This window comes from Microbispora sp. GKU 823, assembly GCF_002027145.1.
GTDB classification, from domain to species: Bacteria; Actinomycetota; Actinomycetes; order Streptosporangiales; family Streptosporangiaceae; genus Microbispora; species Microbispora siamensis.
The window spans coordinates 1-112,028 of the sequence record NZ_MWJN01000009.1; the positions used below are offsets into that span (position 1 = coordinate 1).

Annotated in this window: 111 protein-coding genes, 3 tRNA genes and 4 pseudogenes (1 of these 118 running past the window's edge); 48 read left to right on the top strand and 70 right to left on the bottom strand. The window is 70.9% G+C overall.

Annotated elements, in window-relative coordinates; all coding sequences use genetic code 11:
• The 7 genes from B1L11_RS07140 to B1L11_RS46580 form a co-directional block, all read right to left on the bottom strand.
• The coding region (locus B1L11_RS07140; RefSeq protein WP_256862296.1) for a B12-binding domain-containing protein at window positions 1-612 on the bottom strand (612 nt) is incomplete at its 3' end.
• A complete protein-coding gene (locus B1L11_RS07145; protein ID WP_079313754.1) occupies window positions 606-2,195 on the bottom strand; it encodes a PP2C family protein-serine/threonine phosphatase in 1,590 nt (529 codons plus the stop codon). The genes B1L11_RS07145 and B1L11_RS07140, both read right to left, overlap by 7 nt.
• 129 nt (window positions 2,196-2,324) lie before the next feature.
• Window positions 2,325-2,633, bottom strand: coding sequence for a cellulose binding domain-containing protein (locus B1L11_RS46575; RefSeq protein ID WP_179155021.1), 309 nt, complete (start codon window positions 2,631-2,633; stop codon window positions 2,325-2,327).
• Window positions 2,521-3,966 (bottom strand): cellulase family glycosylhydrolase, encoded by a 1,446-nt coding sequence (locus B1L11_RS07155; protein WP_079313756.1) that lies wholly within the window; start codon window positions 3,964-3,966, stop codon window positions 2,521-2,523. The genes B1L11_RS46575 and B1L11_RS07155 overlap by 113 nt, the downstream gene beginning before the upstream one ends.
• 161 nt (window positions 3,967-4,127) lie before the next feature.
• Window positions 4,128-5,819 (bottom strand): cellulase family glycosylhydrolase, encoded by a 1,692-nt coding sequence (locus tag B1L11_RS07160; protein ID WP_256862316.1) that lies wholly within the window; start codon window positions 5,817-5,819, stop codon window positions 4,128-4,130.
• Window positions 5,820-5,850: 31 nt separating this feature from the next.
• A complete protein-coding gene (locus B1L11_RS49960) occupies window positions 5,851-6,444 on the bottom strand; it encodes an ROK family protein (RefSeq protein WP_256862297.1) in 594 nt (197 codons plus the stop codon).
• Window positions 6,414-6,773, bottom strand: a complete 360-nt coding sequence (locus B1L11_RS46580; protein WP_179155020.1) for an ROK family protein — start codon at window positions 6,771-6,773, stop codon at window positions 6,414-6,416. The genes B1L11_RS49960 and B1L11_RS46580 overlap by 31 nt, the downstream gene beginning before the upstream one ends.
• 338 nt (window positions 6,774-7,111) lie before the next feature.
• Here B1L11_RS46580 and B1L11_RS49965 point away from each other — a divergent pair.
• Window positions 7,112-7,393 (top strand): annotated as a pseudogene (locus B1L11_RS49965) (TSUP family transporter); the annotation flags it as partial.
• Window positions 7,394-7,505: 112 nt separating this feature from the next.
• Window positions 7,506-8,006, top strand: a complete 501-nt coding sequence (locus B1L11_RS49970; RefSeq protein ID WP_256862298.1) for a sulfite exporter TauE/SafE family protein — start codon at window positions 7,506-7,508, stop codon at window positions 8,004-8,006.
• Here the strand turns inward: B1L11_RS49970 and B1L11_RS07175 are convergent.
• The gene (locus B1L11_RS07175) at window positions 7,988-8,701 is read right to left on the bottom strand and encodes a dienelactone hydrolase family protein (RefSeq protein WP_079313758.1); all 714 of its coding nucleotides are present in this window, start codon (window positions 8,699-8,701) and stop codon (window positions 7,988-7,990) included. The genes B1L11_RS49970 and B1L11_RS07175 overlap by 19 nt on opposite strands.
• Before the next feature lie 151 nt (window positions 8,702-8,852).
• Between B1L11_RS07175 and B1L11_RS07180 the strand changes: the two genes are divergently transcribed.
• Window positions 8,853-9,932 carry an alpha/beta fold hydrolase gene (locus B1L11_RS07180; RefSeq protein ID WP_079313759.1) on the top strand — a complete coding sequence of 360 codons (1,080 nt, stop codon included), beginning with the start codon at window positions 8,853-8,855 and terminating at the stop codon, window positions 9,930-9,932.
• On the opposite strand, the gene B1L11_RS07185 is transcribed toward B1L11_RS07180, so the two are convergent.
• Both B1L11_RS07185 and B1L11_RS07190 read right to left on the bottom strand, forming a co-directional pair.
• Window positions 9,835-10,800: an LLM class F420-dependent oxidoreductase gene (locus B1L11_RS07185; protein ID WP_079313760.1), complete on the bottom strand. Its 966-nt coding sequence runs from the start codon at window positions 10,798-10,800 to the stop codon at window positions 9,835-9,837. The genes B1L11_RS07180 and B1L11_RS07185 overlap by 98 nt on opposite strands.
• A gap of 28 nt (window positions 10,801-10,828) precedes the next feature.
• Window positions 10,829-11,995: pseudogene (locus B1L11_RS07190) on the bottom strand (NADH:flavin oxidoreductase/NADH oxidase).
• Window positions 11,996-12,034: 39 nt separating this feature from the next.
• On the opposite strand from B1L11_RS07190, the gene B1L11_RS07195 reads away from it, so the two are divergent.
• Window positions 12,035-12,376 carry a helix-turn-helix transcriptional regulator gene (locus B1L11_RS07195; RefSeq protein ID WP_079313761.1) on the top strand — a complete coding sequence of 114 codons (342 nt, stop codon included), beginning with the start codon at window positions 12,035-12,037 and terminating at the stop codon, window positions 12,374-12,376.
• A 286-nt stretch (window positions 12,377-12,662) separates the two neighbouring features.
• Complete coding sequence (locus tag B1L11_RS07200) at window positions 12,663-13,721, top strand: sulfite oxidase (protein WP_079313762.1); 1,059 nt, start codon at window positions 12,663-12,665, stop codon at window positions 13,719-13,721.
• Here the strand turns inward: B1L11_RS07200 and B1L11_RS07205 are convergent.
• The gene (locus B1L11_RS07205) at window positions 13,718-14,707 is read right to left on the bottom strand and encodes a zinc-binding dehydrogenase (protein WP_079313763.1); all 990 of its coding nucleotides are present in this window, start codon (window positions 14,705-14,707) and stop codon (window positions 13,718-13,720) included. The two genes, B1L11_RS07200 and B1L11_RS07205, sit on opposite strands and share 4 nt — an antisense overlap.
• A 172-nt stretch (window positions 14,708-14,879) precedes the next feature.
• On the opposite strand from B1L11_RS07205, the gene B1L11_RS07210 reads away from it, so the two are divergent.
• From B1L11_RS07210 to B1L11_RS07220, 3 genes are read left to right on the top strand one after another with little or no spacing between them, the layout of a single operon-like run.
• The gene (locus B1L11_RS07210; RefSeq protein ID WP_256862299.1) at window positions 14,880-15,749 is read left to right on the top strand and encodes an SAM-dependent methyltransferase; all 870 of its coding nucleotides are present in this window, start codon (window positions 14,880-14,882) and stop codon (window positions 15,747-15,749) included.
• Between the two features lie 24 nt (window positions 15,750-15,773).
• The gene (locus B1L11_RS07215; RefSeq protein ID WP_079313765.1) at window positions 15,774-16,049 is read left to right on the top strand and encodes an isoamylase early set domain-containing protein; all 276 of its coding nucleotides are present in this window, start codon (window positions 15,774-15,776) and stop codon (window positions 16,047-16,049) included.
• Window positions 16,050-16,087: 38 nt separating this feature from the next.
• Complete coding sequence (locus B1L11_RS07220) at window positions 16,088-17,269, top strand: zinc-dependent alcohol dehydrogenase (RefSeq protein WP_079313766.1); 1,182 nt, start codon at window positions 16,088-16,090, stop codon at window positions 17,267-17,269.
• A gap of 3 nt (window positions 17,270-17,272) precedes the next feature.
• Here the strand turns inward: B1L11_RS07220 and B1L11_RS07225 are convergent, their stop codons facing one another.
• The 6 genes from B1L11_RS07225 to glnII form a co-directional block, all read right to left on the bottom strand.
• A complete protein-coding gene (locus B1L11_RS07225; RefSeq protein ID WP_079313767.1) occupies window positions 17,273-18,100 on the bottom strand; it encodes a metal ABC transporter permease in 828 nt (275 codons plus the stop codon).
• Window positions 18,097-18,978 (bottom strand): metal ABC transporter permease, encoded by an 882-nt coding sequence (locus B1L11_RS07230; protein ID WP_079313768.1) that lies wholly within the window; start codon window positions 18,976-18,978, stop codon window positions 18,097-18,099. Before B1L11_RS07230 ends, B1L11_RS07225 begins: the two co-directional genes overlap by 4 nt.
• Window positions 18,975-19,736, bottom strand: a complete 762-nt coding sequence (locus tag B1L11_RS07235) for a metal ABC transporter ATP-binding protein (protein WP_079313769.1) — start codon at window positions 19,734-19,736, stop codon at window positions 18,975-18,977. Before B1L11_RS07235 ends, B1L11_RS07230 begins: the two co-directional genes overlap by 4 nt.
• Window positions 19,733-20,656, bottom strand: a complete 924-nt coding sequence (locus B1L11_RS07240; RefSeq protein ID WP_079313770.1) for a metal ABC transporter substrate-binding protein — start codon at window positions 20,654-20,656, stop codon at window positions 19,733-19,735. Before B1L11_RS07240 ends, B1L11_RS07235 begins: the two co-directional genes overlap by 4 nt.
• Before the next feature lie 314 nt (window positions 20,657-20,970).
• Window positions 20,971-22,041, bottom strand: coding sequence for a glycerophosphodiester phosphodiesterase (locus B1L11_RS07245; protein ID WP_256862300.1), 1,071 nt, complete (start codon window positions 22,039-22,041; stop codon window positions 20,971-20,973).
• Between the two features lie 102 nt (window positions 22,042-22,143).
• Window positions 22,144-23,157 (bottom strand): glutamine synthetase, encoded by a 1,014-nt coding sequence (gene glnII / locus B1L11_RS07250; protein ID WP_079313772.1) that lies wholly within the window; start codon window positions 23,155-23,157, stop codon window positions 22,144-22,146.
• A 233-nt stretch (window positions 23,158-23,390) separates the two neighbouring features.
• Between glnII and B1L11_RS07255 the strand changes: the two genes are divergently transcribed.
• Window positions 23,391-23,942, top strand: coding sequence for a hypothetical protein (locus tag B1L11_RS07255; RefSeq protein WP_143737084.1), 552 nt, complete (start codon window positions 23,391-23,393; stop codon window positions 23,940-23,942).
• A 34-nt stretch (window positions 23,943-23,976) separates the two neighbouring features.
• On the opposite strand, the gene B1L11_RS07260 is transcribed toward B1L11_RS07255, so the two are convergent.
• The gene (locus B1L11_RS07260; RefSeq protein WP_079313774.1) at window positions 23,977-24,747 is read right to left on the bottom strand and encodes a DUF72 domain-containing protein; all 771 of its coding nucleotides are present in this window, start codon (window positions 24,745-24,747) and stop codon (window positions 23,977-23,979) included.
• Between the two features lie 91 nt (window positions 24,748-24,838).
• Between B1L11_RS07260 and B1L11_RS07265 the strand changes: the two genes are divergently transcribed.
• The 3 genes from B1L11_RS07265 (at window position 24,839) to B1L11_RS07275 (ending at window position 27,225) form a co-directional block, all read left to right on the top strand.
• Window positions 24,839-25,384, top strand: coding sequence for a type 1 glutamine amidotransferase domain-containing protein (locus B1L11_RS07265; RefSeq protein ID WP_079313775.1), 546 nt, complete (start codon window positions 24,839-24,841; stop codon window positions 25,382-25,384).
• A 67-nt stretch (window positions 25,385-25,451) separates the two neighbouring features.
• Window positions 25,452-26,330 carry a sugar kinase gene (locus B1L11_RS07270; RefSeq protein ID WP_079313776.1) on the top strand — a complete coding sequence of 293 codons (879 nt, stop codon included), beginning with the start codon at window positions 25,452-25,454 and terminating at the stop codon, window positions 26,328-26,330.
• A 274-nt stretch (window positions 26,331-26,604) separates the two neighbouring features.
• On the top strand, window positions 26,605-27,225 hold the full coding sequence (locus B1L11_RS07275; protein WP_143737086.1) for a fasciclin domain-containing protein: 621 nt from the start codon (window positions 26,605-26,607) through the stop codon (window positions 27,223-27,225).
• A 42-nt stretch (window positions 27,226-27,267) separates the two neighbouring features.
• Here the strand turns inward: B1L11_RS07275 and B1L11_RS07280 are convergent, their stop codons facing one another.
• Window positions 27,268-29,709: an FAD-dependent oxidoreductase gene (locus B1L11_RS07280; RefSeq protein WP_079313778.1), complete on the bottom strand. Its 2,442-nt coding sequence runs from the start codon at window positions 29,707-29,709 to the stop codon at window positions 27,268-27,270.
• Between the two features lie 72 nt (window positions 29,710-29,781).
• Between B1L11_RS07280 and B1L11_RS07285 the strand changes: the two genes are divergently transcribed.
• Both B1L11_RS07285 and B1L11_RS07290 read left to right on the top strand, forming a co-directional pair.
• Window positions 29,782-30,699 (top strand): choline/ethanolamine kinase family protein, encoded by a 918-nt coding sequence (locus tag B1L11_RS07285; RefSeq protein WP_079313779.1) that lies wholly within the window; start codon window positions 29,782-29,784, stop codon window positions 30,697-30,699.
• Between the two features lie 11 nt (window positions 30,700-30,710).
• Window positions 30,711-32,270: an amino acid permease gene (locus B1L11_RS07290; RefSeq protein ID WP_079313780.1), complete on the top strand. Its 1,560-nt coding sequence runs from the start codon at window positions 30,711-30,713 to the stop codon at window positions 32,268-32,270.
• Window positions 32,271-32,283: 13 nt separating this feature from the next.
• Here B1L11_RS07290 and lipB read toward each other — a convergent pair whose 3' ends face one another.
• The 7 genes from lipB to B1L11_RS07320 all read right to left on the bottom strand — a co-directional run bounded on the left by lipB (window position 32,284) and on the right by B1L11_RS07320 (window position 37,258).
• Complete coding sequence (gene lipB / locus B1L11_RS07295) at window positions 32,284-32,922, bottom strand: lipoyl(octanoyl) transferase LipB (RefSeq protein WP_079313781.1); 639 nt, start codon at window positions 32,920-32,922, stop codon at window positions 32,284-32,286.
• A gap of 52 nt (window positions 32,923-32,974) precedes the next feature.
• On the bottom strand, window positions 32,975-33,190 hold the full coding sequence (locus B1L11_RS07300) for a PspC domain-containing protein (RefSeq protein WP_079313782.1): 216 nt from the start codon (window positions 33,188-33,190) through the stop codon (window positions 32,975-32,977).
• A 105-nt stretch (window positions 33,191-33,295) separates the two neighbouring features.
• The gene (locus B1L11_RS07305) at window positions 33,296-34,093 is read right to left on the bottom strand and encodes an ABC transporter ATP-binding protein (protein ID WP_079313783.1); all 798 of its coding nucleotides are present in this window, start codon (window positions 34,091-34,093) and stop codon (window positions 33,296-33,298) included.
• Window positions 34,090-34,848, bottom strand: a complete 759-nt coding sequence (locus tag B1L11_RS07310) for an iron chelate uptake ABC transporter family permease subunit (protein ID WP_218670948.1) — start codon at window positions 34,846-34,848, stop codon at window positions 34,090-34,092. Before B1L11_RS07310 ends, B1L11_RS07305 begins: the two co-directional genes overlap by 4 nt.
• Window positions 34,815-35,138: a hypothetical protein gene (locus tag B1L11_RS47955; protein ID WP_218670949.1), complete on the bottom strand. Its 324-nt coding sequence runs from the start codon at window positions 35,136-35,138 to the stop codon at window positions 34,815-34,817. The genes B1L11_RS07310 and B1L11_RS47955 overlap by 34 nt, the downstream gene beginning before the upstream one ends.
• Window positions 35,135-36,169 carry an iron ABC transporter permease gene (locus B1L11_RS07315; protein ID WP_079313784.1) on the bottom strand — a complete coding sequence of 345 codons (1,035 nt, stop codon included), beginning with the start codon at window positions 36,167-36,169 and terminating at the stop codon, window positions 35,135-35,137. Before B1L11_RS07315 ends, B1L11_RS47955 begins: the two co-directional genes overlap by 4 nt.
• A 39-nt stretch (window positions 36,170-36,208) precedes the next feature.
• Window positions 36,209-37,258 carry an ABC transporter substrate-binding protein gene (locus B1L11_RS07320; RefSeq protein WP_079313785.1) on the bottom strand — a complete coding sequence of 350 codons (1,050 nt, stop codon included), beginning with the start codon at window positions 37,256-37,258 and terminating at the stop codon, window positions 36,209-36,211.
• Window positions 37,259-37,436: 178 nt separating this feature from the next.
• Between B1L11_RS07320 and B1L11_RS07325 the strand changes: the two genes are divergently transcribed.
• Window positions 37,437-38,015, top strand: a complete 579-nt coding sequence (locus B1L11_RS07325; protein WP_079313786.1) for a hypothetical protein — start codon at window positions 37,437-37,439, stop codon at window positions 38,013-38,015.
• Between the two features lie 342 nt (window positions 38,016-38,357).
• A pseudogene (gene rho / locus B1L11_RS07330) lies at window positions 38,358-39,413 on the top strand (transcription termination factor Rho); the annotation flags it as partial.
• Here rho and B1L11_RS07335 read toward each other — a convergent pair.
• From B1L11_RS07335 to deoC, 3 genes are all read right to left on the bottom strand, one after another.
• Window positions 39,410-40,285, bottom strand: coding sequence for an aldehyde dehydrogenase (locus tag B1L11_RS07335; RefSeq protein WP_079313788.1), 876 nt, complete (start codon window positions 40,283-40,285; stop codon window positions 39,410-39,412). The pseudogene rho and the gene B1L11_RS07335 sit on opposite strands and share 4 nt — an antisense overlap.
• A 224-nt stretch (window positions 40,286-40,509) precedes the next feature.
• On the bottom strand, window positions 40,510-41,937 hold the full coding sequence (locus B1L11_RS07340; RefSeq protein ID WP_079313789.1) for an aldehyde dehydrogenase family protein: 1,428 nt from the start codon (window positions 41,935-41,937) through the stop codon (window positions 40,510-40,512).
• Window positions 41,938-41,952: 15 nt separating this feature from the next.
• Entirely contained in the window at window positions 41,953-42,891 is a 939-nt protein-coding gene (gene deoC / locus B1L11_RS07345; protein ID WP_079313790.1) for a deoxyribose-phosphate aldolase, read from the bottom strand.
• 207 nt (window positions 42,892-43,098) lie between these two features.
• Between deoC and B1L11_RS46585 the strand changes: the two genes are divergently transcribed.
• Both B1L11_RS46585 and B1L11_RS53750 read left to right on the top strand, forming a co-directional pair.
• Complete coding sequence (locus B1L11_RS46585) at window positions 43,099-43,266, top strand: hypothetical protein (RefSeq protein ID WP_179155022.1); 168 nt, start codon at window positions 43,099-43,101, stop codon at window positions 43,264-43,266.
• 116 nt (window positions 43,267-43,382) lie between these two features.
• The gene (locus B1L11_RS53750) at window positions 43,383-46,247 is read left to right on the top strand and encodes an AAA family ATPase (protein ID WP_306291609.1); all 2,865 of its coding nucleotides are present in this window, start codon (window positions 43,383-43,385) and stop codon (window positions 46,245-46,247) included.
• An 11-nt stretch (window positions 46,248-46,258) separates the two neighbouring features.
• Here B1L11_RS53750 and B1L11_RS07355 read toward each other — a convergent pair whose 3' ends face one another.
• The 10 genes from B1L11_RS07355 to B1L11_RS07400 form a co-directional block, all read right to left on the bottom strand.
• Window positions 46,259-46,828 (bottom strand): TMEM165/GDT1 family protein, encoded by a 570-nt coding sequence (locus B1L11_RS07355; protein WP_079313792.1) that lies wholly within the window; start codon window positions 46,826-46,828, stop codon window positions 46,259-46,261.
• A 211-nt stretch (window positions 46,829-47,039) separates the two neighbouring features.
• Entirely contained in the window at window positions 47,040-48,104 is a 1,065-nt protein-coding gene (locus B1L11_RS07360) for a UDP-N-acetylmuramate dehydrogenase (RefSeq protein ID WP_079313793.1), read from the bottom strand.
• Between the two features lie 40 nt (window positions 48,105-48,144).
• A complete protein-coding gene (locus B1L11_RS07365) occupies window positions 48,145-48,498 on the bottom strand; it encodes a hypothetical protein (protein ID WP_143737088.1) in 354 nt (117 codons plus the stop codon).
• Between the two features lie 70 nt (window positions 48,499-48,568).
• Window positions 48,569-48,997, bottom strand: coding sequence for a MaoC family dehydratase (locus B1L11_RS07370; RefSeq protein ID WP_079313795.1), 429 nt, complete (start codon window positions 48,995-48,997; stop codon window positions 48,569-48,571).
• 2 nt (window positions 48,998-48,999) lie between these two features.
• Entirely contained in the window at window positions 49,000-49,449 is a 450-nt protein-coding gene (locus tag B1L11_RS07375) for a MaoC family dehydratase N-terminal domain-containing protein (protein WP_079313796.1), read from the bottom strand.
• 165 nt (window positions 49,450-49,614) lie between these two features.
• Entirely contained in the window at window positions 49,615-49,779 is a 165-nt protein-coding gene (gene rpmG, locus B1L11_RS07380; protein WP_030510782.1) for a 50S ribosomal protein L33, read from the bottom strand.
• A 79-nt stretch (window positions 49,780-49,858) separates the two neighbouring features.
• A tRNA-Met gene (locus B1L11_RS07385) sits at window positions 49,859-49,932 on the bottom strand.
• A 180-nt stretch (window positions 49,933-50,112) separates the two neighbouring features.
• Window positions 50,113-50,185: transfer RNA gene (locus B1L11_RS07390), tRNA-Thr, on the bottom strand.
• Window positions 50,186-50,291: 106 nt separating this feature from the next.
• The gene (locus B1L11_RS07395) at window positions 50,292-50,675 is read right to left on the bottom strand and encodes a hypothetical protein (protein WP_143737090.1); all 384 of its coding nucleotides are present in this window, start codon (window positions 50,673-50,675) and stop codon (window positions 50,292-50,294) included.
• A gap of 107 nt (window positions 50,676-50,782) precedes the next feature.
• On the bottom strand, window positions 50,783-50,992 hold the full coding sequence (locus tag B1L11_RS07400) for a transposase (protein WP_079313798.1): 210 nt from the start codon (window positions 50,990-50,992) through the stop codon (window positions 50,783-50,785).
• Between the two features lie 145 nt (window positions 50,993-51,137).
• On the opposite strand from B1L11_RS07400, the gene B1L11_RS07405 reads away from it, so the two are divergent.
• Entirely contained in the window at window positions 51,138-51,758 is a 621-nt protein-coding gene (locus B1L11_RS07405) for a hemerythrin domain-containing protein (protein WP_079313799.1), read from the top strand.
• Here B1L11_RS07405 and B1L11_RS49985 read toward each other — a convergent pair.
• Genes B1L11_RS49985 through B1L11_RS07415 form a run of 3 tightly spaced genes read right to left on the bottom strand, consistent with a single transcriptional unit; the run spans window position 51,739 to window position 55,581 of the window.
• Window positions 51,739-52,932 carry a hypothetical protein gene (locus B1L11_RS49985; RefSeq protein WP_256862301.1) on the bottom strand — a complete coding sequence of 398 codons (1,194 nt, stop codon included), beginning with the start codon at window positions 52,930-52,932 and terminating at the stop codon, window positions 51,739-51,741. The two genes, B1L11_RS07405 and B1L11_RS49985, sit on opposite strands and share 20 nt — an antisense overlap.
• A gap of 56 nt (window positions 52,933-52,988) precedes the next feature.
• Complete coding sequence (locus tag B1L11_RS49990) at window positions 52,989-55,016, bottom strand: BTAD domain-containing putative transcriptional regulator (RefSeq protein WP_256862302.1); 2,028 nt, start codon at window positions 55,014-55,016, stop codon at window positions 52,989-52,991.
• A 37-nt stretch (window positions 55,017-55,053) separates the two neighbouring features.
• Window positions 55,054-55,581, bottom strand: coding sequence for a C40 family peptidase (locus B1L11_RS07415; RefSeq protein ID WP_079313800.1), 528 nt, complete (start codon window positions 55,579-55,581; stop codon window positions 55,054-55,056).
• Window positions 55,582-55,791: 210 nt separating this feature from the next.
• On the opposite strand from B1L11_RS07415, the gene B1L11_RS07420 reads away from it, so the two are divergent.
• The gene (locus tag B1L11_RS07420) at window positions 55,792-56,133 is read left to right on the top strand and encodes an STAS domain-containing protein (RefSeq protein WP_179155023.1); all 342 of its coding nucleotides are present in this window, start codon (window positions 55,792-55,794) and stop codon (window positions 56,131-56,133) included.
• A 10-nt stretch (window positions 56,134-56,143) separates the two neighbouring features.
• Here the strand turns inward: B1L11_RS07420 and B1L11_RS49995 are convergent, their stop codons facing one another.
• From B1L11_RS49995 to B1L11_RS07450, 8 genes are all read right to left on the bottom strand, one after another.
• Window positions 56,144-57,298: a transglycosylase domain-containing protein gene (locus B1L11_RS49995; RefSeq protein ID WP_256862303.1), complete on the bottom strand. Its 1,155-nt coding sequence runs from the start codon at window positions 57,296-57,298 to the stop codon at window positions 56,144-56,146.
• 26 nt (window positions 57,299-57,324) lie between these two features.
• Window positions 57,325-58,290 carry a transglycosylase domain-containing protein gene (locus B1L11_RS50000; protein ID WP_256862304.1) on the bottom strand — a complete coding sequence of 322 codons (966 nt, stop codon included), beginning with the start codon at window positions 58,288-58,290 and terminating at the stop codon, window positions 57,325-57,327.
• Between the two features lie 72 nt (window positions 58,291-58,362).
• The gene (gene bla, locus B1L11_RS07430) at window positions 58,363-59,007 is read right to left on the bottom strand and encodes a class A beta-lactamase (RefSeq protein ID WP_256862305.1); all 645 of its coding nucleotides are present in this window, start codon (window positions 59,005-59,007) and stop codon (window positions 58,363-58,365) included.
• Window positions 58,977-59,156, bottom strand: a complete 180-nt coding sequence (locus B1L11_RS50005) for a hypothetical protein (protein ID WP_256862306.1) — start codon at window positions 59,154-59,156, stop codon at window positions 58,977-58,979. The genes bla and B1L11_RS50005 overlap by 31 nt, the downstream gene beginning before the upstream one ends.
• Window positions 59,157-59,378: 222 nt before the next feature.
• Window positions 59,379-60,491, bottom strand: coding sequence for an AAA family ATPase (locus tag B1L11_RS07435; RefSeq protein ID WP_079313802.1), 1,113 nt, complete (start codon window positions 60,489-60,491; stop codon window positions 59,379-59,381).
• Window positions 60,488-61,138, bottom strand: coding sequence for a nicotinamide riboside transporter PnuC (gene pnuC, locus B1L11_RS07440; RefSeq protein ID WP_079313803.1), 651 nt, complete (start codon window positions 61,136-61,138; stop codon window positions 60,488-60,490). Before pnuC ends, B1L11_RS07435 begins: the two co-directional genes overlap by 4 nt.
• A gap of 70 nt (window positions 61,139-61,208) precedes the next feature.
• Window positions 61,209-61,574, bottom strand: a complete 366-nt coding sequence (locus B1L11_RS07445; RefSeq protein ID WP_079313804.1) for a DUF2809 domain-containing protein — start codon at window positions 61,572-61,574, stop codon at window positions 61,209-61,211.
• A 34-nt stretch (window positions 61,575-61,608) separates the two neighbouring features.
• Window positions 61,609-62,184: a DUF1707 domain-containing protein gene (locus tag B1L11_RS07450; protein WP_218670950.1), complete on the bottom strand. Its 576-nt coding sequence runs from the start codon at window positions 62,182-62,184 to the stop codon at window positions 61,609-61,611.
• A 143-nt stretch (window positions 62,185-62,327) separates the two neighbouring features.
• Here B1L11_RS07450 and B1L11_RS07455 point away from each other — a divergent pair, with 143 nt between their 5' ends.
• Together B1L11_RS07455 and B1L11_RS07460 are read left to right on the top strand one after the other, a co-directional pair.
• Window positions 62,328-62,849, top strand: coding sequence for a TetR/AcrR family transcriptional regulator (locus B1L11_RS07455; protein WP_079313806.1), 522 nt, complete (start codon window positions 62,328-62,330; stop codon window positions 62,847-62,849).
• A 211-nt stretch (window positions 62,850-63,060) separates the two neighbouring features.
• Window positions 63,061-66,390, top strand: a complete 3,330-nt coding sequence (locus B1L11_RS07460; RefSeq protein ID WP_306291611.1) for a S8 family serine peptidase — start codon at window positions 63,061-63,063, stop codon at window positions 66,388-66,390.
• Between the two features lie 50 nt (window positions 66,391-66,440).
• Here B1L11_RS07460 and B1L11_RS07465 read toward each other — a convergent pair whose 3' ends face one another.
• The 3 genes from B1L11_RS07465 to B1L11_RS07475 are packed head-to-tail and all read right to left on the bottom strand — an operon-like array spanning window position 66,441 to window position 69,167.
• Window positions 66,441-66,737 (bottom strand): magnesium transporter MgtE N-terminal domain-containing protein, encoded by a 297-nt coding sequence (locus B1L11_RS07465; protein WP_079313808.1) that lies wholly within the window; start codon window positions 66,735-66,737, stop codon window positions 66,441-66,443.
• Window positions 66,734-67,795 (bottom strand): serine/threonine-protein kinase, encoded by a 1,062-nt coding sequence (locus tag B1L11_RS07470; RefSeq protein WP_079313809.1) that lies wholly within the window; start codon window positions 67,793-67,795, stop codon window positions 66,734-66,736. Before B1L11_RS07470 ends, B1L11_RS07465 begins: the two co-directional genes overlap by 4 nt.
• Entirely contained in the window at window positions 67,785-69,167 is a 1,383-nt protein-coding gene (locus tag B1L11_RS07475) for a DUF4407 domain-containing protein (protein ID WP_079313810.1), read from the bottom strand. Before B1L11_RS07475 ends, B1L11_RS07470 begins: the two co-directional genes overlap by 11 nt.
• Before the next feature lie 218 nt (window positions 69,168-69,385).
• On the opposite strand from B1L11_RS07475, the gene B1L11_RS07480 reads away from it, so the two are divergent.
• From B1L11_RS07480 to B1L11_RS07490, 3 genes are read left to right on the top strand one after another with little or no spacing between them, the layout of a single operon-like run.
• Window positions 69,386-70,810, top strand: a complete 1,425-nt coding sequence (locus tag B1L11_RS07480) for a hypothetical protein (RefSeq protein ID WP_079313811.1) — start codon at window positions 69,386-69,388, stop codon at window positions 70,808-70,810.
• A gap of 8 nt (window positions 70,811-70,818) precedes the next feature.
• Window positions 70,819-71,805 (top strand): hypothetical protein, encoded by a 987-nt coding sequence (locus tag B1L11_RS07485; RefSeq protein WP_079313856.1) that lies wholly within the window; start codon window positions 70,819-70,821, stop codon window positions 71,803-71,805.
• Window positions 71,802-74,075: a hypothetical protein gene (locus tag B1L11_RS07490; protein ID WP_079313812.1), complete on the top strand. Its 2,274-nt coding sequence runs from the start codon at window positions 71,802-71,804 to the stop codon at window positions 74,073-74,075. The genes B1L11_RS07485 and B1L11_RS07490 overlap by 4 nt, the downstream gene beginning before the upstream one ends.
• Here B1L11_RS07490 and B1L11_RS07495 read toward each other — a convergent pair.
• A complete protein-coding gene (locus B1L11_RS07495; protein ID WP_079313813.1) occupies window positions 74,056-74,514 on the bottom strand; it encodes an ArsI/CadI family heavy metal resistance metalloenzyme in 459 nt (152 codons plus the stop codon). The two genes, B1L11_RS07490 and B1L11_RS07495, sit on opposite strands and share 20 nt — an antisense overlap.
• A gap of 82 nt (window positions 74,515-74,596) precedes the next feature.
• Here B1L11_RS07495 and B1L11_RS07500 point away from each other — a divergent pair, with 82 nt between their 5' ends.
• The 3 genes from B1L11_RS07500 to B1L11_RS07510 are packed head-to-tail and all read left to right on the top strand — an operon-like array spanning window position 74,597 to window position 76,764.
• Window positions 74,597-74,962, top strand: a complete 366-nt coding sequence (locus B1L11_RS07500; protein WP_079313814.1) for a metalloregulator ArsR/SmtB family transcription factor — start codon at window positions 74,597-74,599, stop codon at window positions 74,960-74,962.
• 18 nt (window positions 74,963-74,980) lie between these two features.
• Complete coding sequence (locus tag B1L11_RS07505; RefSeq protein WP_079313815.1) at window positions 74,981-75,505, top strand: GNAT family N-acetyltransferase; 525 nt, start codon at window positions 74,981-74,983, stop codon at window positions 75,503-75,505.
• 35 nt (window positions 75,506-75,540) lie between these two features.
• Window positions 75,541-76,764, top strand: a complete 1,224-nt coding sequence (locus tag B1L11_RS07510) for an erythromycin esterase family protein (RefSeq protein WP_218670951.1) — start codon at window positions 75,541-75,543, stop codon at window positions 76,762-76,764.
• Window positions 76,765-76,768: 4 nt separating this feature from the next.
• On the opposite strand, the gene B1L11_RS07515 is transcribed toward B1L11_RS07510, so the two are convergent.
• Entirely contained in the window at window positions 76,769-78,196 is a 1,428-nt protein-coding gene (locus tag B1L11_RS07515) for a serine hydrolase (RefSeq protein ID WP_179155024.1), read from the bottom strand.
• Window positions 78,197-78,436: 240 nt separating this feature from the next.
• Window positions 78,437-79,024, bottom strand: a complete 588-nt coding sequence (locus B1L11_RS07520; protein ID WP_079313858.1) for a TetR/AcrR family transcriptional regulator — start codon at window positions 79,022-79,024, stop codon at window positions 78,437-78,439.
• A 171-nt stretch (window positions 79,025-79,195) separates the two neighbouring features.
• On the opposite strand from B1L11_RS07520, the gene B1L11_RS07525 reads away from it, so the two are divergent.
• From B1L11_RS07525 to B1L11_RS07545, 5 genes and pseudogenes are all read left to right on the top strand, one after another.
• Complete coding sequence (locus B1L11_RS07525; protein WP_079313817.1) at window positions 79,196-80,344, top strand: NAD(P)/FAD-dependent oxidoreductase; 1,149 nt, start codon at window positions 79,196-79,198, stop codon at window positions 80,342-80,344.
• 287 nt (window positions 80,345-80,631) lie between these two features.
• Window positions 80,632-81,921: an MFS transporter gene (locus B1L11_RS07530; RefSeq protein WP_079313818.1), complete on the top strand. Its 1,290-nt coding sequence runs from the start codon at window positions 80,632-80,634 to the stop codon at window positions 81,919-81,921.
• Window positions 81,915-82,850, top strand: a complete 936-nt coding sequence (locus B1L11_RS07535) for a class I SAM-dependent methyltransferase (RefSeq protein ID WP_256862307.1) — start codon at window positions 81,915-81,917, stop codon at window positions 82,848-82,850. The genes B1L11_RS07530 and B1L11_RS07535 overlap by 7 nt, the downstream gene beginning before the upstream one ends.
• Window positions 82,837-82,986 (top strand): annotated as a pseudogene (locus B1L11_RS46590) (transposase); the annotation flags it as partial. The gene B1L11_RS07535 and the pseudogene B1L11_RS46590, both read left to right, overlap by 14 nt.
• Before the next feature lie 13 nt (window positions 82,987-82,999).
• Window positions 83,000-83,944 (top strand): acyltransferase domain-containing protein, encoded by a 945-nt coding sequence (locus B1L11_RS07545; protein WP_079313821.1) that lies wholly within the window; start codon window positions 83,000-83,002, stop codon window positions 83,942-83,944.
• Window positions 83,945-84,141: 197 nt separating this feature from the next.
• On the opposite strand, the gene B1L11_RS50010 is transcribed toward B1L11_RS07545, so the two are convergent.
• Complete coding sequence (locus B1L11_RS50010) at window positions 84,142-84,267, bottom strand: hypothetical protein (RefSeq protein ID WP_256862308.1); 126 nt, start codon at window positions 84,265-84,267, stop codon at window positions 84,142-84,144.
• A 447-nt stretch (window positions 84,268-84,714) separates the two neighbouring features.
• On the opposite strand from B1L11_RS50010, the gene B1L11_RS07550 reads away from it, so the two are divergent.
• The 4 genes from B1L11_RS07550 to B1L11_RS50015 all read left to right on the top strand — a co-directional run bounded on the left by B1L11_RS07550 (window position 84,715) and on the right by B1L11_RS50015 (window position 87,292).
• Window positions 84,715-84,948, top strand: a complete 234-nt coding sequence (locus B1L11_RS07550) for a hypothetical protein (protein ID WP_079313822.1) — start codon at window positions 84,715-84,717, stop codon at window positions 84,946-84,948.
• Window positions 84,945-85,367: a type II toxin-antitoxin system VapC family toxin gene (locus B1L11_RS07555; protein WP_079313823.1), complete on the top strand. Its 423-nt coding sequence runs from the start codon at window positions 84,945-84,947 to the stop codon at window positions 85,365-85,367. The genes B1L11_RS07550 and B1L11_RS07555 overlap by 4 nt, the downstream gene beginning before the upstream one ends.
• Before the next feature lie 667 nt (window positions 85,368-86,034).
• Window positions 86,035-86,613, top strand: a complete 579-nt coding sequence (locus B1L11_RS53755) for a tyrosine-type recombinase/integrase (protein WP_306291612.1) — start codon at window positions 86,035-86,037, stop codon at window positions 86,611-86,613.
• A complete protein-coding gene (locus B1L11_RS50015; RefSeq protein ID WP_256862309.1) occupies window positions 86,594-87,292 on the top strand; it encodes a DUF6368 family protein in 699 nt (232 codons plus the stop codon). Before B1L11_RS53755 ends, B1L11_RS50015 begins: the two co-directional genes overlap by 20 nt.
• A gap of 222 nt (window positions 87,293-87,514) precedes the next feature.
• Here B1L11_RS50015 and B1L11_RS07570 read toward each other — a convergent pair.
• Window positions 87,515-87,599, bottom strand: a tRNA-Tyr gene (locus tag B1L11_RS07570).
• Between the two features lie 147 nt (window positions 87,600-87,746).
• On the opposite strand from B1L11_RS07570, the gene B1L11_RS07575 reads away from it, so the two are divergent.
• The 9 genes from B1L11_RS07575 (at window position 87,747) to B1L11_RS07615 (ending at window position 96,026) form a co-directional block, all read left to right on the top strand.
• Entirely contained in the window at window positions 87,747-88,226 is a 480-nt protein-coding gene (locus B1L11_RS07575) for a GNAT family N-acetyltransferase (protein ID WP_256862310.1), read from the top strand.
• A 54-nt stretch (window positions 88,227-88,280) separates the two neighbouring features.
• Window positions 88,281-88,772 carry a YajQ family cyclic di-GMP-binding protein gene (locus B1L11_RS07580; protein ID WP_079313825.1) on the top strand — a complete coding sequence of 164 codons (492 nt, stop codon included), beginning with the start codon at window positions 88,281-88,283 and terminating at the stop codon, window positions 88,770-88,772.
• A 164-nt stretch (window positions 88,773-88,936) separates the two neighbouring features.
• Window positions 88,937-91,516: an MFS transporter gene (locus tag B1L11_RS07585; RefSeq protein WP_179155026.1), complete on the top strand. Its 2,580-nt coding sequence runs from the start codon at window positions 88,937-88,939 to the stop codon at window positions 91,514-91,516.
• A complete protein-coding gene (locus tag B1L11_RS07590; protein ID WP_079313827.1) occupies window positions 91,513-92,334 on the top strand; it encodes a YceI family protein in 822 nt (273 codons plus the stop codon). Before B1L11_RS07585 ends, B1L11_RS07590 begins: the two co-directional genes overlap by 4 nt.
• Before the next feature lie 35 nt (window positions 92,335-92,369).
• Window positions 92,370-92,852, top strand: coding sequence for a MarR family winged helix-turn-helix transcriptional regulator (locus B1L11_RS07595; protein WP_079313828.1), 483 nt, complete (start codon window positions 92,370-92,372; stop codon window positions 92,850-92,852).
• Between the two features lie 110 nt (window positions 92,853-92,962).
• Window positions 92,963-93,856, top strand: a complete 894-nt coding sequence (locus B1L11_RS07600; protein ID WP_079313829.1) for an ABC transporter substrate-binding protein — start codon at window positions 92,963-92,965, stop codon at window positions 93,854-93,856.
• Entirely contained in the window at window positions 93,853-94,692 is an 840-nt protein-coding gene (locus B1L11_RS07605) for an amino acid ABC transporter permease (RefSeq protein ID WP_079313830.1), read from the top strand. The genes B1L11_RS07600 and B1L11_RS07605 overlap by 4 nt, the downstream gene beginning before the upstream one ends.
• Window positions 94,689-95,429 carry an amino acid ABC transporter ATP-binding protein gene (locus tag B1L11_RS07610; RefSeq protein ID WP_079313831.1) on the top strand — a complete coding sequence of 247 codons (741 nt, stop codon included), beginning with the start codon at window positions 94,689-94,691 and terminating at the stop codon, window positions 95,427-95,429. The genes B1L11_RS07605 and B1L11_RS07610 overlap by 4 nt, the downstream gene beginning before the upstream one ends.
• Before the next feature lie 57 nt (window positions 95,430-95,486).
• Window positions 95,487-96,026 (top strand): helix-turn-helix domain-containing protein, encoded by a 540-nt coding sequence (locus B1L11_RS07615; RefSeq protein WP_218670952.1) that lies wholly within the window; start codon window positions 95,487-95,489, stop codon window positions 96,024-96,026.
• A gap of 4 nt (window positions 96,027-96,030) precedes the next feature.
• On the opposite strand, the gene B1L11_RS07620 is transcribed toward B1L11_RS07615, so the two are convergent.
• From B1L11_RS07620 to B1L11_RS07640, 5 genes are read right to left on the bottom strand one after another with little or no spacing between them, the layout of a single operon-like run.
• On the bottom strand, window positions 96,031-97,092 hold the full coding sequence (locus tag B1L11_RS07620) for a peptidase C39 family protein (RefSeq protein ID WP_079313860.1): 1,062 nt from the start codon (window positions 97,090-97,092) through the stop codon (window positions 96,031-96,033).
• Between the two features lie 8 nt (window positions 97,093-97,100).
• Window positions 97,101-98,807, bottom strand: coding sequence for an ABC transporter ATP-binding protein (locus B1L11_RS07625; protein WP_079313833.1), 1,707 nt, complete (start codon window positions 98,805-98,807; stop codon window positions 97,101-97,103).
• Window positions 98,804-99,604: an ABC transporter permease gene (locus B1L11_RS07630; RefSeq protein WP_256862312.1), complete on the bottom strand. Its 801-nt coding sequence runs from the start codon at window positions 99,602-99,604 to the stop codon at window positions 98,804-98,806. Before B1L11_RS07630 ends, B1L11_RS07625 begins: the two co-directional genes overlap by 4 nt.
• A 35-nt stretch (window positions 99,605-99,639) precedes the next feature.
• On the bottom strand, window positions 99,640-100,599 hold the full coding sequence (locus tag B1L11_RS07635) for an ABC transporter permease (RefSeq protein ID WP_079313835.1): 960 nt from the start codon (window positions 100,597-100,599) through the stop codon (window positions 99,640-99,642).
• Window positions 100,596-102,245, bottom strand: a complete 1,650-nt coding sequence (locus B1L11_RS07640) for an ABC transporter substrate-binding protein (RefSeq protein WP_079313836.1) — start codon at window positions 102,243-102,245, stop codon at window positions 100,596-100,598. The genes B1L11_RS07635 and B1L11_RS07640 overlap by 4 nt, the downstream gene beginning before the upstream one ends.
• Window positions 102,246-102,435: 190 nt before the next feature.
• On the opposite strand from B1L11_RS07640, the gene B1L11_RS07645 reads away from it, so the two are divergent.
• Complete coding sequence (locus B1L11_RS07645) at window positions 102,436-103,467, top strand: hypothetical protein (protein ID WP_079313837.1); 1,032 nt, start codon at window positions 102,436-102,438, stop codon at window positions 103,465-103,467.
• A 47-nt stretch (window positions 103,468-103,514) separates the two neighbouring features.
• On the opposite strand, the gene B1L11_RS07650 is transcribed toward B1L11_RS07645, so the two are convergent.
• The 7 genes from B1L11_RS07650 to B1L11_RS07680 all read right to left on the bottom strand — a co-directional run bounded on the left by B1L11_RS07650 (window position 103,515) and on the right by B1L11_RS07680 (window position 111,426).
• Window positions 103,515-104,363 carry a M48 family metalloprotease gene (locus tag B1L11_RS07650; RefSeq protein ID WP_079313838.1) on the bottom strand — a complete coding sequence of 283 codons (849 nt, stop codon included), beginning with the start codon at window positions 104,361-104,363 and terminating at the stop codon, window positions 103,515-103,517.
• Between the two features lie 74 nt (window positions 104,364-104,437).
• Window positions 104,438-105,970, bottom strand: coding sequence for an NADH-quinone oxidoreductase subunit N (locus B1L11_RS07655; RefSeq protein ID WP_079313839.1), 1,533 nt, complete (start codon window positions 105,968-105,970; stop codon window positions 104,438-104,440).
• Window positions 105,967-107,733 (bottom strand): NuoM family protein, encoded by a 1,767-nt coding sequence (locus B1L11_RS07660; RefSeq protein ID WP_079313840.1) that lies wholly within the window; start codon window positions 107,731-107,733, stop codon window positions 105,967-105,969. Before B1L11_RS07660 ends, B1L11_RS07655 begins: the two co-directional genes overlap by 4 nt.
• Window positions 107,734-107,782: 49 nt before the next feature.
• Entirely contained in the window at window positions 107,783-109,684 is a 1,902-nt protein-coding gene (locus B1L11_RS07665) for an NADH-quinone oxidoreductase subunit L (protein ID WP_256862313.1), read from the bottom strand.
• On the bottom strand, window positions 109,681-110,034 hold the full coding sequence (gene nuoK, locus B1L11_RS07670; RefSeq protein ID WP_079313861.1) for an NADH-quinone oxidoreductase subunit NuoK: 354 nt from the start codon (window positions 110,032-110,034) through the stop codon (window positions 109,681-109,683). The genes B1L11_RS07665 and nuoK overlap by 4 nt, the downstream gene beginning before the upstream one ends.
• 70 nt (window positions 110,035-110,104) lie before the next feature.
• Window positions 110,105-110,644, bottom strand: coding sequence for an NADH-quinone oxidoreductase subunit J (locus B1L11_RS07675; RefSeq protein WP_079313841.1), 540 nt, complete (start codon window positions 110,642-110,644; stop codon window positions 110,105-110,107).
• Complete coding sequence (locus B1L11_RS07680; protein ID WP_256862314.1) at window positions 110,641-111,426, bottom strand: NADH-quinone oxidoreductase subunit I; 786 nt, start codon at window positions 111,424-111,426, stop codon at window positions 110,641-110,643. Before B1L11_RS07680 ends, B1L11_RS07675 begins: the two co-directional genes overlap by 4 nt.
• A 390-nt stretch (window positions 111,427-111,816) precedes the next feature.
• Here B1L11_RS07680 and B1L11_RS07685 point away from each other — a divergent pair, with 390 nt between their 5' ends.
• Window positions 111,817-112,028, top strand: partial view of a helix-hairpin-helix domain-containing protein gene (locus B1L11_RS07685; protein ID WP_079313843.1) — the 5' portion only. It continues 445 nt past the right edge of the window; only the first 212 of its 657 coding nucleotides appear in the window; the start codon lies at window positions 111,817-111,819; its stop codon lies beyond the right edge, outside the window.

Consider the following 112,028-nt stretch of genomic DNA (forward strand, 5'->3'; position numbering starts at 1 on the left):
CGGGCCGCCGCGCGCGGTGGGCGCCCACGCCTCCGCGCCGAGCAGGCGGGCGAAGCGGCCGTCGGCGCCGAACCCGGCCCCACCGGCCAGCACGGGAATGCCCACGGCCTGGCAGGCCGCGATGGTGGCGTGCGCGCGGGGCAGCCGGGTCGGCAGCGTGCAGCCGAGCGCGACCACGTCGGGCCCGGTCTGGTGCAGGTGCGTGATCAGATGCGGGCCGGGCACGCTGGCCCCCAGGAAGTCGACCTGCCACCCCCGCAGGCGCAGCACCTCCGCCATGATGCGGGTGGGCAGCGCGTGATACTCGCCGTCGGCGCAGGCCACGGCCACCCGGCCGCGGGTCGGAGTAGGCCGGACACGCCCGCTGACGGCGGCCACGGCGCGCTCGCTGATCGCGGTCGCCCCGTGCTCGCGCGCCACCGACCACTCGTTCGACGCCCACAGCTCGCCCACGCGGCGCTGGCCCGGGGCGATGATCCGCAGCAGCACGTCCTCGGCGGACACACCCTCGTCCATCAGGCCCAGGACCAGGTCGACCGCGCCGTACTCGTCGGCCCGGCCGATCAGGTCCAGGTAGCGCCCGGTGGCCGCCTCCAGGTCGTGCGTCACCACGATGTCTCCGTCCGCCCCGTCCCCGCCCGTACGGCGAGCAGGGCGCGGTCGTCCTGCTGCCCGCCCCGGCCACCGCCGAGCCACTCGGTGCTGAGCTGCTCCAGCCGCTCCACCAGTGCCTCGGCCGGCATTCCCGCACAGGTCGCCAGCGCCTCCTTCAGCCGTGCCTCGCCGTACATCTCCCGGCCGCTCGGGCCGCCGAACGCCTCGGTGATGCCGTCGCTGTACAGCAGGCACACCTCGCCGGGCGCCAGGTCGAGCGTGGCGGGCCTCAGGGTGATCTTCTTCAGCGCGCCGAGGATGGAGCCGCGGACCGCGACCTCCTCCACCGTGCCGTCCCTGCGCAGGACCAGCGGCGGCGGATGCCCGGCCACGGCCAGGTCGACCAGCACGTGATCGCCGGGTGCGGTCCGCAGCGCGGCCAGGATCATCGTGACGTAGGAGTTCGGCGACGGGGAGGCGAGCAGCGACCGGTTGAGTAGTTCCAGCAGCCGGTCGGGACGGCTTTCCAGCAGCAGCAGCGTACGCAGGCTGTGGCGGACCTGACCGGCCAGGACCGCCGCACGGGCGCCCTTGCCGCAGACGTCGCCCAGGATGACCAGCGGCGGCCGTTCCACGATCCCGCTGTCGGGCGCCGCGTCGGGCAGGTAGACGTCGTAGAAGTCGCCGCCGATGGCGCCCGCCTGCTGCGAGGCCCGCAGCCGGCCGGCCAGCCGCATGCCCTCGATCTCCGGAAGGTCGGGCGGCAGCAGGTCACCGGTCAGGATCGTGTTGATCGTGCTCTGCTCCCGGAACAGGGAGGCCGCCGAGATCGCGGCGCCGGCCCGGGTCGCGAGATCGCGCGCCATCGCCTGGTCGTCGTCGTCGAACGGCGACCGCCCGGCGCCGCGGGCGAGCACGATCGCCCCGGCGGGCACGCCGTTGCCGGGCAGCGGGAGCACCAGCAGGTGGCCCGCCGGGCCGAACCCCTCCGGCAGCAGCCAGTCGGGCGCGCCGCCCGGGTCCTGTTGTCCTGCGACGCCGTGCCGCAGGCCCGCGAGCGCGTCGGTCAGACCGGGCACCTCCGCCGCCGCGGCGGCCGGCAACGTGCCCTCCTCCGGTCCGTACCGGCCGGCGACGGCGCGCACCCACTCCATCCGGCGGCGGGAGGTGGGCGGCAGCAGCACGATCGCCACGTCGGACAGGAAGTCGGCGCCCAGCTCCGTCGCGGCCCGGGCGCACCGGTCCGGGTTGAGCGAGGCGGACAGGCGGCGTCCCGCCTCCAGCAGGAACTCGGTGCGCCGCGCCGCGCTCAGGTCGGTGAGATACCAGGCAAGCCGGCCGTCGCCGACCGCCTCCGTGCGGATCCGGATCGCCCGGCCGCCGTGGATCACGGTCCGGCCTTCGGGAGCGGACGGGACGGAGTCGAGCGGCGCGGGCACGTGCAGGCCCGGCTCGACCCGCGGCACCAGGCGGACCGCCACCGCGTTGGCCAGCGTCACGACGCCCTCCGCGTCGCTCAGCACGATGCCCTCGCCGCTGCCTTCGAGCAGCGCCGCCACGAGATCGGGGGACAACCGTACGGCGCCGGTGGCGCCTTTCACCCGTGCGTTCCCGTCATGGCCGCGTCCCCCGATTCCGATTCGTTCCTCCAGCCTACCTTTGCCCCATAAACGGAAATATGCACTGGTTGCCGCGGGCCGGGGCGTGTCCCGGCCCGCGGCGGGACGGGCTCAGCCCTTGGCGCAGACGGCGCCGTTGAGCGTGAACTGTGCGGGGACGCCGTTGGTGCCGGTGGTGGACCTGCCGTTCAGGCCGAAGTTGACGGAGCCGCCGGCCGGGATGGTGCCCGTCCACGACTCGTTGACGGCCGTGACCCGCTTGCCGCTCTGGGTCGCCTTGGCGTTCCAGACGCTGTTGATCGTCTGGTCACCCGGGAAGGAGAAGACGAGCGTCCAGCCGTTGATCGCCGTCGCGCCGCCGTTCTTGATCGTGACGTCGGCGTTGAAGCTGCTCCCCCAGTCCGAGAGCCGGTACGTCACCGTACACGCGGCGGGCGTCACCGACGGCGAAGGAGACGGGGACGGAGAGGCGGAGGGAGAGGGAGAGGGAGAGGGCGGACGGGGACGGGGACGGGCTGTTCGAGGGGCCGGCGCCGTTCCTGGCCGCCTGCCGCTGCGAGTGGGCGCGGAAGGCCGCCAGCTCAGGGGCGCCCGCGGAGACGCCGAACTTCCCGTCCACGCTGCGGTCCTGATACCACCAGAACGCGCTGCCGTCGCCGTCGGCCGCCTCGAAGTCGGGGAACAACGCGCTCCACCAGGCGGAGCGATCGACGTTGTGCACGTTGAACTCGCCCATGAAGAACGGCTTGCCGACGAGGGTGTGCGAGTCGGAGATCCACGCCCGGATCAGCGCCTTGGTCTGGTCGATGCTCAGGTTCGCCCAGGACTCGGTCGGATAGGGGTGGGCCGAGGTGAAGTCGACGTACGGCGACTGATGGATGAAGACGAACGGATTGCCCTCGTCACCGCCGAAGCCGTATTTCGTGCCGTGTCCCTCCAGGCCGGTGCCCAGCATGTGGTTGGGGTCGATCCCCTTCACGAAGGCGCCCATCTCGTCGACCCACGCGCGCAGGGTCGTTCCGCTGACGTTCTCCGAGGCGCTCTGGTCCTGGTAGCGGGGCTCGTTCATCAGCTCCCAGGCGAAGATCGTCGGATCGTCCTTGTATTTGATCCCGTTGTAGTGGTTGACGCGGTCGAGCGCGTGGCCGACGTAGTTCTTGTACGAGGTGAAGCAGCCGGGGCACCTCGTCTTGTCGAAGAACGCGGCCCGTCCCGGGTGGCCGCCGGACAGGCCCTCCCACTGGAGCCGGGTGTCGATGCCGCCGTAGGCCTCCCAGTAGTTCTCGAAGACCGGGATCAGCCGGACGCCGTGCGCCTTGGCCGACTGGATGATGTAGTCGAACTGGGCGAACTCCTGCTCGTTGTAGACGCCCTTGGACTTCTCGAACCCGTGCCAGTCCTCGTGGCTGAACATCCACACCCGCAGGACCGTGACCTTGTCGGCCTGGAGGTTCGCGAAGTGCGCGTCGATCCGCGCCTTGTCCATGTACTGCGTCTCGGTGTCGCCCGAGCCGCTGCCGAACGTGAACAGGTCGTAGGTGTTCGCGCCGGCGAAGTAGAAGGTCCTGCCGTCGAGGCAGAAGTGGATCCCGCACCGGTAGGCGAATCCCGCGGGGACCGCGGCCTGGACGGTGGCAGCCCCGGCGCGCCGCGCCGACGCGCCGGTGAGAACCGGCACGAGAGCGAGCAGGGCCGCGGCGATCACGACGAGGACGGCGGGCAGACGGCGTAAGGCAGGGGGGTGGTCCTTCACGTGCTTCTCCCTGAATCGGTTGAGCGCCGGAATCAGAAGGTCTTCCGATTGCCCTTGAGTCAAAAACTCAACCAGTTAAGTTTCAAGACCCAAAAGTGGGGGCGGTCGGGAGGCGCGGGCCGGGGGTCGGGACCGGCCCGCGCCTGCTCCTGCTCCGCCCCCTACTCGGCCCGGATGTCGTCGATGTGGAAGGTGCCGGGGCTCACCCAGACGAACATGCCGCGCACGTCCTTGAGGTCCTCCGTGGTGCAGGACATCGCCGAGGTGAGGTCGATCTCCACCGTCCCCGTGCCGTCCTGGTTCTGCCAGCCCCAGGTGGACTGGCACCACGCCCAGCCGGAGCCGGTCTGCAGCGCGACGCTGGTCGAGGTGCCCGCGGCCCCCGTCTTGATGTCGTACTTCAGCGTGCCCTTGGCCGACAGGTCGGCGGGCTCGGGGAAGGCCGCGCCGAACCAACCGCCGCCGGTCGCGTCCACCCGCAGTCCGTGCGTGCCGTCGGTGGCCCACTCGGCAGACTGGGCGACCGTGCCGGCGTCGCTCTGCCAGTTGCCGGGCGCCCAGCCCTGCACGCCGTCCTCGAAGGAGAACAGCCTGATCGCCGCGCCCGGGTCGGGCTTGACGGTCACCGTGATCGTGGCGGTGCCGGACCACCGCAGCAGGCTGTCACGCACCCGGTACGTCGCCGAGGCCCGGCCGCTGAAGCCCTCCGCGGGGGTGAAGGCGACCTTCCCAGACGCGTCGGCGGTGAAGGTGCCGCCGGTCACGGTCAGGCTCGCCTGACGGCCCGCCGTGGCCGGGTCGAGATCGAGTGTCTCCGGCCTGATCCTGGCGAGGTACGCGACGTCGTTGGCGGTGGCGTCCACCGTGACCGCCGTGCCGGAGGTCGTGACGGCCGTGTCGTCGTCGGCCACCGGCGGGAAGAGCGGCAGCCTGCCGCGGATCGCCGCCGAGGCGTTGGTGATCGTCGTGCACACCGGACTGGGACAGTAGACGGTGAAGCCGTCGTAGTCGGGGTAGAGCGTGCCGTCGTCCTGCGTGCCCGCGATCAGCCAGTACAGGAAGCCCGCGCCGCCGCCGGACACGAAGGCGTCCGTCCACTCCCGGTAGACGGGGTTGCGCACGGCCTTGCTCAGCAGGCCGAACTCGCCGAGCATCACCGGCTTGCCGATCCTGCGGCCGTCGGCGAGGTGCTTCTTGATCCAGGTCGTGCCCCAGGCGGCGTCCTTGCCCCATCCGTCCGGATAGAGGTGCAGGGACATCAGGTCCATCTTCGGCAGCTTCGCCAGCGCGACGGTGTCCACGCCCTCGCCGCAGTTGTCGGTCCAGTCGGAGCCGCCCGGGTCGGTGCAGTAGAAGCCCTCGTCACCCGCGCTCACCAGGTGCTTGGCGTCCACCGACTTGACGTGCCGGGACATCTCGTCGGCCCAGGCCGTGACGGTGGCCCCGACATTGGCCGTGGTGCAGCCGGACGAGGTCGGGTAGTTGCCCGACCCCTTGCACCGGGGCTCGTTGGCCAGCTCCCAGGCCATGATCGTGGGGTCGTCCTTGTAGGCCACGCCGGTCAGCGTGTTGACCCGGTTGAGCAGGTGGGTGATCCAGCCCTTGAACCAGCCCTTGATCGTCGGGTTCGTGTAGAAGTCGTCGTGATACTGGCCCTTGGCCCAACGGACGTACTGGTCCATGCCGCCATAGGCGTTCCAGTTATTGACGAACGGGATGACCAGCTTGATCCCGGACTGCCTGGCCTTCCACAGCACGTAGTCGAGGTGCTCCAGGCCGTCCGCCCCGTCGTTGTAGGCGGGCTTGGTCCCGTCCCAATACTGGAAGTAGACGCCGTCCGCCTTGCCCTGGATGGAGTCGGACCGTCGGGGAGGCCCGGGCCGGTCAGGTGCCCGGGTCGTCGTCCTGCAACAGGACGAGGGCGGCGGCGCCGAAGAGCCCGGCGTCGCGGCCCAGGGAGGTCGGGTCCACCCGCAGGCGCCGCAGGAAGCCGAGCCCGGCGTTCCTCTCGATCGCCTGCCTGAGCGGGTCGAAAAGGATCGGCCCCGCCGCGGCCACGCCCCCTCCGATGACGACGTGGTCGAGGTCGAACAGGGCGGACGCCGTGAGCACGGCGGTGGCCAGCGCGTCGGCGGCGCGCCGAAAGGCGAGCGTGGCGGTGGGATGCCCGGCCCGGGCGTCGGCGGCCAGCGCCCGCGCGTCCTCACCGGTCCAGCCGTTCGCGGCGGCCCACCGCACCATGCCGGGCCCGCTCGCGATGGTCTCGACACAGCCGACGCCGCCGCAGGGGCACGGCTCGCCACCGGGATCCACTGTGATGTGGCCGATGTGCCCGGCGTTGCCCGTCGGGCCGACGTACGGCACGCCGTCGAGGACGAAGCCCCCGCCGACGCCGGTGGAGACCACCATGCCGAGCATGGCGCGGCTCCGGGCCGCGCCGTCCTCGCTCAGGCCGCGCCACCACTCCCCGAGCGCCATGCACTGGGCGTCGCCCGCGAGCCGTACGGGCCGCCGGGCAGCACCTCGCCGAGCGCGTCCACCAGCGGGAACTCGCGCCAGGCGGGGATGTTCACGGGACTGACGGTGCCCCGGCGCGGGTCGAGCGGCCCGGCCGAGCCCACCCCGATCCCGTCGAGGCGGGCGGGCGGCACGCGCTCGGTGATCCGGTTCACGACCTCCGACAGCGTCCGGTCGGCCGAGCCCGGGCCGCGCAGCGGCACCTCGGCGCGGGCCAGCATCTCGCCGTCGGGCGCGACGGCCGCGGCGGCGAACTTCGTGCCGCCGATGTCCACCGCGAGGACGGTCATCGCCGCATCCCCAGCCCTTCACCACATGTCACTTAACCGGATAAGTCCCGGCAAAGGTATTGGGTGCGTGACCACCACGTCAACGGGTGATCACCGGTGTGATCCTCCCGCGACCTCCCACAGTCTCGATCACGGCGGGAAAGCGCAGCCAGGCGCGGGTGACCGGCCCGTCACGGGGTACGCCGCGACAGATCGGCCGAACCGGTTCAGCCAGAAAGGTTCACCACGACAGGGGGTATCCATAATTCCGATGGGTTAGGTAGGGTTAGCGGGTGCATTTCGACTACACCATGGCGATCGGCTCGTTTCTGGTCGCCGTCGTCGTCGGCCTCACCGGTATGGGTGGCGGCGCGCTCATGACGCCCATGCTCGTGACGTTCTTCGGCGTGCCGCCCCTCGCCGCCGTCTCCAGCGACCTCGTCGCCGCCGCCGTCATGAAACCGGTGGGCAGCCTCGTGCACCTGCGCCGGGGGACGGTCAACCTGAGGCTCGTCGCCTGGCTGTGCGCCGGCTCGGTCCCCGCGGCGTTCTGCGGGGTGCTCATCGCCCGCGCCCTCGGCAAGGGCGAGGCCGTGCAGGAGGTGATCCAGAAGGGTCTCGGCGTCGCCCTGCTCATCGCGGCGGGGGGCCTGGCCGTCCGCGGCTACCTCGCCATGCGCGACCGCGCCGAGGGCCGCACCCCCCGAGACCGGCCGCCGCACCGCCGCCCCCGGCGAACCGGCCGCGACCGAGATGCCCTCCGTCACCGTACGGCCGCTGCCGACCGCACTGGTCGGGGCCGTCGGCGGGCTGGTGGTCGGCATCACCTCGGTCGGCTCCGGCTCACTCATCATCGTGGCCCTGCTGGCGCTCTACCCCGCGCTGAAGGCCAACCAGCTCGTCGGGACCGACCTCGTCCAGGCCGTGCCGCTCGTCATGTCGGCCGCGCTCGGGCACCTGCTGTTCGGCGAGTTCACGCTGTCGGTCACGGTCGCGCTGCTGGCGGGCTCCATCCCCGGCGTCTACCTCGGCTCGCGGATCTCCTCGCGCGCCCCCGGCGGGCTGATCCGCCGCGTCCTGGCGTTCGTGCTGCTCGCCTCGGCGCTGAAGATGTTCGGCGTCGGCAACACCGAGACCGTCTGGGTGCTGGTCGCCGTGCTGCTGCTCGCCCCGGCCTTCTGGATGGTCCTGCGTGTGCGGTGCGGCCTGCCCGCGCTTCCCCGGAAGCGGGAGGCTCAGACCGCCGGGAGGTGACGGCTCAGGAAGTCCATGGCCAGCGCCCACGCCGTACGGCCCGCCTCCGGGTTGTGGAACATCGGCGCGAAGAAGTTGTGGAAGGCGTGGCCGGCCTCCTCCTGCACGTGGACCTCCACGTCCGGCCGTCCGGCCGCCGCCTCCTCCACGACCGCCACCCTGTCGCGGGGGATGTAGGGGTCCCGGCCGCCGAAGTGGAACTGGATCGGGCAGCGGATGTCGCCCATCAGCTGCGGCGCGTCCGGCACGGCCGAGCCGTAGAAGGACACCACGGCCGACAGGCCGCTCCCGTCGGCGCGGGCCGCGATCGCGTAGGCCAGCGAGCCGCCGAGGCAGAAGCCGAGCGCGCCGGTCCCGCCCGTCACCTCGGGCCGCGCCGTGAGCGCGGCCAGCGCGGCGGCGCAGTCGTCCGCGCCCTTCTCCGGGTCGAAGTCCGCCGACAGCTCCAGTGAGGCGCGCAGCCCCTCCTCGTCGTGCGCGGCCGCCCAGCCGGGCCGCAGCCGCCAGAACAGGTCCGGCACGCCCACGACATAGCCGAGGGCGGCGAGGTCGGCGGCGACGGCCCTGATGTAGTCGCTCACGCCCCAGATCTCCGGGATCAGCAGCAGCCCCGGGCCGCTCCCCCGCTCCGGAATCCACAGGCGCAGGTCGAAGCCGCCGTCCGCGACCGTCACCGTCTGCGTGCGCTCGGACATCGTTCCTCCCATCCGCGGTGCCGACCGCGATCATCTCACGCGCCGTCAGACCTCCGGCGTGCGGCCTCGCGGCGGCCATACGGGCGAGGTAACGACGGTCCCGCCGGACGGACGATCCCGGAGGCCGCCCGGGCCGGGAGGATCGGGAGACGTGATCAAAGCGATGGCCGCGCTCCTCGCCGCAGCCGCCCTCCTCGCCTCATTGCAGGGCTGCGCCTCGCCGCCCCGCCCGCGCCCGGCCTCCGACTGCGGTCCCGGCGCGACCTGCGGCACCCTGCGGGTGCCGCTCGACCGGACCGACCCGGCGGCGGGCACGGTCACGATCGGCTACACACTGGTGCGCCACCTCGACGGCTCGCGGCCCGCGCAGGGGACGGTCGTGCCCAACCCCGGCGGCCCCGGTGCCTCGGCGACCGCCGCCCTCGCCATGTACGCCACCGGCTACCGCGACCTGCTCAGAACCCACGACCTGCTGCTGGTCGACCCGCGCGGGACCGGTGTGTCGGACCCGCTGCGCTGCCGGGCGGCCTCCGGAGTGACCACCGCGAGCCCGCGGGCCGAGATCGTGGCGGCGATCGGCGCCTGTGGCGCCGAACTGGGTGACCGGGCCCGCCACTACACGACGGCCGCCGCCGCGGACGACATCGACGCCGTCCGCGCTCACCTGGGGATCGACCGGCTCGACCTGCTCGGCCAGTCGTACGGCACCTATCTGATGACCGTCTATGCCCGGCGCCACCCGGACCACGTCGGGTCGATCGTGCTGTCGGGGGCCTACCCGCTGCGGTTCGACCCGTGGGCCAGGCAGAACGCGCGGGCCCTGCGCCGCGCGGTCGGCGCGTTGTGCGACCGTTCACGCGGCGCGTGCGAGGGCCGGGCGGTGCTGGCGGACCTCGCCGCGGTCGCCGCCCGCCTGCGGCGGAGCCCGGTGCCACTGGAGGGCGGTCTGCTGGACGAGGCGGCCCTCGCCGGAATGGTCTACCAGGTCGCGTCGGACGACCCCGAGCTGTTCGGGCGGCTGCCCGCGATCCTGCGCCGGGCCGCCGGCGGCGACACCGGGCCGCTCGCGGAGCTGGCCGGACAGGTCCGCGACGGCGCGGTGAGAGACGGCGACGACTTCAGCGTCGCCCTTTCTAGAGGTCGCGCAGCGCCGGGAGGAGCTCCTTCTCCGACCACTCGAAGAACTCCCGCTGGTGCTCCCGTCCGACCTGCACGAGCGCGAGGTGGGTGAAGCCGGCCTCGGTGTACTGCCGCACGGCCTCGACCACGGCGCCGACGTCCGCGCCGCAGGGCACCTTCTCGGCCACGTCCTCCGGCCGTACGGTCTCGGTCGCGGCGGCGAAGTTCACCGGCGCGGGCAGCTCCGACATGACCTTCCAGCCGGCCACCGACCAGCGCCACAGGCGGTGCGCCCGCTCGATCGCGGCGTCCTTGTCGGGGTCGTAGCAGACGGCCAGCTGGCCGTAGACGGGCTTGCCCTCGCCGCCGGACGCGGCGAACTTCTCCACCAGCGACCCGTCCGGGTCGGTCGCCACGAGGCCGTCGCCGAGCTCGGCCGCGATGTCCACCGACTGCTCGCCGGACGCGGCGACCGCGATGGGCACCGGCCGTTCGGGCAGGTCGAACAGCCGGGCCGAGTCGATGTCGAAGTACTCGCCGCGGTAGTTGCGGTAACCGCCCTGGAAGAGCTCCTTGATGACCTCGATGGCCTCGCGGAACATGTCGTGCCGGGTGTTGACCGGCGGCCAGCCGTGCCCCACCACGTGCTCGTTCAGGTTCTCGCCCGCGCCCACGCCGAGCGTGAACCGGCCGTCGCTGAGCACGCCCATCGTGGCCGCCTTCTGCGCCACCACCGCCGGGTGGTAGCGCATGATCGGGCACGTCACGTAGGTCATCAGCGGCAGCCGTTCGGTGGCCTGCGCCACCGCGCCCAGCACCGACCAGGCGTACGGAGAGTGGCCCATCTCCTCAAGCCACGGGAAGTAGTGGTCGGAGATGACCGCATAGCCGAACCCCACTCGCTCGGCCGTGACCGCGTCCTCCACCAGTTCCTTCGCGGGTGACTGCTCGCACATGAGTGTGAATCCGATCTCTGCCATACGGCCACCCCTACCCACTGGCGCGCGGTCAGACCGCGCGGTGGTACTGGTCGGGCCACCGCCCGGGCACACCCAGTCCCCGAGAACGCAACTCGCGCGCCGCCAGGTTCGGCCAGTAGGGGTTGCGCAGCAGCTCACGGCCGAGCATGACCGCGTCGGCCTGCCCGGAGGCGACGATCTCCTCCGCCTGGCGCGGCTCGGTGATGAGGCCGACGGCCGACGTGGGCAGGTCGGTCTCCGCCTTCACGCGGGCCGCGAACGGCACCTGATATCCCGGCTCCACCGGGATCCTGGCCTTCGGCGCGTTGCCGCCCGTCGAGACGTCGAGCAGGTCCACCCCGTGGGCGAGCAGTTCCTTGGCCAGCCGCACCGTGTCGTCGGCCGTCCAGCCCTCGCGGGGGTCCTCGGGGTTCTCGCTCAGCCAGTCGGTGGCCGAGATCCGGAAGAACAGCGGCAGCTCGTCCGGCCACTCGGCGCGTACGGCGTCGACCACCTCCAGGGCGAAGCGGGCGCGGTTGGCGAAGGAGCCGCCGTACGCGTCGGTGCGCCGGTTGCTGAACGGCGACAGGAACTCGTGGATCAGGTAGCCGTGGGCGCCGTGGATCTCCACCACCTTGAAGCCCGCCGCGAGCGCGCGCCGCGCGGCCGCCGCGAAGTCCTCCACCACCCGCCGGATGTCCGCCTCGCTCAGCTCCTCCGGCACCGGGTGGCCCTCGTCGAACGGGATCGGGCTGGGCGCGACCGGTTGCCAGCCGTGCTGCTCGGGGCCGACCGGCGCGCCGCCGCGCCAGGAACGGTCGGTGGACGCCTTGCGCCCGGCGTGGCCGAGCTGGATGCCGGGCACCGCGCCGTGCTCGGTGAGGAACCGGGTGATGCGGCCGAACTGCGCTTGTTGGCGCTCGTTCCACAGCCCGAGGTCGGCGGGGCTGATCCGGCCCTCGGGGGGACACGGCGGTGGCCTCGACCACGATCAGACCGCCCCGCCCACCGCCCGGGAGCCGAGATGGGTGAGGTGCCAGTCGGTGGGCACGCCCTGCTCGGGCCCCTCCACGGCCGCGCTGTACTGGCACATCGGCGCCATCCAGACGCGGTTGGGGATGGTCAGGCTCCGCAGGGTCAGAGGCTCGAACAACGCGCTCACGCCGCGCTCCTCTCTCATCGGGACCCTTGTACGATAGCTTCCGTAGTACGGCATCTGTCAAACTACGAAGACCTTCGTACAAGGGGAGGCCCGATGACCCCGCAACCCCGGACGCTCGACCATCCGGACCGGTCCGAGATCCGGCTGGAGGACGTGCTGCACGCGCTGTCCGACCCCGTACGCCTCCAGATCGTGTGCTTCCTGTCCACCGAGGGCGAGTCCTCCTGCTCCGCGATCGACCTCGCGGTCAGCAAGTCGACGACCACCCACCACTTCCGGGTGCTCCGCGAGGCGGGCGTGATCAGGCAGGTCTACCAGGGAACCGCGAAGATGAGCTCCCTGCGCCGCGAGGATCTCGACGCCCTCTTCCCCGGTCTGCTCGACACCGTGGTCACCGCGTACGAGGCCCAGCAGGCCAGGACTGTGACCGTTTAAACGAACTTGACCAGTCACGCCCCTTTGCCGTACCGTTGTAACTGCCAAAGAAATTTAAGACAGTTACAACGGGGACCTGGACGGTAATGATGTTCTACGACTACTCCCTGGCCACCGAGCGCGTCACGCAGTTGCACCGCGAGCCGACAACGCACGCGTCGCCAGCCGCCTGGTCGCGGCCCGGCGCTGGTCGCGTCTCGCGTCCTGGGCACAGCGTCAGGCCCGCAGGGCGAGCCACGACCTGGGCTGACGGCCGTCACCGCGTCGGTCCGGAGGGGAAGGGCCGATGCGTACGACACGCGACATCCGCACGGCGGTGGTGAAGCCGGTCATCGCCGCCCTCATGGAGGACGCGGGCACCGGCCTCGACTACGGCACCCGGCCCGACCGCCTGCCGGGCCTGCTCACTCCCCTTGACCGTTTCTTCGTCCGCAACCACGCCCCGACTCCCCGTCTCGACGCGAGAACCTGGACGCTGCGCGTCGAGGGCGGCGGCGTGCGCCGCACCGTCCGCTACACCTACGACGACCTGTGGCGCCGGTTCCCGCTCGTGTCCGTCGTCCGGACCTTGGAGTGCGCGGGCAACCGGCGCGCCCTCTTCGGCGCCGAGCACGGGCGCCGCTTCGGCGGGGTGCAGTGGGGCCGCGGCGCGATCGGCACCGCCGAGTGGACCGGGATCCCGCTGCGCGACCTGCTCGAATCCGCGGGCCTGACGGACGCCGCCGTCGAGGTGATGCCGGAAGGGCTCGACGAGGCGCGCGGACGCCGCCCGATGCCCCTCGCCAAGGCCCTGGCCCCCGACACCCTGCTCGCGCTCGCCATGAACGGCGAGATCCTGCCGCCCGACCACGGCTTCCCCGCCCGCGTGGTGGTCTCCGGCTGGCTCGGCGCCGCGAGCATCAAGTGGGTGGGCCGGATCGAGGTGTCCGACCGGCCGCTGCGCGTGCCGTGGAACACCGAGGACTACGTGATCGTCGCCCCCGGCCGTCCGGCCGTGCCGATCACCTCCACGCCGGTCGCGAGCCTGGTCGAGCTGCCCTGGCCCGCGCGGCTGCATCCCGGCCCGCAGACGATCCGCGGCCGGGCGTACGCCGGGGAGGACCGCGTGGCCGCCGTCGACTACCGGATCGACGACGGCCCCTGGCGGCCGGCCGCACTCGACGGGCCGGACCTCGCGGGCGCCTGGACCCGCTGGCGGTTCCCCTGGGACCCCACCCCCGGCGCGCACGTCCTGCGGGTGCGGGCCACCGACGAGCACGGCCGCTCCCAGCCCGAGGCCACCCCCTGGAACGACCTCGGCTACTGCCACAACTCGGTGCTCCCCCACCCGATCCTGGTCGCTTAGGGGACGAGCACCACCTTGCCCGTGGTCGCACGGGTCTCCAGCGCGGCGTGCGCGGCGGCGGCGTCCTTGAGCGGGAAGCTCTGCACCAGCGGGACCAGCGCACCCGACCCCGCGGCCGCCAGCGCCCGCTCCTCCAGGCCCCGCAGGCCGCCCGGCCGCTTCAGCACCCGGGGGCCGACCGCCACCGCCGCGGTGATGCCACGCGCGTACAGGTCCTCCGTGGTCAGCGCGGTCGGGCCGCCCTCGGCGTCCGCCCAGCCGAACAGCACGATCCTGCCGCCGACGCCGAGCAACTCCAGGGTCTTGCGCCCGAGGTCCCCGCCGACGCCGTCGAGCGCCAGCGTGACCTCCCGGTCGCCGAGGAGCGCCCGCACCTCGTCGGGCCAGCCGGGAACGCCGTAGTCCACGGCGTGGTGCGCGCCCAGCGCCAGCACCCGGCTCACCTTGGCCGCGCCGCCGGCGAGCCCGACGACCGTGGCCCCGGCCCGCACCGCCGCCTGCACCAGCAGGTTGCCGATGCCCCCCGCCGCCGCCGTCACCACGACGACGTCGTCCGCCCGGATCTCCGCGACGTCGAGGATGCCCATGGTGGTCCGGCCGGTGCCGATCATCGCCACCGCCTCGCCGTACCCCAGGCCGTCCGGGATCTCGTGGATCGCCGAGGCGTCCCGTACGGCCAGTTCGGCGTAGCCGCCGGGAGCCATGCCGAGGTGGGTCACCACCCGCCTGCCGACCAGGCCCGGGTCGACCCCGGGGCCGACGGCGTCGACGACCCCAGCGACCTCCGGCCGGGACTCGGTGGGCAGATCGGGAACGGGGATCGGGCCGCCGGCGTACTTCCCCGCCCGCAGCGTGGTGTCGACCAGGTGCACCCCCGCCGCCCGTACGGCCACGCGGACCTGGCCGGGCCCCGGCTCGGGATCCTCGACCTCCTCGTAGACGAGATTCTCGGCGGGACCAAAGGCGTGCAGTCGTATGGCGTACATGTGTCCCGTTATAGATCTCCGGGACACCCCCCCACATCGGGCGATGGTCCTAGGTCGTATGTAGGCCGATAGATGGAGTCACAGAGTTATGGCGTTCTTCGTTGGGTTTTTCCTCGGCGGCCCTTATGCTCGCACCAAGTCCTCTTTACTACCGTGAGTGAGGAGATGTTGCGTGGCTGATGACGCGCCGCCACCTGGTATCGACGCGCGCGTCCCCAATCCCGCGCGCATGTACAACTACTTTCTCGGCGGAAAGGACAACTTCGCGGCCGACCGGGAAGCCGCGGAGAAAGTGCTGAAGGTCGCGCCCGAGGCCCCCGCGCTGGCCCGCCGCAACCGGGCCTTCCTGCGCCGGGCCGTACGCCATCTGGTGGCCGAGGCCGGGATCCGGCAGTTCGTGGACATCGGGACCGGACTGCCGACTGAGGGCAGCGTCCACGAGGTGGCGCACGAGATGGACCCCGGTGTCCGGGTGGCGTACGTGGACAACGACCCGGTCGTGCTCGCGCACTCCCGGGCCCTGCTGTCGGGCACCGCCGCCACCACCGTCACCGTGCAGGGGGACCTGCGGCGCCCCGAGGAGATCCTGGCCGATCCGGAGCTGCGGGCACTGATCGATCTTTCCGAGCCGGTCGCCATCCTGCTCGTGGCCGTGGTGCACTTCCTCACCGACGACGACAAGCCGGCCGAGCTCGTGGCCCGCCTCAGGGAGTCCGTGGCCCCCGGAAGCCACCTCGTGCTGTCCCACGTCACCGACGAGGAACGGGCCGGCGACGCCCGCGAGGGGGCGGCCGTCTACCGGCAGGCCAGCACCGGCGTCACGCTGCGGAGCCGCGAGCAGATCCACGAGCTGTTCGACGGCTTCCACCTCATCGAACCGGGCCTCGTCCCGCTCGACGACTGGCGGCCCGACGACGAGAACCTGCTCGCCCGGCAGGCCCGCCGTCACCTGCCCACGTGGTTCCTCTGTGGGGTCGGCACGTGCCCTGAAAAGGCCGTGAATATTGTGTTACGTCCTGCGTGTACTTGTTTCTTCCTTTAGGGGCGATACGCCAGGCTATGCGGCATGCTCAAGCGCACCAGGTTGTTCGGGCAGAAGACCCGAGTCACCTTCACCCTGCCCGTTGACGAGCCCTCGGGGACGGTCAGCGTGGTGGGCGACTTCAACGACTGGCTGCCCGGCCGCCACGAACTGCTGCGGCGCAGGAACGGCACCCGCACCGTGTCGGTGATCCTCCCGCCCGGCGCGCACCGGTTCCGCTATCTCGCGACGGGCGGCGTGTGGTTCGACGACGACAGCGCCGACCAGGTGGACGACCAGGGCAGCGTGCTGCACCTCTGACTGTTTCTCCGGCCGGAAGCAGGGCAGACGGGGAAACCATGAAGGCAGTTACCTGGCACGGCAAACGCGACGTACGGGTGGAAGAGGTCCCCGACCCCGCCATCAAGGAACCCACCGACGCGATCATCCGGGTCACCACGACCGCCATCTGCGGCTCCGACCTGCACCTGTACGAGGTGCTCGGCCCGTTCATCGGCGAGGGCGACATCCTCGGCCACGAGCCGATGGGCATCGTGGAGGAGGTCGGCGCGGAGGTCACCCACATCTCCCCCGGCGACCGCGTGGTGATCCCGTTCAACATCTCGTGCGGCCACTGCTTCATGTGCGACCGCGCGCTGTACGCCCAGTGCGAGACCACCCAGGTCCGCGAGTACGACACCGGCGCCGCCCTCTTCGGCTACACGAAGCTGTACGGCGAGGTGCCCGGCGGCCAGGCGCAATACCTGCGCGTCCCGCAGGCGCACTTCGGGCCGATCAAGGTGCCGGACGGGCCGCCGGACGAGAGGTTCGTCTACCTCTCCGACGTGCTGCCCACCTCCTGGCAGGCCGTCGAATGGGCCGAGGTGCCCGACGGCGGCAGCGTCACCGTCTTCGGCCTCGGACCGATCGGGCAGATGTCGGCCCGCATCGCGCGCCACCGCGGCTACCGCGTGATCGGCGTGGACATCGTCCCGGAACGTCTGGAGATGGCCCGGCGGCACGGCATCGAGGTGATCGACGGGAACGAGACCGACGACGTGCCCGAAGCTATCCGGTCGACGACCGGGGGCCGGGGCACCGACTCGGTCATCGACGCCGTCGGCATGGAGGCGCACGGCTACACCGTGGGCAAGCTCGCCCAGACGGTCACCGGGATGCTGCCCGACAAGGCCGCCGCCGCCATGATGACCCGCGCCGGCCTCGACCGGCTCGCCGCCCTGCAGGACGCCATCGAGACCGTACGCCGCGGCGGCACGATCTCGATCAGCGGCGTGTACGGCGGGATGACCGACCCCATGCCGATGCTGCAGATGTTCGACAAGGGCATCACGCTCAGGATGGGCCAGGCCCACGTCAAGCGGTGGGTGGACGACCTCATGCCGCTCCTGACGGGCGACGGCGATCCCCTGGGGGTGGAGGACCTGGCGACCCACCGCCTGCCGCTCGACCAGGCCCCGCACGGCTACGAGATCTTCCAGAAGAAGGAGGACGGCGCGATCAAGGTGCTGCTCAAGCCCTGACGATCAAGCCCTGACGGCCGCGGCCCGCCTGACCCGGCCGCGTACGGCGGTGCCGAGGAAGACCGCACCGAACACCAGGCCCACGAACAGGGCGATGGAGGCCCCGGTCGCGACGTTCCACAGCGTGGAGACCCACACGCCCGCGAGGGCGCACGCGACCCCGATCGCGGCGGCGAGCGGGAACAGCGGCGCGAGCCTGTCGGTGAGCAGGCGGGCGGTCGCGGCCGGGCCCACGATCAGCGCCACGGCGAGGATCGTCCCCAGCGCGGGCACGGTGGCGACGACGGTCACCTCGACGACCGCGAGCAGCGCGAAGTCCAGCAGCACGGTGGGCAGCCCGAGCGCCGCCGCCCCCACCGGGTCGAACGCCGCGAGCAGCAGTTCCTTGCCCACCAGGGCGAGCAGGAGCAGCACGCCGGCGGCGACGGCGGTGGTCGCCACCAGGTCGCCCGTGCCGACGGCGAGGACGTCGCCCACCGTGTAGGCCGCCAGGTCCTTGGTGAAGCCGTCCTGGGCCGACACCAGCACCACACCGAGCGCGAAGCCGCCCGACAACGCGATGCCGGTGGCCGTGGTGAAGTCCTGCCCGCGGCCCCGGCCGAACGCGAGGACGGCGGCGACCACCAGCAGCCCGAACAGCCCGCCGCCTAGATAGAGGTTCACCCCGAGCAGCGCCGCGATGACGATGCCGGGGAACGTCGCGTGGGTGAGGGCCATCGTGAAGAACGGCAGCCGCCGCGCGATCACGAAGACCCCGACCACCCCTCCCAGCACGCCGACCAGGACGGCCTCGACGAGGGCCCGGTGAACGGTGGAGTCGAGCCAGTTCACGCCGCCTCCAGGACCGAGCGGCGGCGGGCCCGGCTCAGGCCGGCCTTCCTGCGGACGAACCCGGCGGCGTGGGCCAGGCCGTACATCGCCACCAGGACGAGCACGACGGTCGCGCCGGAGGCGAGCCTGACGCCGTACCCGATCGACGCCTCGTAGCTCACGACGAGCCCGAGCCACCCGGCGGCCGCGCCGACGAGGCAGGCGACCGGCACGATGACCGCGAGCCGGTCCGACAGGCTCCGCGCCGCCGCGGCCGGCACGATGAGCAGCGCGATCACGAGGATCGTGCCGACCGCCTTGACGGCGGCCACGACGACCAGCGCGACCGCGACGTTCAGCACGAGGTCGAGCAGGCCCACGCGCACACCGGCCGCCTGGGCGCCCTCGGGGTCGAAGGCGCGCAGCAGCAGCGGCCGCCGCAGCACCGCGAGCAACGCCACGACCACGACCGTCACGACGGCGGTCTGCGCGAGTTGCGCCTCGGTGACCGTCAGCACCCGCCCGAACAGGAACGCGGTGAGGTCGGAGGTGAAGCCCGTCTGCCGCGACACCAGCACCACGCCGACCGCGAACAGCGTGGTCAGCAGCATGGCGAGCGCGGCGTCCTCGCTCACCCGGCGGCGCTGCGTGAGCAGCGTGAGCAGGACGGCCGTGGCGACCCCGGCGGCCAGCGCACCCCAGAAGATGCCGCCGTCCCCGGCCATGAGGTGGCCGATGACCACGCCGGGGAAGACGGTGTGCGTCAGGGTGTCGCTGACGAAGGCGAGCCGGCGCAGCAGCACCAGCACGCCGACCGTGCCCGCGAGCGCGCCGAGGACGACCAGTTCGACCAGCGCGCGGGCCATGAACGGCAGGTGGAAGGGTTCGAAGAGAATCATGTCTGGGTCACGATCACGCGGTCGCCGCGCAGTTCGAGCGCGTGCCCGCCGTACGTCGCCCGCAGCCGCTCGGGCGTCAGCACGTCGCCGGTCGGGCCGAAGCCGAACTGGTGCCGGTTGAGCAGGCACACCTCGTCGCAGGCGAGGTGCGCGATGGCGAGGTCGTGGGTGCTGACGACGACGGAGGCGCCCTTCGCCTTCAGCGAGCCGATCGCCTCCAGCAGCGCGTGCTGGCTGACCGCGTCCACGCCGTTGAACGGCTCGTCGAGCAGCAGCATCCGGGGCTTGGCGGCGATGGCCCTGGCCAGCAGCACCCGCTGGCGCTGCCCGCCCGACAGCGTGCCGAACCGGTCGCGCGCCCGCCCGGCCAGCCCGACCCGCTCCAGGGCGTCGGCCACCTCGGCCCGGTCCTCGGCGGAGGGGCGGCGCAGCCAGCCGATCCGCCGGTAGCGGCCCATCATCACCACCTGCTCGACCGACACCGGGAAGTCGGGGTCGAGCGTGTCGGCCTGCGGGACGTAGGCGACGTCGCGGCGGGCCTGCGCCGGGGGCCGGCCCAGCACCTCGATCCGGCCGCGTACGACCGGCACCAGGCCGAGCAGCGCCTTGATGAACGTGGACTTGCCGGCGCCGTTCGGGCCGATCAGCGCCACGGCCTCGCCCTCGTGGACGACGCCGTGCAACTCCTCCAGGACCGGGACGTCGCCGTAGGCCACGCTCGCCCGGTCGAGCACCAGGGTCGGCGCGCGCTCACTCATGCGGCGGTCCCCCTCAACGCGTTGACGATGGTGTCGGTATTGTGCTCCTCCATCTGCAGGTAGGTCGCACCGGCCGACCCCTCGGGGCCCAGTGAGTCGCCGTACAGCGCGTCCTCGCCGGCCACGACCGTCACCCCGGCCTCGCGGCCGATCGCCTCGGCCGTCTTGGGCGGCAGCGACGCCTCCGAGAAGATCGCGGCCACCCCGGTCGCCTTGATCTTGGCGACGAGGTCGGACACCTGCTTGGCGGACAACTCGGCCGAGGTGTCGAAGCTCGGGATGATCGAGCCGACGAACGTCAGCTTGTAACGGTCGAGGTAGTAGCCGAAGGCGTCGTGGTTGGTCACCAGCTTGCGCCGGTCGGCGGGGACGGACTCGATCTTCTTCGCGATCTCGGTGTCGAGCGCGCCGAGCTTCGCGTCGTACGCCGCCCGGTTGGCCTGGTAGGCCGCGGCGTCGTCCGGATCGGCGGCGGCGAACCCCTTCTCGATCGTGGCGACCATCGTCTTGACGTTCAGCGGGTTGTGCCAGATGTGGGGATCGCCGTTGCGGATCCGTACGCCCTGGGAGGCGTCGACCACGGGCCCGTCGAAACCGGCGGCCGAGATCGTCTCGTCCAGCCACTTCTCCAGGCCCACCCCGTTCTTGACGAGCACGTCGGCCTCGGCGATGGCCTGCATGTCGGCCGGGGACGGCTCGTAGTCATGGGGATCGACGTTCGGCTTGAGCAACTGGTGGACGCTGACCCGGTCGCCGCCGACGTTGCGGGCGAAGTCGGCCACCTGTGTGGTGGTCGCCACCACCTTCAGCGGCCGGGCCGGGTCGGAAGAGGAAGTGGGCTTGTCCGCGCCGCCACACCCGGCGGCGAGCAGGACGAGCAGGGCGGCGGACGACAACGTACGGGCGAGCGGCGAGAGCACGACGAATCCTCAAGTCGGCATATCAAAGTCGGTGCATCAGGGGAAACATCCCTTCCAAATGTCTCGCAAATGAAAATCATTGTCAACTTAGGACACTTCGGCCGTCCGTACGGCCGTGCCACCAGTCCACCGGCCGCGCCGGCCGTCACCCAGGGCGACTGCGAGTACGTCCAGACGACACGCCGCGAGCTCGTGACCGCGTCCGAGCAGAGCGTCATGGACATGACGCAGATCTTCAAGCTGGTCGAGCTGGGCAGCATCGTCTGGTTCCTCCCCGCCTCGATCGCACGGCGCTACCCGCGGCCTGAGATCGCCTACCGCGCCGTCGCCGGCCTCGATCCGGTCACGCTGTCGGTCGCCTGGCCGCAGGACGCGCGCTCGGCGTCCGTCGCCGCCTTCGTCCGCGCGGCCATTGCGGTCGCGGACAGCACGGCCCGGGCCGTGCCGGGGTTGTCGGCGAACACGCCGTCCACGCCGAGGTCGTAGAGCATCGCCAGCCAGCCCATCACGTCGCCGGTCGCCCGCGCGTACGCCGGAGAGGCCGGGTCGCCGCGCCGGAAATCGGCCGGGAGATGGGCGTTCTCGTCGCGGACGGTCCACACGTGCACGTCGAGACCGGCCCGGTGGGCGTCCCGCACCAGCGTCGTGGGGGCGAGGAGGCGGCCGTCGGGTCCCGTGGGGACGACCCGCGAGGTCGCCACGCCGATGCCGTCCGCGTACGTCGCGACTTCCGCGAGCCCATCGGGCGTGACCATCCGGTCGTACGGCGCGCCGGAGCCGCTGACGAGCTGGATCAGCGGCAGCCGGGTCTTCCCGCGCAGCTCGCGCAGGTTGGCCGCTTCGAACGACTGGATGAAGACCCGATCGTGCCGGTCGCGCCGGCCGTGCCGGCCCAGCACGTCGAGCAGCGGCTCCTCCAGCGGCAGGCCGATGGAGGCGAAGTAGGTGGGGTGCTTGGTCTCCGGGTACACGCCCACGCCGTGCCGCGTGGCCAGTTCCACGACCTCGTCGAACGTCGGGATCGGGGCCAGTCCGTCGAAGGCGGTGTTGCCCGGGCGCAGGTCGGGGATGCGCTCGACGGCCCGCAGCGTGCGCAGTTCGCCGAGCGTGAAGTCCTCGGTGAACCAGCCGGTGACCGCGACGCCGTCGATGGTCTTGGTGGTGCGGCGGTCGGCGAACTCGGGGTGGCTCGCCACGTCGGTGGTCCCCGAGATCTCGTTCTCGTGGCGGGCCACCAGGACGTGGTCCCTGGTGGAGACCAGGTCGGGCTCGATGTAGTCGGCTCCGAGCGCGATCGCCGTCTCGTACGACGGCAGCGTGTGCTCGGGGCGCAGGGCGCTGGCGCCCCGGTGGCCGATGACGACGGGTTCCGGCTGGTGTGACACAGCGGCCACCGTACCGCCACCGTCATACGCGTACGGCTCCCGCGCCTGGACGCGGGAGCCGTACGGAGATGGGGGAACCGTGTCAGTTCCTCGTGGAGCCGATCAGACCTGGCCGGCCTTCTCCAGAGCGGTGCAGCAGGTGTCGACCATCAGGCGGGTGACGACGTAGGGGTCGACGTTGGCGTTGGGGCGCCGGTCCTCGATGTAGCCCTTCTTGTCCACCTCGACCTGCCACGGGATGCGGACCGAAGCCCCGCGGTCGGAGACGCCGTAGCTGAACTTGTCCCACGGAGCGGTCTCGTGGTGGCCGGTGAGGCGGTCCTCGATGCCGTGGCCGTAGTTCTTGACGTGCTCCATGGCGTTGTCGGCCAGGGCCTCGCACGCGGTGATGATCGGGTCGTAGCCCTCACGCATGGCCTTGGTGGAGAAGTTGGTGTGCGCGCCCGCGCCGTTCCAGTCGCCCTTCACCGGCTTGGGGTCGAGCGTGGCGGCGACGTCGAACTCCTCGGCGGTGCGGTAGAGCAGCCAGCGGGCGACCCACATGTGGTCGCCGACCTCCAGCGGACCGGCCGGACCCACCTGGAACTCCCACTGGCCGGGCATGACCTCGGCGTTGATGCCGGAGATCTTGAGGCCGGCGGCCAGGCAGCGGTCGAGGTGCAGCTCGACGATGTCACGGCCGAACACCTCGTCGGCGCCGACACCGCAGTAGTAGCCGCCCTGCGGGGCGGGGAAGCCGCCCAGCGGGAAGCCGAGCGGGCGGCCCTCCTTGAAGAAGGTGTACTCCTGCTCGATGCCGAACCACGGGTCCTGCTCGGCGAACCGCTCGGCCACCTCGGCGAGCGGGGAGCGGGTGTTGCTGGCGTGCGGGGTCATGTCGGTGTGCAGGACCTCGCACAGGACCAGCACGTTGTCGCCGCCGCGGATCGGGTCGGGGCAGGTGAACACCGGCTTGAGCACCAGGTCGGAGGAGTGACCGGTGGCCTGGTTGGTGCTGGACCCGTCGAAGCCCCACAGCGGCGGCTCGGCGCCGTCGGCAAGGACCTTGGTCTTGGAACGGAGCTTCGCGGTCGGCTCCGTGCCGTCGATCCAGATGTACTCGGCCTTGTAGGTCACGTCGATCCCTTTCGAACGAGGCGGCCTGGCGTTCGTCCGCCACGCTCGAGATTGCCCTTTTGGCATTTCGTAGCTTTTGCCCGTTTGTGAACACGGTGTTAACGCGGATTCTTTGCCTTGCCCTCCCTGTGACCTCGTGTGAGCTGAGGCACATGATCCGCGCCTGTGCGGGCAGTCGGAGAGCGTCCACGAATCGCAACCGCACAGCAACCAGTATTTGGGAGTGAAGGCAGATGGTCTTATTGGGCCTGCTTCTGGTCCTGATCGCCGCGGCTGCCGTCATCGAGGTGTCGGTCAACGACACCGCGAACACCATGCCGATCACGGTCCTGGACCGCACGTTCAACCTCAGCCCGTTCGAGCTGTTCATCGCCGGCGTCGTGACCGCCGCCGTGTTCGTCGCCGGCCTGCTGCTCATCACCGGCGGCATGCGCCGTGCCGCCGTCAAGCGCCGCCGCCTGCGTGAGGCGCGCCTGGCGGAGCGGGACCGCGTCTCCCGCCTGGAGGCCGAGAAGCGCGACCTGGAGCGCCGCCTGGAGACGACCTCGACCACCTCGACGGCCCCGACCACCGCGACGTCCACCCCGGCAGCCGCCGAGCCCGTCACCAAGCAGTATCCGAAGGTCGACCGGGACCGCGACGGCGTCGACGACCGGGCCGAGCGCACCGAGCGCACCGAGCGTCCCACCGCGCCGCACAACCGCCTCTCCGTGCCCGCCCAGCAGTCGTCCCCCGACCAGCTGGTGGCGGGCGGGCGTCACGCGGCCGACGAGCGCCGCGCCTGACCCGTCATGTCGGGGACGACACTCGCCCGTCCGGTCATGACCGGACGGGCTCGGGGGACCGCTCGGGAAGCCGCGCCCTGCTGACGTCCCGCCCCTGCGCGCACGCCAGCTCCGCGAAGGTGATCGCGTTGCGTACGGCGGCGCCGCCGGGGTCGTTGTTGAAGTAGACGTAGGCGTCCGGCGCGTCCCCCAGGCGGTCCACCCAACTGCGCAGCGCACGCCGGCCGTAGTTGGGCCAGGGTTCGGCCCCTCCCTCGTGGAAGCGCAGATAGACCCAGTCGGCCGTACGCCACAGGGGTCCGGCCGGCCGTCCGAGACGGTCCGCCCAGCACAACGCGGCCCCGAACTCGGTCAGCAGGGCGCGGATCTCGTCGGTCCACCACGAGGCGTGCCGCGGCTCGACGGCGACCCGTACGGCACGCGGGAACCGGGCCAGGCAGCCCCGCAGCCGCTCGGCGTCCACCTGCAGGGTCGGCGGCAGTTGGAGCAGGATGGGACCCAGCTTCTGGCCGAGCCCCTCGGCCACGCCCATCAGCCGCTCGACCGGCTCCTCCGGGTCCTTCAGCCGCTTGATGTGCGTCAGGAAGCGGCTCGCCTTGACCGCCATGACGAAGTCCGGCGGCGTACGCTCCCGCCACGACTCGAACGTCTCCCGTTTCGGCAGCCGGTAGAAGGCGTTGTTGTTCTCGACCGTGGCGAAGATCTCGCCATAGCTCTCCAGCCACAGCCTCTGGGGTACGCCGCGGTAGACGAGGTCGCGCCAGTCGGCGTACTGCCACCCAGAGGTCCCCACCAGCACGGGCATGTCCTTCCCCTACCCAGCGGACGGCATAGATCGCGGTCAGCGGGGCACGCGACGTCAAGAACGAGCAAAAACGCCAAGAAAGGGGAGCACGATGATCCAGGGCAAGACGATCGCATTCCTCGTCGCCCCCGAAGGGGTCGAGCAGGTCGAGCTCACCGAGCCGTGGCAGGCCGTCCGGCAGGCGGGCGGCACGCCGAGGCTGGTCTCGGTGAAGCGCGGGGAGATCCAGGCGTTCAACCACCTCGACAAGGCCGACACCTTCCCCGTGGACGCCGTGGCCGGAGAGGTCTCCGCCGCCGACTTCGACGGGCTGGTCCTCCCCGGCGGGGTCGCCAACCCCGATTTCCTGCGGATGCGGCCGGAGGCCGTACGGTTCGTCAAGGAGTTCTTCGACGCGGGCAAGCCGGTCGCGGCGATCTGCCACGCGCCGTGGACCCTCGTGGAGGCCGACGTGGTGCGCGGGCGCACGCTGACCTCGTGGCCCAGCCTCCAGACCGACCTGCGCAACGCGGGGGCGACCTGGGTGGACCAGGAGGTCGTGGTCTGCACGGGCGGCCCGAACACGCTGGTGACCAGCCGGAAGCCGGACGACCTGAAGGCCTTCTGCCAGGCCGCCGTGGACGCGTTCGGCACCTGAGCGAGGGCTTTCCCCGGCGGATCAGGCTCTGTCATGCTTTCCCGGTGCAATCCCGCGGACTTACGGCATGACCGAGGTTTTCACGCTCGGAGAGGCATTGGGCGTCGTCTCCGGTGACCGGCTCCGGCATGACATGACCATCCGCCTCGACGTGGAGGGTCCCGAGCTGACGACGGCGGTCGGCCTGGCCCGGCTCGGCCACACCGTGAGCTGGCTGGGCCGGGTCAGCGCCGACGAACTCGGCATGCGCACGCTGACCGTGCTGCGCGGCGAGGGCGTGGACGTCTCCCACGTACGGGTGGACGAGACGACGGCGACCGGGCTGATCCTCCGCCAGCGGCGCATCGGCCGTTCGTCGCACGCCGTCCACTACCGGGAGGGCTCGGCCGGGTCGCACCTGTCGACCGGCGACGTGCCCGGTGAGGCCGTCCAGTCGGCACGGATCCTGCACGTCACCGGCGTCACCATCGGGCTGAGCGGCCTCGCGTGGAGCGCCGTCCACCACGCCGTCAAGCTCGCCAGGGACGCCGGCGTGCTCGTCTCCGTGGACGTCAACCACCGCGCGAACCTCTGGGAGAGCGCCGAGGAGGCCCGGCAGGGGCTCACCGAACTCGCCGCCTCGGCCGACGTGCTCTTCGCGACCCAGGACGAGCTCATGCTCGTGGAGCCCGTGCTCGCGTCCACGCCCGAACTGGTCGTGACCCGAGGCGCCAAGGGCGCAAGCGCCACCGTCGAGGGCCTGCGCTACGACACCCAGGCCGCCCCCGTGACCGCGGTCGATCCCTCCGAGGTCGGCGGCGCGTTCGTCGCGGGCTACCTCAGCGCGATCCTGGACGGGCTGCACCCGGCGGACCGCCTCAAGCGCGGCATATCCGTGGCCGCCTTCGCGGTCGCCAGCCACAGCTCCTGGCAGGGCCTGCCCACCCGCGGCGAACTGCCCCCGTGACGATTGGCACGCCGGCACCACGATCTACGCGTCAGGCGAGTCGTTTGCGCAGGCTTCAGAGTTAGAGAAGCCGAAGCTACTCGACAGTAGCGATACTTGGATGTGAGTGGGGTGACCCACGGCGTCCGGCGTCCAACTCATCAGGCTCACACCGAGGCCGAGCCGATGCGACCGGATGTGCCCATACAGGCCCTGTGGCTCCGCCGTATTTCGATTCGCGAACGGCCGACCCGGCCTGCAAGCACCAGATCTCCGTCGTGCAGGAGGCAGAGCCATGAAGAAGAGGGCCCTTCTCGCGTCCACCTTCAGCGCGGTCAGCGTCGCCTTCGGCGTCATGCCGCAACTCGCCGGCGCGGCCCAGTGGTCCACGGTCAACCCCAATCCCGCACCGCCCTCGCCACCTGCCAACCCGGAGGCTCCGCCCGCCAACCCGGAGGCACCCCAGGCTCCGCACACAAAGGCGCCTCCTTTACCGCCGCCGCATGGTTCGGCTCCGCCACCTGCCACCGCGATCGCCGGCGTTCCCGACTTGTCGAAGATGGCGTCGGCCCTTTCGAAGGCCGACCTGGCTCAGTATCTCGATTCGACCAAGGACATCACCGTGTTCGTGCCGGTGAACGAAGCGTTCGGGAAGCTGCCGAAGTTCGAGCTGGACCGGATGTTCTCCGACGACAAGGACTGGGAGCGCCAGGTCCTGGCATACCACGTGGTCGAAGGGCGCAAGACCCGAAACGACCTGACCAACGCCAAGCTCACCACCAAGGAGGGCCGCGAGCTCACCACTCGCCTGTCCGGTCAGGACCTCATCGTCGGCAACGACGCCAAGGTGCTCTGCGGAGAGATCCAGACGGCCAACGCCACCGTTTATCTCATCGACAAAGTGCTGATCCCGTAGTGAACGCGGAGCCGCGGGACACGCCGGATCCGGCCGCACCGGCTAGCGCCAGGGCTCGGCCCTGACTCGGGCGCCCTCGGGGTCGTAGAGCGGCTCACGGGTGATGGTGGCGCCCACGCGACGGCCGTTGACGCCTACCTCGACGCGTTCACCGGGCTCGACCTCCACAGGCAGGTAGGCGTACGCGATCGAGCGGCCGACGCGGTGGCCGAACCCGCCGCTGGTGACACGGGAGACCGGACGGCCGTCCAGCCGGACGGGCTCGCCGCCCAGGCAGACGTCGCGCTCGTCGTCGAGCACCAGGCAGCGCAGCGCCGTACGGGGACGCGGCAGGGCGGCCCGGCGCTCTGCCCGTACGGCGAAGCCGAGCCCGGCCTCCAGAGGGGTGGTTTCGGGCGTGATGTCGAGGCCCCAGACGCGGTAGCCCTTCTCCAGCCGCAGCGAGTCGAGCGCGCGGTAGCCCGCCGGTCGCATGCCGTACGGCAGGCCCGCCTCGACGAGGGAGTCCCACAACGTCAGCCCGTACTCGGACGGGCAGTAGAGCTCCCAGCCGAACTCGCCGACGAACGTGACCCGCTGGGCGAGCACCGGGACGTGCCCCACGCTGATCTCGGCCGCCCGCAGGTAGCCGAAGGTCAGATCGTCGTCCGTCAGCGACGCCAGGATCTCGTACGCACGAGGCCCCCACAGGCAGTAGCACGCGTAGGCGGAGGTGACGTCGGCGACCGACAGCCCGTGACGACGCAGCAGCGCGGCGTCGTGGACTCCGAACGCGGTGCCGGTGACGAGGCGGAACCGGTCCTCCGCCAGCCGGGTCACGGTCACGTCCGCCTCGACGCCGCCGCGTTCGTTGAGCAGTTGCGTGTAGACCACCGGGTAGACCGGCGGGTGAACCTCTGCGCCCACGGGCCGATCCAGGGCGTTGCCCGCGAGCCGCTCCAGGTCAACGACAGATCCGGATATTTCCAGCTTGGCGAAAGACGTCTGGTCGAACAGCCCGGCGGCGTCCCGCGTCGCCAGGCACTCCTCGCGGATCGCCGGAGACCAGACCCGGCCCGCCCAGCCCCTCGGCCGTACAGGCCGTGCAGTCCCGTCCGACGTGGGCGGATACCAGTTGACCCGCTCCCAACCGGCCTTCTCGCCGAAGGTCGCGCCCAGCGTCTCGTGCCGCACCCAGGCGGGCGAACGGCGCAGCGGCCGGGCGGCGGTGCGCTCCTCGCCGGGATAGACGATGTCGTAGTACTTGCTGTAGGAGTCCAGGGCCCTGGCGCGGGCCCAGCGGGCCGACCGGGCATGGACACCGAAACGGCGCACGTCCATGCCGAAGACGTCGTATTCGGGAGCGCCCTCGACGATCCACTCGGCCATGACCTTGCCCACACCGCCGGCGGCGGCCAGGCCGTGCACGCAGAAGCCGGCCGCCACCCACAGTCCGGCGACCTCGGTCTCCCCCAGCAGGAACTCCCCGTCGGGCGTGAAGGCTTCCGGCCCGTGCACGACCTTGCGGAACGCCGCCGGGTCGTCGCCGTCCCCGACCGGCTTCAGTGACGGCACCCGCCTGACCGCCGAGTCCCACGACTCGCGGAACTTCGGCATGTCAGGCGTGAAGAGGGTCCGGGGCTCGGACAACGGCCGGTCGGCGTCCCAGATCTGCGGGCTCCTGATGTAGCCGCCGACGAGGATGCCGCCGTCCTCCTCGCGGAAGTACACGATGTTGTCCGGGTCCCGCACGGTCGGCGTGTCCGCCGGGACACCGGACTCCGGGGTCACCACGTACTGGTGCTTGATCGGCACGATCGGGATGTCCGCCCCGGCCATGCGGCCGACCATCCCGGCCGCCGCCCCCGCCGCGTTCACGACGGTCTCCGTGCGCACGACGTGCTCACCGTGGTCGGCGTGGTCGGCGCGCAGCCGTACGGCACGCACGCGCCCGTCGTGGACGTCGATGCCGGTGACCTCCACGCCAGTGAAGATCCGTACGCCGAGCCTGCGGGCACCCTCGGCCAGGGCGTGACCGAGCCGGGCCGGGTCGAGCCAGCCGTCACCGGGCAGCCACAGCGACCCGAGGACGTCGCCCACCTCCAGCAGCGGCAGCCGGTCGAGCGTGCCCCGGGGGTCGAGCACCTCCAGGTCGAGCCCGTACGTCTCGGCGGCCCCGGCCTGGCGCAGCAGTTCCTCCATGCGCTCGGGGGTGGTGGCCAGGCGCAGGCCGCCCACGCCGTGCCAGCCCGGATCGAGCCCGGTCAGCTCGCGCAACTCCGGGTAGAGACCGGCCGAGTACATGATCATCCGGGTCTGCGTCACGGTGGACCTGAGCTGGCCGACGAAGCCGGCGGAGTGCCAGGTCGTGCCCTCGGTGAGGTCGTGCCGTTCGACCAGGATCACGTCGGTCCAGCCGAGCCGGGCGAGGTGATAGGCGACGCTGCATCCGGCCACTCCGCCACCGATGACGACGGCGTGGGCGTCTGCGGGAAGTTGCGACATCGGTACCGTCCTGTAACACCCGGCCCAGACAATCGGATCAATGGTCTGAAGGTAGACCAAAAGGAGCCGGGCATGCCAGATCCCGTCGCAGACGCAATGGATCTCGTCACGGCCTGGGCCGGGCGGCCCCTGACCTTCACGACGATCAAGGGCGGGCTCAGCCACCACATCGCCAGGGTCGACAGCGAGGACGGCGACCGCTGGCTCCTGCGGGTGCTCGACCCGCGCATCGCCGAGACCGGTCTCGGCATCCCGCTCGACCAGGAGATCGCCAACACGGTCGCCGCGGCGTCGTCCGGGATCGGCCCCCGCGTCGTCCACGTGCTGCCGGGCGTCCTCCTCCTGGAATACCTCGACGGAGTCACCCTCGACGCCCCGGCCGTGGCCGCGCGGATCGAGCAGGTGGCGGACGCCTGCCGCCGCCTGCACGCCGGCCCCCGCTTCGGCAACGATTTCTCGATCTTCGACAAGCTCCGCGAGTTCGTGGCGCGGTGCCGCGCCTGCGGCCTGGCCCTCCCCGCCGGGTACGAGGACGTGCTGCCGGTCGTAGCCGACATCGAGGCGGCGCTGGCCCGGCGGCCGCTTCCCACGGTCCCCTGCCACAACGACCTGCTGGCCGAGAACCTGATCGCCACCGGCGACGGTGTCCGGATCGTCGACTACCAGCTCTCCGGCAACAACGACCCCTGTTTCGAGCTGGGGGACATCGCCGCCGAGTCCGATTTCAACCCCGACCAGGTCGTACGGCTCACGCGGGCCTATTTCGGCGACGACGAGCACGTCCCCCGGGTGCGGCTGAACCTGATCATGTCCAACCTCACCTGGACCCTCTGGTTCGTCATCCACCAGGGGCTGGTCCGCTCCGGGGCCCTGCCCGGATTCGACTACTCCGCCGAGGCCGCCGACAAGTTCGCCCAAGCCGTACGCGACCTCGGGGATCCCAGCTTCGGACGCCTGCTCGACGGCGTCCGGAAACTCCGCACCGGTTAGAGGAGGCCTCAGTGGCGCAAGCCCTCGACGACGACGCCAAACGACTAGCGGAACTCGGCTACAAGCAGGAACTGGCCCGCACCTGGAGCGGGTTCTCCAACTTCGCGATCTCCTTCTCCATCATCTCGATCCTGGCCGGGTGCTTCACCACCTTCAGCCAGGCGTGGAACAACGGCGGACCCCTTGCGATCTCCATCGGCTGGCCGCTGATCTCGGCGTTCATTCTGATCATCGGGTTCTGCATGGCGGAGCTGGTCTCCGCGTACCCGACGGCGGGCGGCATCTACTGGTGGGCCGCGAAGCTGGGCAGGCCGGTCCACGGCTGGTTCACCGGCTGGCTCAACCTGATCGGCCTGATCGCGGTGACCGCGTCGGTCGACTACGGCTGCGCGACGTTCCTGAACATCACGATCGGCCGGTTCAGCGACTCCTGGGCCAACGGCGACGCGCTGCGCCAGACGTTCCTGCTGTTCGCGATCGTCCTGGTGCTGCACGCGTTGATCAACATCTTCAGCCACCGCCTGATCTCACTACTGCAGAACGTCTCGGTGTGGTGGCACGTGTTCGGCGCGGCGGCCGTCGTGCTGATCCTGATCTTCGGCCCGTCGAAGCACCAGAACGTGGGCTTCCTGTTCGAGACGTTCAACCACTCCGGCTTCGGCGACGGCGACTCGGGCCCGACGTTCTGGCTGTACGTGCTGCCGCTGGGCTTCCTGCTCACTCAGTACACGATCACCGGCTTCGACGCCTGCGCCCACGTGTCGGAGGAGACCCACGGCGCGGCCCGCACCGCGGCCAAGGGCCTGTGGCAGTCGATCTTCTACTCCGCGATCGGCGGCTGGATCCTGCTGCTGTCGTTCCTGTTCGCGGCCACGAACGTGGACGCGGTCGACGCCGAGGGCGGCTTCGTCGGAGCCATCTTCACCTCGTCGCTGTCGTCCACCCTCGCCACCGTCGTCTTCGGCATCTCCACGATCGGGCAGTTCTTCTGCGGCATGAGCTGCGTGACCTCGATGTCGCGGATGACGTACGCGTTCTCCCGCGACGGCGCGGTGCCGGGCTGGCGGCTGTGGTCGAAGGTCGACCGCAACCGCACGCCGGTCAACGCGATCATCGGCGGCTGCGGGGTCGCGCTGCTGATCACGCTGCCCGCGCTCTACGCGCCCGAGGGCACGACGACCCCGGTGGCGTTCCTCGCCGTGGTGTCCATCGCGGTGATCGGGCTCTACCTGGCGTTCCTCATCCCGATCTGGCTGCGCCTGCGCGCCGGGGACTCCTTCCAGCCCGGGCCGTGGACCCTCGGCCGCAAGTACAAGGCGCTGTCCTGGATCGCCGTGATCGAGATCGCGATCATCTCGATCTACTTCATCCTGCCCATCGCCCCCGCCGGCGTCCCGGGCACCAAGGACTTCACCTGGACGTCGGTGAACTACGCCCCCATCGCCGTGGGCGCCGTGCTCATCGGCATCGCGCTGTGGTGGCACCTGTCCGCCAAGCACTGGTTCACCGGGCCCCGCCGTACGGTTGACGATATGGGCGACGACGTCGGCGAGCCCGAGCCCGTCGCGTGACCCGCTAGAACCCTCAGGAGGCCTCGAACGCCTCCGCGACGACTCGGCGGGTCTCCTCCATGGAGGCCCGTCCGAGCTCGCGGGCGATCGAGGTCATCTCCACGTCGGGCATGCCGCAGGGGACGGCGAGGTCCCACGGCGTGAGGTCGCCGTCCACGTTGAGCGCGAAGCCGTGGCTGGTGACCGACCGGCTCGACCGCATGCCGATCGAGACGATCTTCCGCCCGGTGTCCCGGGTCCACACACCGGTGAGCAGCTCCGACCCGGGCGGGGTGTCGCGGCGCTCGGCCGGGACGCCGAGCTTGCCCAGCGCCTCGACCAGCCGCAGCTCGACCTCGCGGATGTAGTCGACCACGCCCTCGCCGTCGCGCAGCTTCACGACGAGATAGCCGACGAGCTGCCCGGGCCCGTGATAGGTGAGCTGGCCGCCGCGGCCGGTCGGCACCACGGGGATGCCGGCCGACGGGTCGGGCAGGTGGGTCTCCAGCGTCCGCTTGCCGACCGTGAAGACCGGCGGATGACTGAGCAGCCACAAGGTGTCGGGCCGCGCGTCGTCCTGCCGTTCCTCGACCAGCGCGGCCATGCGCTCCATGGCCTTCTCGTAGTCGACCAGGTCGTCCTGGACCAGCGTCAGGGGCCGTTGCCGCATCATCGCTCACCTCTCCTGATGTGAGCATAAACGGGCCCGCGCGGCCGCGTGCCGCCTACCTCCGCCCGTACGAGTAGTCGTAGTGCGGGGCGGAAGCGGCCGGGGCCTTGGGGAACAGCACCCACATGATGAGGTAGGCCACGAACTGCGGACCCGGCAAGATGCAGGACAGCAGGAACAGCACCCGCACGACCGTCGGCGACATGCCGTACCGGTCCGCGATCCCCCCGCAGACGCCAGCGATGATCTTGTGCTGCCTCGATCGGTACATCGATCGGCTCCTTTCGTCATCCGGTTCAACGGACGGCGTCGGGAGTCACGTTCCACGAGGAACCCTGAGAAAACCCCGATCCCCCGACCCTGAGGTGACAGGGGCCTATCCGCGCTGCCAGGGGGCGCCCGGTACGACCAGTGGGCCGCCCGTGACCGGGTCCGGCACGACGACCGACGTGAGTCCGAAGACCTCGTGGACCAGATCGGCGGTGATGATGTCGCCCGGTGCGCCCTGGGCGACGATTCGTCCCGCCTTCATGGCGATGAGGTGGTCGGCGTAGCGAGCGGCCTGGTTGAGGTCGTGCAGGACGACGACGACGGTCCGGCCGCGCTCGCGGTTGAGCTGCCGGACCAGGTCGAGCACCTCGACCTGGTGCGCGATGTCGAGGTATGTCGTCGGCTCGTCGAGCAGCAGGAGGTCGGTGTCCTGGGCGAGGGCCATCGCGATCCAGGCCCGCTGCCGCTGGCCGCCGGACAGCTCGTCGACCAGCCGCTCCGCGAGATCGCCGGTCGCGGTGCGGTCCATCGCCTCGCCGACGGCCTTCTCGTCCGCCTCCGTCCACTGCTGCCACCACTTGTGGTGTGGCTGCCGCCCGCGGGTCACCAGTTCGGAGACCGTGATCCCCTCCGGCGGCACGGGGGTCTGCGGCAGCAGCCCGATCTCCTGGGCGACTCGCCTGGTGGGGATGCGTGCCAGCTCGGTGCCGTCCAGCAGGACCGAGCCACGCCGCGGCTTGAGCAACCGGCCCAACGCGCGCAGGAGGGTGGACTTGCCGCACGCGTTGGGCCCGATGATGACCGTGACCCGCCCGTCCGGGATCTCCAGGTCGAGACCGTCCACGACCGTACGGTCCTCGTACGTGAGCACGAGCCCCTCGGCCCTCAGGCGGTTGCCGGTCATGTGGTGCCTCCGGAACGGCTGCGAGTGCGGACGATCAGCCACATCAGGTACGGGGCGCCCACCGCCGCGGTGAACACGCCGACCGGCAGCTCGATCGGGGAGAACAGCTTGCGGGCCAGCAGATCCGCGACGGTGACGATCAGGGCGCCGGTCAGCGCGGAGCCGACCAGGGGGATCTGTGCGGTGCGGGTGAGGCGGCGGGCGATCTGCGGGGCGAGCAGCGCGACGAAGTCGACCGGGCCCGCCGCGGCCGTCGCCACCGATGCCAGGACGACGCCGAGGACGGTCAGGCACAGGCGGACCCGGCCGAGCCGTACGCCGAGAGCGGTCGCCGTGTCGTCGTCGAACGACACCGTGCGCTGGGCCCGGGCCGCCCAGAACAGCGCCGGCGTCAGCACGAGCAGGATCGAGGCGAGCGGTGCGGCGTGGTCGTAGCCGCGGCCGTTGAGCGATCCGGTGAGCCAGACCTTGGCCTGCTGGGCCACCAGGTAGTCGCCCTTGGTGAGGAGCAGCTGTGTCAGGGAGCCGAGGGCCACCGAGATGCCGATGCCGATGAGCACGAAGCGGGCGGCGTGCAGGCCCTTGCGCCAGGCGAAGACGTAGACCAGCGCCGCGGCGGCCAGGCCGCCGAGGATCGAGACGTACGGCAGGGTGCTGTGCGCGGTGACGCCGAAGGTCATCGCGGCGACGGTCGCCGCGCCGGCGCCATGTGTCACACCGATCACGTCCGGACTGGCGAGCGGGTTGCGCGCCACGGTCTGGATGAAGGATCCGGCGACGCCGAAGGCGGCGCGGCGAGCAGACCGACCACGAGGCGGGGCATCCGCAGGGTGCCGACCACGAACTCGTCGGGGCTCGGCTGCCCGGCAAGCACGCGGACGACCTCCCCGGGACCGACGAACGATTCACCGACGCACAGATAGACGACGGCGGCCACGGCGAGCGCCGCGCCGAGCAGGGTGGCGACGAGGGTCGCCCTGCGGTGCAGCAGGAAGCTGCCCCGCCCCGCGCGCAGGACGGAAAACCCGGTGGGGCGTACGGTCACGCCGCCACCACCGCCTTCCTGCGTACCAGTGCGATCAGGAACGGTACGCCGAGCAGTGCGGTCATGACGGCCACCGGCACCTCCGAGGGCGGGAAGACGACGCGGCCGAGGACGTCCGCGACCAGGAGCATCACGGGACCGAGCAGGGCCGCTGCGGGAAGGACCCAGCGGTGGTCGGTGCCCACGAGCGCTCGCGCGATGTGCGGGACGGCCAAGCCGGTGAAGGCGATCGGACCGGCGGCGGCGACCGCGACGCCGGTCAGGACGGTGGCGCCGAGACCTCCGAGGATCCGCAGCAGGGGGACGTTGTGGCCGAGCCCCGCGGCCACGTCCTCCCCGAGCGCGAGCGCGTCGAGTCCCCGGGCCGTCGCGGCGACCAGCAACAGCCCCGCGAGGAGGAACGGCCAGGTCTGACCGGCGATCTCGGCGCTCCGGCCGCTGATCGAGCCGACATGCCAGAACCGGAACTCGTCCAGGGCCTCGGCGTCGGTCGTCACGATGCCGGAGACCACGGAGGCGAGCAGGGCGTTCATCGCGGTGCCGGCCAGGGCGAGCTTGACCGGGGTGGCGCCGCCGCGCCCGCCGCTGGCGATGACGTAGACCGCGACCGCCGCGATCCCCGCCCCCGCGAAGGCGAACCACACATAACCGCTCAGCGAGTGCACTCCGAGGAACGCGATCGCGCACACCACGCCCACCGAGGCGCCCTGGCTGACGCCCAGGATGCCGGGCTCGGCGATGGGGTTACGGGTGATGCCCTGCATGACGGTGCCGGCCACGGCGAGGGCGACGCCCACCATCACCCCGATGAGGGTGCGCGGCACCCGCAACGCCCGTACGACCTGGGCGTCGTCGCTGCCGCCGCCGTGCACCCCACCATGTATCAGGGCGTCCACCACCACGCTCGGCGCGATCTGGCGGCTGCCCACCGCGAGGCTGAGCAGCACGGCGAGCACCAGCAGTCCGGTGAGGACCAGCAGGAGCGCGCCCCCGGCCGTCGGGCCGATGCGGCGTCGGGTGGCACGGGACATTCGTTCGCTTTCTCGGAGCCGGGGAGGGACCGCGTGCGCCTATCCGGCGAGGTATCGCTCCAGATCCCCGACGACCTCCATGGCGGCGGTGACACCGAGGCCGAGATACCAGGTCTCGTCCGGGACCTCGTAGGCGTGCCCGGCCTTGACCGCCTTGAGGTTCTTCCACAGCGGATTGCCCTGGACCGCCGACTTGTCGGTGGCCTTCGGATCGCCGTAGACACCGGTGAAGATGACGTCCGCGTCCGCCTGGTCGATGTTCTCCGCGCTCACTTCGGCGGCGAGGTCGGGGATGTTCTGGTTGGCCGGGCGCGGGACGCCGGCGTCCTGGAGGATGGTGCCGATGAAGGAGGCGTTGGCGTAGAGCCGGATCACGCCGTTCGGCAGGAAACGCACCATCGAGACGACGGGCTTGTCGTCGCCCAGCTTCGCGCCGAGGTCCTTCACCTTGCGGTCGTACTCGGCGAGTTTCGCCTTGGCCTCCTCGGTCTTGTCGAGGGCGGCCGCGTTGAGGAGGAAGTTCTCCTTCCAGGTGAAGCCGGGACGGATGGAGAACACGGTCGGCGCGATCTTCGACAGCTCGTCGTACTGGTCGGCGGCGCGCAACTGGCTGCCGAGGATCAGATCCGGGTGCAGCCCGGCGATCGCCTCCAGGTTGAGGTTGTTGATGGTGCCGACGTTCTTCGGCGTGCCGGCGTCCTGCTTCAGGTAGGACGGCAGCTCGGGAGACCCCTCGCTGGGCGCGAAGCCGACCGGCTTGACGCCCAGGGACACGACGTTGTCGAGCTCTCCGACGTCCAGGACGACGACCCGGGTGGGCGGGGCCTTGATCTCGGTCGTGCCCATGGCGTGGGTGACGGTGCGCGGCCACTCGCCCGGCTTCGCGGCGGTCCCCATCGCGGCGGTCTTCTCCGCGGCGGTGCCGAAGTCCTCGCCGCCCTTGGCGACGGCCTTCTTGGCGGCCTCGGCGGCGGGCTTGCCTGTGTCGGCGCCGGTGCCGGTGCCGGAGGAGGTGCCGCAGGCAGCCAGTGAGAGTGCGACCGCGACGGCGCCGATACCGAGACCGATACCGCGGTGCCGGAGAAACATACAGGGCTCCCTGCCGAGAGTGATTAGGTAAGCCTTACCTTATAGGGATCTTCCCCGGTTTCATCAAGCCCGAAAAGTGTGGTTATGGTCACTGAAGTCGTCCAGCGCGCATCTCGCTGGTGATCTTCTTCTGGAAGAGGGCATATAGGGAGGCAAAAGACCGTCCTTGGAGTCTCATATGGATATAGCGACCCTGCAGGCACAGACCCGCCTGTACCTGCGCCAGAAGATCACCGTGATGGTGAACAGGTACGTCGTCCATGTGGCTCTCCCCGACGGTTCCGAGGGCGAGGTCGTGGCCTTCGCCGAGCAGAAGCGGATGGCCCTCAAGGAGCAGGTGACGCTCTACACCGACGAGTCCCGGCAGGCGACGCTGGCCGGGTTCAAGGCGCGCAAGGTCCTCGACCTCGCCGGCGAGTACGACGTGGTGGACGACGCGGGGAACCCCGTCGGCACGTTCCGCAAGGATTTCCGCCGGTCGCTGCTCCGCTCGACCTGGCACCTCCAGCAGCCGGGACTGCCGACTCTCACCGGGCAGGAGCGGAACCTCGCGGTCGCCCTGCTGCGCCGGTTCTCCGACTCGCTGGAGTGGCTGCCCTACCACTTCGACTTCAGCATCGGCGCCTCGATCGCGTTCTCGGTGGACCGCAGGTGGGGCCTGCGCGACCGGTACGCCATCGACATCCGCGACCCGCGCCTCGACCGCCGCCTGGTCATCGCCATGGCGGTGGCGCTCGACGCCCTGCAGGCCCGATAACCCACGGGGGAATTGCCGGATCACATGAGCCTGTTATAGTCAGCGACAAGCCGTATGGTTCTGGCTCCGCGGTCTGGTGACCGCCAGTGAACACTGACGAGCCCATACGCGCATCGCACGTATTCCACGAGCACCTCTCAGCCACCGGCCGAAACACCACGGGCCGACATGTGCGCTGAGACGCTGCGCCGATCCGGCCGAATCGGCCATTTCCCACCTCACTTGTACCGGCACATCCCAGACTCGAGGAGTCCCATGACCACCACCACTCTCAGCGTTCCCAAGCCGCGCAGCGTCTCCCGCACCACGCCGGCCCGTACGAAGAACACCCGGACCACCGAGGTCACCGGCCTGCTCGACCGGGCGGGCAGGAACACGGTGATCCGGACGAACGGCTACCTGCCCGGCCCGAAGGACGTGACCATCCCGGCCGCGCTCGCGGACGCGCTCGACCTGCGCCGCGGCGACCACGTCCGCGGCGTCGCCCAGAACGGCATGCTCACCGCCGTCACGGTCGTGAACGGCGAACCCGTCGACACCGCGCGGCCGCACTTCGCCGACCTCGTGCCGATCTACCCCGACGAGCGGCTGCGCCTGGAGACGACGCGCAACGTGCTCGCCACGCGGGTCATCGACCTGTTCGCGCCGATCGGCAAGGGCCAGCGCGGCCTGATCGTCGCCCCGCCGAAGGCCGGCAAGACGATGTTCCTCAAGGCCGTCGCGAACGCGATCACGACCAACCACCCCGAATGCCACCTCATGGTCGTCCTGGTGGACGAGCGGCCCGAGGAGGTCACCGACATGCGCGAGTCGGTCCGGGCCGAGGTGATCGCCTCGACCTTCGACCGTACGCCGCAGGACCACATCACCGCGGCGGAACTCGCCGTCGAGCGGGCCAAGCGGCTCGTGGAGGCGGGCCGCGACGTGGTCGTGCTCATCGACTCGATCACCCGCCTCGGCCGGGCGTACAACATGGCCGCGCCGAGCGGCGGGCGCGTGCTCACGGGCGGCATGGACGCCCGTGCCCTCCACCAGCCCAAGAAGGTGCTCGGCGCCGCCCGCAACATCGAGGACGGCGGCTCGCTCACGATCCTCGCCACCGCGCTGGTCGAGACCGGCTCGAAGATGGACGACAACCTCTTCGAGGAGTTCAAGAGCACCGGCAACATGGAGCTGAAGCTGAGCCGGAGCCTGGCCGACCGCCGTGTCTTCCCCGCCGTCGACGTCGTCGCCTCCGGCACGCGCCGCGAGGAACTGCTGCTCCGCCCCGCGGAGCAGCCGCTGATCTGGCGGCTGCGCCGGGCGTTGCAGGACCAGGAGGGGTTCGAACGCTTCCTCACCACACTGAAGAACACCGGCTCGAACGCCGAACTCCTCCTGGCCCTGGCGAAGGGCTAGACCCCGATCGGATGCCAGACGGTCTTGGTCTCCAGGAACGCCGTCATCCGCTCGATGCCGGGGTCGGCGAGCCAGTCCACGCGATCGGCCGACGGCCGGAGCACCCGCTTGAGGTTCTCCGCGGCCAGTTCCTCACACGTGACGGCCAGCTCGGGGCCGGCGCCCGTCAGGTCGATGCCGTTGACGTCCATGTGGCCCGCGAGCCAGGGGGCCATCTCGGCGGCCGAGCCGGTGAGGATGTTGACCACCCCGCCCGGCAGGTCGGAGGTCGCCAGCACCTCGGCCAGTGTGATCGCCGGCAGCGGCGCGCGCTCGGAGGCGACCACCACGCAGGTGTTGCCGGTCACGATCACCGGCGCGATCACGCTGACCAGTCCCAGCAGCGGTCCCGCCTGCGGGGCCACCACCGCGACCACGCCCGTCGGCTCCGGGCTCGACAGGTTGAAGTACGGCCCGGCCACCGGATTGGCCGATCCGAGGACCGCACCGATCTTGTCGGACCAGCCCGCGTACCAGACCAGCCGGTCCACCGCGGCGTCCACCAGCTCGCCGGCCTTCTTCGCGGAGACGCCGTCGGCGTCGGCGACCTCGGCGGCGAACTGGGCGCGGCGGCCCTCCAGCATCTCGGCGATCCGGTACAGGATCTGGCCCCTGTTGTACGCCGTGGCGCCCGACCAGCCGGGGAACGCCTTGCGCGCGGCCGAGACCGCGTCCCTGGCGTCCTTGCGCGAGGCCCTGGCCGCGTTGGCGAGGAAGTCGCCCTTGGAGGAGGTCACGACATACGACCTTCCGCTCTCCGAACGCGGGAACGCGCCGCCGATGAACAGCTTGTACGTCTTGCGCACGCTCAACCGTTCGGTGCGCTCACTCATCGAAGGTTCCAATCTCCAGAGGACGGGCCGGCTGATAGGTCTGGCCGCACCGGCACACGCCGCCGCGGTGCGCGAACCAGCCGTGCCGTACGGCGAAGCGGCGGGAGCGGCGGCCCCGGGAGAAACCCTCCCCGGCCCCCGCGCGGGCCCGGCGCATCAGGCGGCGGCGCTGCCCGTCGTCGCACCTGCTGAACGACTGGCCGGACGGGCTGCCGGAGGGATGATCACACCGCAAGGTAGGCCTCCAGACCGTGCCGCCCGCCCTCGCGGCCGTAGCCCGACTCCTTGTAGCCGCCGAACGGCGAGGTGGGATCGAACCGGTTGAACGTGTTGGACCAGACGACGCCGGCCCGCAGCCGGGACGCCATCCACAGCATGAGCGAGCCCTTCTCGGTCCACACGCCCGCCGACAGCCCGTACGGCGTGTTGTTGGCCTTCTCCACCGCCTCGGCGGGGGTGCGGAAGGTCAGCACCGACAGCACCGGCCCGAAGATCTCCTCCCGGGCGATGCGGTGCGACTGGGCCACGCCAGTGAAGACGGTGGGCGGGAACCAGTAGCCGCGGTCGGGGATCGGGCAGGCGGGCGACCACCGCTCGGCGCCCTCGGCCTCCCCGGCCTCCGACAGCTCGCGGATCTTGGCGAGCTGCTCGGCCGAGTTGATCGCGCCGATGTCGGTGTTCTTGTCCAGCGGGTCGCCGAGCCGCAGCGTGCCGAGGCGCCGCTTGAGCGCCTCCAGCAGGTCCGCGGCGACCGACTCCTGCACCAGCAGCCGCGACCCGGCGCAGCAGACGTGGCCCTGGTTGAAGAAGATGCCGTTGACGATGCCCTCGACGGCCTGGTCCAGCGGCGCGTCCTCGAACACGATGTTGGCGGCCTTGCCGCCGAGCTCCAGCGTGAGCTTCTTGCGGGTCCCCGCGAGGCTCCTGGCGATGAGGCGGCCGACCTCGGTCGAGCCGGTGAAGGCGACCTTGTCCACGCCGGGGTGGTTCACGAGCGCGGCGCCCGTCTCGCCCGCGCCGGTGACGATGTTGACGACCCCCGGCGGAAGGTCGGCCTGGCGGCAGATCTCGGCGAACGCCAGCGCGGTCAGCGGCGTGGTCTCGGCCGGCTTGAGCACGACCGTGTTGCCGCAGGCCAGCGCGGGCGCGATCTTCCAGGCCAGCATGAGCAGCGGGAAGTTCCACGGGATGACCTGCCCGGCCACGCCCAGCGGACGCGGGTCAGGACCGAACCCGGCGTACGACAGCTTGTCGGCCCAGCCCGCGTAGTAGAAGAAGTGGGCGGCGACCAGCGGGAGGTCCACGTCGCGGGACTCCCTGATCGGCTTGCCGTTGTCGAGCGTCTCCAGGACCGCCAGCTCACGCGCCCGTTCCTGGATGATCCGGGCGATCCGGAACAGGTACTTGGCCCGCTCGGCGCCCGGCATGGCCGACCACACGGGGAACGCCTTGGCCGCGGCCTGGACCGCGCGGTCGACGTCGGCCTCCCCCGCCCACGCGACCTCCGCGAGCACCTCCTCGGTGGCCGGGTTGACGGTCTTGTGGCGCTCCTCGCCCTGCGGCTCGACCCACTCGCCGTTGATGAACAGGCCGTACGACGGCCGGATGTCGACGATGTCCCGCGACTCGGGCGCGGGTGCGTATTCGAACATGCCTCAGTCCAGCCCTCAGTCCAGCGTGAAGTAGTCGGGACCGGCGTACCGGCCGGTGGCCATCTTCTGCCGCTGCATGAGCAGGTCGTTCAGCAGCGAGGAGGCGCCGAGGCGGAACCAGTCGGGGTGCAGCCAGTCCGGCCCGGCGGTCTCGTTGACCAGCACCAGGTACTTGATCGCGTCCTTGGTGGTGCGGATGCCGCCCGCGGGCTTCACGCCCACCTTGCGGCCGGTCGCGGCCAGGAAGTCGCGCACGGCCTCCAGCATGACGAGCGTCACCGGGAGGGTCGCGGCCGGCGACACCTTGCCGGTGGAGGTCTTGATGAAGTCCGCCCCGGCGATCATCGCGAGCCAGGAGGCCCGCCGCACGTTGTCGTACGTCGCGAGCTCGCCGGTCTCCAGGATCACCTTCAGATGCGCGTCGGCACAGGCTTCCTTGGTGGCGACGATCTCCTCGTACACCTTGAGGTAGTCACCGGCGAGGAACGCGCCGCGGTCGATGACCATGTCGATCTCGGCTGCTCCGGCGGCCACGGCGAGGGACGTCTCGGCGACCTTCACCTCCAGGGAGGACCGGCCGCTGGGGAACGACGTGGCGACGGACGCGACCTTCACGCCGGATCCGGCGAGGGCCTCGACCGCGGTCGCGACCAGGTCGGGGTAGACGCAGACGGCGGCGACCGGCGGCACCGACGCGTCGGCGGGGTCGGGCCGCACCGCCTTGGCGCACATCGCCCTGACCTTGCCGGGGGTGTCCGCGCCTTCCAGGGTGGTGAGGTCGACCATTCCGATGGCCATGTCGATGGCCTGCTTCTTGGCGGTCGTCTTGATGGATCGCGTGCCCAGCATCGCGGCCCGGGCGTCCGCCCCGACCCGGTCGACCCCGGGCAGTCCGTGGAGGAACGCCCGCAGCGTCGAGGGTGAGGAGGCGACCTCCGCGAGCGGAGTAGTCATAGTTGGCACGACACCAGCATCCCCGACCAGTCGGAATGATTCCAAACCCGGGGATCCCGGCGTCCCTAAGGCATCGCCTTACCCGCCTTAGAAGTCCTATGCCGTAAGGCCGTGCCAGAGATAGGGCATCCGCCCGATGTGCCGCACCACGCCTTAGACCGAACCTTGAGGAGTACGGAAAGAGACCCCGAACAAGGAGACACCGAGATGGGTCCGGAACTGCACTACCAGGTAATGATCAGCCGGGCGACCGAGCTCCAGGAGGAGGCCGCCGAGCACCGCCGCGCCCGCCAGGCGCAGGCGGGCAGGAAGGCTCAGCAGCGCTCCGGCCAGCGCCGGCTGCGTGCGGCCTTCGGCAAGCTCCGCACCTCATGAAACGCGTACGAAGGCCCGGCCGGACCCTCCCTCCCGGCCGGGCCTTTCAGCCGCCCTGACAGGTGCTCCGAAAATTCATGCGAACCCACGCAAAGGGTCATGACATGCTTGAGGACATGACACGCCGGGCGGTGAGCCCCGTCTTCGTCGGGCGGGGTGCGGAGCTTGAAACCCTGGGCGAGGCCTACGACCAGGCCAGAAAGCAGATCACCGCGGCGGTGCTCATCGGCGGCGAGGCGGGCGTGGGGAAGACCCGCCTCGCCGGCCGGTTCGCCGAGCAGGCCGCGCAGGACGGCGCCCACGTGCTCGTCGGGGGCTGCGTGGAGCTGTCCGCCGAGGGTCTGGCCTACGCGCCGTTCACCGCCGCGCTGCGGCAGCTCGTCCGGGAGGGCGGCGCGGCAGAGGTCGCCGCCCTGTTGCCCGACGGCGCCGCCCGCGACCTGGCCAGGCTGCTGCCCGAGTTCGGCGAGCCGAGCGGCGACGGGGAGACCGAGTCGGCCCGCGCCCGGCTGTTCGAGCTGATCCTCGCCCTGCTGGAGCGCCTCGCCGAGCGGCGGCCGGTGGTGCTCGTCATCGAGGACATCCACTGGGCGGACCGCTCCAGCCGGGACCTCATCGCCTTCCTCAGCCGCAACATCAGGTCGGCTCCCGTCCTGATGGTCATGACGTACCGCTCGGACGAGTTGCACCGCACCCATCCCCTGCGGCCGGTGCTGGCCGAGCTGGGGCGGGTCGACGGCGTGGTCCGGGTGGACCTGCCCCGCTTCACCCAGGACGAGGTCGCCGCGCAGATGGCCGGGATCCTCGGGGTGACCCCCGAGTTCGCCAGGGTGGACCGGGTCTTCGAACGCAGCGGCGGCATCCCGCTGTTCGTGGAGGCGCTGCTCGACTGCGGCGACGAGTGCTCGTTCCCCGACTCGCTGCACGACCTGATCATCGGCTCGGTGGAGCGGCTGCCCGAGGAGACCCAGCGGGTGCTCCGGGTCGCCGCCGCCGGTGGCGTACGCGTCGGGCACGGCCTGCTCGCGGCCGTCAGCGGCCTGTCCGACGTGGACCTGGAGAACGCGCTGCGGCCGGCCATCGCGGCCAACGTGCTGCAGGTGGCCGACGGCGGGGCGTACGCGTTCCGGCACGCCCTGATCCGCGAGGCGGTCCACGACGAGCTGCTGCCCGGCGAGCACGCGCGGATGCACGCGCGGTACGCGGAGGAGATCGACCGGGACCGCACCCTGGTGCCCCCGGGCCGGGCGGCCATCGAGATCGCCCACCACTGGTACTCCGCCCGCGACGACCTGTGGGCGCTTATCTCGGCCTGGGAGGCGGCCGAGAAGGCGGCCAAGTCGTTCGCCTACACCGAGCAGGTCCAGCTCCTCGAACGCGTGCTGACGCTGTGGGACAAGGTCCCCGACGCCGCCGAGCGGATCGGCCACGACCACTGCACGGTGCTCGAGCGGGCCTCCGAGGCGGCGTACGTCAGCGGCGACATGGAGCAGAGCACCAAGTACGTGCGCGGCGCGCTCGCCGAGCTGGACGAGCGGACCTCCCCCGAACGGGTCGCCGAACTGCTGGTCCGCCTGGCGAACATCAAGAACCAGAAGGGCAGGACCAACGGGCTGGAGGAGCTGCGGCGCGCCGAACGCCTGGTCCCGCTGCCCGGCGACATCCGCGCGCTCGTGCTGACCCGGCTGGGCACAGTGCTGATCAACTCCGACGAGATCGCCGAGGGGACCGCGCTCACCCAGGAGGCGTTGCGCATCGCCCGCGAGACGGGCGACGAGGTCCAGGAGGCCGACCTCCTGATCAACCTCGCGCTCGGCCACTCCATCGACGGCGACCTGGAGACCGCGTTCGCGACCAACGAACGGGCGCTGGAGATCGGGATCCGGCTCGACGCACCGCGGATCATCCTGCGTGCCCTGGCGAACAACGTCGACGCCCTCGACAACCTCGGCCGCTCGGAGGAGGCCGTGGCGCTCGCCCTGAAGGGCGAGAAGCTCGCCCGGCGGTACGGCAGGTTCCGCCAGCACGGGGTGTTCATCGCCAACAACCGCGCCGAGGCGCTGGAGTCGCTCGGCCGGTGGGACGAGGCCATCGAGGTCATCGAGCGGTCCCTGACGATGGGTCCGACCCTGCGCAACCGGTGGCACATGCTGCGGGTCCGGGCCGACATCGCGATCGCGCGCGGCGAGGAGGACCTGGCGCAGGACATCCTCACCGAGGTCGGTGCCTTCTCCCCGCACCGGGACGAGCAGACGCAGGAGTGGACGAACAATACCCGCCTGGTCCTCGCCTGGCACATGCTGCGCGGCGAGCCGCTGACGGCCCTCGACGTGCTGGAGGCGGCGCTTGACGACCCGCCGCTCACGCGCAAGGCGATGCTCGCCGGGCGGCTGCTCGCCTCGGTTCGTTACGTCTGCGACGCGGCGGCTCCGGTCGCCCCCGACCGGGTGCCTCACGTGCGGGAGCTGGGCGACCGTCTGGCCCTCAACCTGGGCGACGGGCCGGTGAATGAGGCGTTCGGGCTGGTCTATCGGGGCGAGTTCGACGCCGCGGCCGAGGCGTGGCAGCGGCTGGGCCGTCCGTACGTCCGGGCCAAGGCGCTGCTGCACGCCGCCATGGCGGCCGCCGCGAGCGGCGACCGCGAAGGGGCCTCGGCGCGCCTGCGTGAGGCATGCCCGCTCGCGGTCGCGCTGCGCGCCACCCCTCTGGTCACCCAGATCGAGACGCTGGCCCGCCGCGTCGGCTCACCTCTCTCCGACGCCACGCCGTCCGAGCCCGTACGGCAGGCCGACCTGACCCCCCGCGAGCTGGAGGTGCTGCGCCTGGTGGCGGCCGGGCGCAGCAACCGGGACATCGCTGCCGAGCTGTTCATCTCGGCCAAGACCGTCAGCGTGCACGTGTCGAACATCCTGCCCAAGCTCGGCGTGTCGACCCGGGGCGAGGCCGCCGCCGCGGCCCACCGCCTGTCCCTCCTCGATTAGGCGAACGAGAGTCAGGCGAACAGGGGCTCGGCCAGCAGCAGCACGCCGAAGACGGCGAACGCGGCGGCCGCGCCGTACTTGATCCACTTCTCGGGCAGGCGTGCGCCGAGGAACCGGCCGACCAGGATGGCCAGCGCGTCGGCGGCGACCATGCCCACGGTCGAGCCGACCCACGTGCCGAACCAGCCGTGCTGGGTGGCCAGCGTGATGGTGGCGAGCATCGTCTTGTCGCCCAGCTCGCTGAGGAAGAACGCCACGGCGACGGCGATGAACGCGTTGCGGGTGGTCTTGGCCGCCTTGCCCTTCTCCTCCTCGGTGAGTTCGTCGCCGCGCAGCGTCCACGCCGCGAAGGCGAGGAACGCGAGGCCCGCGATGATCGAGATGGCGGTGGTGGGGAGGGCGTCGCCCACGATCCTGCCGAGGCCGACGCTGAAGAGGTGGACGAGTGCGGTCGCGGCGGTGATGCCGGCCAGCACCGGCCCCGTCTTGAAGCGGGTCGCGAAGGTCAGGGCCATGAGCTGGCTCTTGTCGCCCAGCTCGGCCACGAAGATGACGACGAGCGAGATCCAGAGGGCTTGCACGGGGTCGCCTTCCTACGGGGGAGGTGCGACCGGGCCGCCGTACGACACCCGGGGAGTTCGGGCACGACTTCGGCCCGGCAGCATGTGGTCATGACTGTCGGCGAAGGTCTCGTCCGCCACGAGGGCTCCACGACCGGGCGGACGAACCGCCAGTGTGTCGATCAGTGGATTCTGGACTACTCCCCTTCGGTGTCCTCCGAGTTTATCCGAGCTAAAGACGCACTCCCACCAGGACGGGCTCGTTGACGAGCCACACCCCGAACTTCTCGTGCACGCCGTCGCGCACCTCCCGCGCCAGCGCCAGCAACTCGGCCGCGCCCGCCTCGCCCGAGGGGTTGGTGAGGGCCAGCGTGTGCTTGGTCGAGATGCGGGCCCGGCCCTTCTCGTAACCCTTGGGGAACCCGGCGTTCTCGATCAGCCACGCCGCCGGCACCTTGACCGTGCCGTCGGGCAGGTCCCAGCGCGGATGGCCGGGGGCCCGCAGCGCCAGGGCCGCCGCCTCCTCCGGACCGAGCACGGGGTTGGTGAAGAACGACCCCGCGCTGCGCGTGTCCGGGTCGTCGGGGTCGAGCACCATGCCCTTGCCCCGCCGCAGCTCCAGCACCGCCTCCCGCGCGTCGGCCAGCGGCACCCGCGCGCCGATCTCCACCCCGAGCCGGGCGGCCAGCTCCCGGTACGCCACGGGTCCCGACAGCGGGGAGCGCTCCAGGGCGTAGGTGACGGCCAGCACCACGTGCCGGTCCGGGTCGTGCTTGAACGCGCTGTGCCGGTAGGCGAAACCGCACTCGGCCGCCGTGAGGTCCCCCACCTCGCCGGTCAGCCGGTCGTACACGCGGACGGCGGCGACGGTCTGCGAGACGTCCTGCCCGTACGCGCCGACGTTCTGGATCGGCGTGGAGCCCACCAGCCCGGGAATGCCCGACAGGCACTCGACCCCCGACCAGCCCTCGGCCACGCAGCGGGCGACCAGGGCGTCCCAGTCCTCCCCCGCCTGCACGGTGACCAGCGCACGCCCGTCCGCTGCCGTCGAACTCCGGGACGTGACGTCGACGCCGCGGGTGGCGACGCGCACCACGAGCCCGTCGAACCCGTCGTCGGACACCACGAGGTTGCTGCCGCCGCCGAGCACCAGCACGGGCTCGCCCTCACGGTCGGCCTCGGCCACGATCGCGACCAGCTCGTCCTGCGTCCGCGCCTGCGTGAACGCCCGGGCCGGTCCGCCCGTACGCAGCGTGGTGTACGGGGCGAGCGGCACCCCTGCCAACCGGTCAGCCATCGGTCTCCTCGCACCCGGAACATCCCGACGAACAGGATAGCTATCCGCGGTCCTCGCGCTCCGCCTCGGCGATCGACTCGTCGACCCTCGACGTGGCCGAACTGCCGTCCCACAACAGCTGGGAGGCGACCACCGACGGCTCACCCGAGGGGGTCAGCGCGGTCTCGATCGTCCCGCCGGGAGCGACGTCCCGCTTGACCTCGGTGATCTCTTCCGGGCCCACGGCTCCGGCGGCCTCCCTGGCGTTCCGCGCCCGTGGACGCGGCATCGCGCCGCCGTGGGCATCGCCGGCCTTGCCGGGGTCTTGGGTCTCCGCGGCGACGCCGGCGACGTCGCCGTGCTCCCGCTGGGTGGTGACCGGCTCGTTCTTCGCTTCGATGTCTCGCTCGCTCACGATCCGACCGCTACCCAGCACCGCCACGGCCAATCGGGCCGGTCAGCAGAGGCCGGCCAGGAGAGGGTGCTCAGGAGAGCTGGACCACCGCGCGGGCCTTGGACAGGACGCGGGCGTCGCCGGACCTCGCGGTCAGCGCGACGACGACGCGCTTGTCCTCACGCTTGTCCTCGATGACCCCGCTGATCGTGATCGTCGCGCCGTTGTCGTCGTCCGGCACCACGACCATGGACGAGAACCGCACGCCGTACTCCACCACCGCGCCGGGGTCGCCCGCCCAGTCCGTCACGAACCGGCCGCCCTGCGCCATCGTGTACATGCCGTGCGCGATGACGTCGGGCAGGCCGACGGCCTTCGCGTGCCGCTCGTTCCAGTGGATGGGGTTGAAGTCGCCCGAGGCGCCGGCGTACCTCACCAGGTCCACCCGGCGGACCCGGTATTCGGCGGCCGGGATCTCCTGGCCGGTCTCCACCTCGTCGTACTTGACCGTCGCCGCCATGATCAGGCCGCCCCTCCCCGCTCCACGATGATGTTGTACGTCCGGCAGACCAGCTCTCCCGAGGTGGTCGAGACGTCGCTGCGCAGGGTCAGGAACTCGTTGCGGCCGACGCTGCGGATCTCCGCGATGGTCGAGGTGCAGACCAGCTCGTCGCCCGCGTGGATGGGCCGCTCGTACTCGAACCGCTGCTCGCCGTGCACGACCATCGCGAAGTTGAGCCCGAGGTCGGGGTCGGCGAGCGCGTCACCGGTCCCGAGAAGGCTGAACACGATGGGGAACGTGGGCGGCGCGACGACGTCCGGGTGCCCGGCGGCCACGGCGGCCCGCCTGTCGTGGTAGATCGGGTTGGAGTCGCCGATCGCGGTGGCGAACTCGCTGATCTTCACACGGCTGACCTCGTAGGGCGCGGACGACTCGTACGTCCGCCCGACGAAATCGCGGTTCAAAGGCATCGGGCCGGGCTCCTTCGAGATGAGCTGGGTAGGCCGTACCGTAACAGACCCACGCCGGCGAACACCGGCCCGCACCGTGCGGACACGACACCGGCCGGACACGACGAACCGGCGCCCCCGGAAGGGAACGCCGGTGTCGGAAGTGCGTGCGGTCCGTGCCGTGACCTAGCGGGTCTCGCGGTGCGCCCGGTGCGTCTTGCAGTTGGGGCAGTACTTCTTCAGCTCAAGCCGATCCGGGTCGTTGCGCCGGTTCTTCCGCGTGATGTAGTTGCGGTGCTTGCACTCCTGGCAGGCCAGCGTGATCTTCGGCCTAACGTCTGCGGCAGCCACGTGGGAGTGCCTTTCTGCGTTCGGGACTACTGGACAACCCGCACCGGGGCCCCCTTGTTCAGGTGGCCCGGCAGGGTAGTAGCGGAGGCCGGACTTGAACCGGCGACACAGCGATTATGAGCCGCTTGCTCTGCCTGACTGAGCTACTCCGCCTCGGCCGGAAACCGGATCCGGCCACGCAAGGATACCCGACCTGTACGGCTATTCGCGCATCGGGATCAGCCATGATCGAGGTCGGTCTTTCCGATGGGAACGAGGAGTCCCCACCAAGCCGAAAGCCCCACCCGGCAGCGCTCAGTCAGAAACACTGCTTGGATAGGACTTTCCGGCTAGAGCCCCCAAACGGAATCGAACCGTTGACCTTCTCCTTACCATGGAGACGCTCTGCCGACTGAGCTATAGGGGCGGGTCCGCCTGCCGCTCTCGCGCTGCGGACAGGTGTAACCATACACGGCCACGGCGGTGTGCGCGAATTCGAATCTCCCCTCCGGCGCACGGTTCAGGGGCACGGCTCAGGGTGTCGGCAGCACCCCGGACAGGTCCGCCTCGGGACGGTGCCGGACAGGCACATCGGCCGTGACCGCGTACCGGCTGAAGTAGCCCTTGCCCTTGACCGGGATCACGCTGCTCAGCGTCACCGTGGCGGCGTACGGCGCGTCCGCGCACTCGGGCAGGCACCAGGTGCCGCTGAGCCTGCCCGCGCCGGTCGCCCGGGTCGGCCCCCAGGTCCGCCAGGTGACCCCGCTCATCGTGCTGAACTCCGAGAGCACGAGGTTCGCCGGCCGCTGCTCGGCCCTGCCCCGCTCGGAGTTCTGCAGATTGAGCACGTACACCGGCGTCTCGGCCGGGGAGCCCGTGGGCGCCGACCCGCAGCCGCCGGCGGCGAGGCAGAGCACGGTGACAGTGACAGACAGGCTGACAGCCGGAAACACAGGCAGGCGCATCGATTCCCCCTCGGCACTCTGAGTGCCCAGGGCCCGCCGCCGTTACGCCTGTGAACAGGCTATTTGACGGCCGTACGGGCGTCGCCCGCCCTGACGGGCAGCGGGATCACCTCGCAGAGGTCGGCAAGATCGACATACCGGGCGACCTCCTCGACCGAGAGACAGTCGGCGACCACCTGACCGTTGCGCCGCACCCGCAGCACCTGGCGGTCGCGGCGGTACGCGGGGACGATCTCGTAACCGTCCGGTCCCACCCATCGGCTGTCCATAGGGGAACAAGCTATCGGGTTTTCCCCACGGCTATCTCCCGTCCCATGGGAATCGTCTTAAGTAGGGTCTTAATCGACCCCAAGTGCCGGGGCGCACAGTGAGCGTGACGCACCACCGTCCCCCACGTTCACGAAGGGTCTTCCGATGTCCGACACCCCCAACCTGCTGGGCTTCCGCATCGCGCACCGGGCGATGCGCGCCGACTCCCGGCGCCTCGCCGACGTCACCGCCGAGATCGCCGCGGGCCGGCAGCCGTGCGGCCCGGAGCGCGCCGCCGCCATCCGTGAGTACGCGACCAAGCTGTGCCGCGGCATCCACCACCACCACAAGGCGGAGGACGACCACCTGTGGCCGCTGCTCGTCCGCTCGGCGGGCGCCGAGATCGACCTGAGCGAGCTGAGCGAGGACCACTCCGAGCTCGACCCGCTGCTGGAGGAGATCCAGGCGGTCGCGGGCGACCCGGCCGAGCTGGCCAAGCCGCTGCGCCGGCTGGCCGACCTGCTCGACGAGCACATCCAGGAGGAGGAGCGCACGATCTTCCCGATCATCACGCGGCACGTCTCCGGCAAGGACTGGGAGGAGATGGAGCAGCACGTGCGCAAGGGCGGCGACCCGCGCTTCGAGCTGCCCAGGATCGAGCAGCACGCGCGGCCGGAGGAGCTGGCGGAGCTGCGCAAGCTGGCCGGGCCCGTCCTGGTCGTCATGCTGGCGCTGCTGCGCCGCGCCCACCGCCGCCGCGAGCGGCTCATCTTCGGAGCCGCGTGAGCGCCCGGCGGGCGGCCTCCTCCCAGTGCGGGGAGCCGACCTGCCGGGCGACCTCGGCGGCCCGCAGGTAGTGGGCCTCGGCGTCGCCGGGCCGGTCGAGGAACACCGCCAGGTCGCCGAGCGTGTGCGCGACCGGCCCGAGCGTGACCGAGCCCGAGTGCAGGCCGGCCAGCTCGCCGTCGGACGGCAGCAGCAGGCGGTAGCACTCCTCGGCCGCCGCCCGGTGGCCGAGCGCGATCGCGTTGTCCGCGCGCAGAGACATGAACACGAGCCAGTAGTAGTCCCGGCGGGGGACGCGCGCGGAGGCCCACACCGCGCGGGCCTCCTCCAGCCGGCCGGCACCGGCGAGCGCCCGCGTGTACAGCTCGCCCACGTCCTCCGGCAGGCGTTCCCACAGAGCGGCGAGCTCCTCCACCGCCTCGTGGACCCGCCCCGCCGCCAGCTTGACCACGAAGCGGCCGACCGTCCCCACCATCGCGCCGTTGGCGTCGCCGGTGCGGGCCAGCTGCTCCCCGAGCTGCGTGTAGACGCTCTCGGCCCGCTCGAACTCGCCCCTGACCAGCAGGTGCAGGGCGTCGAGGAAGGCGAGGATGCCGAGGGCGAGGCCAAGCTGGCCGCTCGTCGACAGCTCCATGGCCATGTCGGCGTGCCGGCGGGCGGTGGTCCAGTCGTTGCGGCTGAGCGCGACCATGAGCAGCGAGAAATGGCCGAGCGTCTGATAGCCGAGGAGCCCGGCGGCGGCCGAGGCGGCCAGCAGATCGTGTCCGAGCGTCTCCAGGTCGTTCCGCCTGTCCGGGGTCAGGCAGACCCAGTAGCGGCCGTTGAGCGCCATGCAGCGCAGGCGGAGGTCGCCGAGGGCGTCCGCGATCGCCAGCGCCTCCGCACTGGCCGCCTCGATGCGTTCCGGGTCGTGTCCTTCGAGCGCGTGGCAGAGGGCGACGAGCATCCGGCAGCGCAGCTCCCCGGCCTCCGCGGGCAGCGACTCCTCGATCGCCCCGACGAGATCGGCGTCGAGCGCGCGGTCGGGCTGGATGGTCCAGATGACCGGCGCGTCGAGCGAGGAGACCGCTCTGGCCACCGCCGCCCGATCGCCTGTCCGGCGGGCCACCTCCAGCGCCTTCGTGCGGTTGCGCACCGCCGTGATCACGTCGCCCGCGTGCGCCTGCGCGGACACCAGGCGGCACAGGAGGTCGAGGCGGACGTCCGTGGGCGCGTCGTTCGCCCCTTCGCTCAGCAGGTCGAGCGCGCCCAGCGCGCCCTCCAGCAGCGCCGCCGCCTCCTGTGCGCGTACAGCGCGGTCGCCTGGCCGGCGGCCCGCGCCGCGTACTCGGCCGCCGTGAGGGCGGTCGCGGTCGTCGCCGCGGCGAGCGCGTGGTGCCCGAGCGCTCCCACGTCGCCGGGGCGCACCCGCTCGAGCGCCGCCAGGACCTTGCCGTGCATCCGCGTACGGCGCAGGCGCGGGATGTCCTCGTACAGCGTCTCGCGGACGAGCACGTGGGCGAATCGGACGCGGCCGGGGCGCGGCTCCTCCAGCAGGCCGGACAGCACGCCCGCCTCCAGGCCGTCGAGCACGGTCTCCTCGTCGGCCCCCGGCATGGCGATCAGCACGTCGGCGTCGGCCTCCCGGCCGAGGACGGCGGCGTTGCGCAGCGTCGTCCGGGCCGTCGCGGGCAGCCGGGCGAGGCGGCGGCGGATGAGGTCGCGCACGCCGGGCGGCAGCGCGTGGGCCGCCGACGGGCCGTCCACCGCGAGCAGCCGGGCCGTCTCGGTCACGAACAGCGGATTGCCGCCGGTCCGCTCGGTGACCGTGCGCACCGTGGCCTCGTCGACCCGCGTGCCGGAGCGTTCCGCGAGCAGGCGGGCCACCTCGGGTTCGCCGAGACCGCCCAGGGTGATGTTCTCCGCCGCCTGCACAGCGAGCGCCGCCCCGGTGGCCGTGAGGTCGTCGCCCGCCTCGGCCGGCCGGTGCGTCAGCAGGACGAGGACCGGCGTCCGCGTCAGGCGGCCCGCCAGGTGGCGCAGGAGCTGGAGGGTCTCCTCGTCGGCCCGGTGCACGTCCTCCAGCACGATCAGCAGCGGTCCCGGCACGCCCTCCAGGTAGTCGCCGGCCGCCCGCGCCAGCCAGAACTGGCCCACGGGCGCGGCGTCGTCGGTCAGCAGCGGCGCCAGCCGGGCCGCGGTCTCGGGTTCCGGTGGGCAGGTCGCGGACAGCTCTCGCAGCACCTCGCTCCACGCCCATGCGGGCGGCACGCCGCCGGTCGTCTCGGGACAGCGGCCGACCACGGTCTGCCAGCCGTCCGCCGCCAGGCGCCGCACGAGCGCGTCGGCCAGCGTGCTCTTGCCCGAGCCCGCGTCGCCGCCGAGCCAGGCGATGCGGAAACCGGCCCGGGCCTGCTCCGCCGCGGCGGCCAGCCGGGACAGCTCCGCCGTACGGCCGACCATGCGGACGGGCTCGGGGTCCTGAGGGGGCGCGGGAGCCGGGACCACGGGCGCCCGGACCGCAGGGGGCGCGTCGAGCGACGCTGCCTGCCCGAGGATGTCCGCCTCCACCGCGCGCAGGGCGGGCCCGGGATCGACGCCGAGCTGGTCGGCCAGCAGGTCGCGGGTCCTGCGCAGGACCGCCAGCGCCTCCCCCTGCCGCCCGGCCCGGTAGTAGGCGAGCGCGAGCAGCCGTACAGCGTTCTCGCGCAAGGGATGGGCGGTGAGGTGGCGCTCCAGCTCGGGGACGACCTCGGCCTGGCGGCCGATCGCGAGCCCGGCCTCGGCGCGGCACTCCACCGCGACCGCCCGGAGCTCGTCCAGGTGGACCACCTCGGGGACGGCCCACTCCTCCTCGCCGAACTCCGCGTACGCCGGGCCGGTCCACAGCGCCAGCGCCTCGTCCACGACCTCGAGCACCCGCGCGTGCCGCCCCTCGGTGAGCAGGCCGGCGGCGGACTCGACCAGCCGGGGGAAGCGCCAGGCGTCCACGTCGCCGGGCTCCAGCGCCAGCCGATAGCCGGGCGGAGCGGTGACCAGCACGCGGGCGGGGGCGCGAGGGGCGCGGCCCGGCTCCAGTGCCCGCCGCAGGTTGGAGACGTAGACCTGGAGCGCGCCCAGCGCGCGCGGCGGCGGCTGGCCCCTCCACAGGTCGTCGACGAACCGGTCGGTCGACACCACCTGTCCCTGGGCGCAGACCAGCCGGGCCAGCACGGCGCGCTGGAGCGAGGTCCCGAGGTCGGCGGGGCGCCCGTCGACCTCCGCCGCAATCCGCCCCAAAACCCGCAGTCTTACCATGACGGGGCAAGCATAGAGATCAGGCTCGATAGTGGTAGTAGCCGAGCAGGTCATCCAGCACGGACACGTCGTCCATGCGGATGCGCGTCCCGGTGGCGAACGCGTTGATCATCTTTCCTCCGCCGACGTACACCCCGACGTGGTGGGTTCTGCCGGGCCTGCCGTAGAAGACGAGGTCGCCGGGTTGCGGCACGCCGACGCGGCGCAGCCTGCCGATGTGGGCGTCGGTGTTGCCGGGGCCGAGCACGTCGCCGCCGAACGCGAGGTCGTACACCCAGCGGGTGAATCCCGAGCAGTCGAAGCCGCGCGTCCGGCTCGCCGGGCAGGGCTTGATCGAGCCGCTGTATCCGCGGCAGGTCCCCTTCGACGGTCCGGGCCGCGCCGCGTGCCCCCCGCCCCACGAGTACGGCAGGGCGCCCTGGGCGGCGTACGCGACCTCGACGGCCCTGGACAGTTCCTCGTTGAGCGGCGCGGATCCCGCGGCGGCCAGCGCGACGATTCCCCCGATCAGAACCAGCCGCCGCCTCAGCGCACGGTTAACCCCCATGGATCGTGACAATAGCCACTCATCTCTTTTCTGGCCATGGAAGCTTTGCTTCATCTGATCGACGCGCCGGAGGGGGATTGTTACCCTGAGTGCAGCTCAGTTCATACGTTCATCGGCGTGTCGGTCGAAGCGCTTCGTCGGTCGCCCCCGGACCTCCCCGTCCCGTTCCCCCGGTGGTCCCCGGCGCCAAGGAGAGCGAAGGGAACCACCGTGGATACGTGGACGGCACAACCCCCTTCCCCCACCCGCTGGTGGGTGCTCGGGCTGCGCGGAGAGCTGGATCTCCACGCGGTGCGGCACCTGCGCGAGCCGCTGCTCACCCAGATCGAGGCCCACGGCCCGTGGCTGGCCCTCGACCTCAGCGAGGTGCGGTTCATCGACACCACGGGCGTGGGACTGCTCGTGCGCCTGGTGCACAACCTGCGCGGCAGGAACGGCGACCTCGCCCTCATCGCGCCGGCCGGCCAGGTGCTGCGGATCCTCCGCTGGACGAACCTGACCCGGCTGTTCCGCGTCCTCGACACGGCCGACGCGCTGGACGACTCCGGCTGATCGGGCAGGATCACTCGGGCAGGATCGTCACCGGAGAGTCGCCGCCTCCCGTCGGACCATTGCCCCCCGTCGGAGGCGTCACGGACACGAGGCCCCGGCAGCTGTCGCCACAGCCGCCGAACCGCTCGGTGTCGACGGGCGTGAACTTCGTCGCCGGCACCCCGCGCAGGGCCCGCAGCATGGTGTCCTTCCAGATCGGGCCGGGGATGCTGGCGCCGAACACCTCACCGTAGTAACGGCCCCCGATGGTGACGCCGTTCAGTTTGTACTTCTGGGCGCCGCGCGGATCGCCGACGCTGACCGCGCCCGCCAGGTCGGGGGTGAACCCGGCGAACCAGGCGGAGGAGGAGTTGTCGTTGGTGCCGGTCTTGCCCGCCGCGTCACGCCCGATGCCGCCGACCGACGCCATCGTGCCCTTGGTCAGGACGCCGGACAGCACGTGCGCCGCCGCGTCGGCCACCTCGGGGTCGAGCGCCTGGCGGCACTTCGGCTTGTAGTCCGTCGTCTTGCCGGTGCTGTCGGTGATCTGGGTGATCGCCATCGGCGCGCAGTACTTGCCGCGCGCGCCGATCGCGGCGTAGGCGTTGGCGACCGTCACCGGGTCCATCTCGTTGATGCCGAGCGTGAACGTCTCGAACTCCTGGAGCGGGGTGCCGTCGGAGCGGTGGATGCCCAGCGACTTGGCCGTCTTGATCACCTCGCAGAGCCCGACCCGCTGCTCCAGCATCATGAAGAACGTGTTGACCGAGTGCCAGGTGCCGGTCTGCAGGGTCAGCCAGCCGGGCGCCCCCTCGTCGTTGGTGACCGTGTGGCTCGGGTCGCCGATGGGCTTGCCCGCGCAGTTCTTGAAGGTCGAGTAGCCCGGCGCGGTGTAGCCGGCGCCCGCGCTGAACCCGTCGTTGATCTTCATGCCCTGCTTGAGCGCGGTGAGCAGGGTGAACGTCTTGAAGGTCGAACCGGCCTGGAAGCCGATGCCGCCGCCGTGCGCGGCGTCGGCCACGAGGTTGTAGGACATCTCGTTCTTGCTCTTGCGTGTCCCGTACGGGCGGCTCGCGGCCATCGCCTTGATCGCCCCGGTGCCGGGCTGCACCAGCGCCTCGGCGGCCACCGGGTTGTCGGAGGGGTGGACCCACTTCCTGATCGCCTTGTCCGCGGCGGCCTGCATCGTGGGGTCGATCGTGGTCTTGATGGTCAGGCCGCGCGGTTGAGGAACGCCAGGCGCTGCTTGGCCGTCTTGCCGAAGTCGGGGTTGCTGAGGATCTCGTTGCGCACGTAGACGCAGAAGTACGGATACGTGCTCGACTCGCAGCCGCCGGGCAGCGGGGTCCCCTTGTAGCCGAGCCTGGCCTTCTTCGCCTCGGCCGCCTGCGCCTTGGTGATCTTGCCCAGCTCGGCCATCCGGTCGAGCACGACGTTGCGCCGCTTCAGCAGCCGGTCGCGGCTGGTCTTGCCCAGGTTGGGGTCGGTGGCGTTGGGGTCCTGCACGGCTCCCGCCAGCGTCGCGGCCTGCGGCAGCGTCAGCTCGCTCGCGCTGACCCCGAAGAACCGCTTGGCCGCCGCCTCGACGCCGTACGCGCCCGCGCCGAAGTAGGCGATGTTGAGGTACTTCTCCAGGATCTGGTCCTTGGAGTACTTCTGCTCCACGCCCATCGCGTACCGCAGCTCGTTGAGCTTGCGGGCGTAGCTGGCCTCCAGGGCCTTGTTCTTCTCCGCCTCGGTCTGGGCGGCGTTGAGCAGCACCTGCTTGACGTACTGCTGGGTGATGGAGGAGCCGCCCTGGGCCACCCCGCCCGACTGCAGGTTCTTCGCCAGGGCGCGTACGGTGCCCTCGATGTCGATCGGGCCGTGCTCGTAGAACCGGTAGTCCTCGATCGAGATGATGGCCGTCTTCATGATGTCGGCCATCTGGTCGAGCGGGACGACCTCGCGGTACTGCTCGTAGAACCGCGCGATCTCGTGGCCCTTCACGTCCTGCACGACCGAAACCTGCGCCAGCGGGGGCTCGACGAGGTCCCGGGGCTCCAGGCCCACGTCCTGGACGGCCGACACCAGCCCGACGCCCGCGCCTCCCACCGCCGGCAGCGCGATCCCCGCGACCAGCACGCCCGCCGCCGCTCCCATGGCGGCCAGACGCAGCACCTTCCCCGTGGCGTTCACACGATCCTCCCCCAAATGGCTATAGACAAGGTTATGGGGCCGTAAAGCGCTGTCGGCCCCATAACGCGGTATTTACGGCAGTCGGCCGAGGCCGCGCGCGAGTACGGTCGCCGTCTTCGCGACGACCTCGTTGTCGGCGGCGCCGTCGGCCGCCGCGCGGTTGGTGTAGATCGCCATGATGATCGGGGCGGCGTCCGCGCCCGGCCAGACGACGGCGATGTCGTTGGCGGTGCCGTACGTGCCGCCGGTGCCGGTCTTGTCGCCGACGATCCACGACTTGGGCAGCCCGGCGCGGATGCGGGCGTCCCCGGTCGTGTTGTCGCGCAGCCACCCGATCAGCCGGGACCGGTCCTTCGCGCCCAGCGCGTCGCCCACCGTGAGCGCACGCAGGTCGCCGGCGATCGAAGTGGGCGTGGTGGTGTTGCGCTTCTGCTTCGGCGACCAGTCGTTGAGCTCGGTCTCCCAGGCGTCCAGCCGGGAGATCGGGTCCTTGAGGGCGCGGAAGTAGCGGGTGAGCCCCTCCGGCCCGCCGATCCGCTTCAGCAGCATGTTGCCCGCGGTGTTGTCGCTGTAGATGATCGCCGCCCGGCACAGCTCGGCGAGGGTCATGCCGTCCTTCACGTGCTTGGCGGTCTCCGGCGAGTACGGCTTCACCTCGTCGGCCGTCCAGCGGACGACCTTCCGCGTCAGCTCGCGGTCCGTGGTGCGGTCCAGCACCGCCGCGGCGGCACCGCCTTGAAGGTGGAGGCCAGCGCGAACCGCTCACCCGCCCGGTAGCCGATCGTCCTCCCGGTCGCCGTGTCGATCGCGTACGCGCCGATGCGGCCCTTGAACGACGTCTCCAGCGCGCGCAGCGCGGCGGCCACGTCTGTCCGGGGCGCGGCGGCGGCGGGGGGTCGCCGGGGGCGGCCCCGACCAGGACGAAGACCGTCATCGCGGCGGCTTTCACCGTCACCGGGTGTCCCATGGCATGTCCTCGCTCTCGTGCGTCGGTGATCTGTCAGACGCAGGAGCAAACCAGAGGGTTCGGAACAAGTCCAATATTCATATGGACACTCGTCCGATATCGGTTCACATATGAACCGAGTTCAGAGCGGCGGGGCGAAGTGGCGACCGGCCGCCACGAGATCGTCCACGGCCCGCGCCGCGGCGGCGAGCCGCTCCCCCGGCGACCCGGAGACGACGACGTGCGGGAGGTCGCGCCGGGACAGCTCGGCGCGCAGCCGCCGGTCCATCTCGTGCCTGACGTGCTCGCCGTCGCGCCAGCCGTCCTGCTCGAACGGCACGCCGTCCACGGACGTGTGGATCCACAGGTCGTGCCGGGCCCGTTCGTGGACGCGCAGCACCTCGGGACTCGCCGTGCCGAGATAGCGCTCGTGCCACAGCGCGGTGGCGAGCGCGTCGGTGTCACAGAACAACACGGGCGAACCGGTCCGCGCCGCCGCCTCCTCCCAGCCGAGCTGCCGGTGGGCGATCAGCGTGAACTCCTCCGGCTCCCACTCCAGGTCGTCGAGCCACGGCTCGGGCGCTCCCGCCTTCTTGGCCGCCCGGCGGGCCAGGGCGAGCTTCTCCTCGCAGTACGTCCTGCCGTACTCGGGCACCCACCGGGTGGCGGCCCAGACTCCGCCGCGTGCGGCGTAGTGGGCGGCCAGCGCGCGGGCGAGCGTGGTGGTCCCGGTGGACTCGGCCCCGACGACGACCACCCGCCAGGCGAGGTGGGCGCGCACGGCGGGGCTCAGCCAGGGCCACGCGGCCACCGGATCATCGCGGACCATCGTCCCGCTGACCGGATGGCGGATCCTGTCCGGATCGACCGCCACGTGCGCGCCGCCGAACCTGCGGGCCAGTTCGGGCCCGTACGCCTCGGATGAGAAGACCGCGTCGACGTCCGGCGCGAGGCCGCCGTGTGCCAGCGCCAGCGCGTGCCTGAAGACCTCGACGTGCGCGGCCCAGATCTCCGGGTCGTCGTAGTCGATCTCGATGTCGTCCACCACCGGCGCCACCACCACGTGGGGCTGCGGGTGCGCCTCGCGCAGCCATGCCGTACGCAGGGCGAGCGGGATGCTCTCCACGCTGCTGGCGGCCACGACCACCGTGACCAGCGCGCACTGCTCGGCGGCGGTGTCGACGAGGTGGTGGTGTCCGGCGTGCGGCGGGTAGAACTTGCCGATCACCAGCCCGTGAGCGTACCGGGCGCTCATCGTGTCACCGCCGGAGCGGGAACGGGCCGTGCGGCCGACTCGCGCCGCCAGGCGAGCAGTCCGGCCACGCACAGCGCCAGGAACAACACGTAGAGCACGCTGGTGGGGTAGAGGTCCTTGTACGCGTAGAGGGGGATGTAGACCAGGTCGACCGTGATCCACAGCCACCACGACTCCACCCGCTTGCGGCACTGGCCGTAGGTCGCCATGAGCGACAGCGCGGTCGTCAGGGCGTCCCAGAACGGGACGGCCGAGTTGGTCCAGGTCGCCAGTGCGGCGGTGAGCAGCGCGGTCGCCGCGGCACCCGCGAGCACGAGCCATCCCCACTCCGCGCGGCTTGTTCTGGTGACCGTGAGCGTGGTCCGCCCAGCACCGCCGTACAGCCACTGCCACCAGCCGTACAGGCCGAGGAGCACGTAGACGATCTGCAGGGCCGCGTCCGCGTACAGGCCCACGGCCAAGAAGACGAGGCCGAGCAGGACGACGTTCGCGACGCCGATCGGCCAGTTCCAGATGTTCTGACGGACCACCAGCCAGACGGTGAGCGCCCCGGTCGCGAACCCGAGCAACTCGGCCCAGCTCGTCGACACACCGCCCAGGGTGATTGCGGGCTCCAGGAGGGGCCCCAGCAGATCGGTCAGCGCCACACGACCTCCTTAATCGTCACTGTGACGATAACAAGGGATCGCGATCAGGGATAGACACGCCCCGTGCCGGTCATTTCGTACGGATCGAGTGAATGGCGTATCCGACGGCGGCGCCCACCGCGTACCAGAACAGGTCGGGGGCGTTGAACGTCGTGCCGAGCGCCAGCCGGGCCAGCGTGCTGTGCGCCGACAGCTCGGCCGGCACCCCGGAGAGCTGGGCGAACTCGACCAGCCAGCTCACACCGAGCGCCACGGCGGCCACCACGAACGGCCGGGCGCGCGGCGCGGCCACGACGACCAGCGCGTACACGAGGAGGGTGTAGAGGAGGTCGCCCGCATACTTGGCGACCGCGCCCGGCAGCAGCGCCCGGGCCGCCAGACCGGCGGCCACGACCACCACGGCGGCGGCCAGGGCGGCGAGTCGGCGCTGCGGCATCCGGGCACCCTATCGGGAATCCCCGAGGTGATCGTCAGGCGGGCCGGTGGTAGCGCACCCAGATGTCGCCGCCGATGTGCCCGGACAACCGCAGCACGACGCCGTCCGGGTCGGGCGGCACGGGCGGGGTGTTGTGGACGCGTTTGAGCCTGACCCACCCGCCGGAGGTCACCTCGTCGGCGACGACCCGCCAGCCGACCGGCACCCGGATGATGACGTCTCCGAACATCGAGTCGCACCGGACGGTCATGTCGATCTCGCGGTGCGGGCAGTCCGCGTGCCGGAAGTCCACCACGGCCGTCCGCCAGGTGCAGTCGAGCGTGATACGCGGCGGCACCCTCCAGCGTCCGGTCTTCCTGACGGCACGCGTGCCACGGGTGAACAGCAGCAGTTCGTCCGCCGGCTCCGGCCGTCTCTCCCCAGCCGGATTCCGGGGCAGGTCCGCGACCAGTGCCTCCAGCTCGCCGTACGTGCGCGCGGCGTACACGTGGTCGAGCCGTTCTGTGAGCTCGTCCAGGGTGATGCGGCCCTCTCCGACGGCGGCGCGCAGCTTCTCGGCGACACGGTCCCTGTCCCGGTCTCCGGCGCGTAATTCCGCCTGGTCGCTCACGATCAAGCAGTTTAGTAATCGGTCTTCCCCACCCGCCAGGCACGCATATCCGTTATCCCGGTCTCCGTCCGGCCGAAATACGTCGTGCCTTCACCTTCGGGAGCGGCGTTGACAGGTCAAGGCGATCGCCGAGCGCTGAGGACGTGTTCCGGCAGCAGGGGTTCAACGGCGCGAGCGTGCAGGACATCACCAGCGCCGCCGGCGTCCCCAAGGGGTCGTTCTACAACCACTTCGAGAGCAAGCAGGCGCTCGCCGTCGAGATCGTACGGCGCTACGCACGCGGCGCGAACTTCGCCGTGCTCAACGGCGACGGCCCCGCCCTGGAGCGGCTGCGCGGTCACTTCGCGGCCATGATCGACCGGACCCGCGACACGGGTGTGGAGTTCGGCTGCCTCCTCGGCACCTTCGCCGGCGAGAGCAGCAGCGCCGGAGACCAGGTGCGTACGGCGGTCCGCGAGATCCTCGGTGACTGGACCGAGGACGTGGCCCGCACGGTGCGGGCGGGCCAGGAGGCCGGCGAGATCACCTCGGCCCGTCCGGCGAGGACGCTGGCGGCCTTCCTGATCGACTCGTTCGAGGGCGCCACCCTCCGCGCCAAGACCATCGGCGACCAGTCCGTCGTCGCGGAGCAGCTCGACATCGCCCTCGACGCGCTGCGCGCCTGACTGGCCACCGCACAAGCGAAAAATCACTCCATGGAACGATCTAGCCGGAAAAACGATGGCTAGTTAAACTCCGAGTCAGCTTCGGCCACCCGTTCGGGTGGCCGTTCGCTCGTCGCCCAACGGGGAGGGCCCGCGCCCTCCCATGCCCGTGGGCGGCACGGCTCCTCCACGCCCTGGACGGCGAGGCCTCACAGGTCTCCATGGAGGTGTCGTGTCGAAGAAGCCCCCACCTGCCTACTTACGGACCACAGCGATCGTCGCCGGCCTCGGCCTCGTGACAGCGATGATCCCGGCGACATCCGCCGCCGCGGACCCCACCCCCACCCCCTCGCGGTCGTGGAGCGCCACGGCCGTGACGGGCGCCGAGCGCGTGCAGGGCGCCAAGTCGGCCAGCGGCCGGCTCGCCAAGAGCGACGCGGCGCTGCTCGCCTCGAAGTCGCCGGAGCGGACGAGTGTCGTGGTGAAGCTCGACTACGACTCGCTCGCGGCCTACAAGGGCGGCCTGCCGGGACTCGCCGGCACCAGTCCGTCGGTCACCGGCAAGTCGCTCAACCTGAAGAGCGGCGACGCGGCGAAGTACCAGAAGCACATCGAGGGCATCGAGAACACCTTCCTCAGTGAGCTGGGCAAGAAGATCCCCGGCGTCACGGTGGGGCAGAAGCTCCGCACGGTCTACGGCGGCGTCGCCCTGACGCTGCCCGCCAACAAGGCCGCCGAGCTGCTGAGGCTGCCCGGCGTGGCGGCGGTGCAGGAGGACAAGCGGGAGCAGCCCCTCACCGACTCCAGCCCCGAGTTCATCGGCGCGACCACGATCTACAACCAGCTCGGCGGCGCCAAGTCGTCGGGCAAGGGCGTCATCGTCGGCATCCTGGACACCGGCGCGTGGCCGGAGCACCCGTCGTTCGCCGACCCGGGCACGCTTCCGGCTCCCCCGCCGAAGGCGGACGGCACCCCGCGTACGTGCGACTTCGGCGACAACCCGCTGACGCCGGCGGCCGACCCCTTCCAGTGCAACAACAAGCTGATCTCCGGCCAGCCGTTCCTGGAGACGTACAACGCGGTGGTGGGCGGAGAGGTGTACGGGGACAGCGCCCGTGACTCCAACGGCCACGGGACGCACACCGCCACCACGTCGGCGGGCGGGCCGGTCGACCACGCCAACCCTCTCGGCATCGACCGCGGCGCTATCCACGGCATCGCGCCAGCGGCCCACGTCGCGGTCTACAAGGTCTGCGGCGCGGAGGGCTGCTACCAGTCCGACTCGGCGGCCGCCGTCGCGCAGGCCATCGCCGACGGCGTCAAGGTGATCAACTTCTCGGTGGGCGGCGGCGCCGACCCCTACAGCGACCCGGTCGAGCTCGCGTTCCTCGACGCGTACGCGGCGGGCGTGTTCGTGTCGGCCTCGGCAGGCAACTCGGGACCGGGCGCCGGGACGACCGACCACCGCGGCCCGTGGGTGACCACGGTGGCGGCCTCGACGCAGAGCCGCACCTACCAGTCGACGATCACGCTGACCGGCGGGCCGTCGATCAAGGGCGCGTCGATCACGCAGGGCATCTCCTCGCCGCTGCCCGTGGTGCTCGCGTCGGCCCCGCCGTACAGCGACCCGCTGTGCGTCAACCCCGCGCCTCCCGGGCTGTTCACCGGGAAGATCGTCGCCTGCCAGCGTGGCCCGAACCGGGTGCTCAAGGGATTCGCGGTCAAGCAGGGCGGCGCCGCGGGGATGATCCTCTACAACTCCACGCCACTCGACGTCATGACCGACAACCACTGGCTGCCGACGGTCCACATCGACAAGCCGGAGACCGACGCGCTGCTCGCCTGGCTGAGCGCGCACCCGGGCGCCACGGCGAGCTTCACCCAGGGTGAGAAGACCACCTGGCAGGGCGACGCGATGACCACGTTCTCCTCGCGCGGCCCGGGCGGCGACTTCCTCAAGCCGGACGTCACCGCGCCCGGCCTGCACATCCTGGCGGGCAACACCCCGACCCCCGAGTCGCCGCTGGAAGGCCCTCCGGGCAACCTCTACCAGGTGATCGCCGGCACCTCGATGTCGTCGCCGCACGTCGCGGGCGCGGGAGCGCTCGTGTTCGCGCTGCACCCCGACTGGACGCCTGGCCAGGTCAAGTCGGCCCTGGAGACCACCGCGACGACGAAGGTCACCAAGCAGGACCGGACCACCCCGGCCGACCCGTTCGACTACGGCGGTGGCCGCATCGACCTGACCAAGGCGGGCGACCCCGGGCTGACCCTCGACGAGACCGCGGCGAACTACGCCGCCTCGGCCGCCGACCCGATGAACCGGATCGACCTCAACCTGCCGTCGGTCAACGCGCCCGTCATGCCGGGCGTGATCAGTGCCAAGCGCACGCTCGTCAACGCGACAGGCAAGACGCTGACCTACTCCGCGACGGGCACCACCGTCAGCGGGGCGAACATCACCGTGCTGCCGCCGCTGTTCACGGTGAAGCCGGGCAAGAGCCAGAAGATCACCGTGGTGATCACCGCGCCGGACCTGCCCGACGGGCAGTACTTCGGCCAGGTGAACCTCAAGCAGGTCGGCGGCAAGCGGGAGCAGCACCTCCCGGTGGCCTTCTACCGGCAGGAGGGCGCGGTGCCGATCGACCAGACCTGCGCCCCGAGCACGATCGCCAAGAACACGGGCGAGTCCACCTGCACGGTCACGGTCCAGAACAACACCCTGGAGGACACCGACGTCACCGCGCTCAGCACGCTGGACGCGAAGCTCCGGCTCAACGGCGTCACCGGCGCGACCAAGATCGGCAGCCAGATCGTGACGGCCAGGGGCACGCTCGCGGGCAGGCAGCCGGACAAGCCGGCCATCGCGCCCGGTGAGACCCCGGCGGGCTACCTGCCGCTCTCGGCCTTCGGCATCGCCCCCACCCCCATCGGCGACGAGGAGGCGCTGAACTTCAACGTCCCGGCGTTCACGTATGCCGGCCGTACGTACAACAGGATCGGCATCGTCTCCGACGGCTACACGGTCGCGGGCGGCACGAACGGCTCGGCGGACATCCAGTTCGCCCCGCAGACGCTCCCCGACGCCACGCCGCCGAACGGCGTGCTCGCGTCGTACTGGACCGACCTGAACGGCGAGGGCGCCCCCGGCGTCTACGTCGCCAGCCTGACCGACGGGGTGAACAGGTGGCTCGTCGTCGAGTGGCAGGTCTACCTGTACGGCACGAACAGCCTGAAGGTCTTCCAGCAGTGGATCGGACTGGGCGGCGCCGAGGACATCTCGTACGCCTACGACCCGGGCAACCTGCCCGGTGACCCGGGGGCGGGCTACGGGCTGACCGTCGGCGCCGAGAACGCGGACGGCACCGCCGGCAGCCAGATCAGCGGCCCGCCGACGCAGGACTACCGGATCACCAGCACGCCGGGCGCCCCCGGCGGCACGCTCACCTACTCGTTCACGGTCAAGGGCGTGTCCTCGGGCACCGGCACCGTCACGACCGGCACCTCCACTCCCCAGGTGAAGGGCATCACGGTCGAGGTCGACAAGATCACCGTTCAGTAAAATTCCGGGGCCGGCGGGCGTACGTGTCCGCCGGGCCCTCGTCTCCGGGTTCAGTCGGCGATGGCGATCTGGGCGCGTACGGCGGGGCTGAGCCCGGCCAGAAGGCGCTCGGCGCGGCCGTCCGTGGTCGCCCGGAGCAGGGCCGCGGTGACCGGCGGCGGCACGTACTCCAGCACCTGCCGGGCCCGCCGGGTCGTCATCGCCTCGACCAGCCGGACCGCGGCGGGGGTGACGCCGAGCGCGTTGAGGATGTCCGCGGCGACCCGATCGGGGACGTCCGCCAGGATGCTCGCGCCCCGGCTCGCGGGCAGCCGCCGCAGCAGCGCGGCCGCTCCACCGGCGGTCATGTGACCGACCACCGCCCGGCCTGACCGGACGGCAGCAGGGCCAGCACGCCGGCCGCCCGGGACGGATCGCCGGCCATGGCGTCCAACGCCTGCCCGGCGGCACCGGGCGCCATCGCGGCGAGCGCCGCGGCGGCGCTGCGTAAAGAGGCAGTGTGCGGCACCGGTGGCGGCTGGGGTGACCGCGATCGCGGCCTCTCGACCGGCCGCTCGGGCCGCTTCCTCTCGGGCGGCGGCGTGGCGGCGATCGCCGCCAACCGGCGGTCGAGTTCGGCCGCCCCCATCCGGTGGGCGGGGTCCTTCCTGAGCAGCCCGGCGATCACGTCGTACAGCGGCCCGCGGCGGCGTGGCTGCGGAAGGTCGTCGTTGCAGACGGCGTGCACGGTCGCATAGGCGTTGTCCCGGCGGAAGGGCGAGTAGCCCTCCAGCGCGCAGAAGAACGTGACGCCGAGCGACCACAGGTCGGCGGCGGGTCCCACCGCACGCCCCTCGATTCGCTCCGGCGCCATGAACTCCGAGGTGCCGAGCAGGATGCTGTGCGAGGTGAGCCCGCTCTCGCCGACGATCTGGGCGATCCCGAAGTCGACGAGAACCACCTTTCCGTCGCGGCCCACCACGATGTTGGCCGGTTTGACGTCACGGTGCAGGACATGCGCGGCGTGCGCGGCCGTCAGCCCGGCCAGCACGTCGCGTCCCAAGGCGGCGATCTCGCGCTCCGACAGCGTCCGCCGCCCGATCAGGTCGTCCAGGGAGCCGCCTTCCACGTAGACCATGACGATCCACGGCGAGCCGCCCTCCTCGAAGACGTCGTAGATCTCGGCTATCGCGGGATGTCTGATCCGGGCCAGCGAGCGAGCCTCGCGCATGGCCCTCACCCGCTGGACTGCGAGCCCCTCGCCGTACGGCGTCAGCGCGATCTCCTTGAGCGCGACGAGCCGGCCGAGCATCCTGTCCTTCGCAAGCCAGACCGTGCCCATGCCGCCGCGGCCGAGCTGGGACCTCAGTTCGTAGCGGTCCCTGATCACCCGTCCCGGACCCGCCATCGGAGCGTCAGTCGTCATCGGGCAGCAGTTCCACTCCGCCGGGGCGCTCGGCGCCGTTCCTGGGCACCCGCGTGGTCCTGGCGTCCGGCATCCGCCTCAGTTCCTCGTCCTCCAGCGAGTCGTACGCGTCGGTCTCGCCGACGGTCTCCGCGCGGGTGCCGGTGGGTCCCCGGTAGTCCGCGCCGTCCTCGGGGACGGTGACGACCGGTTGCGGACCGGTCTCGCCCGTACGGGACCAGATGCGCCAGACGTCCTGCGATCCGGCCGAGGGCGGCGCGGACGCCCCGGAGCCGGTCATGCCCTGTGCGAAGGTGCCCCGCGCGTCCCGGAACTCGTGCTTCTCGGCCAGCGCGAGGACCTTCTCGTAGTTGCCCGGCCGCTGCATCAGCTTGATGGTGACCGGCAGGCACTCGATGAGGAGGAACAACAGGAACAGCAGCAGGCGGGTGACGCCGAGGCTGCTGTCCTTGCCGGTCACCTCGTTGAGCGCCTGGATGCGGATGAGGAGGCCGTTGGTCGCCATGTTCTCCGCGTCGAAGGACGCCTGGAGGTCCGCCTGCCGCTTGATCCCGGCGTCGAGCTGCGCCTTGGCCTTGGGCAGGGCGTCCTGCGCGCTCGCGAGGCGGGCCTGCTTGGCCTCCTCGCTGTTGGCGCTCAGCTCCCGCTTCCGGTCCTCGATCTGCCGGTTGATCAGGTCGATCCGCCGCTTGTCCTTCTCGTACGCACGCCGGCTGTCCTGGGCCAGGGGGCCGTCGCCCTTCTTCGGGCACGAGGGCCCTCCGTACAGCTGGCACTGCCACTCGCCGTAGTGCTTGTCGGCGAGTTTCTGCTGCCTGGCGCGCTCGGCGGTCAACGCCTTGACGTTCGGGTCCTGCTCGGTGTCGATGGGCACGTCACCACCGGAGGAGATGACTTTTTCCAGGTCGGCCACCTCCTTGCGGAGCTGGCCGACGTCCTTGCCGACGTTGCCCTGCTGCTGCCGCGCGGCGAACGCGTCCGCACGCTGCTGCTTGATCTGGACAATTTGGGCATCGATTTCAGACCGGAAGATCTGGAGCACTAATGGCGTGGAGATGACGAACCCGAGCAGCAGGGCCATGAGAACGCGCGGAACGGCCAGCGGCCAGCGGCGCGGGGCGTCCGCCCGCATCGTGCTGACCAGCCAGCGGTCGAGGCTCAGGATCATCAGGCCCCATACCAGCGCGGCGAGGACGGCCAGGACGATGTTGACGCCCAGGGCGCTGTTCAGCGCGAACGTCATCGACACCACCGCGAGGACGGCCGTCGTGAGCACGGCGCCGCCGATGCCCTCGAACTTCCCGTACTCGGTGGGGCACCGTTCGAGCACCTCCGGCCGCGCTCCGGACAGGGCAATCAGAAACCGCCTCATGTTTCTCCTCGCCTACGCGCACATATTGGAACGTGGCATAACGCTCGAGACTCGGGCTATCGTAGGTCCCCGCCGTAAGATTGCGGGAAACTGAGAATGATTCGACGCAACGACACAACAAGAAGCCTACCGTTATGACAAGTCGTCTTTTCGTGGTTACCGGCTAGCTCGGATAAAGGGGGACGGGGGCCACGAATAGGACAAGCAACGGAGGATCCGTGTCAGAGCCCGACAAGGCTCTGCTTCGCAAGGCCGTCGCCCGAGCCGTTGCGGGGCTCACCGCCACCGGCCGCCTCACGATCGTGGAGGTCGCCGCCGACGGCATGACCGTCTTCCGGATCCACCGGGACGACAACGGCAGGCCGCGCTGCCACTACTGGTCGTCGTCCTGGGGCGACCTGACCTCGGAGCAGGGGTGGGAGCACGAGTCCTCCCGGCAGGCCGTGCTCCGGGCCGCCGACCCGCTCTCCGCCGACGAGGTCGTCCTCGTCTGCTCGTTTCCCGACGGCGCGGAGGCCAACCGGGCGCTCGGCTGGCTGAGCGAGGCGCGGCCCGCCACCGTCTTCCCCTCCAACGGGCCGGTCATCGCGATCGTCGAGGACGTCCTGGCCACCGACCCGCTGTCACGGTCGTACGACCTGGTCGTGTTACGCGCCGACCACGCGAGCGGGCGGCTGCGGCTGGGGAGCAAGCAGCTGTTTCCGATCGGCACCCTCCCCGGGACCCGGGCCGAGGTGGCCGTCCGCTGCGAGCCCGGCGACGAGTACGGCACCGCGTTCGCCGTGGTCACCTGGCAGGGCCGGGAGCCCAGGCTGCTGTCGGTGCACAGCGCCAGGATCACCCCCGGGCGTTACCTGCTGACGGCCGAGCTGGTGCGACCGGGGAAGGTGCGCTTCACCGGCGTGCCCGAGCTGACCCGGGACCCGCGCGGCTGGAGCGACCTCGTGGCGGCGGCGCCGTCACAGCTGCCGCCCCAGGCCGGACCTGCGCACCTGATCTGCGCCGTGGAGGTATGCGGGCCGGACGCGAAGGTGGAGGAGCGCCTGAGCCGCGTGCGTCAGATGGTCAGTCATCTGTCCGCCGAGCTCGCGGGCCTCCTGCGGGTCTCCCTCGTGGCGTACGGCGCGCACTCCTACGACGTCCGTGCCGGAGGAGAGCACCCGGTGGAGATCGCCGAGTGGCAGGTCACGCCCGAGCGCGCGCTGGCCGCCCTGGAGCGGCTGGAGGAGCGCGGCGCGATCACCGAGGGCTACCCCTACTATCCGCACGCCGCCCAGCTGGAGGACATGCTGGACGCGGTGGCCCGGCGGCTCCCGACGTCGGATCAGGTGCGCACGGTACTGCTCACGGTCGGCGACCGCCCGCCGCACCCGGCGCGTACGAACCGGTCGCTGATCCTGCCCTGCCCGCGCCCGCACGACTGGCGGTCACTGGTGGACCGCGTCCAGAGCCGGCCGGACACCATGCTCGCCGCGATCTGCGACCGCCAGGACGCCTCCGCACACCCTGCCTGGCGTCGCCTCGGCGCGAACGCGCTCGCGCATCTGGACGCCCTCGACGTCCGGGGGCTGGCCGCCGACCTAGGGCTGGCCGCGCCCGCCGCCCTCCCCATCCCGTTCCCCCTCCTCGACGAGACGGAGTGAGACCAGACATGCAGTCCGACCCGGCGTCGGGACCACCGGCCCACGACATCGCCATGTGGGGCGCCCCCGGCAGCGGCAAGACCACGCTGCTGGCCGCCCTCAACATCGCGCTGATGCGGCGGAAGGACGACTGGAAGATCATCGGCTCCGACGCCGCCTCGTCCGACTATCTCATCGAGAGGACGAACGCGCTGTCGAGCGGGAAGATCTTCCCGGAGGCGAGCCAGAGCCTGGAGCACTACCGCTGGACCCTGGTCGGGCCGGCCGAGCGGCAGGAGCGCCGGTGGCTGCGCAGAGCCCGGCCCGCCCCGCCGCTAAAGATCGGCATCAGCATGGTCGACGCGCCGGGCGGTCTGTTCAGCGCGGGCCCTGTCCATACGGGGAACGGCTCCCGGGTCGTCGACGACCTGCGCCAACGCCTGATGGACAACCTGGTGAAGAGCCGGGGCCTGGTCTTCCTGTTCGATCCCATCCGGGAGTTCGAGCTCGGCGACGCCTTCGACCACCTGCACCCGCCGCTCACCCGCCTCGCCGAGAAGATGCTCGAGATCGGGGAACTGCGCGACGGGATGCTCCCCCATCACGTCGCGGTCTGCATCACCAAGTTCGACGACCCCCGGGTGCTGGAGACCGCGGAGAAGCTGCACCTGCTCGATTCCTCGCCGGACGACGAGTACGGATTTCCCCGGGTGAGCAGCGAGGACGCCCGCGACCTGTTCCGGGCGCTGTGCGAGGTGTCCGCGAGCGGCAACGCGGACATGGTCGTCAACGCCCTCGACCAGTTCTTCCACCGCACCCGCGTCGAGTTCTTCGTCACCTCGTCGATCGGCTTCTACGTGCGGCCGCACACCAAGACGTTCGACCGGAACGACTACCAGAACCTGCTGCCCGAGGCGGGCAAGGAGCTGCGGATCCGGGGACAGGTCCATCCCATCAACGTCGTCGAGCCCATGCTGTGGCTCGGACGGCGGCTCGCCGGCGGCGGTCCCCGGTGATCGGTTTCGAATGGGCGCTGGAAGGCAAGCGCCCCGGCAGCTACGACGAATACGGCCTGCTGGAGTGGAGCGACGGGCGGCTCGATCGCGAGGTGTTCGACAAGCTCAGACACCGCTACGCCGCGAGCACCGCCGGCGACCTGCCGCAGGTGACGATCGGGACCGCGAGGATCAGCGAGAACGGCGAGATCTCCTACTACCTGGTCCTGGCGATCCGCGAGTGGTCGGGTCACCGCGACTTCGCCAACCGCAAGATCGCCTACACCCGGTGGTTCTACGTGCCGTACGAGCAGCTCGTCGACCAGCCGGTGTCGTACACGGCGCTCTACATCGCCTTCGCCGCGTTGCCGCTGGAACCGCGGCCTCCGCTGACCGTGGCCGTGCCGCCGTACGACCCGGAGGCCATGGCACCCGGCCCGGACACGCTCTCCGCCGCGGCGCTGCTGCTGAACGGCCGGCCCGTGTGCGTGATCGGCGCCGACGCCGTCCCCATGATCGATCGGCTGCGATTCGCCGACACCGTCGCGGCGCTGCTGCCGTACGGGACGCGGACCAGGTTCACCGCCGCCACCTGGACCAGCAGCACCAGCGAGCACAACATCAAGCTGTCGTTCGCGCGGTACGCCCCCGAGGGCGCGCAGACGGTGGTCTGGGGACGCGGGGCCGAGAGCGTCCACGAGCAGACGCCGTCGAAACTCTGCTACCAGTTCTACACACGGTCGGACGTCCCGGCGACGGAGATGATCGCCAGGCTCGCCCGGCAGGCCGAGCCGCTGTCGATCGAGAAGGACCGGCCCAAGGTGCTCCAACTGGTCGAACAGTCCGGTTCCGCGGCACTGGAACCCGAGCCGGAACCCGAGCCCGATCACTCCCCGCCCGCCCCTCCTCCCACCCTGCCCGTGAGCTCCACGGATGCCACCGTGGCGTACCGGAACGGCGTGGGAAACGCCTACACCGAGGGGCTGGCCGACGCGCTCACGTACGCCCCCGACGTCCGCGCCGCGGTCGAGGATCTGGCTCGCTCGGGCACGACGGACCCCACCAAACGGCAACACCTCCAAAGGGCCCTGCTCCAGCGCAACTGCTTCCGCAGTGTGATCGATCCCCGTGGTGACGCGGACCACCTGTACGCACGGCTCGTGGACGCGGCCTTTCCGCCCGAAGAGATGTGGAGGCAGTCCAGCCAGGACGTCGCCGACGCCCTCATCTGCTCGCCGAGCACGCCGGAGACCGTCCGGCGGAAGCTCGCCTCCCTCATGGGCACGCCTGCCGTCGAGCGCCGGCGGACCTGGCGGGTCCTGGACCGGCGGGTGCGCCTGGCGGTGATCCTCACGGGCACGGCCGCGCTCGTCGCGGTGGCCGTCGTGGCCGTCTTCCTGACTCTGGGCGACGCCGGCGAACCCCCTCCGACGGACCTCTCCCCTTCGCCGCCGACCGTGATCGTCCAGGCGCCCGCGGACCAGCGGTACGCCGCCGAGGCCTTCGCCGAGAGGCTCCGCCGCGACGGCTACGCCCCGGCCGTCGAGACGATCGACCCGGCGACCGTCACGCCGCCCGCCGGCGTGCCGGCCGTGACCATCGCGTACGACCTCGACGTCCTCGGGGCGGTCAGCGGCGGTCAGTACTCCGGCAGGGACGTGCGGGGGGACCTGCAGACGTGGGGCCTCAGTGAGCTGGCGGACCTTGGGGTGACGAGTCCCGACGTCCTGCTCGTCAGGGACGACATCAAACCGGAAAGGTTCCTAGACCACCCCGGCGAGGGCGGCGACATCCTCATCCGCAACACGATCGGCGGGGAGCAGCTACGCGCGCTGACCGATCGCGGCCTCCGGCTGACCACCGTGCCGGCCCAGGAGATCTCGCGTCGGCTGGCCGGGAAATCCGCCCGCGCCGCGATCGTGCCTGAGAGTATGAGCGCCTTCGAGGGCTACCAGCGCCCCGCTCCGCGGGACCTGCCGCTTCCGCAGCGCAGGCTGGTCGTGCTCGTCAACCGCGCGGTGGACGAACCGATGCGGCAGGACCTGCTCCAGGTCACCGGCGCCGCGGATTTCGGGCACGCGCCCCAGGGCGACCCCAAGCAGGCCGCGATGGCCCTCGTCGATCAGATCGCCCCGGTGACGGAACCGACATCCGTGGAAGAGCCGGAAGGAACCACTTCCTTCCCGTACGCCCTCTTCTTCGTGGTGGTCGCCCTCGCCTTCGTGGCGGTGGTGTTGTTGATGTGGCGGCCCGCCCGGCTCGGCGGAACGCTCAGCCGGCACCGCCGGTGACCGTCTCGGTGGCACAGCAGGCGGAGCCGGCCTCCTTGGGGAGGATGTCGACGCTGAGGGCGCCGGCCGTGGGACTGTCGGCCTTGACCACGTACACCTCCCAGGGCTCGCCGCCGGGGCCGTGCACCCACACCTTGTCCTGGAGTGCGTAGCAGCAGGTGGTGTCGTTCTCCTCGAAGGTCGCCAGACCGGCCTCCTTCAGGCGTTCGGTCGCCGCCGTGACCTGGGCGTCGTCCTCGACCTCGACACCGAGGTGGTCCATCCGGGTCGGTTCCCCCGGCTCGCCCTCCAGGAGGACCAGCTTGAGCGGCGGCTCCGCGATGGCGAAGTTGGCGTACCCCGGCCTGCGCTTGGCGGGCTCGACACCGAACAGCTTGGAGTAGAACGCGATCGAGCCTTCCAGGTCGGCGACACGCAGAGCGAGTTGAACACGGGACATGTGCTTCCCCTTGGTTAGATGACCTTCTAATCAGGATGCCCGCAGTTTGCGAGCTTGCATAGATGGATGTCAAATTAGAGTCGTGTCGAAGCAAGAGCTGCCGATCGTCGATGTCTGTTGCGCCCCGCTGGCCTGCGAACCGCTGTCCGAGAGCGAGGCCGCCGAACTCGCTCCGCTGTTCAAGGCGATCGCCGACCCCGTACGGCTGCGCCTGCTGTCGCTGATCGCCTGCCACGAGGGCGGTGAGGCGTGCGTGTGCGACCTGACGGCCGCCTTCGACCTCACCCCGCCGACGATCAGCCATCACCTGAAGGTGCTCAGGCAGGCCGGGCTCATCGAGTCCGAGCGCCGGGGCACCTGGGTCTACTACTGGATCAACCCCGCCGTACTGGCCCGCATGTCGACTCTGCTCACGCCCGCATCGACGGCCTTCGCCGAAACAGCGTGACGCTGATTGGAGGAGCACGTGTCCGAGCATGTCGACAAGGTGGGAGCAATCCTCATCCGCCCGATGCGAGAGACCGACGCCGCGCAGGTCCTCGCGATCTACCAGGCCGGTCTCGACGGCGGAAACGCCAGTTTCGAGACCACGGCACCGACCTGGCAGGCGTTCGACGCCGCGAAGCTGCCGCTCCACCGGCACGTCGCCGTCGACGCCGCAAGCGGGCAGGTCATCGGCTGGATCGCGGTCAGCGCCGTCTCCTCGCGCTGCGTCTACGCCGGAGTGGTCGAGCACTCCGTGTACGTCCACCCCGACCACGGTGGCCGCGGAGCGGGGCTGGCGCTGTTGAATGCCCTGATCCAGTCCACCGAGGCCGAAGGCATCTGGACCATCCAGTCGGGCGTCTTCCCCGAGAACACCGCCAGCCTGCGCCTGCACGAGAAGGCCGGCTTCCGCGTCGTCGGCACCCGCCACCACGTCGGCCGCCACCACGACCGCTGGCGCGACGTCGTCCTCCTCGAACGCCGCAGCACCGTCACGGGCCTCTGACCGCCGACCGTTTCCAGCCGACCGTGAGGAGCACCGTGCCCGGCACGATGAACGACGACGAGGTGGCGAAGTGGCTCAAGGCGCGAGCGATACCGCTGAACGGCCTGAAACCGGGCGCCGGAACCGCCGACCTGGCGTCGTTCCGCGTCGCACTGGACGGCGTGCGGGTGGTGGGGCTCGGCGAGGCCACGCACGGCACCCGGGAGTTCTTCCTGATCAGGCACCGGTTGCTGGAGTTCCTGGTCGAGGAACTGGGCTTCACGACGCTCGCGGTGGAGGCCAGCGCCTCGGCGTCCCGAGCCGTGGACGATTACGTGCAGGGCGGCTCCGGCGATCCGGGCGAGGCGCTCGCCGGGCTGGGCTTCTGGACGTTGCACACGGTGGAGATGCTGGCGGTCGTCGAGTGGCTGCGCGACCACAACCGCACCGCATCGCGGAAGGTACGGTTCGTGGGCATCGACCCGCAGCATCCGGCGGCATCGCTGGACGCCCTGCGCGCCTACCTCGGCGATGACGCGCCGGGCCTGCTCGACCCCCTCGCTTCCCTCGCCGCAAAGCGCCTGGGCGTCGGCCCCCCGCTCGACCGGCGGATCGAAGCCGACGCCCGCCGCGTGGAGGACTTCCTGGCCGGCGTCTCCGTTCCGGATGAGGCGCCGGCGCATGCACGGATCGTGTGCCAGAGCGCCGACCTCGCGAGCCGGCCGCTGCGGCACCCGGACCCCGCACAGACCGTGAGCGTCGCCCGTGACCGCTATCTCGCCGACAACGTGGACCTGCTCCTGGCCGACCCGGATGCCAAGGTCGCCCTCTGGGCGCACAACGGCCACGTCATGGCGGGCAGCCACAGCGGCGGGTCGGTGCCCACGATGGGGCTGCACCTCAGGCAGCGGTATGGCGAGGCGTACTACGCACTCGGCGTGCTCTTCGGAGCGGGCCGGTTCCGGGCCCGCCGGCCACGCTTCGGAAAGGTGGACCCGGCCACGCCCCCGGTCGCCTTCCGCGTCCCGTTCGTCCGGAGACCGACGATCGTGGAGGCCCGCCTGGCCACCGCTCATCCGGGTGATCATGTGATCGACCTGCGGAGCGGACCACGGCCTGAGGCCGTGGCGCGGTGGCTCGGCGAGCCCCTCCACATGCGTGGCTATGGGGCGGTGGCGAGGCGGTTCACCTACAAACTCAGCTACATGCCCACGGTGCTCGCCGAGCACTTCGACGGCATCGCCTTCGTGCCCGAGACCACCGCCTCCACCCCTCTGTAGACGCTCAACGGTCGAGAGCGAGGGTGGCGAGGTGGCGGGCGATGCCGGCGGTGTCGGTGTCCTGCACGTTGCTGAGCACGACGACCTGGATGTCGTCGTCGGGCAGGTACATGTTGCTCGCCGTGTAGCCCATGAAAAGGCCCGGGTGATACCGGAGCCGGTGCCCCTGGAGCCGGTCGACGAGCCAGCCGAAGGCGTACGCGCTCGACGGCAGGTTGAGGCAGCCGGTGGAGGGGCACGGCGCCTGTGGCGTGAACGCCTGCTTGACGGTGGCGGGTGGCGCGACCGTGTACGAGCCGAACGCCCGGTCCCAGCGGGCGATGTCGTCGACGGTGGAGTAGAGGCCGGTCGCGGAGAACAGCTCGGAGCCGTTGAGGAGCGGGGCCGGTGACCCGAGCGTGAAGTAGCCCTTCGCGAACCCGTTGGGCGGATATCTCCTGCTGTAACCGGTGTGCTCGAGGTGCAGCGGGCCGGTGATCTCGTCGCGCAGCACGGTCCCGTACGGCTTGTGCGTCACCGCCTGGATGATCGCACCGGCCAGGACGTAGCCGGAGTTGGTGTACTTCCAGCTGGTGCCGGGCGTGAAGTCCAGTGGCAGGTTCACGAACTGCTGGATCAGTTTCCGGGGCGTGGTCGGTTTCGTGACATTGGCAAGGTAGCTGGGCAGCTTCTCGATGTTGGGGATGCCGGAGGTGTGCGTGAGGGTCTCGCGGATCGTGATGGGCCGCCACGCTGCCGGGCAGGCCTTGATGTAAGCCGGGACGAGATACGGGCAGATCGGGTCGTCCAACTTGAGCAGCCCGCGATCGCGCAGTTTCAGCACGAGCATCGAGGTGAACTGCTTGGTGATCGACATGACTTGGTAGACCGTGTCCGGCCGGTTGGGAATGTGCTTCTCCTCGTCCGCCTCGCCGGCGGCGAAACGCGCCAGCACCCGCCCACGCCGTACGACCAGCGCCGAGCCGGTGAACTGCTTCTTCGCGGCCAGATCCCGCAGGTACGCCAGCATCTCCGCACTGGTGGAATCGTCCTGCGGCGTCGATGACGTGCCCGGCGGGTCCGATTTCTGCGTGGAATCGCTCGTGTCGCCGGCGGCCAGTGAGTCCGATTTCTGCGCGGGCCGGTTCGTGATGTCCGACAGGCTGTTCCGATCGGTGAAGGAGTTCGCGGTCGCGTCCGTTTTCTGCCAGTTGTACGGCAGAGCCCGCGAATCCGTCTCGCCCTTCTGCATCGGCGTGAGGGCGAGCGTGACGTCGCGGAGCAGATTCTGCCGTTGGCGCTGCCGCTCGCGCTCCGACTGCCGCTGCTTGTCGCGTTGCCTGGAGTGATGGCGCCCATGCGCTCCGGAATGATCGCGCGCGGACGGGTTATCGACGTCGAGGCCGGTGACGACGGCACCTTCGGCGGGTGCGGCGGAGGCGGAATTGCCCAAGGGTACGGCCCCACCGGACAGCGCGGTGCCCAGCATAAGGAACCCGACAACATTAGGACACTTGGGCATTTTCTCCCCCACGAAACGTACCACTGTCCCGAATTCAGACATTTCCCGAATTGATGGAACTCGAGAATGCCCGGCGGACCATTCTTTCGGAGGGCTGTTTTCCGTTCACCGGCACCACAAACCGCCGATCGACGCGGTTGGCGGTGCCGAGGGAAAACCTCAATGTGCCGGTTACGAATCGCGCTGTGGCCGCCAGCCGTGGATCAGCAGGTCGAACAGCGTCTCCACAGCCGCGCGCGGATCATGCCGGCCTTGGGCCAGAGTCGGGATTTCCAGGACGAAGCGCGCGAGAGCCGAACATTCGAGATCACCCGCCTCCCGCCCCAGTTCCTCCGCGATCACGGCGCCGAGAGCGGCCGCATGCCGCATCCACATGCGCTCGGCGTACTCGCGCAGCGCCGGCGTCCGGTCCACCAGCGCGTGGAACTCGCGGCGACGAGGATCCGACCAGATCCGCACCCAGGACTCCAGCGCGTGGGCGCGGAGCGCCTCGATCACGCCCTGGTCCTCGGACCGTTCGCGCACGGCGGCGGTCAGCGCCGCCTCGACTTCCTCCTCACGGTCGAAGACCAGCGCCTCCTTGCTCGGGAAGTGCGCGAAGAGGGTCGTCGTCGACACATCGGCTCTTTCGGCGACGTCGCGGACGCTCACTTGCTCGAAACCGTGCTCCAGGAAGAGCTCCAGGGCGGCGTCGGCGATGGCCTGCCTCGTCGCGGCCTTCTTGCGCTCGCGACGGCCAACGGTCGGAGAGTCGGGCATGGCGTCACTGTACTCCACAGCTGAACTCAGACAGAAACTGTAACGGTTGCACTTTTGTACTCATTTCTGCTTTGGTGGTCTCCACAGGGGTTGCCGTCCCACGGGGGCGCGGCACCGGTCGTCGCCGCGCCGAGGCGCCACCGGGAACCCCTCCGACGAAGGGAATCCACCGTGAACTCTCCGACACCCGCGAACGCGCGGATCAGCATCATCGGCGCCGGCCCGGGAGGCCTCACCTGCGCACGCATCCTGCAGCGGCACGGCATTCCGGTGACGGTGTACGACCGGGATCCGGATGCGGACTCCCGCAACCAGGGAGGCTCGCTCGACCTGCACGAGGAAGACGGCCAGCTCGCACTCCGTGAAGCCGGCCTGCTGGAGGAGTTCTTCGCGCTCGCCAGGTTCGAGGGGCAGGAAATGCGCAGCATGGATTCAGCGGGACGCGTCCTCGCCCACCATCTGCCGGCCGCGGGCGAAACGGTCAGCCCCGAGATCGACCGCGGACAGCTTCGCGATCTCCTGCTGCGCTCACTCGCCCCGGGGACGGTCCAGTGGGGACGCACCCTCGAATCAGTGAGCGGGCCGGCCGACGGGCCGCGAACGTTGACGTTCACCGACGGGACGGCCGTCGAGGCGGATCTCGTGATCGGTGCGGACGGCGCATTCTCCCGCGTCCGCACCGCCGTGTCGCCCGCGACACCGGGTTACGTCGGGGTCAGCTTCCTGGAGGCATGGTTCGACGACATGGACAACGCGCACCCCGAGCTTTCCGAACTGGTCGGGCGGGGCAGCGCCCACGTCGCCGACGGGGAGCGCGGCCTCTTCGCACAGCGGAACAGCGGCGGCCACATGCGGGTCTACATCATGCAGCGCGTTCCCCTGGACTGGATCGCGGCGAACGGGCTTCGCCCCGAGGACACCGAGGGCATCCGCGCGCATCTCCTCCGCGAGTACGCGGCCTGGTCGCCACGACTGCTCCGGCTGATCACCGACAACGACGGCTCCTACGTCGATCGTCCGCTCTTCGCCCTGCCGGTTCCGCACACATGGGAGCACTCGCCCAGCGTGACGCTCCTCGGAGATGCCGCACACCTCATGCCGCCGTTGGGCGTCGGCGTCAACCTGGCCATGCTCGACGCCGCCGAACTCGCGCTCGCGCTCGTCAACTCCTCCACCATCGACGACGCCGTACACAGCTACGAGAAATCGATGCTCCCGCGCTCGGCCGAAATGGCCCAGATGCTCGAACACGGCGCCGAGTTCCTGCTGGCCGTGCCCGACCCCGACGAGACCGAGCCGCCGGGTCACGCGCAGTCCTGACGCGAGGCGCGGAGCCCACGCGGGGCGAGCCGGAGTGGTTCTTCCGCGTGGGTGCGTTCCCTTCAACGACCCGTTGCGACATGCTTGACGAGGGCATGTGGGTCACCTGCGATGCCTCAAGAGGCTGCACGGGCTGTGTTAGCATCACGCCCATGTTCCACCCTCGTGCCTAAAGAGCGGCCCACGCGTCGCCCGTTCGTCATGGGCTTGACGCGGAAGAGGTCCCCTTAGGTCCGCAGCGCTCACCGCCGTGCACCGGCCTGGCGCTGCCTTTTCGAGGTCTCCCCATGTCGTCTCGATCCGCGGCGTCCTACTACGCCGTCCTTCGCACCCCTCTCGCCGGCCGCACCTTCATCGCAGCGCTGGTCGGACGCCTGTCCTACGGAACCGTCTTTCTCTCGCTGGTCCTGGCCTTCACTCAGGCCACCGGCTCCTACACCATGGCCGGCGGCGCCATCGCCGTGTTCGGGCTCGTCAGTTCGTTGCTGTCGCCGATACGGGCCCACCTGATCGACAGGCACGGGATCCGCCGCGCCCTTCCTCCGATGGCGGTCGCGTACGCCCTGCTTCTTCTCCTGGTCGCAGCCCTCACCTGGCGGCCGGGGGCGTCCGGTGCCCTGTCGTGGCTGCTCGCCGGCATCACCGGCGCGTTCACCCCGCCACTCGGCCCCATCATGCGCAGCCTGTGGAGTGACCTGCTCCCCTACGGCCCGCTCCTGCAACGCGCCTACTCCCTCGACACCGTCGCCGAGGAACTCCTCTACGTGACCGGCCCCCTGATCGCGGGCTTGCTGACGGGACTGGCCCATCCCTCCCTGGGGGTCGCGGTGAGCGCCGGACTGGTGGCCGTCGGCTCGCTGGCACTGGCGTTTTCGCCCGCCGTACGTTCGGCCGCTCGCGAAACCTCCCGGGCCACCGGGGCCGTCTCTCGGCCGTCGTCGGAGAAACGCACCAACGGCTGGCGGAGTCTGCTCGCGGCCAACGCGGGCCTACGCCAGCCCATCCTGGTCACCGGCGGCGTAGGCACGGCGCTGGGCGCGCTGAACCTTCTCGTTGTGGCTTTCGCCGAGCAACACGCGCAGCTCGCCGCGGTCGCCTGGGTCGAGGCCGCGCTGGCCGCCGGAAGCGCTGTCGGCGGCCTGGCCTATGGTGCGGTCTCCTGGCGACTGAGCCCGGAACGTCGGCTGCCCCTGTTGGCGACGGCGTTGGCCGTGTCGCTGGCCGCCGCGGGGTTCGTATCGAACATGGTCGCGCTGTCCCTGCTGGTCGGGGTCGCAGGGCTGTTCGTCGCTCCGGTCCTCACCACGGCCTACATGCTGGCGGACAAGGCCGCGGCTCCCGGCTCGAAGACACTGGCAGGTGCCTGGGTCAATACGGCGTTCAATACCGGAAACGCCGTGGGCTCGGCTTCCATGGGCCTGCTCCTGGGACGATTCACCCTGACCGCGGCCTTCGCGGCCGGCGCACTACCGTCCCTCCTCGCCGCGCTCGTGGGAATGAGGAGGGCTCGCCGTCCCATCGACTCAAACCTGGCCGGAGTCGTAGGAGCCGAACCCGATACTCGGCGGAGGTGTTGACCGTCTGGTGCGGCGCCCCGGTTGCTGCTCGTAATCTTCGGCTACGGGAGCGACGATGTCGCCGACTTATGGAGGGGATTGGCGTGCCTGACGGATGGCAGTGGGACCGCACGCTATTTCAGGGGTGCGCGGCCTACTACGAACGCGGCCGGCTGCCGTACGCTCCGGGATTCCCCGAAACGCTGGCTGCGACGCTCGGTCTGGACGGCCGGGGCCGGCTTCTCGACGTCGGCTGCGGGCCGGGCACCGTGATTCTCACCCTGGCGCGGTTCTTCAGCGAGGCGGTCGGCATCGACCCGGATGAGGACATGCTGGCCGAGGCCGAGCGACAGGCCAAGCGTCGTGGCGTGACCAACGCGCGCTGGGTGGCTGCCCGCGCCGAGGACCTGCCGGCCGGTCTGGGCACGTTCCGGGTCGTGGTGTTCGCCCAGTCCTTCCACTGGACCGATCGGGATCGCGTCGCTGCGACCGTGCTGGAGATGCTGGAGCCGGGAGGCGCGTTCGTCCACATGAGCGACCTCGAGAGTCCACCCGCCGAACCGGCGCCACTGCCGCTGCCGGCTCCCCCGTACGCGGAGATCAGCGACCTGGTACGCCGGTATCTGGGGCCGGTACGCCGCGCGGGACAGGGGACGCTCGTCAACGGCACTCCGGATCGTGAGGACCTCGTCCTGGCACGGGCGGGGTTCGAGAACTTCGAACGACATGTGGTGGCGGCCGGAGCGGTGGCCGATCGCACCGCAGACGACATCGTGGCGTGGGTGTTCTCCCGATCCAACTCCGCCCCTCACCTCTTCGGCGACAGGCTGGAGGACTTCGAGCGGGACCTGCGCGCGGTGCTGCGGCAAGCGCCGCCCGACAATCGCTTCGCGGAGCATCTTCCGGCAACCGAGATCATGATTTGGCGCAAGCCGCATGGCGAGCGGTGACGGCGACGCCGCAACGGCCCGTCGCCGACATGATCATCGGCAGATGATCAACGCGACCTGTCGGGTGAAACAGACCGGGGCGCCGTGGCGGGATTTGCCCGAGCGGTACGGGCTGTGGAAGACACCCACGGACCGGTAGGGTCGTCCGCGTGGATCTTGACGATACCGCCGCCCGGCTCGGGGTACCCGTCGAGGACGTCGACCGCGTGCACCGGCTCGCCGGCGACCGGCCGTCGGCTCCGCTGCCTGCCAAGGCCGACGCGCCCGCGATCCTCGACCGGCTCGCGGTGCGGCCGGACGACGCTGCCGAGATCATGGCGGGCTGGCCCGACCCCGACTCTCCACTGTGGACTCCGGAGCTGCGCTGGCTGCTCGACCGCTCGATCGCCCTGGTCCGTGCCGATCTCGGGGGCCATGACTGGCTGTCGCCCGGTCCGGAGCTGCCGCGCGAACGGGGCCCCGCCTGGCGGCATCTCTACGTGTATGCGTACCTGGCCTTGATCGACGTCGTCAGGGGATACCACCGCGACCACGGCATCGCCGACGCCGTGTCGTGGGTGACCCTCGCGGACCTGGGCCGCAACCTCGCGATCGACCGGCGGATGCACCGCGAGGGCTGGCCGGTCATGCAGAGCTGGCTGACGCTGCACGCGCGCGGCGGCGTCTACGAGCTGGGCCGGCTGCAGTACCAGCGCGGTGACACCGCCATCGGCCTGCACATCCCCGAGTCGGGGCCGATGACCCCGGAGGCGGTCACGGCGTCGCTCGACGAGGCCCGCGCGTTCTTCCCACGCCACTTTCCCGACGAGCGCTACACGGCGTTCTCCTGCGGCTCGTGGCTGCTCGACCCGCAACTGCTGGAGTATCTGCCCGGGGACTCCAACATCGTCCGGTTCCAGCGAAGGTTCGAGCTGGAGCCCTATGAGGAGCCGGAAGGGATAGACGCCGACGTCGAGGTGCTTCGGTTCGTGTTCCGCACCCTGACCACGCCACTCGACCAGCTGCCGCGCCGCACCGTGCTCCAGCGCGCGATCGTCGACCACCTGAAGGCCGGCCGCCACTGGCACTGGCGCCGCGGCCGCTTCCCGATCTAGCCACAGCCTTAGGTCCGTCTCACGAATACCTGCCGCATCCTGCTGGGGCGGCGTGTCGGGCCTGGCTGATCGCCTTCCGCCCGCCGCTGAGCGGCACTCTGCCCGAATTACGCTCTTGAAGATCAAGGGCGGCGCTTCGCGCGCCGCCGTATCCAAAGCACTCACTGCCCACAGCGCCGCACCGCCCAGGTGACGGCCTACTGACCGCCGTTCCTCTTCCGGTCGTGCCGCAGCGCGAGCCGCACCGCGAAATAGACGACCGCAAACAGTACGGCCACCTCAAACACGAGTAGGAACAGCTCTGCCAGCCCGAGCCCGAACATTGACCACCCCTCAAGAAAGGGACTGAGCGCAGTATGCGCCAACGCCGCGCCACAGTCGAGCAAATGCCTCCAGAGGGGACCTCGGTTGCGGGGTGATCAGGCTGGCCAGGCGTGCGCGTCCGCGCAGGAGAACCTATTGATCGCGTGCCCCAGGCGTGCCCTGCGCCAGGGGCGATCATGGGGGAACCAGGGATACTCGCGGATCATGAAACGAAGAAGCCCCCGACCGGCATCTCTGCTGATCAGGGGCCACTTTCCTGCTGGTGGCAGGTCCAGGGTTCGAACCTGGGTAGGCTGAGCCGACGGTTTACAGCGCGTGACCATTCCCGGTTCCCCGATGCTCTTGACCTGCGCCGGAGTAGGGTCTCTCGGCCCTGATCGTCAAGATCATTGCACGCATATTGCACGACTCGGAAACGATCAGTTCCAGCACGTAGACTCGGTGCTATGACGGCTGCTGCCCCTGAAGAGTACGAGGACATGCATCGGCTGGTCGACCAGCTCACCGGAGATCAGCTCCGGGAGATCCGCGCGCACACGCTGCGACTGGTTCACTCCTCCGAGCACGCCGAGAGCGACTCCTGGCCGCCCGCCTTCTTCGGCTCCGTCCGTGCCGGCCGCTCGGATGTGGCCGCCCGTACGGAGGAGATCCTTGCCGAGGGCTTCGGACACGGCGAGTGATCGTCGTCGACACGGGCCCGCTCGTGGCCGCCACGATTTCCGACGATGCCGATCATGAGCGCTGTGTCGGCGAGTTCAAGCGCCTCCACGATGCGCGCCGAGAGCTCCTCATCCCCAGCTTCGTCGCGGCCGAAGTGTGCTACATGATCTCCAGGTTCGGCGGTGCCGCACCGGAGGCCGCGTTTCTCCACGCTCTCGAGTCGGACGTGTTCACGCTCGTCGAGCTGACCAAGCCTGACCTCTCCAGAGTCGCCGCGTTAGTCGAACGCTACGCGGACTTTCCCCTCGGCGCCGTAGACGCCTCGGTCGTCGCGGTGGCCGAGCGCCTGAAGGTCACTGAGGTGTTCACACTCGACGTACGCCACTTCGCCGCGGTCCGCCCCGTGCACGTGCCCGCCTTCACCCTGCTTCCCCGGTAAGGCTTCCGTCCCTGCGATGCGCGATCAAGCCCCGGGGGCTCGTGCGGCCTCGCACGCTCCCCCCGTCCGCGCATCCCGTATGCCGTCGACCCGCTGCGGAGCAGCAGGCTGGCGACGGAGGCGCAAGCCCGTCTTCGCGTGTACGTCAGCCGGTCGCCGTTCCTCGGCAATTGGACGCCAAGAGGCACAGACGGGCTTGAGCCGTAGGAGACTTCCGGCGCTGGTGAAGGAGCGTCCCGGCCGGCCCGACACCGAGATGCTTCGAACGGCGCTGCGGAAGTACGCACTCCTGCCAGAGGGCAAGCGGCCTGACGCTCCCCCGCCATAGCTCGGGCCATTCGCTGGTTGGAAGGTGCCTCGCTCGGCCTGACCGACCTCCGTGAGACGAAAACGGTACGCCTGGCGCTCGACGCGCTCGCGCTTCGCCTCGACGGCAAGGCGGCCAGTGCCAACACGGTCAGGCGTAAGCGGGCCGTCCTGCACGCGGTCTTGGAATACGCGGTGGAGCTGGAAGAGCTTTCGGCAAATCCTCTGCACCGGATCAAGTGGAAGCCTCCCAAGACGACGGAGACGGTAGACCCTCGCGTCGTGGTCAATCCACCGGCAGGATCAGGAGCTGCTGACCGCGGTGACCTATGTCGGCAAGCGGGGACGTGGCCGGCGGCTCATGGCTCTGTTCGCCTGCATGTACTACGCCGCACTTCGGCCGGGTGAGGCCGTCGCTCTCCGACAGCAGGACTGCTATCTTCCGGCAACCGGCTGGGGCCGCCTCCTCGTCGACGTGTCGCGCCCTGAGGTCAACACCCAGTGGACCGACAGCGGCGACGCTCACGAGGAACGCGGGCTCAAGCACCGGGGCCGGGACGACGTTAGGCCGGTGCCCATCCCTCCGGCCCTGGTGGAGATCCTTCGGCAACACATAGAAGAGTTTGGGGTCGGCGCGGATGGCCGGGTCTTTAGGAGCGAGCGCGGTGGGGTCGTCGCCTCGACGGCCTACGCGGAGGTGTGGCAGGAAGCCCGGAAGCTCGCCCTCACCCCCACCCAAGTCACCTCTCCCCTGGCTCGTCGGCCCTATGACCTCCGGCACGCAGCCGTCTCCCTCTGGCTCAATGCGGGCGTCCCGGCTCCCGACGTAGCCGAGCGGGCCGGGCACAGCGTTGACGTCCTCCTGCGGGTCTACGCGAAGTGCCTTGACGGCCAACAGGAGATCGCCAATCGGAGGATTGATGACGCCCTGGCGGCGTGACTCGCGAGCCGTACAGACTGGGTCCCGGAAGCCATCCGGGACCCTTCCGCGCTCTTGGCCCAGGATCCCGGATGCACGGACCGGAGCGCTGGACGATTTCCGGGATCATGATGGGCGTGTAAGCCGTTACGCTCCACTTGTGACAGGACCGGTACTGGGAGTCGAGCTGCCGGGACCGCTCTCAGATGAGCGGCTAGAGCGTTTGCGTCGGATGCTCTCCCACATATCAGACCGGTTCGTGGAGGAGCGTCCCGGGCACTTTGATCTCAGCGTGGTCGCGGAGTCTTTGGGTGTCGTTGATTTTGATCAGGAACGTTCTCGGCCTTTCCTGGTTATCAGCGCCGGACCGGGAGTCGGTGACGAGGAGACGTTCGAGGCCGAGCATGCCGATCTACCGAATCTCGAACCGGTGATTGGGTTCACTCCAACTCACGATGTAAGCATCATCGCGATGTGCAACGGCCGCGTGGACCATATGGTCACCGCCCTGCTAACCGCCGAGGTGATGGCCCTCGTGGGTGGTGTCATCTCAATCGAGATCCATCATTGGCAGGCGCCCACTATCCGGGACCTGCCTGGCTTGATTGCGATCACGCCCGGACCCGTGTGCACTGCGTACGGGACCAGTGAACTGGTGCGGGCGTGGGTGGCTCACCCCAACTTCCAGCTCGTCAAGTAGACCCGATGACCATCCCCGTTGCTCAACCACCGAACTGGAGGCCCTGACACAGCGTCTGGGCCAGAAGCCATGCCCGAAAGCCATCGTGACCAGGGAAAACACGGTGAAGATCATTGCGCGTACATTGCGCGACCCCCGACAGACGGGGCTCAGAGTGGCCTACGGCTGCACAGGCCCGGAAAGCAGAAGAGGCCCCGGAGGGCCTCTGAGCTGCTGTTCTACTGGTGGCAGGTCCAGGGTTCGAACCTGGGTAGCATGACGCGACGGTTTTACAGACCGCTCCCTTTGGCCACTCGGGCAACCTGCCTTGTCTTCCGCTCGCTGCGGCGACAGGTAGAAGAATAGCGGACTTCCCGGGTGCACGTGACATGGGTTCCGGCTCGGCCCCCTCACCCACAGCAGGGTCCCGGAAATACGGGAGCGGGCATGACGGCCCACCGGCCATAGTGGGACGGTGATCAGACAGGCGGAGCGGGCGGATCTCGCGGCCCTGGCGGAGATCGAGAGGGCGGCGGACGGGATGTTCGTGCCGCTGGGCATCGTCTTCCCGCCGGGCACCACGGTCATCGAGGAGTGCGACGATCCCAGGCGTGTCATCGTGGCAGGCCGGCCGCCCATGGGGTTCGCCCTGCTCGGAGTGGTCGACGGGCTCACCCACCTCGAACAGATCGCCGTACACCCTGATCACGGCAACCAGGGGATCGGGACCCGGCTCCTCGATGCCGTATCCAGTGCGGCCGCAGAGGCCAGTACTGCGGCGGTGACGCTGACGACGTTCCGGGACGTGCCATGGAACGCCCCCTGGTACGCCCGGCGCGGCTTCCGCGTCGTACCACCCCACGAGTGGGGGCCGGAGCTCACCGCGCTGGTCGAGCACGAGCGGGCCCTCGGCATAGAGGTAGCGCCCCGCGTCGTGATGAGGAAAGACCTCTGATCACATCGGCGCCCACTAATCTCGAAGGGTAACGGAGAGAGGACACGGACACCGATGGCCGACAGCAGTTTCGACGTGGTGAGCAAGATCGACCGGCAGGAGGTCGACAACGCCCTGAACCAGACGGTCAAGGAGGTCGGGCACCGCTTCGACTTCAAGGGTACGGGCGCGAGCATCTCCTGGTCGGGGCAGAAGGACATCGAGATCAAGGCGAACAGCGAGGAGCGGGCCAACGCGGTTCTCGACGTCTTCAAGGAGAAGATCGTCAAGCGCAACCTGTCCCTCAAGATCCTGGACGCGGGCGAGCCGAAGCTGTCCGGCAAGGAGTACCGCCTGGTGGTGTCCCTCAAGGAGGGCATCGACCAGGAGAACGCCAAGAAGATCTCCAAGCTCATCCGGGACGAGGGCCCGAAGGGCGTGAAGGCGCAGATCCAGGGCGACGAGCTCCGGGTCAGCTCCAAGAAGAAGGACGACCTCCAGGAGGTGATCTCCCTGCTCAAGGGCAAGGACCTCGACATCGCCCTTCAGTTCGTCAACTATCGGTGACTCGCGTCACATCCGCACTACCAGCACAAGGCCCTGACCTGCGGGTTCAGGGCCTTCGTCATTTCCGGCAGGCCCCCGGACCATGACCATTTGGTTGCCCGAAGCAACGATCAGGATATGATTGCTTAGGGTAACTAAGTTTGATCACACGGGGAAGGACTTCGATGGCGAATGCGATGACGCGGGAGACGCCGCCAGGCACGGCGGCACCCGCGATGACGCACCGGGAGATCCTGGAGGCGCTCTCGGGCCTGATGCTGGGGATGTTCGTCGCGATCCTGTCGTCGACCGTCGTGTCGAACGCGCTCCCCACGATCACGGCGGAACTGCACGCGGACGAGACGACCTACACCTGGGTGATCACCGCGACCCTGCTCGCGGCGACGGTCTCGACGCCGATCTGGGGCAAGCTGTCCGACCTGTTCAGCAAGAAGCTGCTGATCCAGCTCGGGCTGATCGTGTACGTGATCGGCTCCGCCATCGCCGGCCTGTCGCAGAACCCGTCGATGCTGATCACGGCGCGGGTCGTCCAGGGCCTCGGCGTCGGCGGCCTCACCGCGCTGTCCCAGGTGATCATGGCGGCGATGATCTCTCCGCGAGAGCGGGGGCGCTACTCGGGCTACCTGGGCGCGGTGTTCGCCGTCGCCACGATCGGCGGCCCGCTCATCGGCGGGCTGATCGTCGACACCTCGTGGCTGGGCTGGCGCTGGTGCTTCTACGTCGGCGTGCCGTTCGCGATCCTCTCGCTGATCGTGCTGCAGAAGACCCTCCACCTGCCGGTGGTCAAGCGCGACGTGCGCATCGACTGGGGCGGCGCGGTCCTCATCGCCGCCTCGGTCTCCCTGCTGCTGATCTGGGTGTCGTTCGCGGGCAACAAGTACGACTGGTTGTCGTGGCAGACCGGCGCGATGGTCGGCGGGGCCGTCGTGCTCGCGGCGCTGTTCCTCCTGGTGGAGTCGAAGGCCAGCGAGCCCATCGTCCCGCTGCGCCTGTTCAGGATGCGGACGGTCAGCCTCGCGGTGGTCGCCAGCGTGCTGGTCGGCGTGGGCATGTTCGGCGCGACGACCTTCCTGAGCCAGTACTTCCAGCTCGCCCGCGGCGAGACGCCCACGGTGGCCGGCCTCATGACGCTTCCGATGATCCTGGGCCTGGCCATCTCCTCCACGGTCTCCGGGCAGATCATCACCCGCACCGGCCACTGGAAGGTCTTCCTGGTCTCCGGCGCGTTCTTCCTCACCGCCGGGTTCGCACTGATGGGCATGCTGCGGTACGACACCGACTACTGGCTCGTCGCGATATTCATGTTCTGCATCGGCATCGGCATCGGCATGAGCCAGCAGAACCTCGTGCTCGCCGTGCAGAACCAGGTGCGGGCGGAGGACCTCGGCGCGGGCAGTTCCGTGGTCGCGTTCTTCCGTTCCCTCGGCGGTGCGATCGGCGTGTCGGCGCTCGGCGCCGTGATGGTCAACCGCGTGAAGAACTACCTGGAGGAGGGCCTGGCCGCGCTGGGCGTCAAGGGGACCGGCGGCGACAGCGGCTCGATTCCCAAGCTGTCCGCGCTGCCCGCCCCGATCCGCACCGTCGTCGAGAGCGCGTACGGCCACGGCGTGGGCGACCTGTTCCTCTACGCCGCGCCGGTCGCCTTCCTGGCGCTGATCGCCGTGCTGTTCATCAAGGAGGTCCCGCTGCGGACCAGCGCGATCACCGTCCGCGCCGACGCGCCGGAGACCGACGAGACCCTCGACCCCGAGGTCGCCCGCCAGCGCAACGGCGCCGTGACCGGACGCCACGCCCAGCGAGACAGGCAGCAGCGCGACCCGCAGCGGCCGATCACGGCCGAGGCCGAGTTCGCCTCGCCGAACGGCCACGCCGCCACGCAGCCCCTGAGCGCACAGCCATTGGACGCGCAGCCCCTGAACGCGCAGGTCCTCACCGCCACGCAGGCTCAGCCGTACGCCGCGCTCGCCATGGAGACGCACGAGCCGGGCGGCGTGGGCATCCGCGGGTTCGTCAAGGGCCAGGACGGCGCGCCCGTGGGCCGCGCCACGCTCACGCTGATCGACGTACGCGGCCACCAGCTCGGCCGTACGGTCACCAGGGACGACGGGGGCTACGCGCTCGGGACCCCCGGCGGCGGCACGTACGTGCTGATCGCCTCGGCGGGCGACCGGGAGCCGCAGGTCGCGACGCTCGTCGTGGGCGACCAGCCGGTGGACTTCGACATGGTGCTCGCGGCGTCGGGCCGGCTCGTCGGCACCGTACGCGGGACCGACGGGACGCCGGTCGCCGACGCGGTGGTCGTCGTGACCGACGTGCGCGGCGAGGTCGTGGCCAGCAGTTCGACCGACCCCCAGGGCGGCTTCTCCTTCTCCGGCATCGTGGCCGGCACCTACACGCTCACGGTCAGCGGCGCGGCGTACCGTCCGGCCGCCGTCCCGATCGAGGTGCTGGGCACCGGCCAGACCCGGCACGACATCGTGCTGCTCCCCGGCGCGCGGGTGCGGGGCACGGTCCGCGTCAAGGACGGCGTGCCGCTGGCCGACGCCAGGGTCACGCTGCTCGACGCCGCCGGCAACGTGGTGGGCGTGGCGACCACCGGCGAGGACGGCGAGTACGCCTTCACCGACCTGACCGGCGGGCAGTACACCATCGTCGCGAGCGGCTACCCGCCCGTGGCGAGCACGCTGAACCTGGGCGGCCAGGGCGACGAGCCGTACGACGTGTGGCTGGGACACGAGCGATGAGCGTCTCCGAGGCGGTCCCCAGGGGATTGCACGCCCTGGTCAGGAGCAAGGACGGCTGGGCCGTGCAGCACGCGGTCGTCACGGTGACGGACACGACCGGCCACCAGGTGGCGCGGGCGGAGGCGGACGCCGACGGGCAGGTCGTCACCGCCCCGCTGCCGCCGGGCGTCTACACGGTGGTCGCGACCGCGATCGGGTACGCGCCGGCCGCGTCCACCGCGATCGCGACCGCCTCGGGCGCCGCCGAGGCCGGCACGCTGGTGCTGGCCCGGCAGGGCGGCACCGAGCTTCCGCCGCCCGGCGTGTGGACGATCGACCCGGAACACTCGAAGATCTCGGCCACGGCCCGGCACCTCGGCCTCAGCAGCGTGCAGGGGCGGTTCGCCGAGTTCTCCGGCCGGATCGAGATGGGCGCCACTCCGGAGGAGTCGTCCGTGGTCGCCGAGATCGTCGCCGAGTCCATCGACACGGGCAGCCGGATGCGCGATGATCACCTGCGATCCGCGGACTTCCTCGACGTCCCGGTGCACCCGGTCATCACGTACCGGAGCACCGGGCTGTCGCCGGCGGGCCCGGACCGATGGACGGTGCACGGCGTGCTGACGCTGAGCGGCGTCACCCGCCCGGTCGATCTCGACATGACCTACCTGGGCACCGGACCGGACCTGTGGGGCGGGCTGCGGGCGGCGTTCCGCGCGGTCACGGAGTTGCGCCGCGAGGACTTCGCCATGACCTACAACCAGGTCGTCCAGGCGGGGATCTCGCTGATCGGCGCGACACTGAAAGTAGAGCTGGACATCCAGGCGGTGCGCGGGTAGACCCCCTGCCACACGCAGTCAGGAGGAGGCAGGCCATGACGGAGGCGGAGATCGCTCCCCGACCGCCCACGGCCGGCGAACGCGAGGCGTACTGCGCGGTCGAGCGGCAGCTCGCCATCCTGCTGCGGCGCGCCAAGGCGTTCTCCGCGGGGATGGGGCGCAAGGTGCATCCCGAGCTGGACCCCGGCGCGTACGGCCTGCTGGTCCGCATCGACCAGAGCTCGCCGATGCGGTCCAGCGACCTGGCCGCCTACCTGCGGGTCGGCCGGGCGACGATCAGCCGCCAGCTCAAGGTGCTGGAGGAGCTGGGGCTGATCAGCCGCAGCCCCGACCCCGAGGACGGCCGGGCCCACCTGCTGGCCCTCACTCCCGAGGGCAGCAGGCGGCTCGACGACGCGCGGTCGGCCCGCGAGGGCCAGCTGCGCACGCTGCTGGCCGCCTGGCCGGAGGAGGACGTACGGCTGCTCGCGCGGATGCTCGAACGGTTCAACATGCTCACCGAGGGCATGCATCCCTGACACCAGAGGTCACAGGCGTTACTGCCTCCGTTCCATGCGGTGGCCAAACCGTCATAAGGGACGCTTAAACTGCGCCTCAGACGTTTTCGCACCACAGCAAGGAGGCCCGTGTGGCTCCCTGGTCCACCTATCGGAAAGCCGCGAGCATCGGGGCGGTGGCGCTGGCGGCGGCGCTGACCGTCACCGCCTGCGGGAGCGACTCCGGCGGCTCGGGCACGGCGACGGCCTCGGCCGCCCCCGGCGGTGTCGCCCTCGTGAACGCCGGAAAAATCACGACCTGTACGAACATTCCGTACGAGCCGTTCCAGTTCAACCAGGGCGGCAAGGTCGTCGGGTTCGACGTGGACATCGTCGACCTGGTCGCGAAGAAGCTGGGCGTGACCCAGGACATCGTGGACATCGACTTCGCGGCGATCAAGAGCGGCGCCGCCCTGAACGCCCGCAAGTGTGACGTGGCCGCCGCCGGTATGACGATCACGCCGGAGCGGCAGCAGAACCTGCTCTTCTCCGAGCCGTACTTCGACGCCACGCAGGCGCTGATGGCCAAGAAGGGCAGCGGGATCACCTCGCTGGACGACGTCAAGGCCAAGAACCTCAAGCTGGGCGCGCAGGCGTCCACGACCGGCCTCGACTACGTCAAGAAGCAGGGCCTCGATCCGATCGAGTTCGCCGACTCGCCCAAGGAGCTGCTCGGCCTGCAGACCGGCCAGGCGGACGTGATCGTGCAGGACCTCCCGGTCGTGCTGACCTGGCTGAAGAAGCCCGACATCGGCGCCAAGTTCGAGCAGGTCGCCAGCCTCGACACCGGTGAGCAGTACGGCATCGGCATGAAGAAGGACAACACGGCGCTCAAGAAGGTCGTCGACGAGGTCCTCGCCGCCGCCAAGTCCGATGGCACCTACAACCAGATCTACAAGAAGTGGTTCGGCACCGAGCCCGGCGGCACGTCCGGCGGCGGTTCGGGTGCCGAGACCGGAACCGAGTCGCCCTCCGCCGGATCATGAGTGTTGTGAGCGAGCAGCAGGCGCCCTCCCCGGCTGAGCCCCGCAAGGGGCTCAGCCCGCGCAAGAAGCAGCGCATCAGCCGGGTCATCCAGTACGCCGTGCTGGTGGTGATCCTCGTCGTCCTGGTCGCGCTGGCCGACTGGAAGGCGATCGGCGAGTCGTTCTTCAACCTCGACGTCGCCGGCAAGGGCCTGCCCGAGCTGTTCACGGTGGCGTTGCGCAACACCGTGATCTACACGCTGTCGGGCTTCGTCCTCGGCTTCGTCCTGGGTCTGGTGCTGGCCCTGATGCGGCTGTCCTCGGTCGCGCCCTACCGGTGGGTGTCGGCGATCTACATCGAAATCTTCCGCGGTCTGCCGATGCTGCTCATCTTCCTGATGATCGGCAGCCTCCCGCTGGCGTTCCCCGGCTTCGAACTGCCCGGCGGAGTGTACGGCAGCGCCGCGCTGGGGCTCGGCGTCGTCTCGGCGGCGTACATGGCGGAGAACTTCCGGGCGGGCATCCAGGCGGTGCCGAAGGGACAGTTGGAGGCGGCGCGCTCGCTCGGCATGCCGCACATGCGGGCGATGGTGTCGATCATCATTCCGCAGGCGATCCGGATCGTGCTGCCGCCGCTCACCAACCAGCTCGTCACGCTGCTGAAGGACTCCTCGCTGGTGCTGATCCTCGGCGTCACCGCCGCCCAGGTGGAGCTGGCCAAGTTCGGCAACGACGAGTCCTCCACGTACGCCAATCCCACACCGATCCTCGCGACCGGTCTGACGTACCTGCTGATCACGATTCCCCTCGGATACGTGGCGAGGCGGCTGGAAGCGCGCCAGGGAGCGGGCCGATGAGCACCGTCGAGATCAAGAACCTGCACAAGTCGTTCGGCAGCCTGGAAGTGCTGCGCGGCATCGATTTCACGGTCGAGAGCGGCCAGGTCGTCTGCGTGATCGGACCGTCCGGCTCGGGCAAGTCCACGCTGCTGCGCTGCGTGAACCTGCTGGAGCAGCCGACCTCCGGCACGGTGGTCGTGGACGGCGTCGACCTGACCGACCCCGACGTCGACATCGACGCCGCCCGGCGGCACATCGGCATGGTGTTCCAGCAGTTCAACCTGTTCCCCCACCTGACCGTGCGGCGCAACGTCACAATCGCCCAGGAGCGGGTGCTCAAGCGGAGCAAGGGCGAGTGCGACCGCGTCGCCCGGGAGAACCTGGAGAAGGTCGGCCTCATCGAGAAGATCGACGCCTACCCGCCCCAGTTGTCCGGCGGCCAGCAGCAGCGGGTGGCGATCGCCCGCGCACTCGCCATGAACCCCTCGCTGATGCTGTTCGACGAGCCGACCTCGGCGCTCGACCCCGAGCTGGTCGGCGACGTGCTCGCGGTCATGCGGAAGCTCGCGGAGGACGGCATGACCATGCTGGTCGTCACCCACGAGATGGGCTTCGCCCGCGAGGTGGCCGACCGCGTGGTGTTCATGGACGGTGGCGTGATCGTCGAGGACGGGCCGCCGGAGCAGGTCATCGCCGACCCGCAGCACGAGCGGACCCGCGAGTTCCTGCGCCGCGTGCTGCACCCCGGCGTCTGACGCCCGGAGCGCCCCCTTCGTGGAACAATGGCGTACTTCGACAAGGGGGATGGGCGGGTGGGCGCGCTCTCGGAGCAGGTGCGGGCGGCGATCGCGAGCAACGTGCGGCACGCGCGGCACACACGCGGGCTCAGCATCCGCGACCTGGCGGACCGCTCCGGCTTCAGCAAGGCGCTGCTGTCGCAGATCGAGCGCGGCCTGGCCAACCCCACGGTCGAGGTGCTGGCGGGGCTGGCCGAGGCGCTCGACCTGTCCTTCGCCGACATCACCCGGACGCCGCTGTACGAACCGCAGGTGATGCGCCGCGCCGGCGACGACGCGGCGCGCACCCTGCTCAGCTCCCTCGATCGGCGGCGCTTCGAGCTGTACGAGACGCCGCTGCCGCCGGAGCACGCCCATGAGAGCGCGCCGCACGGGCGGGGGTCGGAGGAGTTCGCCTACGTCCTGTCCGGCTCGGTGACCTTGGAGGTCGCCACGTACGAGGTCAGGCTCGAGGCGGGGGACGCCGTGCGGTTCTCGGCGGAGGCCGAGCACGGCTACCGGACCGGCGCGGAGCCGGCCCGGCTGCTGACGCTCGTCTCGATGCCCTCCGACTGACTGATCACCTGAGCGCGATCATGCTCCGGTAGCTCGGCCGGCCGTACCACGCGAGCCGGTCCAGCGTCGCGGCGGGCAGCGGCAGGTCGAGCGCGTCGAGGAAGGTCTCCCCCAGGTGGGCGTCCGTCCAGGGGTCGTTGACGTGGAAGACGTCCCCGTCCACCCCGTGGACGGCGATCCAGTGCGGGCAGCTCTCGTCGTGCATGCCGAGCTGCTCGATCAGCACGAGCGCCACCCCGCCGTCCTCGACCACCGCGCGGAGCCGGTCGAGGTCGAAGGCGGCGGTCTCCACGCCGATGCCCCGATGGGCCAGCTCGGCCCGGAACCCCGTCTGGATGAAGCGCCGCAACTCGCGCTCCTCGTCCGTACGGCACAGCTCCAGCAGGGTCGGGGCCTCGGTGGACAGCAGCACCTCCGGCCTGACGCCCCGGCCGGCGGCGGCGAGCGCGAGGCCCAGCGGGTCGCAGCCGGCCACCGTGGTCGCCTCGCGCCACAGCCGCAGCTCCTCCTCGCGGGTGGGCTCGCCCCCGAGCCCGAGCCCGGCCAGGGCCATCTGCAGCGCCACGGGCCCGCAGGTGAAGTCGGTGGTCTGGCGCATGTACGGCAGCGCCCGCGCGGGGGGCCGGTCGCGCCAGCGCACCTGCCCATAGCCGGTTTCGGCGCCGCCGACGGCCGGGCCCGCCCAGGTGGGCACCGGCACCTCCCGGTAGCCCCGGCCGAGCGAGCGTTCCCACGCCGCGTCCCGCGCCGCGAACCACCGCTTGACCGCCACCGCGCCCTCCCGCCAGGCGCGCTCCTCGATGGTGCGCACGAGCGTGTCGGCGACCGCGTCGTCGGACGCCCACACGTCCACGATCTTCCGGTACGCGGTGAGCGGCCGGTGCACCTCGAAGGCGGCCCCGGCCAGAGTTCCGTCCTCCGTACGGGCCGTGACGAGCGTGCGCACCTGTACGCCGCCCGCGAGCCCCCAGCGACGCAGCAGGTCGGCGGGCACGGCGTCGAGTCCGTCGGCGACGGAGGCCACGTCCCCCGTCACGGGCAGCACGTCGACGCGTAGTTCGGTCATCAGGATCTTCACTCCGCTCGGGTCGCCGCCGGCACGGACGCCAGCAGCCGTTGGGTGTACTCGTGGGTGGGAGCGCCGAGCACGTCGCCGACCGGCCCGGTCTCGACGACCCGGCCGCGGTGCATGACGTACACGCGGTCGGCGACCTGCCGTGCGACGGCCAGGTCGTGGGTGATGAACAGCAGGGTCAGCCCCAGGTCGCGGCGCAGGTCCGACAGCAGGTTGAGCACCTGCGCCTGGACCGAGACGTCGAGCGCCGAGACGGGCTCGTCGCAGACCAGCATCTCGGCGCCCGGAGCGAGGGCCCGCGCGATCGCCACACGCTGGCGCTCGCCGCCCGACAGCGCGCGGGGCCTGCGCCGGGCGTACGCCGCGGGCAGCCCGACCAGGTCGAGCAGGCCGGGTACCTCCGACCGGGGGCGGCCCGCCGCCCTGAGCGCCTCGGCCAGTGAGGCGCCGACGGTGAGGCCGGGGTTCAGCGCGGAGTACGGGTCCTGGAACACGTACTGCACCCGCCTCGGGCCGGTGGCCCGGCCGCCGAACTCGACGCTGCCGCCGTCGGCCCGTTCGAGGCCGACCACGCATCGCGCGAGCGTGGTCTTGCCGGAGCCGGACTCGCCGACCACCGCGACCGCCTCCCCCGCCGCGACCTCCAGGTCGACCCCGTCGAGCGCCGGCCCGGCCGAGCCGGGGAACCGCTTGGTCAGCCCGCGCACGGTCAGCAGCGCAGACGATGGGCCCGCCACCGGTGGAACGGCCGCGGCGGAAGGTGCGGCGACCCGGCGCACGTCCGAGGGCCGCACGCACGCCGCCGCATGCCCGTGCGCGACTTCCGCCAGGGCGGGCTCCGCCGTACGGCACGCCTCGACCGCCAGATCGCACCGGTCCGCGAAGGCGCAGGCCCCGCTCACCGCATACGGCCGGGGCACCGAGCCGGGGATCGTCGGCAGCGCCGGCAGGCGGTGGGTGACGGGCGGGTCGCAGGCCGCGAGCCGCGCCGTGTAGGGGTGCGCGGGCCGGTCCATCACCTCGGCCGCCGGGCCCTCCTCGACGAGCCGCCCGGCGTACATCACGATGATCCGGTCGGCCCTGGCCCGGGCGAGCCGCAGGTCGTGGGTGATCAGGATGAGGCCCATCTGACGCGCCCGCTGCAGCCCTGCGACGAGTTCGAGGACCTCGTGCTGGGTCGTCACATCCAGGGCCGTGGTCGGCTCGTCCGCGATCAGCAGGCCGGGGCCGGCGGCCAGCGCTGCGGCGATCGCCACCCGCTGGCGCATGCCGCCGGAGAGCTGGAAGGGGTACCGCTCGGCCACCTCGGCGGGCAGCCCCACCTCGGCCAGCAGGCGGGCGACCCCGGCGGCCCGCCCGGCGCGCGGCAGCGCCCAGCCGATCTGCTCGCCGCAACGGTGCACCGGCGACAGCGAGATGAACGGGTCCTGGAGCAGCAGGGCGATCTGCGATCCCCGGATGCGCTGCCAGGGCGTACGCGCCGCGGCCAGGTCGTACGCCTGCCCGGACAGCTCCAGCCGCCCGGTGGCGTGCACGCCCTCGGGCAGCAGGCCGGTCAGCGCCCTGGCGGTCATCGACTTGCCCGAGCCGGACTCGCCGACGATCGCCATGGTCTCCCCCGGCGCCACCCTCAGGTCGATTCCCGTGACGAGGACGCCCGCCGCCGAGGTCACCCGTACGTCCCGGGCGTGGAGCAAGGGACTCATCGCGCCACCACCCTGCGGTCGAGCAGCTCGGACAGCCAGTCGCCGAGCAGGTTCACCGCGGTGGCGGTGAGGATGATCAGCACGCCGGGCACGACGGCCGCCAGCGGGTTGTCACCCAGCAGCGCGCGCCCGTCGGCGAGCTGGCGTCCCCAGTCCGGCGCCCCGGGCGGCACGCCGAGCCCGAGGTACGACAGCGAGGACAGCGCGACCAGCGCGAACGCCACGTTGAGCAGGAGGTTGGCGACCACGATCGGCACGATGTTGGGCGCGATGTGCCGGAACATGATCCGCGTCGGCCGGATCCCGAGGATCTTGGCCGACTCGATGTAGGGCCGGGGCGTCTGCTCCATCACCGCTCCCCGCACGAGCCGCACGTCGGACGGCGAGAACAGCACGATCAGCACGGCGACAGTGACCCAGTAGCCGCGCCCCACGAGCCCGGCGACGACGATGGCCAGCAGCACCGACGGCAGCGCCAGCAGCAGGTCGGCGTAGCGGCCGGCCAGCATGTCCACGATCCCGCCCCGGTAGCCCGCGAAGGTCCCGAGCAGGACCCCGATCACCATCGACCCCACGGCGACCACGATCGGACCGGCCAGCGCCGAGCGAGCGCCCGCGAGCGAGAGCTGCAGGATGTCGCGGCCGAGCTGGTCGGTGCCGAACAGGTGGCCCTCGACGCCCGCACCGACCACGCCCAGGTAGACGTCCTGGTCGAGGGCGTGCGGCGCGAGCAGTTCCCGGCCCGCCGCGCACACCGCGACGGCCGCGAGCACGACGGCGGACAGGATCGCCACCACCGGCGGCCGCCTCCGTATCCTCCGCTTCATCGGTTTCATCGCCGCACCGCCCTGGCCCGTACGCGGGGGTCGATCGCGAGGTACGACAGGTCCACGGCGAGCGCGGTCACCGACACGACCAGCGCGACGACGAGCGTCAGCGCCTGCACCACGGGGATGTCCTTGAACAGCACCGACTCCTCCATCAGCGAGCCGAGCCCGGGCAGCGCGAAGGTGACCTCGATCAGCACGGTCCCGCCGAACAGGTAGGCCACCATCAGGCCGAGGCTGGTCACGATGGGGATCGCCGCGTTGCGCAGCACGAGGCGCAGCACCCTGCGTTCGGACAGGCCGCGTCCCCGGGCGAACGTCACGTAGTCCTGGTCCAGCTCCCGGATGACCGCCGCCCTGGTCAGCTTCACGACGAAGGCGCCGAGCCCGCACGCGAGCGCCACCGCCGGGAGGACGAGATGCCAGAGCGCGTCGAGGAACCCCTCGCCGGTGCCGTAGACGGGGAACCAGCCCAACCCCAGGGCGAAGACGTACAGCAGGATCAGGCCCACCGCGAAGCCGGGCGCGCTGACGCCGACGACCGAGGCCGCCACGATCATCCGGTCGAGCGGCCGGCCACGCCGTACGGCGGTGGCGATCCCGGCCGGGACGCCGGCCAGGACCGAGAGCAGGAACGCCAGCCCGGCCGTGGCCGCCGTGACGCCGGTCCGGTCGAGCAGCAGCGGCCCGACCTGCCCGCCCGTGCGGATGGACGTGCCGAAGTCGCCGGTCACCGCGTGGGACAGCCACCACCAGTACTGCGCGAGGAACGGCTCGTCCAGGTGGTGCAGCTCGCGGATCCGGGCCAGGGCCTCCGGCGTGACGTTGCGGGTGCCCAGCAGGTTGCGGGCGACGTCGCCGGGGGCGAGGTACAGCAGCGCGAAGACCAGCAGCGACAGCGTGAGCAGCAGCGCGAGCGTGGCGGCCGCCCGGCGCAGCGCGAAGGCGAGGACGGCGCGGTTCACTTCGCCGCGTAGACCTGCTGCGGCCAGTCGGCCAGCAGCGTGTAGGAGGTGTAGTCCCTGACGCCGATCGCGCTGCCGAACGCGGTCGCCGCCTGGCCCCACCACAGCGGCAGGTACGCGAGATCGGCGGCCTGCGCGGTCTGGGCCTCGATCAGCAGATCGGCCCTCTTCGCCGGGTCGGCCTCGGCGGTGGCCTTCGCCATCGTGGCGGTGATCGTGTCATTGGCGTACTTGGCGGGATTGCCCTCGCCGAGGAACCAGCTCGCCAGTTCGCCGGGGTCGCCGGTGGTGTTGAAGTACCACATGTAGCTCAGCGGCGGGAATCCGTTCAGCTCGGCCAGCCACTGTTCGATCGGCAGTTCCTTCACCTCGATCGTGACGCCGATCTTCTTCAGGTCGGCGGCGAACGCCTGCGCGGCCGTCCCCAGGTGCGGGCCGGTGTTCGGGTAGGACAGGCTGGCGCTGAACCCGTTCGGCACCTTCGACTGCGCCACCTCCTGCTTCGCCTTCTCCAGGTCGTACGCGTACTGGGGGACGGCGGCGAGGCGCCGCGTCGCCTCCTGCGGCGTCCACAGCCCGCCGAACTGCTCGGGTGTGGACAGCGCGGTGGCGACCTGGCCGTGCCCGCGCAGGATCTTGCCGACGATCGCCTCGCGGTTCACCGCGTGGGCGACCGCCCTGCGGACGTGCACGTCGTCGAACGGCGCGGCCTTCGTGTTGAAGGTCAGCCCGGCGTACGAGCGGTCGGGCGCGTAGACCACCCGGGTGCCTGCGGCGCCCTCCCACTGGCGCGACTGGGCCAGCGGCACGTTGAGCGCCATGTCGGCCTTGCCGGCCTTCCACGCCAGCAGGCGGGTGTTCTCGTCGGGCACGAACTCGAACCGGATCTTGGCGATCTTCGGCCGGGTGCCGTGCCAGGTGTCCACCCGGGAGAACTCGACGTAGGAGTCGGGGACGAACCCCGTGACCTTGTACGGCCCGGTCCCGACGGGGAGCGCCTGCGGGGTGCCGAATCCGCTCTTCGCGTTCTCCCACGCGGTCTTGGGGGCGATCCACAGGGCGTCGGCGTTCGACGGAAGCCAGGCGAACGCCACGTCGGCGGCCTTGGCGGTCAGGGTGACCTCGGCGTCCCCGGTCTTCTCGGCCTTCTTCAGGTTCGCCCAGTAGGCGGCCGTCGCGGGCGACACCTTCGCGTCCCTGGCCATCTCGATCGAGTGCAGCACGTCGTCGGCGGTCACCGGGGTGCCGTCGTGGAACCGGGCGTCCGGGCGGAGCCGGTAGACGTAGGTGGTCGGCGACGTGCGCTCGACGCTCGACGCCAGGGCGGGGACGATCTTTCCCGTGGTGTCGACGCCGACGAGCCCCTCCATGCAGATCCCGGCGACGTAGTAGTTGAGGATGCCCGACTCCTGCCCGGGATACAGGTTCGACAGCGAGCCGGGCAGCGACACCCGGAGCACGTCGATCTCCTTGCCGGTGTCCGTGCCGGCGGCGGCGCTTCCGCTCGACGCCTTCGAGCCGGCCGGGGTCGGCGCCGCGCCGCAGGCCTCCAGCAGCGCCGCGGCCGAGAGCACGGTCATGCCGGTGACCGCCGTCCTGAGGAATCCCCGGCGGGTGTGGACGCCGCGCTCGTCCGTTTCTGCCATGCCACGCCTTCCCTGTGACCTGGCTTGTCTACCAAGCCGCCCCAAATGGATAGAAGCAGTAAACACCACGGAAGGCCGGATCTTCCATCCCTTTCCCGACCGAATGTGTAGAGATCTTGGCGTGGCCCATTCGTGACAGAACCTTCCGCCGCCGCACCGCATCTATCCAGGCGAGACGAAAGGAAGCCCGATGAGAAAACCCGCGATCCTCGCCCTCTCGGCGGCGGCCACGATGGCGCTGACCACCCTCGCCGGCGCCGCCCAGGCGCAGGCGCGTACGGGTGCCGCCTCCGCCACGGCGTCGTCCTCCGCGTCCACCGTCCGGTACGCCTGGCTGAAGGGCTGCAGCAAGAAGGACGACTACTTTCCCTGCGGCTCGTGGCACCTCGCGCTCGGCAACGGCCGTGACAGCGTGTTCAAGGACGCCCAGGTGTTCCCGCGCACGGCGAAGGGCAAGATCGACAAGGGGTCTTTCGCGCCCCTGTCGGTCAGCGGCGACGGCCGGCAGGTGTCGTACTGGCGGAAGAAGGACGGCCTGCTCGTCGTCCGCGACGTGACCACGAACAAGGTCCGCGTGCTCCCCCGCGCGGTGTCGAAGCTGCCCAAGGGCCTCGGCATGGGAGACCTCGCCACGTCCCTGTCGCGGGACGGCGGCCTGCTGACGATCGACTACTACGACAGTGACGACAAGATCCCGTCCCGCATCGTGAACGTCCGTACGGGGAAAGTGCGCACGATCTCAGCCGACTCGGCGGTGGTGGGCTTCAGCCCCGACGGCAAGCACGTGCTCGTCTCCCGTGCGACCGCCGAGAACACCAGCCGGTTCAGCGTGTACGACCAGGACGGGCGCCGGACGAACACCCAGGTCGTGCCGCAGGTCGTGGCCAACAACAGCCCGATGGCGCTCGCCGACGACGGCTCATCCGTGGCGGTGCTGATCAGCACCTCGTCCGGAAGGCAGCGGCTGCGGGTGTACGACCTCTCCGACGACACCGTGGGCGATGCCGTGGACGTGAACGTCCCGAAGAACGAGTCGGCCAAGCGCCTGGAGTGGACTTCCGACGGCGGCCTCAAGCTCTGGGAGACCCTGGACTCGGAGAAGACGGGCGAGACGTACCGCGTCGTCGTACACGGTCTCGACACCGGCACCGGCGCCACCACCACGCTGGACTCCTTCACGGTGAAGCCCAGCCTGTGGACCTGGTCGTTGCCCGGCGAATGATCCGGATCGCCGTCCGGCAAGGTCCACGAGAAGCTCACCGGCCCGCGTCACCGCCGGTAGCCGGCCATCCGCTCCAGACGGGCGATCCGCGCGGCGACCGGCGGGTGGGTCGCGAACAGCCTGCCGATCCGGGTGCCCCGGAACGGATTGACGATCATCATGTGACCGGCGGAGGCGAGCCTGCCGTTCTCCGGGAGCGGCAGCCTGCGGACCTCCATCTCCATCTTGCGCAACGCGGAGGCGAGGGCCAGCGGGTCGCCGGTCAGCCGTACGCCCGCGTCGTCGGCCGCGAACTCCCGCGAGCGCGCGATCGCCATCTGGATCATCGTGGCCGCGACCGGGCCGAGGATCATCACGAGGATGGCGCCGAGGAACCCGGGCCCCTCGTCGTCGTCGGAGCCGAAGAACAGGCCGGCGTACCCGAAGTAGGTGATCATCGTGGCGAGCGCGCCCACGACCGAGGAGATCAGGATGTCCCGGTTGTGGATGTGCGACAGCTCGTGGCCGAGCACGCCCTTGAGCTCGCGCTCGTCCAGCAGCCCGAGGAGGCCGTGCGTCACGCACACCACCCCGTCACGCGGGTTGCGCCCGGTCGCGAACGCGTTGGGCTGCATTGTCGGGGACACGTACAGGCGGGGCATCGGCGCGCGGGCCTCGGTGCACAGCTCGCGGACGACCCGGTAGAGGACCGGCTGCTCCACCTCCGCCACGGGCCGGGCCCGCATGGCAGACAGCGCGATCCTGTCGGCGCAGAAGTAGGCGACGCCGCTGACCGCGAGGGCGACCACGACCGCGATCCGGGCACCCGTGCCGCCCCCCAGCCAGGCCCCGGCGACCAGGAGCGACGCGGACAGCGCGCCCAGCAGGACCGCGGTGCGCAGGCGGTTGAGGTGCACGCCTCCTCCTCCCGGTTGGTGCGTCCAGCCCTACCAACGCGCATGGCCTGGACGAACGTTCCCCGTGACGCGCCTCACCCTGAGACGGACAGCACCACCTGCGGGGCGACGGAGAAGACCACGGTGACGGCGACCGTGACGGCGACGGCCACCCCCGCCGCCGCCCTCGTCGAGACCGTACGGCTCTCGCCCGCCGCGGGCGGCGCGAACAGCCGCGCGGTCCAGGCGATGTAGTAGTACAGCCCGGCCACCGTGTTGGCCGCCATGACCAGGGCCAGCCAGCCGAGCCCGCCGTCCACGACGGCCCGGAAGATCACGATCTTGGCGAACAGGCCGGCGAGCCCGGGCGGCAGCCCGGCCAGGCAGACGAGGGCGAAGGCGAGGGACAGCCCGGCGGCCGGGCTCCGCAGCGCCAGCCCCCGGTACGCCTCCAGGTCCCGGCCGTCGGGCAGCCGCGCCACCAGCAGGACCACCGCGAAGGCGATCAGGTTCATCGCGGCGTAGAAGACGAGGTAGGCGACCGACGCGCCGACGGCGGCCCGGGGTTCGACGGCGTAGACGGCCAGCGGCGCGAGGATGTAGCCCGACTGCGCCACCGACGACCAGGCCAGCAGCCGGACGGCCGCGCGCTGCCGCATCGCGAGGACGTTGCCCGCCGTCATCGTCAGGGCGGCGACGACCGCCACTCCGGGAGCCCACAGCGCCGCCTTCGTCGGCAGCGCGGACGTCAGCAGCAGGATCAGCCCGGCGAAGCCCGACGCCTTGGACACCACCGACAGCAGCGCCGCGACCGGAATCGGGGCGCCCTGGTAGACGTCTCCCGCCCAGGAGTGGAACGGCACCGCGGCGATCTTGAACGCGAAGCCGGCCACCACCAGCACGATCGCCGCCGCCGCGACCTGGGCCATGTCCCCGGCCGTACGCAGGGCGGCGTCGATCCGGTCGAGGTGGACCGAGCCGGTCACCCCGTAGAGCAGCGAGACGCCGAACAGCGTGATCGCGGTGGAGACCACGGAGACCAGGAAGAGCTTGAGTGCCGCCTCGGAGGCGCGGCCGTCATGGCGCCTGAGCGCGGTCAGCGCGAAGACCGGCAGCGACACCAGTTCCAGCGACACGACCAGCATGATGAGATCGCGGGAGGCCGGCAGCAGGACCGCCCCGGCCAGCGTGGCCGACAGCAGGAAATACCACTCCCCGGCCGGAATCCGGCTGCGTTCTCCGGGTCCGGCGTCGCGTCCCGCCGCGATCTCCGTCATCGACAGCAACACGACGACCACCCCGGCGGCCAGCACGACCGCCGCGATGACCAGGGAGAAGCGGTCCACGACGAACGAGCACGACGCCGGGGCGGCCGGTCCCGCAGGTTCGCCGCCGAGGGAGGCGGGGACGCAGAACGTGCGCCGGGTTCCGCCGCCCACGGCCTGGACGGCCACCACGGCCAGGGCGGCGACCAGGCCGCCGAGGGTGACGAGGCCGAGCACCCGCGCCCCGCCGGGGCGGGCGGGCAGGAACGCGTCGAGCAGCAGCACGAGCCCGGCGACCAGCGCGAGGACCAGCGGCGCCGCCACGGCGGCGTAGTCGATGGACTGGATCACCCCGCCCGTCATGGCGCCACCCCCGATCCGAAGAGCGACTGGACGGCGGGCGTGGTGACCGCGAGCAGGGCCTTCGGCCACAGGCCGAACAGCACGATCAACGCCACCAGCGGAAGCCAGGCCGCGAGCTCGTGGACCGTCACGTCCCCGAAAGACCGCCGCCCCCGGCCCACCTCCGCGGCGTCGGCGACGCCCGGCCCGAGGGCCCTGGCGGCACCCGTCGCACCGGCCTCTCCTTCGTCCGCCGCGACGGCGCTCGCGCGAGCGATCTCCTGCGCCGCCCACTCCCGGTCCAGTGCGGCCACGGCGGCTCCGGTCGCGACGGGCTCGACCGGTTCCGCGCCCTCCCCCGCCTCGCTCAGCACCTCGCGCACGCCCTCTGCGGTGGCGACCGGCGGCCCCGGCGGCTCGAGAGGCTCGGCGGGGACGTTCTCGACCGCCCGGCCGTGGGTCACCCGCGACAGCATGCCCAGGAAGTAGGCCGCGGTGAGCACCGTGCCGAGCCCGCCGACGGCCATGAACACGAGGAACAGCGGCCGGGAGAGCCCGGCGGCCGGACGGAACGCGCCGAGCAGCGCGAGCATCTCCCCCCAGAACCCGGCGAGGCCGGGCAGGCCCAGCGAGGCGACACAGGCGAAGGTCAGCAGCGACCCGATGTACGGCAGGCGGCGCAGCATGCCGCCGCCCAGCCGGACCATGTCGGCCGTGCCGTACCGCTCCTTGACGGCTCCGGCGAGGAAGAACAGCAATCCGGTGATCAGCCCGTGGGCGACGTTGGCGAACAGGGCGCCGTTCAGGCCCACCGGCGTGAGCGAGGCGAACCCGAGCAGCACGAAGCCCATGTGGCCGACGGACGAGTAGGCGATCACCCGCTTGAGGTCGCGCTGGGCGAGGCAGGCGAGCGACCCGTACACGATGCCGGCCACGGCGAACGCGCCGAGCCAGGGAGCCAGGGCCGCCGCGCCCTCGGGGAGCACCGGGATCGCGATCCTGGCGAAGCCGTAGGAGCCCATCTTGAGCAGCACGCCCGCGAGCAGGACCGAGCCGACGGTCGGCGCCTCGGTGTGCGCGTCGGGCAGCCAGGTGTGCAGCGGCCACATGGGGGTCTTCACCGCCAGGCCGAGACCGATGGCGAGGAACGCGAGGATCTGCGCCGACCTGGCCATGCCAGAGCCGTGGCGCCCGGCCAGCGCGACCATGTCGAGCGTGCCGGCCTGGGTCCGGACCACGAGCAGGCCGATGAGCAGGACGGCCGAGCCGAGCAGCGTGTAGAGGATGAACTTCACGGCCGCCGCCCGCCTGCCCGCGCCGCCCCACAGGGCGATCACGAAATACATCGGGACCAGCACGACCTCGAAGAACACGAAGAACAGCAGCAGGTCGAGGGCGAGGAACGTGCCGATCATGCCGACTTCGAGCACGAGCAGCGTGACGACCAGCGCGGCCGGGCGGCCGCCCGCGGGCGGGTGCCCGGCGAGGTGGACGAAGCACAGGAACGTCAGCAGCGCGGTCAGCACGACGAGCGGCAGCGAGACGCCGTCCACGCCCAGGTGGAACCGCAGGCCGAGGCCGGGGATCCACGGCCGGTCGGTCTGCAGTTGCATGCCGGCGGGACGCGCGTGGTCGAAGACCGCGGCGAGCGCGACGGCGAGGACCAGCACCACGGCGGAGACGGCGATGCCCCAGGCCACCGCCCTGTCCCGTACGGCCGGGACGGCGGAGACGACGGCCCCCAGCAGCGGGACGGCCACGAGCGCGATCGGCAGCCAGCTCACGTCGCCACCACCGCTCGAAGCCGCGCCCGACCGTGCCGAGCCCGCCGCGTCATGTCAGCACCACCGCCGCGACCGCGATCAGCACAAGCCCGGCCAGCAGGCCGGTGACGTAGAGCTGCGCGTTGCCGTTCTGGGCGAGCCGCACCAGGCCGGAAAGGCCGAGCGTCGCCCGGCCGGAACCGCGGACCGCGCCGTCCACCACCCGCGCGTCCGCGCGGACCACCCCCTGGCCAGGCGCAGGACGGGCCGGGCGACCAGCGCCGCGTACGCGGCGTCGACGTGGAAGGCCTGCTCGCACGGCGCCCGGAACGGGCCGAGCAGCCGGGCGGGGTCCTGCTCGGGCGCGGCCCGCCACAGGGCGTACACGATCGCGGCGCCGAGCAGCGCGACGGCGAGGCTGACGGCCGCGGACCCCCACTCGACCTCCACACCGGCCGCCGGACCCGCGAGGCCGAGCAGCAGGGCGGGCACGGCCAGCCACGCCGGCCGGCCACAGCATCGACGGGGGCGCCTCGCGGCCGTCGAAGACGTGGGCGACGCCGGGCGGCGGCTCCGGGAGCGGCTCGATCCGGGCGGGACCGAAGAACGTGCGCAGCCAGGCGCGGGCGGCGTACGCCCCGGTCACCCCCACGGTCAGCAGCGCCGACGCGTACACGAACGGCTGGGCCGGTCCCGTCCCGTGCTCGATCGCCGAGATCACCGCGTCCTTGCTGAAGAAGCCGCTCGCGGGCGGCAGCCCGGCGAGCGCGGCGAAACCGATGGTCATCGTCCAGAACGTCACGGGAAGGGCGGTGCGCAGCCCGCCCATGTGACTGATCAGGTTCGACCCGACGTGGTGGATCACCAGGCCCGCGCAGAGGAACAGCAGGGCCTTGAACGCGCCGTGCGACACGAGGTGGAACATCGCCGCCCGGTCGGACCCGGCGGCCAGCGCCGCGGCCATGTAGGCGAGCTGACTGATCGTCGAGTAGGCCAGCACGCGCTTGAGGTCGTCCTGCGCGAGCGCGGCGAGCGCGGCGCCCAGCATGCCGACGGCCGCGACCACGCCCAGCACGTCGAGCGTGGGCGGCGCCGCGAGGAAGGCGGGATAGAGCCGGGCGACGACGAAGATCCCGGCCGCCACCATCGTGGCCGCGTGGATGAGCGCGCTGATCGGGGTGGGGCCGGCCATCGCGTCGGGCAGCCAGGTCTGCAGCGGCACCTGCGCGCTCTTGCCCGCGACCCCCGCGAGCAGCAGCAGCGTCGCGGCGACCAGCGTTCCCCTGGGAATGTCGGCGCGCAGCACGTCGTCGATCCGGAAGCCGCCCGCCGCCGTGCCGAGGACGAAGATCCCGAACAGGAAGCCGACGTCGCCGAGCCGGGTGACCAGGAACGCCTTGACCGCCGCCCGGGAGTTGGCCCGGTCCTCCCACCAGTGCCCGATGAGCAGGTAGGAGCACAGGCCCATGATCTCCCAGCCGACGTAGAGGACGATCAGGTCCCCCGCGTAGACCACCAGCAGCATGGCGCTGGTGAACAGGCTGACGAACGCGCTGTAGGACGGGTAGCGGGGTTCGTCCCGCATGTACCCGACCGAGTAGACCTGCACCGCCAGCGCGACCACGACGACCAGGATGCCCGCGAGCACTGACAATCCGTCGGCCCGCAGAGTCAGGGAGATCGGCACCGACCCCGTCTCGACCACCGTCAGCGTGCCCTCGACCCGACCGGGCAGCAGCTCCGACCAGAAGCGCCCTTCCGATACTCTCGCTCCGCGCGCGAGGGCGACGGCGAGCCACACCGTGAGCGCCGCCGACGCCGCGCCCGGGGCGATCGCGAACCACGCCGCCCGCCGGTACGCCATTCGCTCCGTACGAGCACCCAGATCTCGGGTGCGCAGACGGGTCGCGAGCAGCCCGGCCACGGCGGCGGCGAACGGCAGCAGGACGATCAGGGCCACCACGGCGGTCACGAGGCGCCCTCCCCATCCGGGCGCCCCGAGTCGGGTGCCCGTACGACTTCGGCGAGCGCCCGCAACCGGTCGACGTCGACGGTCCGGCGCGTACGGAAGACGGCCAGCACGATCGCCAGCCCCAGGCCCACCTCGGCCGCGGCGATCACGATGACGAACAGCGTCAGCACCTGGCCGCCGTGCAGGCGGTCCCTGAGCCAGACGTCGAAGGCCACCAGGTTGAGGTTGACCGCGTTGAGCATCAACTCGACCGACATCAGCACGAGGATCGCGTTGCGCCGGGCCAGCACGCCGTACACACCGATGGAGAACAGCAGGGCGGAGACCACCACCGGGTAGACGACGTGCACCTCGCTCACCGCCTCCGAGCCGTCGGCCTGGTCGATAAGGCCAACAAGGTCAATAAGGTCGATAACCGGGTCATTCCCGCCCCCTGATGTCCGTACGGGACAGGACGATCGCGCCGATCAGCGCGGCGAGCAGGAGCACCGACAGCGCCTCGAACGGCAGCACCCAGATGCGGAAGACGCTCGCCCCCAGGGGTTCGGCCGCCCCCTGCCCGGGATGGAGCGGCGCGTACGCCGTGCGGAAGCCGGTGACGACCACGGTGACGAGCACGGCGGCGGTCGCGACGGCGACCAGCGCGGCGGCCCACCGGTTGCCGGAGTCGAGGCCGGCGGAGGGCCCGATGGGCGCGCGGGTCAGCATGATTCCGAACAGCAGCAGCACCACGACCGCGCCCACGTAGATCAGCACCTGCACCCAGGCGACGAACTCGGCGGTCAGCACCAGGTAGCCGCCCGCGAGCGCGCCGAAGCAAACGACCAGCCACAGCGCCGCGTGGACGAGTTGCCTGGTCGTGACGACCAGCAGGGCCGAGCCGACGGCGACGGCGCCGAGCAGCAGGAAGACGACCTCAGGCCCCGAGGGCGGCCACAACCCCGGCGCCTGGGAGGTCATCGCTCCCCCTCGGGCCCGTCCTTCTTCTGCGGCGGCGATCCGGCGTTCCTGGGCAGCGAGCCCGGCGGCCGGATGGAGCGGATGTCGCGCATGGCTCTCGGCGGCTCACGACGCGGGCGGCTCTCCGGCTCCTTCGCGGGTTCCGCCGCCGGTCGCCGCGCCGCCTCTCCCGCGGTTTCCCGCGCCGCTTCCCGCGCGGTCTCCTGTGCCGTCTCCCGCGTCGCTTCCTGTGCCGCTTCCTGCGCCACGGACGCGCCCTCGGCCGGTCCCTTCACGGGCGCGGACGGCGCCGTACGGCGGGCCGGCGCCGGGCGGGAACCGGCCGACAGTTCCTTCGGCGACTCGGCGCCGACCTCGTGTGCCGGTGGGGGCGGCACGGTGGCCGCCCATTCGCCCAGCCTGTCCTTCTCGTGCAGAAGGTCGCGGATGTCGTACTCGGCGTACTCGAACTCGGGCGACCAGAACAGCGCGTCGAAGGGGCACACCTCGATGCAGATGCCGCAGTACATGCACAGCGAGAAGTCGATCGCGAAGCGGTCGAGAACGTTGCGGGCGCGCGGACGGCCGCCCTCGGGCGCCGGCAGGGTCTCCTTGTGGGAGTCGATGTAGATGCACCAGTCGGGGCACTCGCGCGCGCAGAGCATGCAGACGGTGCAGTTCTCCTCCACCAGGGCGATCACGCCCCGGCTGCGCGCGGGCAGGTCGGGGTGGACCTCCGGGTACTGCTGCGTCTCCGACTTCCGCAGCATGTGCCGCATGGTCACGGCCAGGCCCTTGGCCAACCCTTCTCCTGGAATGCGCGCCACAGGCTCATCATCGCGCACTATCGGCGGCGAGTGAACGTGTGACTCCATCCCGGCTGTTTTCCACACTGTCCACACCGTCATCCCCAGGGTTGTCCACAGGATGTGGGGAGAAGAGGGGCGCGCAAACACCCACAAATACGTATCGTCTGGACCATGAACGGCTATGGGGGGCCGGGAGGTTACCCGCCCGGACCGCAGGGACCACCGCAGGGGCCACGGGGTCCGCAGGGACCATACGGACCGCAGGATCCGTACCGCCACCGGGGGCCGTACGAGCAGCAGGGGCAGCCGGGGCCCTACGGCGTCTATCCACCGCCGCCCGCACAGCCACCTGTGCCGCCACCGATTCCCCCGACGCCGCCGCCCGTGCAGCAGCGGCCGTCCAGCGCCCCCAGCTACCTGTGGGCGCTCGCCCCGCTGTACACCTGCGGCTTCGGCACTCCCTTCAGCATGATGTACGCGGCCATCCGCCGCCGCAGCGTGTGGTACGGGCTCGCCTCCGCCGGGTACGCCACGGCCACCGGCCTGTGGATCTACCTCGCCGAGCTGTACGAGGCGACGGAGGCGCCGGTTCTGGC

Coding starts and splice junctions, on each gene's coding strand:
- B1L11_RS49960 (WP_256862297.1), bottom strand. CDS start 6,444: ATGGCGCTCGGGGAGTGGTGGCGCGGCCTGAGCGAGGACGGCGCGGCC.
- B1L11_RS46580 (WP_179155020.1), bottom strand. CDS start 6,773: ATGACCGTCCTCGCGGTGGACATCGGCGGCACGAAGTTCGCCGCCGCG.
- B1L11_RS49970 (WP_256862298.1), top strand. CDS start 7,506: ATGCCCTCCGTCACCGTACGGCCGCTGCCGACCGCACTGGTCGGGGCC.
- B1L11_RS07175 (WP_079313758.1), bottom strand. CDS start 8,701: ATGTCCGAGCGCACGCAGACGGTGACGGTCGCGGACGGCGGCTTCGAC.
- B1L11_RS07185 (WP_079313760.1), bottom strand. CDS start 10,800: ATGGCAGAGATCGGATTCACACTCATGTGCGAGCAGTCACCCGCGAAG.
- B1L11_RS07195 (WP_079313761.1), top strand. CDS start 12,035: ATGACCCCGCAACCCCGGACGCTCGACCATCCGGACCGGTCCGAGATC.
- B1L11_RS07200 (WP_079313762.1), top strand. CDS start 12,663: ATGCGTACGACACGCGACATCCGCACGGCGGTGGTGAAGCCGGTCATC.
- B1L11_RS07205 (WP_079313763.1), bottom strand. CDS start 14,707: ATGTACGCCATACGACTGCACGCCTTTGGTCCCGCCGAGAATCTCGTC.
- B1L11_RS07215 (WP_079313765.1), top strand. CDS start 15,774: ATGCTCAAGCGCACCAGGTTGTTCGGGCAGAAGACCCGAGTCACCTTC.
- B1L11_RS07220 (WP_079313766.1), top strand. CDS start 16,088: ATGAAGGCAGTTACCTGGCACGGCAAACGCGACGTACGGGTGGAAGAG.
- B1L11_RS07230 (WP_079313768.1), bottom strand. CDS start 18,978: ATGATTCTCTTCGAACCCTTCCACCTGCCGTTCATGGCCCGCGCGCTG.
- B1L11_RS07235 (WP_079313769.1), bottom strand. CDS start 19,736: ATGAGTGAGCGCGCGCCGACCCTGGTGCTCGACCGGGCGAGCGTGGCC.
- B1L11_RS07255 (WP_143737084.1), top strand. CDS start 23,391: ATGGTCTTATTGGGCCTGCTTCTGGTCCTGATCGCCGCGGCTGCCGTC.
- B1L11_RS07260 (WP_079313774.1), bottom strand. CDS start 24,747: ATGCCCGTGCTGGTGGGGACCTCTGGGTGGCAGTACGCCGACTGGCGC.
- B1L11_RS07265 (WP_079313775.1), top strand. CDS start 24,839: ATGATCCAGGGCAAGACGATCGCATTCCTCGTCGCCCCCGAAGGGGTC.
- B1L11_RS07270 (WP_079313776.1), top strand. CDS start 25,452: ATGACCGAGGTTTTCACGCTCGGAGAGGCATTGGGCGTCGTCTCCGGT.
- B1L11_RS07275 (WP_143737086.1), top strand. CDS start 26,605: ATGAAGAAGAGGGCCCTTCTCGCGTCCACCTTCAGCGCGGTCAGCGTC.
- B1L11_RS07280 (WP_079313778.1), bottom strand. CDS start 29,709: ATGTCGCAACTTCCCGCAGACGCCCACGCCGTCGTCATCGGTGGCGGA.
- B1L11_RS07285 (WP_079313779.1), top strand. CDS start 29,782: ATGCCAGATCCCGTCGCAGACGCAATGGATCTCGTCACGGCCTGGGCC.
- lipB (WP_079313781.1), bottom strand. CDS start 32,922: ATGATGCGGCAACGGCCCCTGACGCTGGTCCAGGACGACCTGGTCGAC.
- B1L11_RS07300 (WP_079313782.1), bottom strand. CDS start 33,190: ATGTACCGATCGAGGCAGCACAAGATCATCGCTGGCGTCTGCGGGGGG.
- B1L11_RS07305 (WP_079313783.1), bottom strand. CDS start 34,093: ATGACCGGCAACCGCCTGAGGGCCGAGGGGCTCGTGCTCACGTACGAG.
- B1L11_RS07315 (WP_079313784.1), bottom strand. CDS start 36,169: ATGTCCCGTGCCACCCGACGCCGCATCGGCCCGACGGCCGGGGGCGCG.
- B1L11_RS07320 (WP_079313785.1), bottom strand. CDS start 37,258: ATGTTTCTCCGGCACCGCGGTATCGGTCTCGGTATCGGCGCCGTCGCG.
- B1L11_RS07325 (WP_079313786.1), top strand. CDS start 37,437: ATGGATATAGCGACCCTGCAGGCACAGACCCGCCTGTACCTGCGCCAG.
- B1L11_RS07335 (WP_079313788.1), bottom strand. CDS start 40,285: ATGAGTGAGCGCACCGAACGGTTGAGCGTGCGCAAGACGTACAAGCTG.
- B1L11_RS07340 (WP_079313789.1), bottom strand. CDS start 41,937: ATGTTCGAATACGCACCCGCGCCCGAGTCGCGGGACATCGTCGACATC.
- deoC (WP_079313790.1), bottom strand. CDS start 42,891: ATGACTACTCCGCTCGCGGAGGTCGCCTCCTCACCCTCGACGCTGCGG.
- B1L11_RS46585 (WP_179155022.1), top strand. CDS start 43,099: ATGGGTCCGGAACTGCACTACCAGGTAATGATCAGCCGGGCGACCGAG.
- B1L11_RS53750 (WP_306291609.1), top strand. CDS start 43,383: ATGACACGCCGGGCGGTGAGCCCCGTCTTCGTCGGGCGGGGTGCGGAG.
- B1L11_RS07360 (WP_079313793.1), bottom strand. CDS start 48,104: ATGGCTGACCGGTTGGCAGGGGTGCCGCTCGCCCCGTACACCACGCTG.
- B1L11_RS07370 (WP_079313795.1), bottom strand. CDS start 48,997: ATGGCGGCGACGGTCAAGTACGACGAGGTGGAGACCGGCCAGGAGATC.
- B1L11_RS07375 (WP_079313796.1), bottom strand. CDS start 49,449: ATGCCTTTGAACCGCGATTTCGTCGGGCGGACGTACGAGTCGTCCGCG.
- B1L11_RS07400 (WP_079313798.1), bottom strand. CDS start 50,992: ATGGACAGCCGATGGGTGGGACCGGACGGTTACGAGATCGTCCCCGCG.
- B1L11_RS07405 (WP_079313799.1), top strand. CDS start 51,138: ATGTCCGACACCCCCAACCTGCTGGGCTTCCGCATCGCGCACCGGGCG.
- B1L11_RS07415 (WP_079313800.1), bottom strand. CDS start 55,581: ATGGGGGTTAACCGTGCGCTGAGGCGGCGGCTGGTTCTGATCGGGGGA.
- B1L11_RS49995 (WP_256862303.1), bottom strand. CDS start 57,298: ATGCAGGCCGCCGCGGACAAGGCGATCAGGAAGTGGGTCCACCCCTCC.
- B1L11_RS07435 (WP_079313802.1), bottom strand. CDS start 60,491: ATGAGCGCCCGGTACGCTCACGGGCTGGTGATCGGCAAGTTCTACCCG.
- B1L11_RS07445 (WP_079313804.1), bottom strand. CDS start 61,574: ATGCCGCAGCGCCGACTCGCCGCCCTGGCCGCCGCCGTGGTGGTCGTG.
- B1L11_RS07465 (WP_079313808.1), bottom strand. CDS start 66,737: ATGACCGCCGGTGGAGCGGCCGCGCTGCTGCGGCGGCTGCCCGCGAGC.
- B1L11_RS07470 (WP_079313809.1), bottom strand. CDS start 67,795: ATGACGACTGACGCTCCGATGGCGGGTCCGGGACGGGTGATCAGGGAC.
- B1L11_RS07475 (WP_079313810.1), bottom strand. CDS start 69,167: ATGAGGCGGTTTCTGATTGCCCTGTCCGGAGCGCGGCCGGAGGTGCTC.
- B1L11_RS07485 (WP_079313856.1), top strand. CDS start 70,819: ATGCAGTCCGACCCGGCGTCGGGACCACCGGCCCACGACATCGCCATG.
- B1L11_RS07495 (WP_079313813.1), bottom strand. CDS start 74,514: ATGTCCCGTGTTCAACTCGCTCTGCGTGTCGCCGACCTGGAAGGCTCG.
- B1L11_RS07520 (WP_079313858.1), bottom strand. CDS start 79,024: ATGCCCGACTCTCCGACCGTTGGCCGTCGCGAGCGCAAGAAGGCCGCG.
- B1L11_RS07530 (WP_079313818.1), top strand. CDS start 80,632: ATGTCGTCTCGATCCGCGGCGTCCTACTACGCCGTCCTTCGCACCCCT.
- B1L11_RS50010 (WP_256862308.1), bottom strand. CDS start 84,267: ATGTTCGGGCTCGGGCTGGCAGAGCTGTTCCTACTCGTGTTTGAGGTG.
- B1L11_RS07550 (WP_079313822.1), top strand. CDS start 84,715: ATGACGGCTGCTGCCCCTGAAGAGTACGAGGACATGCATCGGCTGGTC.
- B1L11_RS53755 (WP_306291612.1), top strand. CDS start 86,035: ATGGCTCTGTTCGCCTGCATGTACTACGCCGCACTTCGGCCGGGTGAG.
- B1L11_RS50015 (WP_256862309.1), top strand. CDS start 86,594: ATGACGCCCTGGCGGCGTGACTCGCGAGCCGTACAGACTGGGTCCCGG.
- B1L11_RS07580 (WP_079313825.1), top strand. CDS start 88,281: ATGGCCGACAGCAGTTTCGACGTGGTGAGCAAGATCGACCGGCAGGAG.
- B1L11_RS07585 (WP_179155026.1), top strand. CDS start 88,937: ATGGCGAATGCGATGACGCGGGAGACGCCGCCAGGCACGGCGGCACCC.
- B1L11_RS07590 (WP_079313827.1), top strand. CDS start 91,513: ATGAGCGTCTCCGAGGCGGTCCCCAGGGGATTGCACGCCCTGGTCAGG.
- B1L11_RS07595 (WP_079313828.1), top strand. CDS start 92,370: ATGACGGAGGCGGAGATCGCTCCCCGACCGCCCACGGCCGGCGAACGC.
- B1L11_RS07605 (WP_079313830.1), top strand. CDS start 93,853: ATGAGTGTTGTGAGCGAGCAGCAGGCGCCCTCCCCGGCTGAGCCCCGC.
- B1L11_RS07610 (WP_079313831.1), top strand. CDS start 94,689: ATGAGCACCGTCGAGATCAAGAACCTGCACAAGTCGTTCGGCAGCCTG.
- B1L11_RS07620 (WP_079313860.1), bottom strand. CDS start 97,092: ATGACCGAACTACGCGTCGACGTGCTGCCCGTGACGGGGGACGTGGCC.
- B1L11_RS07625 (WP_079313833.1), bottom strand. CDS start 98,807: ATGAGTCCCTTGCTCCACGCCCGGGACGTACGGGTGACCTCGGCGGCG.
- B1L11_RS07640 (WP_079313836.1), bottom strand. CDS start 102,245: ATGGCAGAAACGGACGAGCGCGGCGTCCACACCCGCCGGGGATTCCTC.
- B1L11_RS07645 (WP_079313837.1), top strand. CDS start 102,436: ATGAGAAAACCCGCGATCCTCGCCCTCTCGGCGGCGGCCACGATGGCG.
- B1L11_RS07655 (WP_079313839.1), bottom strand. CDS start 105,970: ATGACGGGCGGGGTGATCCAGTCCATCGACTACGCCGCCGTGGCGGCG.
- B1L11_RS07675 (WP_079313841.1), bottom strand. CDS start 110,644: ATGACCTCCCAGGCGCCGGGGTTGTGGCCGCCCTCGGGGCCTGAGGTC.